This is a genomic window from Streptomyces bicolor (genome assembly GCF_000719285.1).
GTDB classification, from domain to species: Bacteria; Actinomycetota; Actinomycetes; order Streptomycetales; family Streptomycetaceae; genus Streptomyces; species Streptomyces bicolor.
The window spans coordinates 1-115,343 of sequence record NZ_JOFS01000030.1; the positions used below are offsets into that span (position 1 = coordinate 1).

The following is a 115,343-nucleotide window of genomic DNA, read 5'->3' on the forward strand; positions in this document are numbered from 1 at the left end:
CGCGCGAGCCGAGCGAAGCTCGGTTCGAGCGTGGGGGAGGAGCCACGTGGGCGGTTCGGCAACGCAGCGAGCGTGCGTGCCAGGCGTCGCCGGGCAGGCAGGAATTTGACGACTGGGCCTAGCGACCGGAGCATGAGAGAGGGGCGCTTCCTCCCCGCGGGTGGAAGCGCCCCCTGTGGTTCAGGTGCCGGTCATATCCGCTGGATCCGTACGCTGCGCAGGACGCTCGGCGACTGGGTGTCCCAGATGCCGATCACCTGGTGGCCGAACGCGAAGGCCTGCTGGATCTGCTGGTGGATCTGCGGGTTCGGGTTGTTGAGAACCCGGAACTGGTTGTTGATGCGCAGGAAGATCTGGTGCGGCTGCCCCTGGAGCGGATGGACGACGTCGACGAAGCCGTTCGCCACACCGGAGGCGAGCGCCTGGGCCTGCACCTGCTGGACGACCTGTTGAACCGCCGCCAGCGTGACCTGCTGGAGCTGCTGCTGCATCTGCTGCTCGGCCTGCTGCGCCTGCTGGTCCTGCTGGGTGCCGAAAGGCTGGCCCAGCTGCTGCAGCAGCTGCTGGAACGGCTGCTGCTGGCCGAGCTGCTGGAGCTGCTCCAGCGAGCCGCTCATGCCGTACGGCTGCTGCTGGCCGAGGCCCTGCTGGCCGTAGCCCTGCTGCTGCCCGAACGGCTGCTGCTGGTACGGCGACGTGCTGGGGTACTGCTGGCCTTGCTGTTGTCCCATGTGACTCATCTGCGGGGTGGTGCTCATGCGGGTGTCACCTTCCCTTGATGTGATGGGCTGTGTCAGCCGGTGATCACCAGGCCGACGATCTCGTCGTCCGAGAACCACACTCGGACATCGGGCCGTCCCCCCGCGAAGGCGGTATGGACCGCCTGGCGGATCTCCGGGGACGGATGATTGAGGTTCCGCCACTCGCCGGCTACGAACAGCCGGAGCCTGGGCGGAAGTTCACGCGGATACGGCAGCAACTCGTCCCAGTACCGCTCGGCCTTGCCCGAGCCGACCGCCTGCGGCATCAGATGGGTGACCGCCGCCTTGATGTCGGGCCGGTTGCCGATCCGCTGGGAGGCGGGGCGGCCCGGCGCGTCCTGCTGCGGGGAACCCGTCGCCCGCAGCACCGCACGCGCCTGCTCGGGGGACATCGGCTGCTGGCCGGCCGCCTTGAGCATGCCCTGCAGCGCGGCCAGCGCGCCGACCACCACCGGGGAGGCGGACGATGTCCCCGAGAACGTGTCCGTGTACCAGGCGATCTCCTCGGGCCCGCCCTGCAGATCGCCGGGCCGGTCCCAGAAGCCGCCGGTCGTCGTCACCTCGCGCCCCCAGCCCTGGGCGTCCACCCGGGCGCCGTAGTTGGAGAACGCGAGCCGTGAGCGGTCCGGGCCGTGGTCGCGGCCGTGCGTGCCGGGCGGCGGGGCGCCCGCGCCGACCAGGACGGCGCCGGAGGACGGGTTGGACGGGTTGAACGGGTTGCGCCACGACTCGGGGAATTCGTCCGGGCGGCGCTCGTAGACGGCGTCGTCGAGCGACTCGGCGCCGTTGCCCGCGGCCGCCACCACGAGGACGCCCCTGGCGGTGGCGTGGCGGACGGCGGCGAGGTCGTCCGGCCACCACTCGAGCGGGATGTAGCCGCGCTGGTCGTCGCGCTCGGCGTACTCGAACCGGGGTCCCGGGCGGTGCAATTCGATCAGCACGATGTCGCCGGGGCTCAGCCGGTCGGCCGCCGCGTGGATCGCGGCCGCCGTGCCGATGCCCTGGAAGGACGCGGCCGCGGTCACCGTCTCCGGCGCGATGCCGGTGATGCCGTACTCGCCCGGGTCGCCGCCGATCACCCCGATCACGGCGGTGCCGTGGTTGCGCCAGGCCAGGTCGGTCAGCGGGGTGCCGACGACGACGCCGGCCAGCTTGCCGGCCAGGTCCTCGTGGCCCAGCTGCCAGGAGCCCTCCACGTCGATCACGGTCACGCCCTGACCGGCGCCACCGGGCCGCTGCCAGGCCCAGTGGGCGTCGACGCCCTCGGGCGCCGACCGCAGATACCCTTGCCGGCCGCTGTAGTCGGGCGTGACGGGCGCGCCCTCCTTCAGGCGCCCGTCCTCGCCGATCTGCCCGATCGAGGCCGGCACCGCGCCCGGCTTCACATACGCCGTGTCGATCCCCGGCAGCGCGGCGATGCGCGCCCGCAGCTCCTCGGCGCGCCGCTCACCGCCGCGCACCCGGTAGAACAGCGCGAGGTCGGGCACGTCGTCGGTGCCGGCCGCCTGCTGGAGGCGCTCCTCGCTGCCGAACAGCGGCTCCAGCGCGAGTTGTTCGTCATTGAGGAACATGTTGAGGGCCGAGACGTCGGCGCCCGCCGCCGAACGCACACCCTCGGCCTGGGCACGCAGCCGGGCCTCGGGACGGGCGACGACGATCAGTTCCCGCTCGGCTCCTCGATAGGTGAATCCCGCTCCGTCAGGCCCCGGCCCGGACGTTCCCGGGCCCTGCGCCGGTTGTGCCTGGTCGGTCATCGTCTGCCGCTCCCTTCGGTCCTGCGGGTACCAAGTGCGGGTGGTGCGGCGCGCCTTCGCAGGACAACCAAGCACGCCCGGCCCGGTCCGTCCAGACTTATTTCGCCAAGTCGGTTTGGAACAAGTTGAATTGGGCACCGTGTGCAATCCGGCCTGAAAGACATGTCACGCCATAATCGGGCCAGATGCTGTCCAGTCGCTGTCGAGGGGCTGCCTCCCGCTGCAGAGGCGGTCGGCGTGTGATGGGGTGGAGGAGTCAGTTGACCGTTGGACCAGCCGTCGGCCGGTCCTGTCCGCGGAAGGACGCACCGTGGCCCCCGAACACCGCTCCTTCGCACCTCAGCTCACCCGCCGCAGACTCCTCGCGGCCGGTGCCGCCACCGCCGGCGCCGTACTCGCCGGGTCCGCCGGCACCTCCGCCGCGGCGGCCGAGAAGACCCGGCCCGCCGTGATCCACCTCCCGAACGGCTTCCGCCCGGAGGGCATCACCATCGGCGGCGGACCGTACGCCTACCTCGGCTCCCTCGGTGACGGCTCGATCTACCGCGCCGACCTGCGCACCGGCGAGGGCTCGATCATCTCGACCGGCCCGAGCACGCCGTCGGTCGGCCTCAAACTCGATCACCGGGGACGCCTGTTCGTCGCCGGACGCGGCCAGGGCGCCCGCGTCGTGGACGCCCGCACGGGCGAGATCCTCGCCTCGTACGTCCTCACCACGGCGACCCCGACCTTCGCCAACGACGTGTTCCTGACCCCGCGCACGGCCTGGTTCACCGACTCCTACCAGCCCGCGCTGTACGCCCTGCCGCTCGGCCGGCACGGCGAGCTGCCGGACGCGCAGGACGTCGTACGGATCACCCTGGGCGGCGACTGGAGCCAGGTCGCCGGCGAGGTCGTCAACGCCAACGGCATCACCGGCACCCCCGACGGCTCGGCCCTCCTCGTCGTGCAGTCCGGCGTCGGCGGCCTGCATCGCGTGCATCCGCGCACCGGCGTCACGCAGCGCGTCGACCTCGCCGACGCCGCCCCGCTCACCAACGGCGACGGCCTGTTGCTGGTCGGGCGGACGCTGTACGTCGTGCAGAACCGGCAGAACGCGATCGACGTGTTCAAGCTCGCCGCCGACGGCCGCAGCGGCGTCTTCCAGCGCCGCATCACCGACCCGCTCTTCGACGTGCCGACGACGGTGGCCGCGTACCGGGGCCGGCTCTACCTGCCCAACGCGCGCTTCACGACGTCGCCGACGCCGGAGACGACGTACGACGTGATCTCGGTGCCCGTCTGACACGGGTGCGGCTTGGGAGACAGGAGGGATCTGGGTGACAGCAGAGGGCGGTGCACATCAATGGTGCACCGCCCTCGTCCGACTCCCGGTTCCGAGCGCCTCAGTCCTCCGACGAGTCCTCGTCCTCGTCCTTGCCGCCGGGCTTCGGCGGCATCGGCGGACGCGTACGGTCCTCGGCCGACGGACCGCCGCCGTCCCGCCTGCGCAGATACCGCTCGAACTCGCGGGCGATCGCCTCGCCCGACGCCTCCGGCAGCTCCGCGGTGTCCCGGGCCTCCTCCAGCGTCTGCACGTACTCCGCGACCTCGCTGTCCTCGGCGGCCAGCTGGTCCACGCCGACCTGCCAGGCGCGCGCGTCCTCGGGCAGCTCGCCCAGCGGGATGCGTACCTCGATCAGGTCCTCCAGCCGGTTGAGCAGGGCCAGCGTCGCCTTCGGGTTGGGCGGCTGCGAGACGTAGTGCGGTACGGCGGCCCAGAGGCTGACCGCCGGCACGCCCGCGTGCGTGCACGCCTCCTGAAGGACGCCGACGATGCCCGTCGGCCCCTCGTACTTGGTCTCCTCGAGATCCATCCTGCGGGCCAGGTCCGTGTCGGACGTGGTCCCGCTGATCGGAACCGGACGCGTGTGCGGGGTGTCGCCGAGCAGGGCGCCCAGGATGACCACCAGCTCCACGCCCAGTTCGTGCGCGAAGCCGAGGAGCTCGTTGCAGAACGAGCGCCACCGCATGGACGGTTCGATACCTCGGACGAGTACGAGATCACGCGGCTTCTCGCCGCCCACCCGGACGACCGACAACCTTGTCGTCGGCCAAGTGATCTTCCTTACTCCGTCGTCCATCCACACCGTGGGGCGGTTCACCTGGAAGTCGTAGTAGTCCTCGGCGTCCAGCGCCGCGAACACCTCGCCCTTCCACTCCCTGTCCAGATGCGCGACCGCGGTGGAGGCGGCGTCGCCGGCATCGTTCCAGCCCTCGAACGCGGCCACCATGACCGGGTCGATCAGCTCGGGAACCCCCTCGAGCTCGATCACCCAGTGCCTCCTTCCGACGTGCCCTCGCTTGACGACCCAACCTTACGGCGTGCGGCGGGGGCGCCCGCAGCCCCCTGCACGGGGGAGTGAACGGATCACTGCCCCGTTCGCCACCTCGGAACACCCCGTCAGAGATCCGAGGTCCAGCGTGCGGTGGCTCACAGCGTCGACCGCAGCCACTGCTCCACGCTCGCGATGTGCACGGTCGCCCACGACCGCGCCGCCTCCGCGTCCCGGTCGCGCAGCGCCGCGAGGATCGCCCGGTGTTCGTGCAGGGTCCGGCTGACCGCGTCCTCCTGGGTCAGCCCCCGCCAGATGCGCGCCCGCGTCGTCGGCCCCGAGAGCCCGTCCAGCAGCGAGCACAGCACCGAGTTCCCGGAGCTCTGCACGATGCCCCGGTGGAACTCCAGGTCGCAGGCGACGAGTTCCTCCACCGAGGGATCGGTGCCGAGCTTGTCCAACTGGTTCGCCAGCGCGTCCAGCTGCTGCTCGCTGATCCGGGCGGCGGCCATCGCCGTGGCGGCCGGCTCAAGGATGCGGCGGACGGCGAGGAACTCCAGGACCGTGTCGTCGCGGTGGAAGTCGACGACGAAACTCAGCGCCTCCAGCAGCAGCTGCGGGTCGAGGCTCGTGACGTAGGTGCCGTCGCCCTGCCGTACGTCCAGGATCCGGATCAGCGACAGGGCCCGTACGGCCTCCCGCAGGGAGTTGCGGGACAGCCCCAGTTCGGCGGCCAGCTCGCTCTCCTTGGGAAGCCGGTCGCCGGGGCGCAGCGCGCCGGAGACGATCATGCCTTTGATCTTCTCGATCGCCTCGTCGGTGACTGCCATGGCGCGCCTCCCTGTCGTTCCGTTGTGGTGCGGGACATCGGGCGGAATGTCGCGAAGGATCCGATTCAAGACGTCCGATGTCTCAGCCACATTATGGGGCCTGCCCGGTTGCGCTGAAGTTCCCGATCTCCGCACCGCCCTATACTCCGGACCCATGGCCGACGCTGCGCTCTCACCGGATGCGGATCTGGTCGGCGCTCTGAAGGCGCTGGCCAACCCCGTGCGGTTGCAGCTGCTGGTGTGGCTGCGTGAGCCGGAACGGCACTTCTCGCAGTACGAGGCGATCGTGGATCCCGCCGAGGTGGGGGTGTGTGTGAGCCACATCCAGGCCAAGGCCGGGCTGGCGCAGTCGACGGTGTCGGCGTACATGGCGGAGCTGCAGCGGGCGGGGCTGGTGCGGGCGACGCGGGTGGGTAAGTGGACCCACTACAAGCGGGACGAGGAGCGCATCGCCGAGCTGGTGGCCCAACTCGGGCGGACTCTCTAGCGGTTGGGGTGTGTCGTGCGAGACCGCCCCCTGTTGCGCTTCATATCGAGAATCTGCGATATTTCGATGCATGAAGAACCTGGGGACCTTCGGCATCTACACCTTCGACTTCGAGCACCAGCCCGCCGCGTTGGTGCGCGACTCGGTACAGGAACTGGAGCAACTTGGATGGCGGGCCGTGTGGTTCCCCGAGGTGGGCGGGCGTGAGGCCCTCACCCAGGCCGGGTATCTGCTCTCCTGCACCGAACGGCTGCACGTGGTCAACGGCATCGCGCAGATCTGGTCCCGTGAGGCGGGCGCGACGCAGGCCGCGAGCGCCCTGCTGGCCGACGCCTACCCGGGACGGCATGTCCTGGGCCTGGGATTCGGCGGCGCGCGGAGGCCGGGCGTGAAACCCCTCGCCGCCATGGCCGGCTATCTCGACGAACTGGACACCCACGCCAAGGAGTCATCCAACCCGGCACCGCGAACCCCCGTCCGCCGTCTCCTCGCCGCCTACGGCCCCAAGATGCTCGCCCTGGCCAGGGACCGCTCCGCCGGTGCCCCACACCTGCCACGTCAACACGGCCCACACCGCCCAGGCCAGGGAGATCCTCGGCCCCGACGCGTTCCTCGGCGTGGAGCACGCGGTGCTCTTCGAGCCGGACCCGGGCAAGGCCCGCGCGACGGCGCGCGAGCATCTGCACCCGTACCTCAACACCCCTTACAACGTCGCCAAGTTCCGCCGTCTCGGCTACACGGACGACGAGATCGCGCACGGCGGCAGCGACCGTCTGGTGGACGACCTCGTGTTCTGGGGGGACGTGGACACCGTGGCGGACAAGCTCCGCGCCCACGTCCAGGCGGGCGCGGACCATGTCGCCGTACAGGTCATCGGCACCGAACCGGGCAGTTCCGCGATGCCGCACTGGCGGCGGCTGGGTGAGGCGCTGCTTCCTCAATAGGCCCTGAGCCGCGGCGTATTTCAAGGGGCATGCGAAAGGGGCGGCTCCGTCGGCGGGGAGCCGCCCCTTCCGGTGGTGGCCGGCCCCGGTGCGGATGGGGCCGCCCTCGTGCGGTCCGGCCCGGTCAGGGGAGTGGCCGAACCTTGCGCCGCGGGAGGCTCATCCGGCGAAAACCTCCCTCGGCGCTCTCGAGGTCACTTCTTGTCGAGCAGGTCCCGCACCTTCGCGCGGACGTCGTCCGTCGCCAGACCCCGGATCGTCAGCGTCGTACGGCGGCGCAGCACGTCGTCCGGCGTCTCGGCCCACTCGTTGTCGCGGGCGTAGACGACCTGGGCCCAGATCTCCGGGGCGTCCGGGTGGACGCGCTCGCCCAGCTCGGGGTTCTCGTTGGCGATGCGGGCGATGTCGAAGGCCAGGGAGCCGTAGTGGGTCGCCAGGTGCTTCGCCGTGTCGGCTGCCATGCGCGGACCCGGCGCCGGGCGGTCGGTCAGCAGGCGGTGGGCCACCGCGCGCGGGTTGGCGATGCCCGGCAGCGGCAGCTTCTTCGGCAGCGAGGCGATCGGCTCGAAGTCGTCGCCCAGCGGGGCGCCCGGCAGCGCCTCCAGCTTCTTCATGATCGTGCGGCCGATGTGGCGGAAGGTGGTCCACTTGCCGCCCGCGACGGACAGCATGCCGCCCTTGCCCTCGGTCACGACGGTCTCGCGCTTGGCCTTCGCCGTGTCACCGGGGCCACCCGGCAGCACACGCAGGCCCGCGAAGGCGTAGGTGATCAGATCCCGGTCGAGCTGCTGGTCCCGGATGGAGAACGCGGCCTCGTCCAGGATCTGGGCTATGTCCTTGTCGTTGACCGCGACATCCGCCGGGTCGCCCTCGAACTCCTCGTCCGTGGTGCCCAGCAGCAGCATGTCCTCCCACGGCAGGGCGAACGTGATGCGGTACTTGTCGATCGGGGTGGCGAGCGCCGCCTTCCAGGGCGAGGTCCGCTTGAGGACCAGATGCGCGCCCTTCGACAGGCGGATCGACGGGGCGGCGTCCGGGTCCTCCATCTTGCGCAGGTGGTCGACCCACGGGCCGGTCGCGTTCAGCACGAGACGGGCGTTCACCCCGAACTCGTCACCGGACAGGCGGTCCTTGAGGTCGGCGCCGGTCACCCGGCCCTTGGTGAAGCGCAGGCCGGTGACCTCGGCGTGGTTGAGCACGACCGCGCCCGCCTCGACGGCCGCGCGGACCGTCATCAGCGCCATGCGCGCGTCGTTCATCTGGTCGTCGCCGTACACGGCCACGGCCTTGAGGTTCTCGGTGCGCAGCTCGGGCACGTCCTGGGCCGCCTTGGCGGGGGACAGGAGGTGGCCGACGCCGTCACCGAACGCGGAGAGCGCGGAGTAGGCGAAGACGCCCGCCCCGAGCTTCGCGGCGCCGTGCGGCCCGCCCTTGTACACGGGGAGGTAGAACGTGAGCGGGTTCGCCAGGTGGGGGGCCACCTGGCGGGAGACCGCACGGCGCTCGAAGTGGTTCTCCGCCACCAGCTTCACCGCGCCGGTCTGCAGGTAGCGCAGACCGCCGTGGAGCAACTTGGAGGAGGCGGAGGAGGTGGCGCCGGCGAAGTCGCCGGCGTCGACCAGAGCCACCCTGAGGCCGGACTGCGCGGCGTGCCAGGCGGTGGAGATGCCCAGGATGCCGCCGCCGATCACGAGAAGGTCGTACGACGCCTTGGCGAGCTGCTCCCGGGTCTCGGCGCGGCTCGGGTTGGAGCCGGAGGCCGGGCGCGTCCCGAGGGCAGGCACGGACTGCAGGGTGGACTGACTGGTCATGTCGGGTTGTTACTCCTCATCAGAGCTCGCGTCGGAGCTGGCAGAGCCGTCGGGGACGTCTCTGTCGTGGACGTCTGTCAGCTCTCGTCGTCCTCGAGCCAGCCCATGGTCCGGTCGACGGCCTTGAGCCAGCTCTTGTACTCACGGTCGCGGGTCTCCGCGTCCATGCGGGGGGTCCACTCGGCGGCCCGGCGCCAGTTGGCGCGCAGGTCGTCGGTGCTGTTCCAGAAGCCGACGGCGAGACCGGCGGCGTAGGCGGCGCCGAGGCAGGTGGTCTCGGCGACCATCGGGCGCACCACGGGGGCGTCCAGGACGTCGGAGAGCGTCTGCATCAGCAGGTTGTTGGCGGTCATGCCGCCGTCGACCTTGAGGGTCACCAGCTCGACGCCGGAGTCCTTGACCATGGCGTCGGCGATCTCCCGCGTCTGCCAGGCGGTGGCCTCCAGGACGGCACGCGCGAGGTGCGCCTTGGTGACGTACCGGGTCAGACCGGCGATCACACCGCGGGCGTCGGAACGCCAGTGCGGGGCGAACAGGCCGGAGAAGGCCGGCACGAAGTAGGCGCCGCCGTTGTCCTCGACCGACAGCGCGAGCGTCTCGATCTCGGCCGCGGTGGAGATCAGGCCCATCTGGTCGCGCATCCACTGCACCAGGGAGCCGGTGACGGCGATCGAGCCCTCCAGGGCGTAGACCGTGTCCTGCTCGCCGATCTTGTAGCCGACGGTGGTCAGCAGACCCGCGTACGAGTTGATGATCTTGTCACCGGTGTTCATCACCATGAAGGTGCCGGTGCCGTACGTCGACTTGGTCTCGCCCTCGGCGAAGCAGGTCTGGCCGAACAGGGCCGCCTGCTGGTCACCGAGCGCGGAGGCGACCGGGATGCCGCCGAGCAGGTCGCCCAGCTTGCCGCCGGTGATCTCGCCGTAGACCTCGGCGGAGGAGCGGATCTCGGGCAGGATCTGCATCGGCACGCCGATGGACTCGCAGATCTTCTCGTCCCACTCCGTGTTGTGCAGGTTCATCAGCATGGTGCGGGAGGCGTTGGTGACGTCCGTGACGTGCTTGCCGCCGTTGACACCGCCGGTCAGGTTCCAGATGACCCAGGTGTCCATGGTGCCGAAGAGGATGTCGCCGGCCTCGGCGCGCTCCTTGAGGCCCTCGACGTTGTCCAGCAGCCAGCGGGCCTTGGGACCGGCGAAGTAGGAGGCGAGGGGAAGACCGGTCTCGCGGCGGAAGCGGTCCTGGCCGACGTTGCGGCCGAGCTCCCTGCAGAGCGCGTCGGTGCGGGTGTCCTGCCAGACGATGGCGTTGTGGACGGGCTCACCGGTGTTCTTGTCCCACAGCACGGTGGTCTCGCGCTGGTTGGTGATGCCGATGGCCTTGATGTCGTCGCGGGTGATGCCGGCCTTGGCGATGGCTCCGGCGACGACCTCCTGGACGTTGGTCCAGATCTCGGTGGCGTTGTGCTCGACCCAGCCCGGCTTCGGGAAGATCTGCTCGTGCTCCTTCTGGTCGACGGAGACGATACGGCCGTCGCGGTCGAAGACGATGCAGCGGGAAGAGGTGGTGCCCTGGTCGATGGCGGCGATGAAGGGGCCGGCGGTGTGCGCGTCGGTCACTGTCTACTCCTGGAAGTTCCGTGGTTATGGGGCTTTACGTACGGCGCGTGCTGAGAGTTTCGGTGCTTCTCACTCGAACGGGTGAAGCTCGGTACTCCTAAGCAAAAGCGACGTTGTAGATGCCTGCGGCGATCGCCGCGCCGATCAGCGGACCGACGACCGGGATCCAGGCGTAGCCCCAGTCGGAACCGCCCTTGTTGGGCAGGGGCAGAAGGGCGTGCACGATACGCGGACCGAGGTCACGGGCCGGGTTGATCGCGTAGCCGGTCGGGCCGCCGAGGGACAGACCGATCGAGACGACGACGAGCGCGACGATCAGTGCGCCGATCGGGCCGAGGCCGTCGCCGTTGTTGTTGAGGCCCTGCGTGAGGATGGCGAGCACCAGCACGACCGTGCCGATGATCTCCGTGAGCAGGTTCTGCACCACGTTCCGGATCTCGGGGCCGGTGGAGAAGATGCCCAGGACCGGGCCGGCGCCCGTCTCCTGAGCCTCGACTGCCTTGGCCTCGGTGGCCTGCGCACCCGGACCGCCGACGATCTCCTTGTCGGTGAGGTGGGCGTGGAACTGGCCGTAGTAGGCGACCCAGACCAGAGTCGCACCGATCATGGCGCCGAGGAGCTGTCCGGCGAGGTACGCCGGAACGTTGCTCCAGTCGTTGTCCTTGATCGCCAGGGCGACCGTCACGGCCGGGTTCAGGTGGGCGCCGGACAGCGGCGCCGACGTGTAGACCGCCGTGAGCACTGCGAAGCCCCACCCGAAGGTGATGGCGAGCCAGCCGGCGTTGCGGGCCTTCGAGGCCTTGAGCGTCACGGCCGCGCAGACGCCGCCGCCGAGCAGGATGAGTATGGCGGTACCGATGGTCTCGCCGATGAAGATGTCGGAGCTGGACACCCGCGACTCCTTTGTCCTTCGTCCAGGGGAAGCCGAACCCCGGGTCCCACCGGTGGTTCGCGTGCCCTCGGGGGTGAGAGCGATGCCGGCCCTTGGCGTTGTCACACTCTAGCGCGTATTGCCGGTAGGTGTTCGACAATGCCGACCGATGGACGGGAGTCTTGCCCCGGCGTCAGGCGCCCGTCAAGGGCTCTGTTATCGAATGCTCGATCGTTATGGGTTGTGTTGATTTATCGACTCTCGCGGGTTCGCCGCATACTGCCGCGTAGGGAACACGGTGCGTGTCTAGCAGGTGGTTTGTCCTGACGTATCAGGACATGGCGACGCCCGGAACGTCCTGCGACGTCCCGGCCGTCACTTTCTCCCCGTAGGGCCGCTTCAGAAGCGCCCGGCGCCCAGATCCCGCGACACCGCGCGGGCACAGTCCCGTACCGCGGCGATCAGCTCGGGGCGCAGCTCGCCGTCCCGGCACAGCCGCTCCACCGCGCCGGTGATGCCGACCGCGCCCACCGGCATACGGCGCCGGTCGTGGATGGGAGCGGCGACCGAGGAGACGCCTTCCCAGGTCTCCTCCACATCGGCGGCGTAGCCACGCGCGCGTGTCATGTCGAGGATGTGCTCGAAGCCGTCCAGCTCGCACACCGTGCGGTCCGTGAAGGCCTTGCGGTCGGCCTCGATCGCCTCGCTGTGCGCGACCGGGTCGTACGCCGACAGGACCTTGCCCAGGGCCGTCGAGTGCAGCGGCTGCATGGCCCCTATCTCCAGCACTTGCCGGCTGTCGTCGGGGCGGAAGACGTGGTGGACGATCAGCACGCCCTGCTGGTGCAGCACGCCCAGATAGACGCTCTCCCCGCTGGAGCGGGCCAGATCGTCCGTCCACACGAGGGCTCGCGCCCGCAGCTCGTGCACGTCCAGATAGGTGGTGCCCAGGCGCAGCAGCTCGGCGCCCAGCTGGTAGCGCCCGGAGGCGTCGTCCTGCTCGACGAAGCCCTCCTGCTGGAGGGTGCGCAGAATGCCGTGGGCGGTGCCCTTGGCGAGGCCCAGCGACGAGGCGATGTCCGACAGGCCGAGGCGTCGCTCGCCGCCCGCGAGGAGCCGCAGCATCGCGGCCGCCCGTTCGAGCGACTGGATGTTCCGTGCCATCGCCGTACTGCCTCCGTCCCCTTCGCCGTCGACCCGCGACGTCGCTGCCGCCGTTCGGCAATGTCGAACACTACCGGTCGATGCCGACCTCCCGCTAATGGTCGGCGCGCATCCGTCCGGTTGTGTTGCGTCACTCGTATACGGCAGTCGGCCCGCCGGTCATCCTCGTCCCGCCCCGTGGACGCCCTGACCATCCGGCGGCGGTCCCGGCTACGCTGGCGGCGTGCGCCCACTGTGGAAGGTTCCACTACCGGGCGCAAAGCCGACAGCCGTCGCACTCCAGGGAGCCCTTACATGGCCTCGTTGCCACCGACCCCTTCAGCCGACAGCCGGACCCGCGTGTCCGCCCTCCGCGAGGCGCTCGCCACCCGAGTGGTGGTCGCCGACGGAGCGATGGGCACCATGCTCCAGGCCCAGGACCCCACCCTCGAGGACTTCGAGAACCTCGAAGGGTGCAACGAGATCCTGAACCTGACCCGGCCGGACATCGTCCGTTCGGTCCATGAGGCGTACTTCGACGCGGGCGTGGACTGCGTCGAGACGAACACGTTCGGCGCGAACTACGCGGCGATGGCCGAGTACGACATCCCCGAGCGTGTCTTCGAGCTGTCCGAGGCGGGCGCCCGTATCGCCCGCGAGACCGCCGACGGCTACGTCACCCGCGACGGACGACAGCGCTGGGTTCTCGGCTCCATCGGCCCGGGCACCAAGCTGCCCACGCTCGGCCACATCGGCTACACCACGATCCGCGACGCCTTCCAGCAGAACGCCGAGGGCCTGATCGCGGGTGGCGCGGACGCGCTGATCGTGGAGACCACCCAGGACCTGCTCCAGACCAAGGCCGCCGTCATCGGCGCCCAGCGCGCCCGGCAGATCTCCGGCCTCGACCTGCCGATCATCGTCTCCGTCACCGTCGAGACGACCGGCACCATGCTGCTCGGCTCCGAGATCGGCGCGGCGCTCACCGCGCTCGAGCCGCTCGGTATCGACATGATCGGCATGAACTGCGCCACCGGTCCCGCGGAGATGAGCGAGCACCTGCGCTACCTCTCCCGGCACTCGCGCATCCCGCTGTCGTGCATGCCGAACGCGGGCCTGCCGGTCCTCGGCAAGGACGGCGCCACCTATCCGCTCAGTGCGTCGGAGCTGGCCGACGCCCACGAGACCTTCGTACGCGACTACGGCCTGTCCCTGGTCGGCGGCTGCTGCGGCACCACCCCCGAGCACCTGCGCCAACTGGTCGAGCGCGTCCGCGACCTCGCCCCGACCGAGCGCGACCCGCGTCCCGAGCCCGGCGCCGCCTCCCTCTACCAGACCGTCCCGTTCCGCCAGGACACCTCCTACCTGGCCATCGGTGAGCGCACCAACGCCAACGGCTCGAAGAAGTTCCGCGAGGCCATGCTGGAGGCCCGCTGGGACGACTGCGTGGAAATGGCCCGCGAGCAGATCCGTGAGGGCGCGCACATGCTCGACCTGTGCGTGGACTACGTCGGCCGTGACGGCGTCGCCGACATGGAGGAGCTGGCCGGCCGCTTCGCGACCGCCTCGACCCTGCCGATCGTCCTGGACTCCACCGAGGTCGACGTCATCCAGGCCGGCCTGGAGAAGCTCGGCGGGCGCGCGGTCATCAACTCCGTCAACTACGAGGACGGCGACGGCCCCGAGTCCCGCTTCGCGAAGGTCACCAAGCTCGCCCAGGAGCACGGCGCCGCCCTGATCGCGCTGACCATCGACGAGGAGGGCCAGGCCCGCACCCCGGAGAAGAAGGTCGAAATCGCCGAACGGCTGATCGAGGACCTCACCGGGAACTGGGGCATCCACGAGTCGGACATCCTCATCGACACCCTGACCTTCACCATCTGCACCGGCCAGGAGGAGTCCCGCGGGGACGGCATCGCCACCATCGAGGCGATCCGCGAACTCAAGCGCCGCCACCCGGATGTGCAGACCACACTCGGCCTGTCGAACATCTCCTTCGGCCTGAACCCGGCCGCGCGCATCCTGCTCAACTCCGTCTTCCTCGACGAGTGCGTCAAGGCCGGCCTCGACTCGGCGATCGTGCACGCCTCGAAGATCCTGCCGATCGCCCGCTTCAGCGAGGAAGAGGTGCAGACGGCCCTCGACCTGATCTACGACCGCCGCGCCGAGGGCTACGACCCGCTGCAGAAGCTGATGGCCCTGTTCGAGGGCGCCACCGCCAAGTCGCTGAAGGCGGGCAAGGCCGAGGAACTGGCCGCCCTGCCGCTTGAGGAGCGTCTCAAGCGCCGCATCATCGACGGCGAGCGCAACGGCCTGGAGGCCGACCTCGACGAGGCGCTGCAGACCACCCCCGCGCTGGACATCGTCAACAACACCCTCCTGGACGGCATGAAGGTGGTCGGTGAGCTGTTCGGCTCCGGCCAGATGCAGCTGCCGTTCGTGCTCCAGTCCGCCGAGGTGATGAAGGCCGCCGTCGCCTACCTCGAGCCGCACATGGAGAAGACGGACGCCGACGGCAAGGGCACCATCGTGCTGGCCACCGTGCGCGGCGACGTGCACGACATCGGCAAGAACCTCGTGGACATCATCCTGTCCAACAACGGCTACAACGTGGTCAACCTCGGCATCAAGCAGCCCGTCTCCGCGATTCTGGAGGCCGCCGAGGAGCACCGGGCCGACGTCATCGGCATGTCCGGCCTGCTGGTGAAGTCCACGGTGATCATGAAGGAGAACCTGGAGGAGCTCAACCAGCGCGGCCTGGCGGCGAATTACCCCGTCATCCTCGGCGGCGCCGCCCTCACGCGCGCGTACGTCGAGCAGGACCTGCACGAGCTGTACGAGGGCGAAGTCCGCTACGCCCGCGACGCGTTCGAGGGCCTGCGCCTGATGGACGCCCTGATCGGCGTCAAGCGGGGCGTGCCCGGCGTGCAGCTGCCCGAGCTCAAGCAGCGCCGGGTCAGGACCGCGGCCACCGCGGCCGTACTCGAGGAGCGGCCCGAGGAAGGCCATGTCCGCTCCGACGTCGCCACCGACAACCCGGTTCCCGAGCCCCCGTTCTGGGGCACCCGCGTCATCAAGGGCATCCAGCTCAAGGAGTACGCCTCCTGGCTCGACGAAGGCGCCCTCTTCAAGGGACAGTGGGGCCTGAAGGAGACCCGCACCGGCGACGGCCCGTCGTACGAGGAACTCGTCGAGAGCGAGGGCCGGCCGCGGCTGCGCGGACTGCTCGACCGGCTCCAGACGGAGAACCTCCTGGAAGCGGCCGTGGTCTACGGCTACTTCCCGTGTGTCTCCAAGGACGACGACCTGATCCTCCTGGACGAGCACGGCAACGAAAGCACCCGGTTCACCTTCCCGCGCCAGCGCCGCGGCCGCCGTCTGTGCCTCGCGGACTTCTTCCGGCCGCAGGAGTCGGGCGAGACGGACGTCGTGGGCCTCCAGGTCGTCACCGTCGGCTCGCGGATCGGGGAGGAGACGGCCCGGCTGTTCGAGTCGAACTCCTACCGCGACTACCTCGAACTGCACGGCCTGTCCGTGCAGCTGGCCGAGGCGCTCGCCGAGTACTGGCACGCGCGCGTGCGTTCCGAGCTCGGCTTCGCCGGTGAGGACCCGGCCGACATCGAGGACATGTTCGCGCTGAAGTACCGCGGCGCCCGCTTCTCCCTCGGCTACGGCGCCTGCCCGAACCTGGAGGACAGGTCCAAGATCGCCGACCTGCTCCAGCCGGAGCGCATCGGCGTCCACCTGTCCGAGGAGTTCCAGCTGCATCCCGAGCAGTCCACCGACGCGATCGTCATCCACCACCCGGAGGCGAAGTACTTCAACGCCCGCTGACGAGCCGCCCGGGGGTCGTGTCGGCGCACGTCGGAACGCCCCCCGACGGTAAACGGGATGTGCCCCGCGCCACGCCGGATAAACGAGGCGCTTCGGTCGAGGCGGACGTACACTGGTCGGTCCACCGCAGGCCGGTTCCCTCGCTGGGAACCGGCCTGATCGTCCCTTCAAGGAGGTATGTGGATGACCAGCACGGTCCCCGCGCCAACAACCCGTACGGCGGACGGCTCGGCCCTCCAGGCCGTCCTCCTCGACATGGACGGAACCCTGGTGGACACCGAGGGCTTCTGGTGGGACGTCGAGGTCGAGATCTTCGCCGGCCTCGGGCACACCCTCGACGAGACCTGGCGCCATGTCGTGGTCGGCGGCCCGATGAGCCGCAGCGCCGGGTTCCTGATCGAGGCCACCGGCGCCGACATCACCCTCGCCGAACTCACGGTGCTCCTCAACGAGGGCTTCGAGGACCGCATCGACCGTGCCCTGCCGCTGATGCCCGGAGCCGCCCGGCTGCTGGCCGAGCTGGCCGAGTACGAGATCCCCACGGCCCTGGTCTCCGCCTCGCACCGGCGCATCATCGACCGTGTGCTCACCTCGCTCGGCCCCCAGCACTTCGCGCTGACCGTCGCCGGCGACGAGGTGCCCCGCACCAAGCCGCACCCGGACCCGTACCTGTACGCCGCCGCCGGGCTCGGCGCCGACCCGGCCCGCTGCGCGGTCGTCGAGGACACGGCCACCGGAGTCGCCGCGGCCGAAGCCGCCGGCTGTCATGTGGTGGCCGTGCCGTCGGTGGCACCCATCACCCCGGCCGCCCGGCGCACCGTGGTGACGTCGCTGGAAGAGGTCGATCTGGCATTTCTGCGCGGCCTGATGGCGGCGTGACAACGGAAATGCGCACGCCGGTTCACGCAGCGTGCAACATCGATAGCGGGGAAATTCCGCAAGGAAATTCGAACCTGCCGGATGGCTGAATTCCGGCGTGACCGAAGACCGTTCAGTTTGTGACGTTCGCCACTTCATTCGGGGTCGGGAGGCATCCCGGGCCATCCCGCCCGCCCGCGACAAAGGACTGTGAACGCGCCCTTGTGTCCCGATTGATGGATCGGTGCACGAATCCTTCCACGGCCAGTCTGCCGGTGTGTCCGCACCCCGTTCCGCTCCGTGACGGACCCTTGACTCCGGTGGCTGCGAACCGCCGCACACGCGCGGACTAATCTCGTCGCGAGAACATCGCACTTACCCCGTGATCGGCCGCGCCACCCCTGCATGCCGGGTACACGGAGTCGACAGCTGGAGAAACCCGAGCATGAACCGCAAGACTTTGGTGCTGCCGGCCGTCATCGGCCTGCTCGCCCCGGTTGTCGCCGCCTGCGGCGCAGCCGACAGCGGCGACAGTGGCGATGCGATCGTCGTCGGCACCACGGACTCGTTCACTGCCTCGAAGGACGCTCCCGCGCCACTCGACCCCGCCTACGCCTACGACGTCGGCACCTGGAACATCCTGCGCCAGACCGTGCAGACCCTGATGATCCAGCCGCGCGGTGAGGGCGCCCCGGTCCCCGAGGCCGCCGAGAACTGCGGCTTCACCGACAGCGGCAACGAACGCTACGCCTGCACCCTGCGCGAGGGCCTGAAGTTCGCCAACGGTGACCCCGTCACCGCGGAGGACGTGAAGTACTCCATCGACCGCGCCCGCGCCCTCAAGGCCGACAGCGGCGTCTTCGCCCTGCTGTCCACCATCGACACCGTCGAGACCAAGGGCGACCGCGAAGTCATCTTCCACCTCAGGACCGCCGACGCCACCTTCCCGTTCAAGCTGTCCACCCCGGTCGCCGGCATCGTCGACCCGGACACCTACGCCAAGGACAAGCTGCGCGACGGCTTCGCGGTCGACGGCTCCGGCCCGTACACCCTCCAGGCCGAGGTCAACAACGACCAGCTGGTCTCCGCCGTGTTCACCAAGAACCCCGACTACAAGGGGAGTCTGACGGTGAACAACGACAAGGTCGAACTGCGCAACTTCGCGGACGCCGACGAGATGGGCACCGCCCTCTCCAAGGGCGACATCGACGTGATGACCCGCACCATGTCGCCCGAGCAGATCCAGAAGCTGTCCGCCGACTCCGACGACACCGTCGACCTCGTCGACATGTCCGGCCTGGAAATCCGCTACCTGGCCTTCAACACCGACGACCCGTCCGTCCGCAGCAAGGCCGTCCGCCGGGCCATGGCCCAGGTCATCGACCGCGGCGAACTCGTCTCCAAGGTCTACGGATCCCAGGCCGAACCGCTGTACTCGCTGGTCCCCGCCAGCATCACCGGCCATTCCAACGCGTTCTTCAACAAGTACGGCGACCCGAGCACCGCCAAGGCCAAGTCCCTGCTGGAGAAGGCCGGCATCACCACCCCGGTGAAGCTGACGCTGCACTACACCACCGACCACTACGGCCCGGCCACGAAGAAGGAGTTCGAGCTGCTGCAGAAGCAGCTCAACGACAGCGGCCTGTTCGACGTCACCATCGAGGGCACCCCCTGGGCGACGTTCCGCCCCGCCGAGCAGAAGGGCGAGTACGAGGTCTACGGCATGGGCTGGTTCCCGGACTTCCCCGACGCCGACAACTACCTCGCGCCGTTCCTCGACAAGGACAACTTCCTCGGCTCGCCGTACGCCAACAGCACGATCCGCAACACCCTCATCCCGGAGTCCCGGCGCGCCGCCGACCGGCTGTCCGCGGTCGGCAGCCTGGAGGACATCCAGAACATCGTCGCGGGCGACGTGCCCGTGATCCCGCTGTGGCAGGGCAAGCAGTACGTCGCCGCGGGTGACGACGTCACGGGTACGGCGTACGCGCTCAACTCGTCCTCCACGCTTCAGCTGTGGGAGCTCGGCCGTGGCGTGAGCGGCTGACGTCTCTCCATGCCCGGCGCCTGGACCAGGGCGCCGGCACCGGCCCGGGATCCAGGATGCGGCCCGGGCTTCTCACAACCGACGACAAGGCACTCGTACGTGAACATGCGCAACCAGTGGCCGGTCCTGCCCGTCGTGGCAGGGCTGGCCTCCGGCCTGTTGACCGGCTGCGGAACGGAGACGGGGGACACCGGGGGGACCGGCACCTCGGTGGTCATGGGGATGTCGGACGATGTCCTGGCCACCGACCCCGCCTCCGGCTACGACCCCGGCTCCTGGCTGTTGTTCAACAACGTCTTCCAGTCGCTGCTCAGTTTCCCCAAGGGCGCCACCGAACCGCAGCCCGAGGCCGCCGAGCAATGCGCCTTCTCCGACACCAGGGCCACGGTCTACAAGTGCACCCTCAAGGACGGCCTGAAGTTCAGCAACGATGACGAACTCACCTCGGCGGACGTCAAGTTCTCCTTCGACCGCATGCTGAAGATCCATGACCCCGACGGCCCCGCGGTCATGTTCCCCACCCTCCAGAAGGTGGAGACGCCGGACGACAAGACGGTCGTCTTCCGGCTCAACACCCCCGACGCCACCTTCCCGAGCAAGATAGCCTCCGGCGCCGGCTCCATCGTCAGCGAGGACCAGTACGACGCGCAGGGCCTGCGCAAGGACGGCGAGGCCGTCGGCTCCGGCCCGTACAAGCTGGACAAGTTCGACGACGAGGAGGCCGTCTTCTCCGTCAACGAGAACTACAAGGGCACCGCCGACGTCCAGAACGACGGCGTGACGCTGAAGTTCTTCCACGGCGACCAGGACGCCCTGAAGAAGGCACTGCTCGACAAGCAGGTCGACATCGCCTACCGCGGCCTCACCGCGGGCGACATCGCCGACGTGGAGAAGACGGGCGACGACTCCATCGCCGAGGTCGTCGAGGGCAGCAGCGCCGAGGTCCAGCACCTGGTCTTCAACATGGACGACCCGGTCACCGGAAAGCTCGGCGTCCGCAAGGCCATCGCCTACCTCATCGACCGCGACGCCCTCATCAAGGACGTCTACCAGGGCACGGCCACCCCGCTGTACTCGATCGTCCCGGCCGGTATCGGCGGCCACAACACGGCCTTCTTCGACACCTACGGCGCCCGCCCCTCCAAGGCCAAGGCCGCCGCAGCGCTGCAGGACGAGGGCATCAACGGCAAGGTCAAGCTGACCCTGTGGTCCACCCCGTCGCGCTACGGCCCCGCCACCGACGACGAGTTGAAGGCGATCGCCAAGCAGCTCAACGACAGCGGCCTGTTCGACGCCGAGGTGCAGTCCGTCGCGTTCGACCAGTACGAGAAGGACATCGCCGCCGGCAAGTACGGCGTGTACGTGAAGGGCTGGATCCCGGACTACCCGGACGCCGACAACTTCACGGCCCCCTTCTTCGGCAAGGGCAACGTGCTGAGCAACAACTACGACAACAACTCGATCACCGGCTCGCTCATCCCGCGCACCGCCGCCGAGAGCGACCGCTCCGCCACGGACGACGAGTTCGGGCAGCTCCAGGACATCGTCGCCAAGGAACTCCCCGTCCTCCCGGTCTGGCAGGCCAAGCAGTACGCCGTCACCCACGAGAACGTCTACGGCCTGGAGTACTGCCTCGACGCCTCCACCGTGTTCCGCTTCTGGGAACTCAGCAAGAGCTGACGGACGGCCGTACGCGTCGTACACACACAAAGGGCGCCCCTTCCCATGAAGGGGCGCCCTCCGCGTCGTCACGCAGACTGTTGCTCCTACTGCGCGCCCGGCCGCACCAGCCCGCTCTCGTACGCGTACACCGCGGCCTGCACCCGGTCACGCAGGCCCAGCTTGGTGAGCACATGGCCGACGTGCGTCTTCACGGTCGTCTCGCTGACGAACAGATCGGCGGCGATCTCCGCGTTGGACAGACCCCGCGCCACCAGCTTCAGCACCTCCACCTCGCGCTCGGTGAGCGTGTGCAGGGTGTCCGGGACGGGCTCGTCACCCGACGGCAGATGCGTGGCGTACTTGTCGAGCAGCCGGCGCGTGATGCTCGGCGCCAGCATCGCCTCACCCGCGGCCACCACACGGATCGCCTGCACCAGCTCATTGGCCGGGGCGTCCTTCAGCAGAAAGCCGCTGGCGCCCGCCTTCAGCGCCTCCACGACGTACTCGTCGAGATCGAAGGTGGTCAGCACCAGCACCTTCGCCGGGCCGTCCCGCCCGGGCCCGGTGATCTGCCGCGTCGCCTCGACCCCGTCCATGCGGGGCATACGGATGTCCATCAGGACCACGTCGGGCTGCAGGGCCCGCACCTGGTCGAGGGCCTGCAGACCGTCACCGGCCTCACCGACGACCGCGATGTCCTGCTCTGCCTCCAGGATCATCCGGAAGCCGGTACGCAGCAACGGCTGGTCGTCGACCAGTAGGACGCGGATGGCCACGTAAGTCTCCTTCGCTAGTCCGGCCCCATTCTGCCCTGCGGGACGCCACCGGACTCGGCCACCCTCACCGGCAAGGGGTACGGCGGGGGAGTGCCGCCGAATTCCGGGCAGTGGGCCTGGTGGTCGCACCACCCGCACAGCTTGGTCGGCCGCGGACGCCACTCGCCCGTCTCCGTCGCCAGCCGGATCGCCTCCCACAGCGCGAGCAGCTTGCGCTCGACCCGCTCCAGATCCGCGAGGACGGGGTCGTACGTCAGCACATCACCGCTGCCGAGATAGACGAGCTGCAGCCGACGCGGGACGACCCCCTTCAGCCGCCAGACCACCAGGGCGTAGAACTTCATCTGGAACAGCGCGCCCTCGGCGTACTCGGGCCGCGGCGCCTTGCCCGTCTTGTAGTCGACGATCCGCACCTCACCCGTGGGCGCCACGTCGACCCGGTCGATGATGCCGCGCAGCCGCAGCCCCGAGTCCAGCTCGGCCTCCACGAAAAGCTCACGCTCGGCGGGCTCGAGACGGGTCGGATCCTCAAGACCGAACCACCGCTCGACGAGCTGCTCCGCCTCCCCGAGCCACGTCGCCAGCCGCACGCCCTCGGGATCGTCCGCGAACAGCTCCACGACCTCCGGCCTGCTCTCCCGCAGCCGCTCCCACTGGCCGGGGACCAGGGACTTGGCACGCGGAGCCGTCCGCTCGGCCGCCGGAGCGTCGAAGAGCCGCTCCAGCACCGCGTGCACCAGCGTGCCCTTGGTCGCCGCCGCGCTCGGCTTCTCGGGCAGCCGGTCGATCACCCGGAACCGGTAGAGCAGCGGACACTGCATGAAGTCACTGGCACGGGAGGGCGACAGCGAAGCCGGCGGTATGGCCGCCCGGGCGCCGTCGGCCACCGCCACCGCGTCCGCCTCGACGGCACCCGCCTCGACCGTCGCCACCGTACTGTCCGCCCCCGCCGGGAACCCGTCCGCCGCCGGCCCCGTCACCGGCGCGACGTCACTGCCGCAGCCCGCCGCGGCACCCTCCGTGCTCGTCTCCATGACCACAGACCTTACGGCCCACCACTGACAGTGACCCAGCCGCCGCCGTCCCGCCCGCGACAGCGGGGAAAACAGAGGGGGTGCCGGGGAGAAACACGCCACCACGGCCGCATACCATCGACCCGAGACCCGTCCGCCCGCCAGGCGCGGACGACGCTTCGAACGAGGGGACACCGTGGACGAGAGCGGCAGCGGGCAGCCGCGGTCCGGCAACGAGGAATCGGCCGAGCGCCACGCACCACCTGCGACCCCGGCCACGGGCCCCACACGCCCCGGCACCCCCCGACCCGCCCCCGGCCCCGACCAGCCCCCCATGCCACCGGCCGACGAACCGACCATGGTGGTACGGCGCTTGGACCGCCCCGAGGACGACACCGCGGAAGCGAAGGGCGAGCAGCAGGGGCTGGATGCCGACGGCCGCCAGGCCGGGACGGCGGACACGCGGGACCCCAGCACCACGAGCGGCAACGAAACCGGGCAGCACGACACCCCCCGCCACGCCCCCGACGACCGCACGCCCGCAGACGCCGCGCCGGACCCGGACAGCCCCACGACGGAAATCTCGCCGGAGGCCCCGCAGAGCCCCGACAGCCAGCCCGGCAGCCACGCCTACGGCCCCGCCACCGGCGACCCGCACGCCCACACCGCCGAGGACCACCGCACCCTCGCCCACACCGCAACCAAGGGCCAACCGCCCCGGGCACCCGAACCGCGAGGCGGACTGCTCATGGGACGCCCCTTCGGGGTGCCCGTCTACGTCGCCCCCAGCTGGTTCCTCGTCGCCGCGCTCATCACCTGGGTCTTCGGCGGACAGCTCGACCGCGTGCTGCCCGAGCTCGGAGCCGCCCGCTATCTCGTCTCCCTGTTCTTCGCGGTCGCCTTCTACGCCTCCGTCCTCGTCCACGAGCTCGCCCACACCGTCGCCGCCCTCCGCTTCAAACTGCCCGTCCGCCGCATCCAGCTGCAGTTCTTCGGCGGCGTCTCCGAAATCGAGAAAGAGGCCGAGACACCGGGACGGGAATTCGTCCTCGCCTTCGTCGGCCCCCTGCTCTCCCTCGTCCTCGCCGGCGCCTTCTACGCCGCCATGCAGACCGTCGAACCCGGCACCGTCCCCGGCGTCCTGCTGGCCGGCCTGATGGTCTCCAACCTCATCGTGGCCGCCTTCAACCTGCTCCCCGGCCTGCCCCTCGACGGCGGCCGCATGCTCCGCGCCGTCGTCTGGAAGATCACCGGCAAGCCCATGGCCGGCACCATCGCCGCCGCCTGGATCGGCCGCGCCCTCGCCGTCTGCGTCCTCATCGGGCTCCCCCTGCTCACCCAGTCCGGCGCCCTCGGCTCCGACGCCGTCGACAACGTCGGCATGGACACCGTCATGGACGCCCTGCTCGCCGCCATCCTCGCCGCGATCATCTGGACCGGCGCCGGCAACAGCCTGCGCATGGCCCGCCTGCGCGAACACCTCCCCGAACTACGCGCCCGCACCCTCACCCGCCGCGCCGTACCCGTCGAGACCGACACCCCCCTCTCCGAGGCCCTGCGCCGCGCCAACGCCGCCGGCGCCCGCGCCCTCGTCGTCGTCGACCCCGACGGCAACCCCCTCTCCCTCGTCCGCGAGGCCGCCATCGTCGGCGTACCCGAACACCGCCGCCCCTGGGTCGCCGTCAGCGGCCTCGCCCATGAACTCACCGACGGCATGCGCGTCTCCGCCGAGCTTGCGGGAGAAGAACTCCTGGACGCCCTGCGCGCCGCCCCGGCAACCGAGTACCTGGTGGTCGAGGAGAGCGGCGAGATCTACGGCGTCCTGTCCGCGGCGGACGTGGAGCGCGCCTTCGTGAAGGCCATGGCACGGCCCAACTGAGACACCCGCACTCCCTCCGCGGTGGTCGGCACGCACGCGTGGTCGGCGACCCCCCGAAACGCCGGTAGGCTGGTCACATGTCCGAACCGACCGGTGCCGCCCGCAGGCGCGGGCCCTTCAAGGTCGGGGACCAGGTACAGCTGACCGACCCCAAGGGCCGCCACTACACGTTCACGCTCGAAGCCGGAAAGAACTTCCACACCCACAAGGGTTCCTTCCCGCACGACGAACTGATCGGCGCACCCGAGGGCAGCGTTGTCCGCACCACCGGTAACGTCGCCTACCTCGCGCTGCGCCCCCTGCTCCCCGACTACGTCCTGTCCATGCCCCGCGGGGCAGCCGTCGTCTACCCCAAGGACGCGGGGCAGATCCTCGCCTTCGCCGACATCTTCCCCGGCGCACGCGTCGTCGAGGCCGGCGTCGGCTCCGGCAGCCTCAGCAGCTTCCTGCTGCGCGCCATCGGCGACCAGGGCATGCTGCACTCCTACGAGCGCCGCGAGGACTTCGCCGACATCGCCAAGCAGAACGTGGAGCGCTACTTCGGCGGCCCCCACCCCGCCTGGCAGCTCACCGTCGGCGACCTCCAGGACAACCTGTCCGACACCGACGTCGACCGCGTCATCCTCGACATGCTCGCCCCCTGGGAATGCCTGGAAGCCGTCTCCAAGGCGCTCGTCCCCGGCGGCATCCTCTGCTGCTACGTCGCCACCACCACCCAGCTCGCCCGGACCGTCGAGTCCATCCGCGAGATCGGCTGCTTCAACGAGCCGACCGCCTGGGAGACGATGATCCGCAACTGGCACATCGAAGGCCTCGCCGTCCGCCCCGACCACCGCATGATCGGCCACACCGGCTTCCTGCTCACCGCGCGCCGCCTCGCCGACGGAGTCGAACCACCCATGCGCCGCCGCCGCCCCGCCAAGGGCGCCTACGGCGACGACTACGAAGGCCCCAACGCCGACGGAGGCTCCGGCCGCTGACGTGGCCCCGTGCCGCATTCAACGCACAAGCGCTGTGGCCGAGTTCCCGGAAACCACCGAGGAACTCGGCCACAGCGCTTCTCCGTTGACGCGAGCCGACCGAACGACAACTCCGACAGTCATACGACATCCCGCCGCACCCCCGAGCGCCCGCATCCGGCACCGGAACTCCACACCCCCACCGTTCCACCCCACTGTGACGTGTGGCACGATGCTGGGCACCCCACCGGCACAGCCCTCACAGGAGACGCTCCTAGTGCAGCAATCCGCCGTCCCGGAACTGGCACACACCCACACCCGCCCGATCCACTGGCTCGCCACCGCCACAGCGGTAGCCGCAGTCGTGGCCCTCTCCTCGGTCCTGCAGCCCAACTCGGCGACAGCGGCCCAGACAGCCGGCCCGGAAGCGAAGAAAACCCCCGCCGCCACCACGCCCCCCAACCCCGCGGGCGTCGACTTCCCGCTCCAATGCGGGCCCGTGAAAGCGGTCGTGGTCAAGAAGGCCACAGGCGACCTGGACGGCGACGGCAGCCCCGAAACCGTGGCCGTCGTCCACTGCGACTCCCCCATGGGCACCCCGCCCGACGGCGTCTACGTCCTCACCCGCAGCGCCGAGACGGCCACTCCCCGCCTCGTCGCCACCCTCGTCAACCCGAAAGACAGCATCACCGTCAGTGACATCGCCGTCCGTGACGGAGCGGTCGTCGGTGAACTGCTCGGCTACTCCACGGACGACGTACCCCGCTGCTGCCCGGACGTGAAGAACGGCGCGAAGTGGCAGTGGAAGAACGGCTCGTTCGTCCGCTCGACACCCGCCGGCGCCCACAGCGTCTGACCCACGCCACCGGCCGTTGTGAGAAATCAGACAGTCGTAACAGCCCGTATCCGCAAGGTCACTCGACGTCCGGACCGTACACCTCGACCTTGTCCGAAACCCGACGCACATGGATGCACTCGCCCGGACACTCCTTCGCCGAGTCCACCACATCCGTGACAAGCGGCAACGGCACAGGCGTTGTGGCCCCCTTGGCCTGCAAAAGCTCGTCCTGCACGCCCTTCACATACGCCAGACCGTCGATGTCCAGCTCGAACACCTCAGGCGCGTACTGGGCGCAGATCCCGTCACCAGTACAGAGATCCTGGTCGATCCAGACCTCCAGCGCCTCACCCTGGACCCCGGCCGCCTGCTCCACGCTCATCTCTCCTACCGCTTCCTGCGCCGAGCCGAACGGGAATCCGGCCAGCTCTGACGGGTGTTGAACGCTTCGACCCTACCCGGGCCTGGGTTCCAATCATGTGCGGTGGGTATTCCCCTGGCGTGAGGGAGAGCGCAAGGGTGAAGATCGGACACACCCCGACCGTCTTTGTGATCTAGGGGTTTCAATCGACACCCACCCAGGTAGGGTCTGGAAGCGTCCAGCTCCCCTTGGAGGAGGTGAGGACCGTGGCAGCCCACGACGACGACATGAACCGCGGCATCCGCCCGGGACGAGGGTCCGACGACCCGGCCGGGCAGATCGCCTACCTTGAGCAGGAGATCGCCGTCCTGCGACGCAAGCTCGCCGACTCTCCGCGACACACGAGGATTCTCGAAGAGCGGATCGTCGAGCTGCAGACCAACCTGGCCGGCGTGTCCGCACAGAACGAACGACTCGCGAACACGCTCCGTGAGGCCCGAGACCAGATCGTGGCCCTCAAGGAAGAAGTCGACCGGCTCGCACAGCCACCGGCCGGCTTCGGTGTCTTCCTGCAAGCCAACGAGGACGGCACCGCCGACATCTTCACCGGAGGCCGCAAACTCCGCGTGAACGTCAGCCCGAGCGTCGAACTCGACGACCTCCGGCGCGGCCAGGAACTGATGCTCAACGAAGCGCTCAACGTGGTCGAAGCCATGGAGTTCGAGCGCGTCGGGGACATCGTCACCCTCAAGGAGATCCTCGAGGACGGCGAGCGCGCCCTGGTGCTCGGGCACACCGACGAGGAACGGGTGGTACGGCTCGCCGAGCCGCTGCTGGACGTCACCATCCGCCCCGGCGACGCCCTCCTGCTCGAACCCCGCTCCGGCTACGTCTACGAGATCGTCCCCAAGAGCGAAGTCGAGGAACTCGTCCTCGAAGAAGTACCGGACATCGGCTACGAACAGATCGGCGGCCTGGGCAACCAGATCGAAATGATCCGCGACGCCGTCGAGCTCCCGTACCTCTACCCCGACCTGTTCAAGGAGCACGAACTGCGGCCGCCCAAGGGCGTCCTCCTGTACGGGCCCCCCGGATGCGGCAAGACACTCATCGCCAAGGCCGTCGCCAACTCACTGGCCAAAAAGGTCGCCGAAGTCACCGGCCAGGCCCAGGGCAAGAGCTTCTTCCTCAACATCAAGGGCCCCGAGCTCCTCAACAAATACGTCGGCGAAACCGAACGACAAATCCGCCTCGTCTTCCAGCGCGCACGCGAGAAGGCCAGCGAGGGCACACCCGTCATCGTCTTCTTCGACGAAATGGAATCCCTCTTCCGCACCCGCGGCTCAGGCGTCAGCTCGGACGTAGAGAACACCATCGTCCCTCAGCTCCTCGCCGAGATCGACGGCGTCGAAGGCCTCCAGAACGTGGTCGTCATCGGCGCCTCCAACCGCGAGGACATGATCGACCCCGCCATCCTGCGCCCCGGCCGACTCGACGTGAAGATCAAAATCGAGCGTCCCGACGCCGAGGCCGCCAAGGACATCTTCGGCAAGTACCTCACCGAACGCCTCCCCCTGCACTCCGAAGACCTCGGCGAGCACGGCGGCAGCAAGGCGACCACGGTCCAGAGCATGATCCAGACCGCCGTCGAGCAGATGTACGCCGAATCCGAGGAAAACCGCTTCCTGGAAGTCACCTACGCCAACGGCGACAAGGAAGTCCTCTACTTCAAGGACTTCAATTCCGGCGCCATGATCGAGAACATCGTGGGCCGCGCCAAGAAAATGGCGATCAAGGACTTCCTCGAGCACAACCAGAAGGGCCTCCGCGTCTCCCACCTCCTCCAGGCATGCGTGGACGAGTTCAAGGAGAACGAAGACCTGCCCAACACCACCAACCCGGACGACTGGGCCCGCATCTCCGGAAAGAAGGGCGAGCGGATCGTCTACATCCGCACCCTCATCACCGGAAAGCAGGGCGCGGACACCGGACGCTCCATCGACACGGTGGCCAACACCGGTCAGTACCTGTAAAAAACAGGGCGGCTGCGGGTGCCCTCACCGGGTACCCGCAGCCCACTGTTTTTCCGGCCACCACCGGACCACAAGGCGTGCAAGGCAATGACGCAAATGATCTCCCCACCAGCGCAAAGGCGTTCTAGGCTCTTCCATACCGCCGAGTCGCGCAGTGCGGGGACGGGCACCGCACACGCAACCGAGCGCCAGCGGTATCTGCGCGGCGCCCACGACCGAGGGTGCCGCCGGGCAAGGAGGGCCGCATGACCGTACGGCGAGTAATGGGCATCGAGACGGAGTACGGGATCTCCGTCCCCGGCCACCCCAACGCCAATGCCATGCTCACCTCATCCCAGATCGTCAACGCCTACGCGGCGGCGATGCACCGGGCCCGCCGGGCCCGCTGGGACTTCGAGGAGGAGAACCCGCTGCGCGACGCGCGAGGCTTCGACCTCGCACGCGAGGCCGCCGACTCCAGCCAGCTCACCGACGAGGACATCGGCCTCGCCAACGTCATCCTCACCAACGGCGCGCGACTCTACGTCGACCACGCACACCCCGAATACAGCGCGCCCGAGGTCACCAACCCCCGCGACGCCGTCCTCTGGGACAAGGCCGGCGAACGCATCATGGCCGAAGCCGCAGAACGCGCCGCCCAGCTCCCCGGCGCCCAGCCGATCCACCTCTACAAGAACAACACCGACAACAAAGGCGCCTCCTACGGCACGCACGAGAACTACCTGATGAAGCGGGAAACCCCCTTCTCGGACATCGTGCGCCACCTCACCCCCTTCTTCGTCTCCCGCCAGGTCTTCGCCGGAGCGGGGCGGGTGGGCATCGGCCAGGACGGTCATGAACACGGCTTCCAGCTGAGCCAGCGCGCGGACTACTTCGAGGTCGAGGTGGGCCTCGAGACGACCCTCAAGCGCCCGATCATCAACACCCGGGACGAGCCCCACGCCGACGCCGAGAAATACCGCCGACTGCACGTGATCATCGGCGACGCGAACCTGTCGGAGATCTCGACGTACCTGAAACTGGGGACGACGGCCCTGGTCCTGTCGATGATCGAGGACGGGTTCATCGCCGTGGACCTGGCCGTCGACCAGCCCGTTCGCACCCTGCACCAGGTATCGCACGACCCGGCCCTCAAGCGCCTGGTCACACTGCGCAGCGGGCGCACACTGACCGCCGTCCAGCTCCAGATGGAGTACTACGAGCTGTCGCGCAAATACGTGGAGGAGCGGTTCGGCGCGGACGCGGACGAACAGACCAAGGACGTCCTGTCCCGCTGGGAAGACACCCTGAACCGCCTGGAGCGGGATCCCATGAGCCTCGCCGGCGAACTCGACTGGGTCGCCAAGCGCGAGCTCATGGAGGGCTACCGGCGCCGCGACAACCTCGACTGGGACGCGGCCAGGCTCCACCTGGTCGACCTCCAATACGCCGACGTACGCCCCGACAAGGGCCTGTACAACCGTCTGGCGGCCAGGGGACGCATGAAGCGCCTCCTGGACGAGGAAGCCGTGGAACGGGCCAAGGCGAAGCCCCCGGAGGACACCCGCGCGTACTTCCGCGGCCGCTGCCTGGAGCAGTACGCCGACGACGTCGCCGCGGCCTCCTGGGACTCGGTCATCTTCGACCTGCCCGGCCGCGACTCCCTCCAGCGCGTTCCAACCCTCGAACCACTTCGCGGAACGCGAAATCACGTCAAGGAGCTCCTGGACCGCTGCCGCACCGCGGAAGACCTGGTCAGGGTCCTGTCAGGCGGCTGACGGGTACCCCGGCGGTCTCGGCCGGAGATCGGCCGGACAGGGTGGAAAACCCGGCCGCCGGGAATCATCGAGGTGGCCCCCGTACGTTAGAGAAACTGCGGGGCCGATGTCAGACCCGGCTTGTAGGGTCTGATCATCACCGATCGGCAGGAAAGCCGACCTGTCGACCATGTCGGGCGAACTGAGCGGGGTGAGGGATATGGCAACCAAGGACACCGGCGGCGGACAGCAGAAGGCCACGCGTTCCACTGAGGAGGTCGAGGAGCAGGCGGCTGAGGCGCAGGCTTCTGAGGACCTCAAGGAGCGGCACGAGAAGCTGAGCGATGACGTGGACTCGGTTCTCGACGAAATCGATGACGTACTCGAGGAAAACGCAGAGGATTTCGTGCGTTCATTCGTGCAAAAGGGTGGCGAGTAAAGGTACGTTGGTCACTTTGCCTTCGAAGTGAAGGTTGCGGGGGATTCGAGTGGCTGACGAGCCGAGCGCCAAGAAATGCACGGGTTGCAAGCGGGACCTGCCTATCGCCGCCTTTGCGCGCGACAGGAATCGGCGTGATGGCCTCCAGGTGCGTTGCCGGGAGTGCGTGGCGGAATACAGCGCCGCGCGCTACCGGCAGCGCCAGGAGGCTCTGGGGAAGTCGGTGCGGGAGAAGGTTGATGTGCCGGCCGGGCACAAGCTCTGCCGGACATGCTGAGAGGTGAAGCCGCACAGCGAGTGGCATCGCAACGCAACTGCTTCCGACGGCCTGTCGACGCGCTGCAGGGCATGCCGGGCGGTCCAAAGTCGGCGGGACCATCTGAAGCGGCAGTACGGCATCACCGAAGCCGACCGCGACGAGCTGGTCGCCTCTCAAGGGGGCGTCTGCTGCATATGTTTGGCCGCTGTACCTGAGCATGTGGATCACTGCCACGAGACGGGTAGGGTCCGTGGCGTACTGTGCTTCAGCTGCAACGCTGCACTGGGGCAGTTCAAGGATCGGCCCGACGTCATAAGGCGGGCTGCTGCATACGTGGAAGGAATCGCGTGGAAGCCAACACTCGTAGCACCGGGCGTCTACCAGCTGCCTTCCTGACGCCTGGGTCGTCCTCCTTCATGGACTTCCTCTCCGAGCACCAGCCGGAGCTGCTGCCCGGCAAGCGTCAACTCCCGCCCACGCAAGGCGTGATCGAGGCGCCGCACGGCACCACGATCGTGGCTGTGACCTTCCCCGGTGGCGTCGTGCTCGCCGGTGACCGTCGCGCCACCATGGGCAACGTCATCGCCCAGCGGGACATCGAGAAGGTGTTCCCGGCGGACGAGTACTCGGCCGTCGGTATCGCCGGCACCGCCGGTCTGGCCGTCGAGATGGTCAAGCTCTTCCAGTTGGAGCTGGAGCACTTCGAGAAGGTCGAGGGTGCGCAGCTGTCGCTGGAGGGCAAGGCGAACCGGCTGTCGACCATGATCCGGTCGAACCTGGGGATGGCGATGCAGGGGCTGGCTGTGGTGCCGCTCTTCGCCGGGTATGACGTCGACCGGGAGAAGGGGCGGATCTTCTCGTACGACGTGACGGGTGGTCGTTCCGAGGAGCAGGGTTACGCCGCCACCGGCTCGGGTTCGATCTTCGCGCGTGGCGCGATGAAGAAGCTCTTCCGTGATGACCTGAGTGAGGCCGAGGCCACGACGCTGGTGGTGCAGGCCCTGTACGACGCGGCTGACGACGACTCGGCGACCGGTGGTCCCGATGTCGCGCGCCGGATCTACCCGATCGTCACCGTGATCACCGAAGACGGCTTCCGTCGGCTCGGCGATGACGAGTCCTCCGAGATCGCGCGTTCCATTCTGGAGCGGCGTCTGGAGCAGCCCGACGGCCCGCGGGCCGCGCTGCTGTAGGCGGCGGCTCGGTCTTATCAAGGTGATCCTGTGACTTCGACAGAAAGGGACGGATAACCGGTGTCGACGCCGTTCTATGTCTCACCTCAGCAGGCGATGGCCGACCGGGCGGAGTACGCCCGGAAGGGCATCGCCCGTGGTCGCAGCCTGGTCGTGCTGCAGTATGCCGACGGCATTGTCTTCGTTGGCGAGAACCCGTCCCGTGCGCTGCACAAGTTCAGCGAGATCTATGACCGGATCGGCTTCGCGGCGGCCGGTAAGTACAACGAGTACGAGAACCTGCGGATCGGTGGTGTGCGGTATGCCGATCTTCGTGGTTACACCTATGACCGTGATGACGTGACTGCTCGTGGTCTGGCCAACGTGTACGCCCAGACGCTGGGCACGATCTTCTCTTCCGCTGCTGAGAAGCCGTATGAGGTGGAGCTGGTCGTCGCCGAGGTGGGGGAGACTCCTGAGGGTGACCAGATTTATCGGCTGCCGCATGACGGGTCGATCGTGGATGAGCACGGTTCGGTCGCTGTCGGTGGCAATGCCGAGTTGATCAGTAACTTCTTGGACCAGCGTCATCAGGACGGCATGAGCCTCGCGGAGGCTCTCAGTCTGGCGGTGCAGGCTCTGTCCCGTGAGTCGAACGGCACGCAGCGGGAGATTCCCGCGGAGCGCCTTGAGGTCGCGGTGCTGGACCGTACGCGTCCGCAGTCGCGCAAGTTCAAGCGGATTGTCGGGCGTCAGCTGGCTCGGCTGCTGGAGGCCGACGGTGCGGCCACGGAGGCCGAGAGTGCCGACGGTGCGGAGGGTTCCGAGGAGTCCGGCGCCTCCGAGGAGTAGTTCCTGGTTGCTTCACTCGCCCCTTCTGTGCCCTGGCCGACTGTTCGGCCGGGGCACAGCGCGTTTCAGGGGGCTGTCATGGCGCCCTGGGTGGCGCTGTGGAGCCCCGTACGACGAGTTCGACGGGAATGTCACCCGCCTCGGGTTCGCGGCCTTCCAGGACCGCCAGGAGGGCTTGCATGCCCCGTTCGCCGAAGAGCTCGGCGTCGAGTCGGACGGTGGTGAGTTCGGGGTCGATGGCGGTGGCGAGGGCGAGGTCGTCGAGGCCGGTGACGGAGATGTCGTCGGGGATGCGCAGGCCGAGGCGGCGTACGGCCTTGTAGGCGCCGGCGGCGAGTTTGTCGTCGTCGCAGACGATGGCCGTGGGGCGGGGGCCCTTGGCGGACAGGGCGGTCGCTGCGGCGGTGAGGGCGCCTTCGATGGAGATGGGGGCGCTGACGGTGAGCAGTGAGGTACCGGGGACTTCGCCGATGCGGGCGGCGAGCTCGCGTGCGCGTACGTCGAAGGTCCAGGAGGCGATGTCGGCGGCGAGGTGCAGGATGCGGCGGTGGCCGAGGTTGAGGAGGTGTGCGGCGACCTGACGGACGCCGTCGGTGATGTCGAGGTTGACGGTGGCGGCGCCGAGGCTGCCGGCCGGGTCGCTGTCGAGCATGACGAGGGGGAGTTGGTCGCCGCGGATGGCGGTGAGGGCGTCGGCGGCCATGGAGGAGGCGATGACGCCGTCGAGGGCGGCTTGGGCGGAGGCGAAGGGGTCGCGGGCGGGGCCGATGCCTTCGGGTGAGGGGTAGAGGACGACGCCGAAGCCGTGTTGGGCGGCGACGCGGGCGGCGCCGGTGTAGACGCCTGCGAAGAATTCGGTGGTGAGGGCGGGGACCACCAGGAGTACGGTTCGGGTGTGGCCGAGGCGGAGGTTGCGGGCGGCGAGGTTGGGCCGGTAGCCGAGTTCGCGGGCTGCCTGGCGTACGCGTTCGGCTGTGGCCTCGGAGACGCGGCCGCGCCATTTGTCGCCGAGGACGAGTGAGACCGCGGCCTGGGACACTCCCGCCGCTTGGGCGACGTCTCGGCTGGTGGGGCGGGCGCTGCCGTGTGCCACCGTGCACCTGCTCCTTCGTCTGGACTCCTGAACAGCGCACATGGTACGTATGATGAAGGACGTTATACGTAAAACTTCAGCGGAGGGCGGCGCGGCCGATGACCGGCGCATACGTGGAGATCCTCAGGGCGAGGCATGCGGCCCGGCTTCTCGTCGGCACGCTCGTGGGCCGGCTGCCGAATGCCGTCGCCGCGCTCGCGATCATGCTGTTCGTGCGCGCGGAGGGTGGTTCGTACAGCCTGGCCGGCGGGCTGGCGGCGGTGTACGGGGTCGCCAACGCCGTGGGGCAGCCGGTGCTGGGGCGGCTGGTGGATCTGTACGGCCAGCCGCGGGTGCAGCTGCCCGCCGCGGTCGCCTCTGGTCTGGCGATGGCCGCTTTCGCCTTCGTGGGCATCGGCCCGCTGCCGCTCGCCTATGCGGCCGTGGCGGCCTCGGGGTTGTTCGCACCGCCGTTGGAGGGCGGCCTGCGGGCGCTGTGGTCGTCGGTCCTGCACAAGGAGGGCCAGGTGCACGCGGCGTATGCGATGGACGCGGTGGCGCAGGAAGTGATGTTCACCCTCGGACCGTTGCTGCTGACGCTGTGCACATCGCTGTGGTCGGCGCAGGCGGCGCTGCTCGTCCTGAACGTGGTCGGGGTGCTGGGCGCGCTCTCGGTGGTCGTGTCGCCGCCTTCGCGCGCGTGGCGTTCGGCGCCGCGTGAGGCGCACTGGCTGGGGGCGCTGCGTTCGGCCGGTCTGGTGGCGTTGCTCGCCTCGTTCCTGTTCGTCGGGATGGCGATGGGGTCGATCGCGGTGGCGGCCGTGTCGTACGCGGACGACCACGGTGGTGACGCGGTGTACGGCTGGTTGATGGCGGGCCTGGGGCTGGGTGCGCTGGTGGGTGGCACGGTGTACGGGGCGCGGCAGTGGGGCGGGGATCCGGCGCGGCGACTGCGGGTGCTGGTGGCGCTTCTGGCGGTGTGTTATCTGCCGCTGATGCTGATGCCAGGGGTGTTCGCGATGACGCTGCTGGCCGTGCTCGCGGGTGTGTTCCTGGCGCCGTGCATCGCCTGTGCGTTCGTGCTGGTCGACCGGCACGCGCCGCGTGGGACGGTCACCGAGGCGTTCTCCTGGCTTGTGACGACGTTCACGGTGGGTGCGTCGGTCGGAACGGGTCTGGCGGGGCCGGTCGTCGAGGCGGGCGGGGCGCTGTGGGGGTTCGCCGTGCCGGGTGCCGCGGGGGCCGTGTCGTTGCTGGTCCTGCTGGGCACGGGGCGGGTCCTCGCAGCTCCCGCCAGGGGTGCGGTGGTTGCGGCTTCATCGGAAAATGATCCAAACCGTGCTGTCGAACCCCGTTTCAGCTCAGGGGATCGGGCGTAATGTTCAGTCATGGACCGCCGCATTTTCGGGCTGGAGAACGAGTACGGCGTCACGTGCACGTTCAGGGGACAGCGCCGCCTGTCGCCTGACGAGGTGGCGCGGTACCTCTTCCGCCGTGTCGTGTCATGGGGCCGTAGCAGCAATGTCTTTCTGCGAAACGGCGCCCGCCTCTATCTCGACGTGGGCTCACATCCGGAATACGCGACACCCGAATGTGACAACGTGACCGAACTGGTCACCCACGACAAAGCAGGCGAGCGCATTCTCGAAGGACTCCTGGTGGACGCCGAACGACGCCTGCACGAGGAGGGAATCGCGGGCGACGTCTACCTCTTCAAGAACAACACCGACTCGGCGGGCAACTCCTACGGGTGTCACGAGAACTATCTCGTGGCGCGGCACGGGGAGTTCTCCCGGCTCGCGGACATCCTCATTCCGTTCCTGGTCACGCGCCAGTTGTTGTGTGGTGCGGGCAAGGTTCTGCAGACCCCGCGCGGGGCGGTGTACTGCGTCAGTCAGCGTGCGGAGCACATCTGGGAGGGCGTCTCCTCGGCGACGACCCGTTCCCGGCCGATCATCAACACCCGCGACGAGCCGCACGCGGACGCCGAGCGCTACCGGCGTCTGCATGTCATCGTGGGTGACTCCAACATGTCCGAGACGACCATGCTGCTGAAGGTCGGCGCGACCGACCTGGTGCTGCGCATGATCGAGGCGGGCACGGTGATGCGGGATCTGACCCTGGAGAACCCGATCCGGGCGATCCGCGAGGTCAGCCACGACATCACGGGCCGCCGTAAGGTGCGCCTGGCCAGTGGCCGGGAGGCCTCGGCGCTGGAGGTGCAGCGCGAGTACTACGAGAAGGCCGTGGACTTCTGTGAGCGCCGCGGTATCCGTACCGGCACGGTCGAGCAGGTCCTGGAGTTGTGGGGCCGCACGCTGGAGGCGATCGAGTCCGAGGATCTCGACCGCATCGGCACCGAGATCGACTGGGTGATGAAGTACAAGCTCATCGAGCGGTACCGGGCCAAGCACAACATGACCATGTCGCATCCGCGGGTCGCGCAGATAGACCTCGCGTATCACGACATCCACCGTCGTCGCGGCCTGTACTACCTGCTGGAGAAGAAGGGTCAAGCCGCGCGTATCTGCAACGACTTGAAGATCTTCGAGGGCAAGTCCGTTCCGCCGCAGACGACGAGGGCGCGGCTGCGCGGCGACTTCATCCGCAGGGCTCAGGAGCAGCGCCGGGACTTCACGGTCGACTGGGTCCATCTGAAGCTCAACGACCAGGCTCAGCGCACGGTGTTGTGCAAGGACCCGTTCCGTTCAGTGGACGACCGGGTGGAGAAACTGATCGCCGGTATGTGAGTGACGCGTTGCGGATGATCGGGTCTGATCGTCCGGAACGCAACACGGGCGCCGTACGTTTCCCGTACGGCGCCCTTCTCACGCCGTAGAGTTGCGCGCACGCCATCCACAAGATCGACCGATTACGAGGCCCCCACCGTGCGCCGACGCTCACTTCTCATCGCCGTACCCGCAGGAATGGTCACGCTCGCCGCATGCGGCGACGACAAGGACGACTCGAGCAAGGCGAGCGACAGCGCGTCACCCTCGACCCCGGAGGCCGCGCCGTCGCCGAAGATCGTGGACGGTCCGGTTCCGGCGATCACGGCGGGCACGAAGTTCGGCCAGAAGCCGACGGTCGCCAAGGGCAGCGGCGATCCGTCGAAGGATCTCGCGGTGAAGACGGTCATCGCGGGCGGCGGCAAGCTGGTGGCCGAGAACGACTACATCCAGGCCCACTACCTCGGCCAGGTCTGGGACAGCGCGAAGGTCTTCGCCAACTCCTACGACGCCAAGACGACGGCGCTCGTCCCGCTCGCACAGGGCCAGATCTACGAGGGCTGGCGGTACGGCCTGGTCGGCAAGAAGGTCGGCAGCCGCGTGCAGATGGCCGTCCCCCCGACCTGGGGCTACGGCACGGAGGGCAATGCGCAGGCCGGGATCAAGGGCACCGACACCCTGGTGTTCGTGGTCGACATCCAGGACACGTTCAGCACCAAGAGCTCCGCCAAGGGCAGCGAGGTCGCGCAGGACAACGTCGACCTGCCCAAGGTCGGCACCAACACCGACGGCAAGGCGCCCTCCATCGAGATCCCCAAGACGGACCCGCCCAAGAAGCTGGTGGCGAACTATGTCATCGAGGGCGACGGTGACGAGCTCGCCGCCGAGAACTCGGTGCTCGTGCAGTACAAGGGCGTGCAGTGGGACACCGGCAAGGAGTTCGACTCGACGTACGCCAACAAGCAGCTGACGTCGTTCTCGCTGCAGCAGGTCGTCAAGGGCTGGTCGCAGGGGCTGACCGGCAAGAAGGTCGGCAGCCGGGTGCTGATCGTCATCCCGCCGGACCTGGGCTACGGCGACAATCCGCCGCAGGGCAGCGGCATCGCCAAGGGCGCCACTCTGGTCTTCACCGTGGACATCCTCGCGAAGATGTGACGCCGCCCGGGGTGATGAAAGACTGGGGCCGTTGCCTTTCCACAACAAGCATGGAGCGTTAGACGTGAGCATCGACAAGCCCGAGATCGACTTCCCGGGCGGCGAGCCGCCGGCGGACCTCGAGATCAAGGACATCTGGGAGGGCGACGGCGCGGTTGCGCAGGCGGGCCAGACCGTCACCGTCCACTACGTGGGTGTCGCCTTCAGCACGGGTGAGGAGTTCGACGCCAGCTGGAACCGCGGTACGCCGTTCCGCTTCCCGCTGGGTGCCGGCCGTGTCATCAAGGGCTGGGACCAGGGCGTGCAGGGCATGAAGGTCGGCGGCCGCCGCCAGCTGACCATTCCGGCGCACCTCGCCTACGGCAACCAGAGCCCGACCCCGGCGATCAAGCCCGGTGAGACGCTGATCTTCGTGGTCGACCTGCTCGGCGTCTGATCGTCGCGCCTGACCGTCGTATCCGATCGTCGCCTCTGATCGGCGGACGACCGGACCCGACTACCTGGGGCCCATGCCTGTCCGGGCATGGGCCCTCGGCTTTTGCGACGCCACTTCGGGGCGGTACGGTCATCGATCGTAAGCACCATAGGGAAGGCGAAGGGCGTCGATGGCCATTGCCAAGGCAGAGCGGCTCATGAATCTGGCGCTGTGTCTGCTCGGGACGCGGCGGCCGCTGAGCAAGCGCGAGCTGCGTGAGTCCATCGAGGCCTATCTCGAGGCGGGCTCCGACGACTCCTTCAACCGGATGTTCGAGCGCGACAAGGACGATCTGCGCGAGCTCGGCCTGGTCATCGAGACGGTGGAGAACCTCGACGGTGAGGTCGGCTATCTCGCCCGCCGGGACAGCAACCGGCTGCCGCCCATCACTCTCGACGCCGAGGAGGCCGCCGCCCTGGGGCTGGCCGCCAAGGTGTGGCAGCAGGCGCGCCTCGCGGGCGCGGCCAGCGGCGCCCTGCAGAAGCTGCGCGCGGCGGGGCTGCCCGAGGATGTCGACCCGTACGAGGCGCACGGCGCGCTGGAGCCCCGTATTCCGGTGCACGAGGCCGCGTTCGAGCCGCTGATGCTGGCCTGCCGGGATCGCCGTCCGGTCGTCTTCGACTACCGCAAGGCCACCGCCGCCCGCCCCGAAGCCCGGCACGTGGAGCCGTGGGCGCTGGAGTGCTGGCGCGGCCACTGGTATCTGGCGGGCTGGGACCGCGACCGGAGCGCCGAGCGGGTCTTCCGGCTGTCCCGGATCACCGGCAAGGTGCGCAGCCGCAGTGGCCGTTTCACCGCCGAGGTCCCCGATGTCGTCACCGTGCGGGAGACGGTCGCGAGCTGGGCGGGGGAGACCGCCGACCGCTCCGCGCTGATCCGGCTGCGCACGGACGCGGGGTACCCCCTGCGGGCGAAGGCCACCTCGGTGAGGGAACTCGGGGACGGCTGGGACGAGTTGGAGATTCCGTACGGCCACGGTCTGGATGCCTGGCTGGTGGAGTTCGGGCCGGATGTGGTGGTCCTGGAGCCGGCGGAGCTGCGGGCCGACGTGGTGGACCGGCTGCGTGCCGTGGCCAAGGGCTGAGGGGGAGCGGAGCGACACAGTGGCAGGTAAACCGGTCAGGCCCGCGAACGCCATCGACCAGACCCGGCGGATGCTCTCCCTGGTGACGTATCTGAGGGAGCGGCCTGGTGCGCGCCTGGAGGACGTCGCGCGCGCCTTCGGCATCTCCGAGGACGAACTGGTCTCCGACCTCGACGTGCTGCCCATGTGCGGCACCAGCTTCCGCGGTGGCGACCTGCTCGACATCGACACCGACGGTGAGCGCATCTGGTGGCACAACCCCGCCGCCCTGGGGGCGGAGACGGCGGAGCCGCTGCGGCTCGCCGCGGACGAGGCGACCGCGCTGCTGGTGGCCGCCCGGGCCGTGGCCACGCTGCCGGGGCTGCGCGAGAGCGACCGGCAGGCGCTGCTGCGGGCCACCGCCAAGGTGGAGGCCGCGGCCGGGGAGGCGGCCGGCGCCAGTTCCCGGCTGTCGGTGACGTTCGAGTCCGAGGGCGGCGTCTTCGCGGACGTCGATCGCGCGATCTCCGAGCGGCGGCGGCTGTGGATCCGCTACTACTCGCCGGCCCGCGACGAGGTCACCGAGCGCGAGATCGACCCGATCCGCCTGGTCAGCGTCGGCCACACCTACGTCGAGGCCTGGTGCCGCCGCTCCGAGGCGCGCCGCACCTTCCGGCTCGACCGGGTCGCCGAGATCAAGATCCTGGACGAGCCGTCGGCGCCGCCCGAGATCGAGCTGCGGGATCTGTCGGAGGGGCTGGTGCAGCCCGCCGCGGAGGACCCGGAGGTCGTGGTCGAGGTCGGGCCGGGCGGGCGCTGGGTCGCCGAGTACTACCCGCACGACAGTGCCGATGAGCTGGCGGACGGCGGGCTGCGTATCACTCTGCGCACCCCCGACCCGGCGTCCTTGCGGCGCCTGGCCCTTCGGCTCGGCCGGGACGGACGGATCGTGTCGCCGCCCGAGCTGGCGGACAGCGCCCGGCAGGCGGCCCGTGAGGCGCTGGCGGCGTACGACGGGATCGAGGCACAGGGCGCTCACGAGGCGAACCCGGTTGGCGACGGACAGTAGGACACGCAGTTCGACAGGCAGGAGCAGGGGCTTTGAGTGAGTCGGCGACGTCTGGAGTGCCGGGGATGACGGTGGCGTCCGCTTTCGCCGGGATGAGAAGCGTGGCTCCGGTGGTGTTCAAGGCGGGCTGCCCGGACTGCCGGGGCCGCTTCGAACTCGCCGCGAGCGCGCTGCGCCTCGCCATCGGCGCGACCAGCCGTACGACCTTCTACTCCTTCACCTGCCCCGAGTGCGGTGTCTCCGTGCGCAAGCCGGCCGGTGAGCGGATCGTCGAGCTGCTGACGGGCGGCGGGGTCAGCACCCTGCGGCTGCACTCCACGCTGTAGGACGGTCTAGGCTCGGCGTCATGTTCTGGCCGATGTTCGCGGTAGCTGTGGGTTTTCTGGGTCTCGCCGTGCTCGGCGTGCTGGCCGTGCGGGTCTTCCTGGAGGCACAGCGCCTCGGCAGGCAGGTCACGGAGTCGGCGCGGCGTATCAGCAGGGCGGCCGAGGACCTGGAGCGGGCGACGGTGAGCGCGGCCAGGGCTGTGGACTCGCTGTAGGCCCCTCAAGTATCGGGTGTGAGTCCTGCGGCGTATGCGTTTTGGGCCACTTCGCCCTGTCAACTTGGCGGTCGGGACAGGTACGCTGCTGGTCGCGGCCCGGAGAACGAGGCCCGGTTCCGCGGACAGGGAGTACGCACGGGGATTGCCTGACGTTTACCCCTGAGCGTTACGATCGCTGTCACCACGATCGTTCGGACACATGTCCGACCGGTCGGACAGCACCCACCCCAGCCGCCTCGGTGAGAAGGTAAAGACTTATGTTCGGAAGGCTCGGAGCCCCCGAGATCATTCTCATCCTCGTCGTCATCATCCTGCTGTTCGGCGCGAAGAAGCTTCCGGACATGGCGCGCTCGCTCGGCAAGTCCGCCCGCATCCTGAAGAGCGAGGCGAAGGCGATGAAGGACGACGGCAAGTCCTCCGCCCCGGCCGACCCGCCGAACAACACCGGCGACGACCAGCAGCCCCCGGCTCAGCGCATCATCCAGGCCTCGCCCGGTGACGTGACCAGCTCGCGCCCGGTCAACGAGCCGACGGACACCACCAAGCGCTGACGCAGGGCCGGTGACCTCCGGCCCGATGTACGAGATGGGAACGTGGGTTGCTGAAGTCTGCCCGCAAAGAGGAGAAGGATCCCGAGGGGCGGATGCCCCTCGCGGAGCACTTGCGCGAGCTGCGGAACCGGCTCGCGAAGGCCATCTTGGCCATTGTGGTAGGTGCAGTCGTAGGTGCGGTCTTCTACCAAGACATCATCGACATCCTCACTGAGCCCATCCAGAAGTCCGTGGGCTGCAACACGGCCTTCACGGAATTGGCCAAGAAGGGCGACGGGGCCTGCGGGAACATCACGATGTCCGGCCTGATGGGGCCGTTCACGCTGATGATCAAGGTGTCGCTGATGTCGGGTGTAGTCCTGGCCAGCCCCATCTGGCTCTACCAGCTGTGGGGCTTTGTCGCCCCGGGACTGCACCAGCACGAGAAGCGGTACTCGTTGGCGTTTGTCGCCGCGGGCTTCCCGCTGTTCCTGGCGGGCGGCTGGTTCTCGTACCACGTGCTGCCCGCCGCGGCCGAGGTACTGATCGACTTCACGCCGGACGGCGCGGTCAATCTGCTGCCCCTGGACGAGCTGTTGGACCTCGTGACCCGCATGGTGATCGTCTTTGGGCTGTCCTTCGAGATGCCGCTGCTGCTGGTCATGCTCAACCTGGGCGGTGTGGTCAGCGGACGCCGGATGCTCGGATGGTGGCGCGGCATGATCATGGGTGTCACCGTCTTCGCGGCGTTTGCCACGCCGACGGTCGACCCGGTGTCGATGCTCTCGCTGGCCACGCCGATCGTCCTTCTCTACTTCGTCGCCGTCGGTTTCTCCCTGCTGAACGACCTGCGGCGGGCCCGGGCCGAAGCGGCCGAGCCCAGCCCGGACGAGGCCTCCGACCTCGATCTCACGCCGGAGGACATCGGCGAGATCGAGACTGTCTCGGCCTCGCGCACGGTGCCGGAGCAGAGCGGTCCTGATCGTGAGCGGGTGAACGGCTACGACGACGTGACCTGAGCGGGACGGCACAGGAGGTGCCGTGGCAAAGGACAAAAGCAGTGGGCCCTACCGGTGCACCGGTAGGGCCCACTGTTTGTGAACTCAGTAAGGCCGCGTCAGCAGCTACCGGCCTTGTAGCCGAAGTTCAGCGGCTTGTTGTAGAAGACCTTGGAGCCCTTGGCGTCCGGCTTCACGGTGATGCAGGTCTCGAAGGCCGAAGTAGCACCCGTCTTCACCCAGAACTGGGCCGTGCCACTGCATGTGCTGTGGTAGTACACGGTCCATGTCACGCTTCCGTCGCCCCACGACCAGTTGATGCACTTGGCGGATCCGCGGTGTACTGCCCGCGTGGAGGCCGCGTCGGCGGCTGCGGCGGGCGTGGCCGCGCCGATGGCCAGAGCCGCTGCGGCGGTGGTGGCGACGATGGCGCCCTTGCGAATGAGATTCATGATCTCCCCCTGTTTCCTGTGTCTGGCGTATGCAGTGGTCAGGTGCATGTCCGGCCGGACGGATGTGAACATTAGTTCACATTTGATCAGGTGCAAAATCGCGACTCCGGGGCCGGGGTTCCGATCCGGATAATGATCGTCCTGTTGTCAGTGGCGCCCGGTACGCTCGAAAGCACGATGACAGAGGACCTCTCTCCGGCCGAGCGGTACGCGGCAGCGCGCAGGCGTGCTGTCGAGCAGGCCACCGCGCTCGCCTCCTTCCGCGAGATGTACGACTTCGGCCTCGACCCCTTCCAGATCGAGGCCTGCCAGGCACTCGAGGCGGGCAAGGGCGTGCTGGTGGCCGCTCCCACCGGCTCCGGCAAGACGATCGTGGGCGAATTCGCCGTCCACCTCGCCATGATGCAGGGCAAGAAGTGCTTCTACACGACACCCATCAAGGCGCTGTCGAACCAGAAGTACGCCGACCTGTGCCGCCGTTACGGCAATGGCATGGTCGGTCTGCTCACCGGCGACAACAGCGTCAACCCCGACGCCGCCGTGGTCGTGATGACCACCGAGGTGCTGCGGAACATGCTGTACGCCGGGTCGCAGACCCTCCTCGGCCTCGGCTATGTGGTCATGGACGAGGTGCACTACCTCTCCGACCGCTTCCGCGGCGCCGTATGGGAGGAAGTGATCATCCACCTCCCGGAGTCGGTCACGCTCGTCTCGCTGTCGGCGACCGTGTCGAACGCCGAGGAGTTCGGCGACTGGCTCGACACCGTCCGCGGCGACACCGAGGTGATCGTCTCCGAGCACCGGCCCGTGCCGCTGTTCCAGCACGTGCTCGCCGGACGGCGGATGTACGACCTGTTCGAGGAGGGCGAGGGCCACAAGAAGGCCGTCAACCCCGACCTCACGCGCCTGGCCCGGATGGAGGCCCAGCGCCCGTCCTACCAGGACCGCAGACGCGGGCGGGCCATGCGCGAGGCCGACCGGGAGCGGGAGCGCAGACAGCGCTCCCGGGTGTGGACACCGGGGCGTCCCGAGGTCATCGAACGGCTCGACGCCGAGGGTCTGCTGCCCGCCATCACCTTCATCTTCAGCCGGGCCGCCTGCGAGGCCGCCGTCCAGCAGTGCCTGTACGCGGGACTGCGGCTGAACGACGAGGAGTCCCGGGAACAGGTGCGTGCCCTCGTCGAGGAGCGCACCGCCTCCATCCCGACCGAGGACCTCCATGTCCTCGGCTACTACGAGTGGCTGGAAGGCCTGGAGCGTGGCATAGCCGCCCACCACGCGGGCATGCTGCCGACCTTCAAGGAGGTCGTCGAGGAGCTGTTCGTGCGCGGCCTGGTGAAGGCCGTGTTCGCCACGGAGACGCTCGCGCTGGGCATCAACATGCCCGCCCGGTCGGTGGTGTTGGAGAAGCTCGTCAAGTGGAACGGCGAGCAGCACGCCGACATCACGCCCGGTGAGTACACCCAGCTGACCGGTCGTGCGGGGCGGCGCGGCATCGACGTCGAGGGCCACGCGGTGGTGCTGTGGCAGCGCGGGATGAGCCCCGAGCACCTGGCCGGGCTCGCGGGGACGCGTACCTATCCGCTGCGGTCCAGCTTCAAGCCGTCGTACAACATGGCGGTCAACCTCGTCGAGCAGTTCGGCCGGCACCGCTCGCGCGAACTCCTTGAGACGTCCTTCGCGCAGTTCCAGGCCGACAAGTCCGTCGTCGGGATCTCGCGCCAGGTGCAGCGCAACGAGGAGGGGCTGGCCGGTTACAAGGAGTCCATGACCTGCCATCTCGGGGACTTCGAGGAGTACGCGCGACTGCGCCGCGAACTCAAGGACCGGGAGAACGAGTTGGCCCGGCAGGGGGCCGCGCAGCGGCGCGCCGAGGCCGCGGTCGCGCTGGAGAAGCTCAAGCCGGGCGACGTCATCCATGTGCCGACGGGCAAGTACGCCGGTCTCGCGCTGGTGCTGGATCCCGGGCTGCCGGCCGGGCGGTCCAACGGGCACCGCGGCTTCGAGCACCACGACGGGCCGCGCCCGCTGGTCCTGACCGCCGAACGGCAGGTCAAGCGGCTGGCGTCCATGGACTTCCCGGTGCCCGTCGAGGCGTTGGAGCGGATGCGGATCCCGAAGTCCTTCAACCCGCGCTCCCCGCAGTCCCGTCGGGACCTCGCCTCCGCGCTGCGCACCAAGGCCGGGCACATTCCGCCGGAGCGGCAGCGCAAGCGGCGCTCCCAGGCAGCGGACGACCGGGAGATCGAGCGGCTGCGCAAGGCACTGCGCGCGCACCCCTGCCATGGCTGCAACGACCGTGAGGACCACGCCCGTTGGGCCGAGCGCTACCACCGGCTGCTGCGGGACACCTCGCAGCTGGAGCGGCGTATCGAAGGCCGCACGAACACGATTGCCCGAACGTTCGACCGGATCGTGGCGCTGCTGACCGAACTGGACTACCTGCGCGGCGACGAGGTCACCGAGCACGGCAAGCGGCTTGCCCGGTTGTACGGTGAGCTGGATCTGCTGGCGAGTGAATGCCTCCGCGAGCGGGTCTGGGAGGGGCTGGGTCCTGCCGAACTGGCCGCCTGCGTCTCGGCGTTGGTGTACGAGGCGCGGGTCGGGGACGATGCGATGGCGCCGAAGCTGCCGTCGGGCAAGGCCAAGGCCGCGCTGGGTGAGATGGTCCGGATCTGGGGGCGGCTGGATTCCCTTGAGGAGGAGTTCCGGATCACCCAGAGCGAGGGGGTTGGGCAGCGTGAACCTGACCTCGGCTTTGCCTGGGCTGCCTATATGTGGGCCAGTGGCAAGGGGCTGGATGAGGTGCTTCGGGAGGCGGAGATGCCGGCCGGGGACTTTGTTCGGTGGTGCAAGCAGGTGATTGACGTGCTGGGGCAGATTTCGGCGGCTTCTCCTGTGGAGGGGTCGACTGTGGCGAAGAATGCGCGGAAGGCTGTGGACGGGCTGCTGCGGGGGGTTGTCGCCTACTCGTCGGTGGGGTGAGGCTTTCGGGGGCGGGGCGGGTGAGTTGGGGCTGGTCGCGCCCGCGCGGCGGAGCCGCATATCGATACAGCCCCGCGCCCCTGCGGGCATGCACTTGGCGCCGATCAAGACGTGAGGACGACCAACTGCTGGGTCGCGCGCGTCATCGAGACGTAGCGGTTCACCGCTCCTTCGATCCCCTCGCCGAACTTCTCCGGGTTCACCAGGACGACCAGGTCGAACTCCAGCCCCTTCGACAGCTCCGGAGTCAGTGACCGGACTCGGTCCGTCGGCTGGAACTCGGAGTCGCCGATGACGCAGGCGGTTCCCTCCGCGTGCGTGGCGAGCCAGTTGTCCAGGACCGAGTCGAGGTCCGCCACCGAACCGTGCACGACGGGGCCCCCGCCGCTGCGGATCGACGTCGGCACGTTCGCGTCCGGGAGCGCGGCGCGGATGACCGGCTCCGCCTCCGTCATGATCTCTTCCGGCGTTCGGTAGTTGACGGTCAGGGATGCCAGGTCGATCCGGTCGAAGCCGACCCGTTCGAGCCGTTCCCGCCAGGACTCCGTGAAGCCGTGCCTGGCCTGGGCGCGGTCTCCGACGATGGTGAAGCTTCGGGACGGGCAGCGCAGCAGGAGCATCTGCCACTCGGCGTCGGTGAGTTCCTGGGCCTCGTCCACGACGATGTGCGCGAAGGGGCCGGCGAGCAGATCGGGGTCGGTGGTGGTCAGTTCGGCGTCGTCGACCAGGCTGACCTGGGCGTCCTGGCCGCGCAGCATCGTCACCAGGCCCTCGCCGTCGTCACCGTCCGCGCCGGAGTGGGCCACAGCCTCGATCAGGTTGTCGACGACCTGCGTCATGCGCTCGCGCTGGGCGGCGAGGACGCCCTCGTGCCGGCGCTTTCGCCGGGCCGCCTCCGGGTCGCCCAGCCGCTGCCGTGCCGCGTCCAGGAGCGGCAGGTCGGACACCGTCCAGGCGTGCGGGTTCGTGCGCTGGAGCCTGTGAACCTCGTCGCGGCCGAGCCAGGGTGCGCACATCCGCAGGTACGCCGGTACCGACCACAGGTCGCCGACCAGGTCCGTCGCCTCGAGTAGCGGCCAAGCGCCGTTGAAGGCCGTCAGCAACTCCCTGTTCTGGCACAGCGACCTGCGAAGGAGGTCGGCCGGAACCTCGCCGTCGTCCCCGGCGGAGTCGCCCTCGTGCTTGTCCGCCAGGATCGTGAGCAGTTCCTCCCAGACCTGGTCGCGCGCCTCGTTGTGCGGGGTGCCGGGTTCAGCCGCCTCGAACGCCGTGGCCCAGTCGTCGGCGCTCAGCCAGATGTCGGACCAGTGGGTGGTGACCGTCATGCCCTTGGCGGGCGGCTCCTCGTAGAACCGGACGGCCTTCTCGATCGCCTTCACCAGCTCCGCAGACGACTTCAGCCGGGCCACCTCGGGGTCGCGCTCCACCCCCGCCTCGGCGCCCTCGGTGACGAGGTCCCGCAGGATGCAGGTCTGCACGCCCTCCTCGCCGAGGCTGGGCAGGACATCGGAGACGTACGCCAGGTAGGGCCGGTGCGGGCCGACGAACAGTACGCCGCCGCGACGGTGACCGAGGCGGGGGTCGGAGTGGAGGAGGTAGGCGGAGCGGTGCAGGGCGACGACCGTCTTGCCGGTGCCGGGGCCGCCGTCGACCACGAGTGCGCCGCGTGATCCCGCGCGGATGATGGCGTCCTGGTCGGCCTGGATGGTGCCGAGCACGTCGCGCATCCGGGGCGAACGGTTGCTGCCCAGGCTCGCGATGAAGGCGGACTGGTCGTCGAGTGCGGCGCGCCGTTCGAGTCCGTCCGGGGTGAACACCTCGTCCCAGTAGTCGCTGATCCGGCCGCCGGTCCAACGGTACCGGCGGCGGCTGGCCAGCCCCATCGGGTTGGCGTGGGTGGCGCCGAAGAACGGCTCGGCCGCGGGGGAGCGCCAGTCGACCAGCAGCCGGCGGCCGGTGCCGTCCGTGAGGCCGAGTCGTCCGATGTACACGGGCTGGGGGTCGTCCGTGCCGACCATGTGGCCGAGGCACAGGTCCAGGCCGAAGCGGCGCAGGGTCCGCAGGCGGGCGGTGAGCCGGTGGATCTCCGTGTCCCGGTCCATCGCCTGCCGACCCAGGCCGCCGGGCGCCCTGCGGGCCGCGTCGAGCTGGTCGGAGGCCTCGGCGATCGACTGTTCCAGGCACTCCGCGAGGGCCGCGAAGTACCGCTCGTCGCCGGTGATCAGGGCCGGGTCGGACTTGGCGGAGAGGCGGTCGGGCAGGGCGAACGCGCTGGTGGTCAAGGGGGTCACTGCGGTGGGCTCCGATCTGAGGTCGCTTGCGACCGTCGCGTGCGGCAAGGTGTGTGGGCCGCGGTGTTCCGGGTCCTTGCTCGGGTGGTCCGCGGGGTTCACGCGGAGGTGGGCCGCCTGTCCCGGCTGATCTTGTCGAGGAGGAGCTGCGCGGCGACCGTTGCCCCGTCGGTGTGGATCGTGGCCGCCACGGTGGTCGCCCGGGCCCGGGTCTCGGGGGTCAGGGCGGTCTTCAGCGCGGCCGACAGGGACTCGAAGGTCGGGTTCGGCCCGTCATGTGCCGCGCCGATGCCCAGATCGGCCACGCGACCGGCCCAGTACGGCTGGTCCGCCAGCTGAGGCACCACCACCTGAGGTGCCCCGGCCCGGGCGGCCGTCGTCGTGGTCCCCGCGCCGCCGTGATGCACGACGGCGGCCACCCGGCGGAACAGCGCCTGATGGTTGACCTCACCGACGGCGAAGCAGTCGTCCCGGTCGTCGATCAGGGCCAGGTCGGCCCAGCCGCGGGCCATGACCACGCGGCGGCCCTGCGCGCGAACCGCGTCGACGGCCACCTGGGCCACGTCCGCCGACGCGTGCATGGGCATGCTGCCGAAGCCCACGTACACCGGCGGTGCGCCGGCGTTCAGGAACGCCGCCAACTCGGCCGGCAGCGGGCGTTCGTCCGGCAGGGTCCAGGCGCCGGTCTGCACGACGTTCAAGTCCGCCTGCTCCTGCCACGGGTCCAGGACCGGATCCGTCGCCAGCCACGGCCGGTCTCCGATGACGTAGTCGCGCAGGCCGTCCACCGGGGGCAGGCCGATCGACGCCCGGCTGGAGTTGACCCCTTCACCGAACAGCGCGTTGATGCTCTGCGCGTCCAGGTCCCACAGCTCCCGGTTGTCGGTCACCTCCTGCGGGAGCGGCCGGCCCGGATAGGCCAGCGGTGGGCGGTGTGGCGACGGGAGGGTGAGCTGCTGGAAGGTCACGAACACGGAGGGGATGCCCAGCTTCTCCGCGACCGACAGCGCACCGGCCGCGGCCGACGGCACCCCGGTCGCCACCAGGGCATCGCATCCCTCGGCCGCGACGGTGACCGCCTCGACCATCCCGGCGACGATCTCGGCCGCCCGCTGGGACAGGGTCGACGCGGGCGGCGCCGCCTTCGTCAACATGCGCGCGGACGGGCCGACCGGCACCAGTGGCACGCCGACACCCGCCAGCCGCCGCGCGAAGTCCTCGTCCGGCGGGGCGCACACCCCCACCTCCGCGCCGAGCGCCCGCAACCGCACCGCGAGTGCCACCAGCGGTTCGACATCCCCTCGCGACCCATAGGTCGACAACACAACACGCACTACGCGACTCCCGTTTCCGCAGGTCCGTGCCCTTAGGCCGGAGATTCTGCGGCACGATGGGGGCCTTGCCGCAAGCCCCCCAGTGCGCTATAAGTTAAGAGTGGCAAGGAGTGGGAGACCTCCTTGCCTTTGGTTTTTTGCCTTCGGTTTTTCAGGAGCGGCCGCCCCCGAGGTACGCCCGCCAGCCCCCGTACGACGTGATGTCCTCGGCGTCCTTGAGGGCCCCAGGCTCGCACAGGAACCCGGGTACGTGGCTGCCGTCCGCCAACTCCACGCGCCCCAGGGCCATCGGGCGCGGCAGTTCCGCGAGGAGCCGGCCGAGCCCCTCCGCCGGGAGCCGCCACACCTCGGCCTCGATCGCGGCGCCCCCCTCGCCGACGTGGACCAGGCCCGGCTTGGGCGGGGTCGTGGACAGGGCGTGCAGCCGGTAGCGGGGCGCCGTGGTGACCGTACGGTCGAATCGGGCGCCCAGGGCCAGGAGTTGGGGGTTGAGGGGCTGGTCCGAGAGGTGGGCGCCGACCACGGCGAGACATACCTCCGGGCGGAGCGCCCCCGCGATCCTCGCGACCCTGTCGTCCGTGAACGCCGGGCCGATCAGCATCACGCCGAACGGCAGGCCGTTCACCTCGCCGGCCGGGACGGCGACCGCGGCCAGGTCGAAGAGGTTCGTGGAGTTGGTGAAGCGGCCCAGGCGGGCGTTGGCGCCCAGCGGGTCGGCGGTGACCTCGGCGAGGGTGGGGTGACCGGGCACGGTCGGGAGCAACAGGGCGTCCGCGTCGGCGAGTTCGGCCTCCGCGCGGGAACGCAGGGCGGCGAGCCGGTCCTGGTCGGCGAAGAGCTGGTGGGCCGGGATGTCACGGGCGCGGGTGATGATGCCGACGACGGTGGGGTCGAGAGAGCCGTCCCCCGCCGCCAGTGCTTTGTCGACAAAGCTCCCCACGGCCGTATAGCGCTCGGCGACGAAGGCGCCCTCGTAGAGCATCGCGGCGGCTTCGGTGAAGGGGGCGAGGTCGACGGTGCGGATCTCGGCGCCGGCGGCGGTGAGCTGCCGTACCGCCGCCTCGTAGGCCTCGGCCCAGCCGTCGTCCAGCTCGCCGAGCCGGCGCACGGGCGGGACCGCGATCCGCCAGGGCCCCGGTGCGCGCTGGGGGAGCGGGGGCAGGGCGCGGCCGGGCGGGGACGCCATGAACGACAGCGCCTGCTCGGCCTCCGGCAGCGTCCGCGCGAACACCGTCACGCAGTCGAGCGACGCGCAGGCCGGGACCACGCCCTCCGCCGGGACGAGACCCCGGGTCGGCTTGAGACCGACGATGCCGTTGAAGGCGGCCGGGACCCGGCCCGAGCCCGCCGTGTCGGTGCCGAGCGCGAAGTCGACGATGCCGAGCGCCACGGCGACGGCCGAGCCCGCGCTGGAGCCGCCGCTGACCCTCGAGGGGTCGTGTGCGTTGCGGACGGCGCCGTAGGGCGAGCGGGTGCCGACCAGGCCCGTCGCGAACTGGTCGAGGTTCGTCGTGCCGAGGACGAGTGCGCCGGCGGCACGGAGACGGGCGACCACGGGTGCGTCGGCGTCCGGCTGGTAGGCGTACGAAGGGCATCCCGCGGTGGTGAGCAGGCCCTGGACGTCGATGTTGCCCTTGGCGGCGAACAGGCGGCCCGCGAGGGGGAGTGGTTCCCCCGCGGCCACGCGTTCGTCGATGATCCGGGCCTCGGCCTCGACCGCGCTCTGCGCGCGCAGGTCGATCCAGACCTCGGGGCGGTCCACGGCCTCGATCCGGGCGTAGGCGGCGCGGACACGGGACACAGCGCTCGACATTCTTGTTCTCCTCGCGATCCGGGATTGTTGCCCGCGACTCAGGATCTGCTGCGCGCCGTTCAGGTCACGGCGGGCGCGAGCACGACCAGCGCCGTCCCCGCCTCCACCTGATCTCCGGGTCTGGCCAGGACCTCCACGACCACGCCGGCCATCGGCGCGTCCACCCTGGACTCCATCTTCATGGCCTCCAGGGCGAGCAGCGGCTGTCCGGCCGTCACCTCGTCACCCGGCCGGACGTTCAGCTGCCACACGGACGCCGCGAACTCGGCCTCGACCAGCCGCCCGCCGGGCGGGACGGTCACCTCGACGGCGGGCGCGGCCGACGGAGCCTCCTGCTCCGCCCGCGCGAACTCGCCGGCCGCCTCCCACGCGTCCCGCTCCGCCGCGAAGGCGGCCCGCTGCCGGGCCCTGAACTCCGCGATCGACTCGGCGTTCTCCTCGAGGAAGGCCCGGTACCCGGCGAGCGAGAAGGTGCCCTCCTCGATGCGCGGCACGAACCGCCCGGACGTGATGTCAGCCCGCAGCTCCAGCAGCTCCTCGGCATCCACGGGGTACCACCGGATCCGGTCGAAGAACCGCAGCAGCCAGGGCGACCCCGGCTCGAACGCCCCCCGCTGCTGCCACCCGGACCACACCTGGGTCGTACGCCCCACGAACTGGTAACCGCCGGGTCCCTCCATGCCGTAGACGCACAGATAGGCCCCGCCGATGCCGACCGAGTTCTCCGCCGTCCAGGTGCGCGCCGGGTTGTACTTGGTGGTCACCAGACGGTGCCGCGGATCCAGCGGGGTCGCCACCGGCGCGCCCAGATACACATCGCCCAGGCCCAGGACCAGGTATTCCGCGTCGAAGACCGTGCGGTACACGTCCTCGACCGACTCCAGGCCGTTGACGCGCCGGATGAACTCGATGTTCCACGGGCACCACGGGGCGTCGTCGCGCACGCCCGCCATGTAGCGGGCGATGGCCTCGCGGGTGGCCGGGTCGTCCCAGGAGAGGGGGAGGTGGACGGTGCGGGACGGGACGACGAGCTCGTCGGTGGGCGGCAGGGACGCGACCAACCCCCTTACCTCGGCGAGGAGTTCCTGCTGCGGCAGCCGGTTCGGGTCCGTCTGGATCTGGAGGGAACGGATGCCCGGGGTCAGGTCGGTGATCCCGTCCCGGGCCGCCTCGGCGACCGCCTCCATCAGCGCGTGAACCCGCATCCGCAGGGCCAGGTCCAGCTGCATCGGCCCGAACTCGACCAGCAGGTTGTCGTCACCACTGCGCCGGTACGTCACATCGCCGTCCCGCGCCAGCACACCGCCGTCGACGATCACGGGACGTTTCCGGCCCGTCACGTCCACCGGCGCGAACCGCACCGTGTCCCCCGGCCGCAACTGCCCCAGCTTCCAGCGCTCCCCGCTGATCACCGTCGCCGGGCACACGAACCCGCCCAGCGACGGGCCGTCCGGGCCGAGCAGCACCGGCATGTCGCCCGTGTAGTCGACGGCGCCGACGGAGTACGGCGTGTCGTGGATGTTGGACGGGTGCAGGCCCGCCTCACCGCCGTCGGAGCGCGCCCAGCGCGGCCGGGGACCGACGAGCCGTATGCCGGTCCGTGCCGAGTTGAAGTGGACCTTCCAGTCGGCGGCGTAGAACTCGCGGATGTCGTCCTCGGTGAAGAACTCCGGTGCGGCGTGCGGTCCTTCGACGGCCGCGATGTGCCATACGGCACCGAAGTCCGGCCGGTCCGTCAACGGCACGGGCGATCCCTGGACGACGGTCCCGCCGTGCAGCACGTCGCCGCCGCGCAGTGCCCGCCCGCCGTGCCCGCCGAACCGGCCGAGCGTGAAGGTGCCCGCGCTGCCCAGGAAGGCGGGGACGTCGAGGCCGCCCGCGACGAGGACGTAGGTCCGCAGACCGTGCTCGGCCGGGGTGCCGACCTCCAGTACGGCGCCCGCCGGAACCGTCACCGGCTCCCACTGCGCCACGGCGGTGCCGTCGACGGTCACCGGGGCCGGGGCGCCGGTCACGCACACGGTGGTGGGGTGGGTGAATCTCAACGCCGGGCCCTGGAGCGTGCATTCGAGGCCGGGAGCGCCCTCGTGGTTGCCCAGCGCCCGGTTGCCGAGCCGGAAGGACAGGTCGTCCATCGGGCCGGACGGCGGTACGCCCACCTGCCAGTAGCCGGTGCGGCCCGGCCAGTCCTGCACGGTCGTGAGGGTGCCGCCGGAGACGACCTCGATGCGGGGCGTCGGGTCGGTGACGGACGCGAGGGTCGCCGTCGAGTGGGTGGCCTCGCGGAAGTCCCGGCGCGCGAGAGCCGCCCGCACCAGGCCGAGGTTCGTCTCGATGCCGTCGACTCGGGTGCGGGCCAGCGCCTCGTCCAGCCGTTCCAGCGCGTGGGCGCGGTCGGGGCCGTACGCGATGATCTTCGCGAGGAGGGGGTCGTACGACGTCGTCACCTCGGTGCCCGTCTCGACCCAGCCGTCGACCCGCACCCCGCTCGGGAACTCGACCCGCGTCAACAGACCCGCGCCGGGCCGGTGTCCACGCGACGGGTCCTCGGCGTAGAGGCGGGCCTCGACGGCGTGGCCGCGCGGTACGCCCGGGTCGCGGACGACGTCGCGCTCGCCGCGTGCCAGGCGCAGCATCCAGGTGACCAGGTCGACGCCGTAGATCTCCTCGGTGACCGGGTGTTCGACCTGGAGGCGGGTGTTGACCTCGAGGAAGTACGCCTCCTCGCGGTCGGCGTCGTAGACGAACTCGACCGTTCCGGCGGAGCGGTAGCCGACGGACGCGCACAGGTCGCGTGCCCAGGCGGACAGCTGATCAAGTATCCGGGACGGGATCCCAGGTGCCGGGGCCTCCTCCACCACCTTCTGATTGCGCCGTTGGAGAGTGCAGTCCCGGTCGCCGAAGGTGACCACCCTGCCGTCGCCGTCGCCGAAGACCTGCACCTCGACATGGCGGGCGTGCTCGACGAGCCGCTCCAGGAAGACGCCGGCGGTGGCGAACGAGGCGGCGGCGACACGTTGCACCCGCTCCCAGGCCTCGGTCAGTTCATCGGCGGATCGACATGCCGACATGCCGATACCGCCCCCGCCCCCGGTCGCCTTGAGCATGACGGGATAGCCGATGACCTGGGCCTCTTCGAGTGCCGCGGCGAGCGATCCCAGCAGCCCGGTCCCCGGCGCCGACGGCACGCCCGCCGCCTGAGCCGCCGCTCGCGCCGTGTGCTTGGCGCCGAACAGCTCCAGTTGCTCGGGCGTCGGCCCGACGAAGACGATCCCGGCGTCCTCGCAGCGCCGCGCGAATCCCGCGTCCTCGGACAGGAAGCCGTAGCCGGGGTGGATCGCCCCGGCCCCGCTGTCCTTCGCCGCCTTCAGCACCAGGTCGGCGTCGAGATACGACTCCTTCGCGGGCGCCGGGCCGAGCCGTACGGCCTTGTCGGCGAGCCGGACATGGGGCGCCGAGCGGTCCGGGTCGGAGAACACCGCGACCGTACGCAGGCCCAGTTCGCGGGCCGTGCGGATGATACGGACGGCTATCTCGCCGCGGTTGGCGACGAGCAGCGTGTCGAAGCTCATCCGGCGACCCCGATCGTCAGCTCCACCGCCGTCGGCTCGAAGCCGTTGCAGGGGTTGTTGATCTGGGGGCAGTTGGAGACGAGCACCAGGACGTCGCGTTCGGCGCGCAGGGTCAGCTTCAGGCCCGGGGCCGAGATGCCGTCCACGATGCCGAGGGTGCCGTCCTTCTCGACCGGCACGTTCATGTACCAGTTGATGTTGGAGACCAGGTCGCGCTTGCCGAGGCCGTGCTTGGCGCCCTCGGCGAGGAAGTTGTCCACGCAGGCGTGCTGCGACCAGGTGTGGTGGCCGTAGCGGAGGGTGTTGGACTCCTTGGAACAGGCGCCGCCGACCGTGTCGTGACGGCCCACCTCGTCGTCGACGACTGTCATCAGCGGCGTGTACTCGTTCGACATCAGCACGCTGCCCGTGGTCAGGAAGATGGTGCCCTGCGCGTGGATGGTGTCGGGCGCGCTGTAGCGGACCGACGTGTCATGGGCGTCGTACACGAGGAAGTCGACGGCCTGGTTGCCGTGCAGGTCGGTGATGGTGAGCGTCTCGCCCTCGCGGGCGACGGACGACCAGGCGGCCCTGGCCGGCACCACAGTCTTCATGCGATCCCCCTCGCGGCAAGGAATTCGGCGGTGTTGAGGAACGCGCGGCGGCCCTCGGGCGTGGCGTTCCAGAGCGGGTCGTCGGGGGCGGTCGGTGCCGCGCGCCAGGCGAGCACCTCCAGCGGGGTGCTGACGTACTCCGGGCGCGGGTCGGCCGGATGCGGCACGTTGGCGATCAGCACGGTCACGTCCTGCTCGGCGCGCAGGGTCACGCTGCCGCCGGGGCCGGCCGAGCCGGTGAAGTCGAGGGTGCCGTCCTCGCGTACCTCGACACCCTGGAAGAAGGACAGCGAAGGGGCCAGGTCCCGGGGCTCCAGGCCGTTCTTCGCGGCCGCCAGCTTGAACAGTTCGCGGCCGGCGGGGGAGGCCGACTGAGGGGCGCCGTCGCCGTAGCGCTCCGTGTTGCGGACGAGGGTGGACGTGCCGCACAGGGCGTCGTGGTGTCCGGAGGTGTCGGCGACGACGCTCGCGAGCACGCGGCCCTGGTCGGACAGCAGCAGGCGGCCCTCGCCGAGGTAGGCGTTCCACTGCACCTTCACCGTGTCGGCGACGTTCAGCCGCTCCCAGGGGCGGTCGGCGACGTACAGCAGCAGGTGCGCGCAGGCGTCGCCACGCAGGTCGGTCAGCCGCAGCTCCGTGCCGCGCGCCAGCACCCTGTGCGTGTAGTTGCCGCCCGCCACCGTCTCGGCCCACACCAGATGCCCCGCCGCACAGGGCGGCGCCGGCCACTCCCGCGCCGGCACGACGGGCATCGCCTCGGCCCGGGTGCCCTCCTGGGCGCGGGCGTGGTCACGGGCTCCGTAAGTGGTCTCTGTCGCCATACGCGGGACCTCCGGCTCGGGATGTAAGCCTGCGGGCTCTTTTCTGTCGCCCGACAGAAATTAGGGACGGGGTGGGTCGGGGCGATTGCGCGGGTGTTGCCGGGTAGTTACCGAGGACTCGTGGGCGTGGGCGTGGGCGTGAGCGTGAGCGTGGTGGTCGGTGTGGGTGTGGGCGGGCCGCCGCGTTTCGCGGGCCTGGACTCTGACGGACTGACCCGTTTCGTGGGTCTGGGCTTGGGCGGGCCGCCCTGTTCCGTGGGTCTGGACTCCGGCGGGCCGCCCTGTTCCGTCGGCCTGGACTCGGCGGGGCGCGCCGCTCCCCGCAGCCTGAAATCCCGTGGCCATGCCGCTCCGCAGGCCTCGCGCACCACATCAAGGACCCCACCCCACCGGCGCCCGCTCCCGGCCGACGCCCGCCACGTTCCCGCAAGTCGCAGCCCCTCGCAAGGCGTCCGGAGCCGCCGCCGGGGCCGGCTGCCAACGGGGCGTCCGTCGCGCCCACCCGCGACGCCCCAGCGGCGCGACGGTGCCCGGCAGGGTGATCAGCGGCCTCCGTGCCCGCCGGGTAGGCCCTCCCGCGCCCACCTGTGCCGCCCCGCGGCGCACCCCCCGGGAGGCTGACCAGCAGCTTCCGCGCCCGCGTCGAAATCGTCGTACGTCCCGATGTGCGAGGATCGAACCCATGGGTACGTCAGGTGGGCCGGGAAGCCGCCGGGTCGGTCGGCCGCGGGTCGCTCAGCGGGCGGACAGCGGGCTGGAACCGCGTGCCGAACTCCTCGCTGCCGCCGCCGAGTTGTTCACCACCCGGGGTTACGCCGCGACCACCACCCGTGCCGTCGCCGAGCGCGCGGGCATGCGGCAGGCGTCGATGTACCACTACGTCTCCGGCAAGGAGGAACTCCTCGCCGACCTCCTGGAGTCCACGGTCACGCCCTCCCTCACGTACGCCCGTCAGCTCCTCGCCGACGACGCCACCCCGGCCGAGGACCGGCTGTGGGAACTGTGCCGCGCGGACGTGGAGCTGCTGTGCGGCGGCCCGCACAACCTCGGCGGGCTGTACCTGCTGCCCGAGGTGCGCGCCGAGCGCTTCGCCGGCTTCCATGCCGTGCGCGCCGAACTCAAGGATTCGTACCGCCAGTTGCTCGCCGCCACGGCTGCGGGCGGCGCGCTGTCCAAGGGTGAGCTGGACCTGCGTACGGATCTGGTCTTCGGTCTGATCGAGGGCGTCATCCTCGTCCACCGCTCCGACCCGGAGCGCCCGGTGTCGGTGTTCGCCGAGGCCACGGCGGACGCGGCGCTGCGCATCGCGGGGATCTGAACCTCCGGCCGAACCAGGTCCGAATCCTCGCCGGACCCCGCCACAAGCTCACCCTTCACCCGTCACGGTGAGTATTTTTCGTACACCCTTACGCCGTGACAGGCCGTGTACGAATGTAAGCCGAGCGTATAAATGGAGCCGAGCGTACTCCTCTCGCGCACCCCATTTCAGGTGCTTGCTGAATATGACACGGCGATGATCCGGTCGGACTAAGCTCGCCCGCAGCGCACCGAGTTGAGGCGTATTCGTGCGCTTGTTCCCAAACGTGCAGAAAATTCCGACATACCCATGACGTACCCCGCTGCAAGCTCCCCCTACACCCACCCGATTCGTTTCAGAGGGCCCACATGGTGAGCGTTCAATCCCCGCCCCGTCGCCGTGAACTCCCGTACGTGCGCGTCCTGTTGCTGCCCGCCATAGTCATGGCCGCGGCAACCGGAGCCGCCGTCGCCGTGGTGGCGGAACCGGCCCGGACGGCCGTCGGCGTGTGCGGTGCCGTGGCCCTGTTGCTGGTGCTGGCATCCGCGGCCGAGGTGCTGCGCAGCGGCCGTGCCCTGCGGGACGAGCGGGCCGAGCACGCCCGTCACACCGCGTATCTGGAACGGCGTGTCGCCGCCCACGACGAGGAGATGGTCCGCCTCGCCACGGAGATCACGCCCGCCGCGATCTATCGGCTGCGCTGTGGCAATTCACCCTATGAGGTGATTCGCGACCTCGCCGAGATCGACCCGTCCTACGCCCAACTCCCCTCGGCGCAGATCGCGTTGGTGAAGTCGATGCTCGACATCGTCGACTACGAGGAATCGCTGCGCGACTCCGCCCAGCGCTCCTTCGTCAACATCGCCCGCCGCGTCCAGGCGATCGTCCACCAACAGGCCGTGGAACTGCGGGAGATGGAGGAGGACCACGGCCGCAACCCCGAGGTCTTCGACGACCTGCTGCGCATCGACCACGGCACCATGCTGATCGGCCGCCTCGCCGACTCCATCTCCGTGCTCGGCGGTGGCCGCCCGGGCCGTCAGTGGCCCAACCCCGTCCAGCTGTACAGCGTGCTGCGTGGCGCCATGTCCCGCATCCTGGAGTACCGCCGCATCAAGCTGGACTCCATCGCCCAGGTCAACATCCGCGGCATCTCCGTGGAGCCGGTCATCCACGCCGCGGCCGAACTCCTCGACAACGCCACGCGCTACTCGCCGCCGCAGACCGAGGTGCACGTCACCGCAACCGAGGTGCAGACGGGCATCGCGATCGAGATCGAGGACGCGGGCGTCAGCCTCAGCGAGGAGGCCCGGGCCCGGGTGGAGGGCATGCTGGAGCGCGCCAAGATGGGCGGAGACCTCCAGGAACTCGGCGAGTCCCCGCGACTCGGCCTCGCCGTCGTGGGCCGCCTGTGCACGGCGTTCAACATGCAGGTCTCCCTGCGCACCTCCGCGTACGGCGGCGTCCGTGCCGTCCTCGTGATCCCGCGCGAGATGCTGACCACCGACGCCGCGCCCGGATACGCGCACGGCATCGGTGCCGTGTCGGCGCCCAAGCTCGGACCCGGTGCGCTCGAAGGTCCCAAGCGCACCCCCAAGAAGCGGCGCCCCACCAGCCCGAAGATCCCCGCCACGGTCTCCATGGAGGACGACGTCCCCGTGGTCACCGAGTGGACCGCGGGCGGCCTGCCGCAGCGCCGCAGCCGGGTCAAGACCCCGCTCAGCAAGCGGCTCGCCGAGCAGGCGGCCATCGAACGGGCCGAACGGGAGGGCAGGCCGACCATCTGGTCGACGCCGAAGCCCGAACCCGAGCCCGTGCCCGAGCCGGAGAAGGACGAACCCGCTCCCGGTGCCTGGGTCGAGGCGTTCTGGAACGGACTCAAGGACAAGCCCGACCCCTACACACTCCAGCCGCGAACCCAACCGGCCCGCCGCGAGGCCGACGACGAGGGGGACCACAAGTGATCCAGCAGCGCGCCAACTTCGACTGGATGCTCAAGGAGCTCCACGACGGCGTACCGGGCATCGAGATGATCGTGGTGCTCTCCGCCGACGGCCTGCGCATCGCCCGCTACGGCGGCGACCCGGACACCGCCGACCGCGTCGCCGCGGCCTGCGCCGGCCTGCAGAGCCTGGCGAGCGCGGTCGCCACGGAGATCCCGAACAGCGACGGCAAGATGAAGATGGTCCTCATCGAGATCAACGGCGGCTACTTCTATCTCATGGCCGCCGGCGCCAACGCCTATCTCGCCGTGCTCTCCGACACGTTCGCCGAACCGGGCCTGATGAGCAACCGCATGTCCGACCTCGTCGGCCGCATCGGCGCCCATCTCACCAGTCCGTCGAGGCGCAACGGGCAGACCGTATGACTCCTCCGCAACGCCAGCGGCGATACCCCAAAGGACAACCGCCCCCACGCCTTCCCCAGCCGAGGCAGAAGAAGAACCCGGAAAGGCTCTTCGTGGTGGCCGGGAAGGACGGGGCCGAGCGGGCCGAGCTCGACCTCGTCACCTTAATCGTGGCGAGCGCCGACCCACCGCCCTCCGCCGCGCCCGAGCAGGCGGCGCTGCTCCGGCTCTGCACGACCCCCCTGTCCGTGGCCGAGCTCTCGGCCTATCTCAGTCTGCCGTTCAGTGCGATGACGGTCCTGCTCACCGACATGCTGACGGCCGACCTGGTGACGGCGCGCGCCCCGATCGTGCGCCAGGCCGTCGCCGACCGGTCCCTTCTCGAAGCGGTGATGCATGGACTTCAAAGGCTCTGACACCATCCCCGGTCCACGGACCGAGGACCAGCTGCCGCACACGGCCGAGGCCGCGGTCAAGATCGTGATCGTGGGTGGCTTCGGAGTCGGCAAGACGACCATGGTCGGTTCCGTCAGCGAGATCAGGCCGCTGACCACCGAGGAGACCATGACGCAGGCCGGTATCGGTGTCGACGACAACTTCGGCTCGGACTCCAAGACCGCCACCACCGTCGCCATGGACTTCGGCCGGATCAGCATCACCGACCAGCTCGTGCTGTACCTCTTCGGCACGCCCGGCCAGGAGCGCTTCTGGTTCCTGTGGAACGGGCTGTTCGAGGGCGCGCTGGGCGCGGTCGTGCTGATCGACACCCGTCGGCTCGAAGTCAGCTTCGACGTGATAGGGCGACTGGAGGAGCGCGGCGTGCCGTTCGTCGTCGCCGTCAACTCCTTCCCCGACGCGCCCCGTTACGCCATCGCCGATCTGCGCGCGGCGCTCGACCTCGACGAGGAGATCCCGATCATCGAGTGCGACGCACGCCGCCGGGCGTCCAGTCGTGACGTCCTGATGACCCTGATGCACTTCCTGCACTCGCTCGCCATGTCGGGCGCGCTGAGGTAGGGCCGCGCTCAGGCAGGGCTCGCCCAGGCAGGCCCGTCCGCCGGAGCGGCCCACCCCCTCGCGTCCGGCGACATCTCATCCGCCCGTATCCACAACCGCCCGCACGGCGGGCACCTTGACTCCCCAGACGACTCCCCAGACACCGGATCCACTTCGGAGCGACCACTGTGACGCCTGAATCCCCTTCCACGACCGGTACGCACGACGCCTTTCCCGCCCCGCCGCCCGGCTGCCCGGCCCATGGACTCGGACCCGGAGGACTGCACCGGCTCCACGAGGCGGAGGACCTGGGCGAGCTGTACGAGCAGCTGCGCGAGCAACACGGGCAGGTGGCGCCCGTACTACTCCACGACGACGTGCCGATGTGGGTGGTCCTCGGTCACACCGAGAACCTGCACATGGTGCGTACGCCCTCGCAGTTCTGCCGGGACAGCCGTATCTGGACCCCGCTGCTGGAGGGCATGGTCAAGCCCGACCACCCGCTGATGCCGCTCATCACCTGGCAGCCGATCTGCTCCCACGCCGAGGGCGACGAACACCTGCGGTTGCGCGGAGCGGTCACCGGCGCCATGTCCACCATCGACCACCGCGGTCTGCGCCGGCACATCAACCGTTCCACGCAGCGGCTCGTCAACCGGTTCTGCGAGGAGGGCCGCGCCGACCTGGTCGCCCAGTACGCCGAGCATCTGCCCATGGCCGTGATGTGCGAGATCCTCGGCATGCCCGAGGAGTACAACGACCGGATCGTCGAGGCCGCCCGCGACATGCTCAAGGGCACCGAGACCGCGATCGCCAGCAACGCGTACATCATGGAGGCCCTCATGCGGCTCACCGGCAAGCGCCGGGCCCAGCCGCAGGAGGACTTCACCACCCACCTGATCAACCACCCGGCGCGGCTGACCGACGAGGAGGTCGGCCAGCACCTGCGTGTCGTGCTCATCGCGGCCTACGAGGCCACCGCCAACCTCCTCGCCAACGTGCTGCGCGTCGTCCTCACCGACCCGCGTTTCCGCGCCCAGCTCAGCGGCGGTCAGATGACCGTGCCGGAGGCGGTCGAGCAGTCCCTGTGGGACGAGCCGCCGTTCAGCGCGGTCCTGGGCTATTTCGCCAAGCAGGACACGGAGTTGGGCGGTCAGCACATCCGCAAGGGCGACGGGTTGCTCTTCGCTCCCGCCCCCGGCAACGTCGACCCCCGGGTACGTCCCGACCTGTCCGCCAACATGATGGGCAACCGGTCCCACCTCGCCTTCGGCGGCGGCCCGCACGAGTGCCCGGGTGCGGACATCGGCCGTGCGATCGCCGAGGTCGGCGTCGACGCGCTCCTGATGCGGCTGCCCGACGTGGAACTCGACTGCCCCGAGGAAGAGCTGGAGTGGCGGCAGTCGATGATGTCGGCCCACCTGGTGGAACTGCCGGTCCGCTTCGCGCCGAAACCGCCGCAGGACGTGATGCAGAAGCCGGGCCACGCCCCGGTCCCGCCCCAGCGCGCCACCTGGCAGGTCGGCACGCCCCAGGCCCAGCCGACACCCACCCCGGCCCCCCAGCCGTCCGCCGAACAGCCACCCGCGCCGACGCCGGCTCCGGCTTCGGCGACGACGCCGGAACCGGTGCGGCCGAAGGGGGCCTGGCGACGGTTCCTGCGGTGGTGGCGGGGCAACTGAGCGGCGAACCCGGGTCGGCGTCCACCAGCGCAACCGCACACGGCACTCGGCCGGCGGCGCGGCGCGCGTTCGGACACCGGCCCGGGCCCGGCCCGGACACCGGCACGGATTCAGGCCCGACACCGCACGGGTCCGTCCGCAGCGTGCGGCGATGTTCGGCTACCCCGCCGCCCACCCGGCGTACGAGGCCCAGGCCTCAAGGGTCCGCGGGCTCCGGAACCGATGTGCCGCCCCCGTCACCGGATCGGTGAACTCCAGCGCCCGCGCCAGCAGTTGGAGCGGGCGTCGGAAGTCGTCGGCCGGCGCGGGGGCGGTCACCTCGGGGTACAGCGGGTCGCCGAGGAGGGGTACGCCCAGGGCGTTCATGTGGACCCGTAGCTGGTGGGTCTGTCCGGTGGCGGGCGTCAGCCGGTACCGGGCAAGCCCCTCCCGGTGTTCGACGACCTCGACGTGCGTGACGGCGTTCGGCTCGCCGTCGACCTCCAGGGCGGTGAGCACCCCGCGCTCCTTCACGATGCGGCTGCGCACGGTCCGGGGCAGGGCCAGCTCGGGATCGTACGGCGCCACGGCCTCGTACTCCTTGCGCACCCGCTTGTCGCGGAACAGCCCCTGATACGCGCCCCGCTCCTCGGGCCGCACCGTGAACAGCACCAGCCCGGCGGTGAGCCGGTCGAGCCGGTGTGCGGCGCTCAGTGTCGGGAGGCCCAGCTCCCGGCGCAGCCGCGCCAGCGCGGTCTCGGTGACATGGCCGCCGCGCGGTGTCGTGGCCAGGAAGTGCGGCTTGTCGGCGACGACGATGTGCTCGTCGCGGTACACGACGTCGACCGCGAACGGCACCCGCACCTCCTCGGGCAGCTCCCGGTGGAACCAGACGAACATCCCCGGCACATACGCCGCGTCCGCCGCCACCGGCTTCCCGTCTTCCCCGACGATCAGCCCCGAGTCGAACATCCCGGTGACGACCCCGGGCCCGGCCCCCGAGAGCCGCTCCACCAGATGCTCCCGCACGGTGGCCCATGCCCCCTCGAACGGCAGCCGCACCCGCACCGCGTCGACCCCGTCGCGCTGCGGCAGGGGAGAGGGCGGGGGCGGGGTACGGCGTCTCATCACGATCAAGCGTACGGCGCCCGGAAGGACGGTGGGCCACGCCTTGGCGCGTGGGCAAGATCCGGCGCATGCCCTTTCTGACCAGCCCTGTCCTGCCCGCCGGAACCCTCGCCCGCAATCCGCAGCCCGGCCTCCCTACCGGTGACGGCCTCCTTCTGCGTCCCTGGCGGGCTGAGGACGCGCCCGCCGTGCACGCGGCCTTCCAGGACCCGGTGATGCACCAGTGGCACGTCCGCGCCGCCGACTCGGTGGAGGAGGTCGGCGGCTGGATCGAGGAGTGGCTGAAGGCCTGGGCGGAGGAGCGGGCGCCCAGTGGGCCGTCGTCGACGCCGACACCGACCGTCTGCTGGGGCGCGTCGGCCTGCGCGAGATCCACCTCGACGACGGCACGGCCGAGGTCGCCTGCTGGACCACCGCCGAGGCGCGAGGCCGGGGCCGTCGCGGCCCGCGCCACGACCACGCCGGCCCGCTGGGCGCTCGACGACACGTGGAGGGCACCAAGCACAGCTCCGCCCTGCACATGGACGGCTGGCACGACATGCATCTGCACGCGCGCGTGCAGGGCGACCGAGCGGCGGGGGGACGTGCCTAGGCGGCGGCTTCGGGTGCTGTCGGCTCCGGGTCGGTGCTCACGGGTGCCGTGCGCCGCCGGTACGTCCGGAAGCCGACACCCGCGACCACCGTCACGCCGAGGAACAGCACGGTGAAGTACTGGAAGTACCAGTGCCCGCCCGCCGGGTCGTACACCGCCGCCCGTGGCCAGGCGAGGTTGACGCTCATGACGAGGCCGTACAGCAGGGCCAGGGCGTTGACCGGGACGCCCCAGCGGCCGAGGGAGAACAGGCGGGCGCCCGTCTCGTCGGTGCCGGTGGTGGTGAACCGCCCGCGCAGGCGGGCGATCAGGAGGGGGCCGGTGACCATCGCGTACGCCAGGTAGAGCAGCACGATGCAGGTCGTGCCGATGGCCAGGAACGCCTCCGGTGAGGCGAAGTTGAGCAGCAGCAGGGCCGCCGCGAGGGCGCCGACCACCAGGGCGGGCGCGCCCGGCATGCCGGTGCGCGGGTTGACCTTCGCCAGGCGTCCGGAGAACGGGAGTTGGCCGTCGCGGGCCATCGAGAACAGCATCCGGCAGGCGGCCGTCTGGATGGCGAGGGTCGCCACCGTGATCGCCACCACGACGTCGGCCAGCAGCACCCGGCCCACGCCGTCGCCCAGGCTGCTCGTCAGGACGTAGCTCAGCCCGTCGACGGCCAGCCGGCCGTCCGTGAGGCTGGGTGCGGCGAGCAGCCCGCCGAGCACCAGCAGTCCGCCCAGCAGACCGGCCGCGCCCAGCGCGGTGAGGATCGTGCGGGGCGCGGTGCGGCGCGGGTGGTGGGTCTCCTCGCTCATCTCTCCCGCGCTGTCGAAACCGATCATCACGTACGCCGCCGTGAACGAGCCGACCAGCAGCGCGCCCAACAGGCCCGACTCGGCGGCGCCTTCGGTGTGGAAGGTGATGCCGGGGGAGCGCTCGGAGTGGGTCAGCAGCAGCGCGATGATCAGCACCGCGCCGATGATCTCGGCGGTCACCCCGACCCGGTTCACCAGCGACAGCACACGGTTGTCCATGAGGTTCACGAGCGTGGTCAGGACCAGCAGGAGGACGCCGAGCAGCGCCGCGTTGGCCGCGCCGTCCGCCGAGGTCGGCGCGGGGTCGGTGCCGATGAGCTGGAAGCCGGACCAGATGGCGGGCAGCACCATCTGCAGCGCCAGCGCGGCCGCCGCGACCACCACGACCTGCCCGATCACCATGATCCAGCCGGCGAACCAGCCGAAGGTGACGTTCGACAGGCGTGACGACCACTGGTAGACAGCGCCCGAGATCGGGTAGCGCGCGGCCAGTTCCGCGAAGCACGCGGCCACCAGCAGCTGTCCGACGAGGACCGCGGGCCAGGCCCAGAAGAAGACGGGGCCGCCGAACGCGTACCCGAAGGCGAAGAACTGGAAGACGGTCGTCAGGACGGAGATGAAGGAGAAGCCGGCCGCGAAGGACGCGTACCGGCCGAGGCTGCGGTGCAGTTCCTGGCGGTACCCGAACCCGGCGAGTACGCGCTCGTCAGGATCCAGCGGCGGGTCGGGGCGAGGGGCGGCGGGGGCGGTGCTCGTCATGGCGGCAACCTGCTTTCGCACAGCGGCGCGAGAATTCCTGTCGGGCGACAGAAATTAGGGAGGAGCTGTTTCGTTCGCATGACGTGCTCATGTCTGAGGTGATCCCAGGTCCTCACGGTGGACGCCGCCGGCCCCTGGCGGCAGCCCTCGATCGCGATACATCGTGTCTATTGACGCATTCCCGCGACTCGCGATATGTTCGGCTGCGGATATTCGGAAGCGAGGTGGTCGTCATGGCGAGGAAGCGCCGCAAGCTCACCAACCCCTTGGCGCTCGCCGTGATGACGACCCTCTGGCAGAAGCCGATGCATCCGTATGAGATCGCCCAGACCCTGCGCAGCCAGGGCAAGGACGCCAGCACGAAGACCAACTACGGCTCGCTGTACACGGTCGTGCAGAACCTCGAGAAGCACGGCTTCGTCGAGGTCGCCGGTGTGGAACGCCAGGGCAACCGCCCCGAGCGCACGGTCTACGGGCTCACCGAGGCCGGGCGCGAGGAGATGGCCGAGTGGCTGTCCGATCTGATCGCCGTCCCGGCCAAGGAGTACCCGATCTTCGAGACGGCCCTCTCCCTGATGTCGGCGCTGCCTCCCGCGGATGTGGCGCGGCTGCTGGAGATGCGGCTGAGCTCGCTGGAAGTGCAGGTGGCGAGCGGCCGGGGCGCCCTCGAAAAGCTCTACGAGAGGGTGCCGAGGCTGTTCCTCATCGAGGTCGAGTACCAACTGCACATGGTCGAGGCGCAGGCGAAATGGGTCGGCGGGTTCCTCGAGGAGATCAAGAAGGGTTCGCTGCCGGGCGTCGAGTCGTGGCGGCGATTCCATGAAACGGGGGAGTTTCCGGCCGAGTTCACATCATGAGAAGGACCCCGGCAGGGCTGTTGCAGCAGCTCCGCCGGGGTCGCGAACCCCGAAACGGATCCGCCGTGGGGCAGAACCGGGTCATCGAGGTGCGGCACACCCAGGATAGCCCGGCACTGCTCACGCGGATCGATCACGAGTCCGCTCACCAGGAGAGCAGTCGTCATGAGTACCAGCAGCGGGGCAACCCGCGCGCCCGCAGTCGAGGCGCGTCAACTGATCAAGACCTACGGCGATGTCACCGCCCTGGGCGGCATGGACCTCACCGTCGAGCCGGGCACCGTCTTCGGCCTCCTCGGGCCCAACGGCGCCGGCAAGTCCACCACCGTCAAGATCCTCACCACCCTGGCCCGGCCCGACTCGGGCTCGGCCACCGTCGCGGGCCACGACGTGCTGCGCCACCCGGACCGGGTGCGCCGCGCGATCGGCGTGGTCGCCCAGAACTCCGGCGCCGATCCGGTCGCCACGGGCCGTGAGAACCTCCGACTCCAGGGCCGGCTCCATGGTTTGAGCCGCGCCGGCCTCGGTCGCCGGGTCGCCGAGCTGCTCGACCGGTTCCACCTCGCCGACGCCGCCGACCGCACCGTCAAGGGCTACTCCGGTGGGATGCGCCGCCGTCTCGACGTCGCCCTCGGCCTGGTGCACCGGCCCGAGGTGCTCTTCCTCGACGAGCCCACCACCGGCCTCGACCCCGAGACCCGCGCCGCGATGTGGGACGAGATCGGCCGGCTGGCCGGCGAGGACGGCCTGACCGTCCTGCTCACCACGCACTACCTGGAGGAGGCGGACCGGCTCGCCGAGCGTATCGCGATCGTCGACCGGGGCCGGGTCGTCGTGGCGGGCACCCCGGACTCCCTCAAGGGTGAACTCCGCGGTGACGCCGTCCATGTGGAGCTGCGCCAGGCGATCGGCGAGGCCGGCCGCACGCTGCTCAACGGCGCCCTCGGCGGGCTGCCGGGCGTGCACGAGGTGCTGGTCGACGGGCGCCGCGTCAGCGTCCGCGCCGACGAAGGGGCCGCCGCGATGCCCGCGCTCCTCGCCGCGCTCGACCGCGCCGGGGTCGGTGTCGCCACGGCGACCGTCGCGCGCCCGTCCCTCGACGACGTCTACCTCCGCTACGCCGGCCGCCGTTACGCGGACGCCGAGGCCGACAGCGCCGGGGACCTCGTCCTCGCCGGGACCGGAGGTGCGCGATGAGCACCGCCGTCGCCCAGACCTGGTACATGACGCAACGTCAACTCATGGTGTTCGTACGGCAGCCCGCGTACGCCGTCATCACCCTGATCCAGCCGGTGATCTGGCTGTTCCTCTTCGGCAGCCTCTTCAAGAAGGTCGTCGAACTCGGCGGCTTCGGCACCACCTCGTACCTGGACTACCTGGTGCCGGGCGTCGTCGTGATGAGTGCCCTCAGCTCCAACATGTGGGCGGGGATGGGCACCCTCGACGAGATCCAGCGGGGCACCCTCGACCGGTTCCTGACCACCCCGGTCAGCCGGGCCGCCCTGATGAACGGCAACGTCGTCAACAACGGCCTGGTCACCGCCTTCCAGTCGGTCGTCATCGTGCTGCTCGGCCTGCTGGGCGGTGCCGACTACCCGGGCGGCGTCGTCGGCATCGCCGTCCTGGTCGTCGCCTCGGTCCTGCTCGGGACGGTCTTCGGGGCGTTGTCCAACGCGCTGGGGATGCTGGTGCGGGAGCGGGAGTCGATCATCGGCATCAACACCTTCCTGCTGCTGCCGCTGACCTTCCTGTCCTCCGCTTTCATGGCGCCGTCGCAGATGCCCGGCTGGATGCGGCACGTCGCCGACTTCAACCCGCTCGACTGGGCGATGGTCGCGGGCCGTTCGGCCATGTCCGGCCGGCCCGACTGGGGTGATGTCCTCATCCGGGGCGGCGGGTTGCTGACCCTGGCTGTCGCCGCGGTGTGGCTGTCCATACGGACCTTCCGGTCGTACCAGCGGTCGGTGTGAGCCCCGGACACGGTGAAGGGGCGGCACCTCTGAAGGTGCCGCCCCTCCAAAACCCAAGCACAGGCCTAGGCGGCCGGCTTCGCCCCCTCCTGCTCCGCCTCGATCCGCGCGTTCCAGTCCCGCTTGGAGGCCTGCCAGCCGTCCTCGTTGTGGCCGAGCCGCCAGTAGCCGGAGATCGACAGATCCTCGCGGGGCACGCCGCGCTCGACCCGCAGCAGGTGGCGCAGCTCCTTCACGAAGTGCGCCTCGCCGTGCACGAACGCGTGCACCCGGCCCGCCGGGAAGTCCAGCGAGCGGACGGCCTCGACCAGCGCCTCGCCGATGGGACGGGAGCCTCGGTGCAGCCAGACGACCTCCACATCGGAGTCGATCTTCTGCTCCTCCTCGGGGCCGGCGACCTCCACGAAGGCGTACGCCGTGGCGCCGTCGGGCAGCGACTCCAGGGAGCGGGCGATCGCGGGCAGCGCGCTCTCGTCGCCGACGAGCAGATGCCAGTCGGCGTCGGGGTCGGGGGCGTAGGCGCCGCCCGGGCCCATGAACCGCACGATCTCGCCCGGCTGGGCGCGCATCGCCCAGGGACCGGCCAGGCCCTCGTCGCCGTGCAGCACGAAGTCCAGCGTCAGCTCACGGTGCTCGGGGTCCCAGGCCCGCACGGTGTACGTCCGCGTCACCGGCCACTGCTCGCGCGGCAGCTCCTCGCGGATGCGCTCCAGGTCGAACGGCTCGGGATAGCTCACGCCGACGGGGGAGAACAGCATCTTGACGTAATGGTCCGTGCAGGTGTCCGCCGCGAAGTCGGCGAGCCCCTCACCCCCGAGCACCACACGCTGCATGTGCGGGGTCAGCCGTTCGGTACGGATGACCTGCGCGGAGTGGGGCTTCCGCGGCTTGCGGGCAGGGCGTAGCGCCATCACTGGCCTCCCTCGTTCCAAGCTTAGGTTTACCTAAGTTAGCACCTCCGCCCGGGGAATGCCGCTATGAACGTTCATGAATGAGGTGCATGTCGTGCACGCAGGACCGAATTCCCCGCCTCCCAAGACCCATTCACCCGCTCGGGCCCTTCACGCCCCCAGCGTCACGAGCAGCCGCTGCAGCGACCCGCCCAGCCCCCACCGCACCGCCAGCTCGTCCAGCCCCGCCGGATCGCGGGGTGCACGCGGCAGCGCGGTGTCCACCTCGGGCAGCGGCACGTCGGCCGCGACCCGGACCACCGTCGGCGCGACGGCGAGGTAGGGCCGCGACTCGTCCAGCCGCTTGCGCTGCGCCGGCGTCAGCTTCGCCCTCGGGTCGTCGACCGCCGCCATGATCCCGGCCAGGTCGCCGAACTCGGCCAGCAGCTTCGCGGCCGTCTTCTCGCCGATCCCGGGCACGCCCGGCAGGCCGTCGCTGGGGTCGCCGCGCAGCAGCGCCAGATCCGCGTACCCCCGGCCGTCCACGCCGTACTTCTCGCGCAGCCACTCCTCGTCGGTCAGTTGGAGCGTGCCCACGCCCTTGAGCGGGTACAGCACCCGCACCCCGCGCGCGTCGTCCACCAGCTGGTACAGGTCGCGGTCGCCGGTGACGATGTCGACCGGGCCCTTCGCCCGGCCGGTGAACGTGCCGATCACGTCGTCCGCCTCGTACCCCTCGACGCCCACGCGCGCGATGCCGAGCGCGTCGAGGACGGCCTCGATGACCGGCACCTGCGGCGACAGGGTGTCCGGCACCTCCTCCTCGTCCGGCCCCACCTCGTGCTCCTCGGCGACGCGGTGTGCCTTGTAGGAGGGGATCAGCTCGACCCGCCACTGCGGCCGCCAGTCGGCGTCCATGCAGGCCACCAGCTGGTCGGGGCGGTGGTCCTTGACCAGGCGGTCGATGAAGTCGAGGAGCCCGCGCACGGCGTTCACCGGCGTGCCGTCCGGCGCCTTCACGGAGTCCGGGACGCCGAAGTAGGCGCGGAAGTAGAGCGAGGCGGTGTCGAGGAGCATCAGTCGTCCGGTCACGCCACGCATCATGCCGTACGGCACTGACAGCGGCTCTTCGGTGCGGCACCGCGGCCCTGCCGCGCTCTCCACCTGCGCAACAAGTTGCGCTGTATGCCATTTCTGTGGCCTGGACCACTTGTGCGTTTGTGCCCGGAGAACCCGGGCAGGCGCGGCCTCGGAGTGACGTCGCTTGCACGTTCAACTGCCGCGCCCGTCGCCCCTCCATCCGCCGTCGAGACAAGAGGTACCCGTGTCATCCAGGCTTGAGGCCGAACATCTCTACAAGGTGTTCGGCAGACGACCGGACGAGGCCGTCGAGCGGCTCCGCCAGGGAGCCGACCGCGAGGAGCTGCGCGCCGACGGCACCACCGCCGCCGTGATCGACGCCTCCTTCACCGTGGAGCCCGGCCAGATCTTCGTCGTCATGGGCCTGTCCGGGTCCGGCAAGTCCACGCTGCTGCGCATGCTCAACGGGCTCCTGGAGCCGACCGCGGGCCACGTCCGCTTCGACGGCCAGGACCTGACGGCGCTCAGCGACCGCGAGCTGCGCGAGGTCCGCGCACAGAAGATCAGCATGGTGTTCCAGCACTTCGCGCTCTTCCCGCACCGCAGCGTCCTGGAGAACGCCGCCTACGGTCTCGCCGTCCAGGGCGTGCCCCGGGCCGAGCGCGAGAAGCGCGCCGCCGAGGCCCTGCAGCTGTGCGGCCTGGGCGGCTGGGAGAAGTCCTGGCCCGACGAGCTGTCCGGCGGTATGCAGCAGCGCGTGGGCCTCGCCCGCGCCCTCGCCACCGACGCCGACCTGCTCCTGATGGACGAGTCCTTCAGCGCGCTCGACCCGCTGATCCGCCGTGACATGCAGGACCAGCTGCTCGAACTGCAGCGCACCCTGAAGAAGACGATCGTCTTCATCACCCACGACCTCAACGAGGCCATGCGCCTGGGCGACCGCATCGCGGTCATGCGCGACGGCCGTATCGTCCAGACCGGCTCGGCGGAGGACATCCTCCTGCGTCCGGCGAACGACTACGTCGCCTCCTTCATCCAGGACGTCGACCGCTCCCGTGTGCTGACCGCGGCCGCCCTCATGGACACCTCCGTCACCGCCGACGCCCCCCTCTGCGCCTGCGAGACCGCGACCAGCGAGACGACGTTCGCGGAGCTGTGCGCGATCAGTGCCCGGCTGTCGCACCGCGTCTCGGTCGTGGACGGGGCGAACAAGGTCATCGGAGTCGTGCCGCGGCAGCGGCTGGTCGCCTTCCTCGGCGACGAGACGGCCGATCCATCGCCCTGCGACAACCCGGAGGGGAAGGTGATCGCGCATGCCTAGGCTCCCTCTCGGTGACTGGGTCGATTCCGGTGTGGACTGGCTCGTCGCCCACATGGGCTGGCTCTTCGACGCGATCAAGGCGGTCGTCGAGGGCATGTACGACGGCGTGAACGCCGTCCTGACCGCGCCCGAGCCCCTGCTCCTCGCGGGCATCCTCGCCGTGCTCGCCTGGTGGCTGCGCGGCCTGGTCGCGGGCGTCCTCGGCTTCGCCGGGTTCGCGTTGGTCGACTCGCTCGACCTGTGGGACCGGGCCATGTCGACGCTGGCCCTGGTGCTGGTGGCGACGGTCATCGCGCTGGTGATCTCGATCCCGCTGGGCATCTGGGCGGCCCGCTCCAGGACGGTCAGCGCGGCGCTGCGGCCCGTGCTGGACCTGCTCCAGACGATGCCGTCGATGGTCCTGCTGATCCCGGCCATCCTCTTCTTCGGCCTGGGCACCGCCGCCGGTGTCATCGCCACCCTGATCTTCGCGCTCGCCCCCGGCGTCCGCATGACCGAGCTGGGCATCCGGCAGGTCGACGCCGAGCTGGTCGAGGCCGCCGAGGCGTTCGGCACCACACCCCGCGACACCCTGCTGCGGGTCCAGCTGCCGCTCGCCCTGCCGACGATCATGGCGGGCGTCAACCAGGTGATCATGCTGAGCCTGTCGATGGTCGTCATCGCCGGCATGGTCGGCACCGGCGGCCTCGGCGGCGCGGTCAACGAGGCGATCGGCCAGCTCGACATCGGCTTCGGCTTCGAGGCGGGCGTCGGCATCGTCGTCCTCGCCATCTACCTGGACCGCATCACCGGCGCGCTCGGCGCGCAGATCTCCCCGCTCGGCCGCCGCACCGCCGCCAAGGCCCGTGCCGCGGGCAACACCAAGATCTGGAGCTACCGCCCCCGCCCCGTCGTCGCGGTCGCCGGGGTGGCGATCCTGGCCCTCGTGGCGGGCGGCCTGGGCACCTTCGGTCCCTCCGCCGGCACTGCCGAGGCCTCCGCCACGGATGTCGGCAAGGGCAAGGAGATCAAGATCGGGTACATCCCTTGGGACGAGGGCATCGCGTCCACGTACCTGTGGAAGGAACTGCTGGAGCGACGCGGCTTCAAGGTCACCACCACCCAGTACGCCGCGGGTCCCCTCTACACCGGCGTCGCCACCGGCCAGCTCGACTTCCAGACGGACGCCTGGCTGCCCACCACCCATGCCGAGTACTGGCAGAAGTTCGGGAAGCAGCTCGACGACCTCGGCTCCTGGTACGGTCCCACCTCCCTGGAGCTCACCGTGCCGTCGTACATGAAGGACGTGAACTCCCTGGAGGACCTCAAGAACAAGTCCTCCGAGTTCAAGGGCAAGATCATCGGCATCGAGCCGAGCGCCGGAATGATGGGCCTGCTCAAGGACAAGGTCCTCAAGGAGTACGGCCTTCAGGGCACGTACGACGTCGTGGACGGCTCGACGCCCGCGATGCTGGCCGAGCTCAAGCGGGCGTACGCCAAGAAGGAGCCGGTCGTCGTCACGCTCTGGTCGCCGCACTGGGCGTACAGCGACTACGACCTCAAGAAGCTCAAGGATCCCAAGGGCGCCTGGGGCAAGGGCGACGGCGTGCACACCCTCGCCCGCAAGGGCTTCGCCGAGGACAACCCCGAGGTCGGCGAGTGGCTGAAGGACTTCTCGATGACCGAGGAGCAGCTCACCGGGCTGGAGTCGCAGATCACGAAGGCCGGCAAGGGCAAGGAGCAGGACGCCGTCCGCACCTGGCTGAAGCAGAACCCGGGGCTGCTGGACAAGTGGGCTCCGGTCGCCGGATCGGAGCCGAAGAGCCAGGCGGCCGGGTGACCTGACGGGCCCGGACCGCCGCCCGAGGGGTGGGTCTCGCCGTACGTTTTCCCCTCACGTACGGCGGGCCCACCCCTCTCGGTTTGGCCGCATAGTCACACGGCATGCCACGAAAAGGATCCGGACAACCACGCAGCGCTACCCCACCACCCGAACTCGGCCAGGCCAACTCCCCACCGCCGCCACCGCCTTGACGACTCGGCAGGCAGTCCCCGGCGGGCCCGCTGACCTGCTTCTCCAGCCTGGGAGGACGAGGGAACACGGACGGTCCCCGGAGCATTGAACAAAAGCGGCGGATCTCTTGCGCTGAGCGGGAGTCAGGGGTGGCATGGGGGTGACCGGTGTGTCGGGGGAGCCGATCCGCTGGCGCGAACCGATGGGTCGTACTCCCCCCGATGTGTCGTCGATGTGACGGGCGCATGAAACGGTTTGCCGAACATGCGTAGGGTGCAAGGAACCCAACAGAAGGTGTGCGCCGGACGGCGGGCGCCCGGCCAGTGGAGCGACGAGCGAAGGAGGGAGCCGGAGCGATGGGCGACCACAAAGAGCAGCCTCTTCGGGTGGGCGCGGCCGTACGGCGGCGACGCCGCGCGCTGGACCTCACCCTCGCCGTCGTGGCCGAGCGCAGCGGCCTGTCCGTGCCCTTCCTGAGCCAGGTCGAGAACGACCGGGCACGCCCCAGCAGAAGCTCCCTCGAAAAGGTCGCCGACGCCTTGCGTACGACCGCCGTCGAGCTCCTCGCCGCCGCCGACCCGGCGTGCAGCGTGGACGTGGTCCGGGCCGACCTCACCGAACTGGCGCCGGAACCACGGACCCGGTCCCTGGTGCGCGGTCACCACCAGATGCACGCCTCGGAGTTCACCGGCGACCATGACGCGGGCCGTGAATTCCAGTACCGCAACGACCAGTTGATGTACGTCGCGGACGGCGCCGTGGAGATAGAGGCGGAGGGCCGCGCCTACCGGCTCGGCCGCGGCGACACCCTGTACCTCACCGGCGGGGTGCGTCATCGCTGGCGGGCGACCGTGCCGGACACGCGCGTGGTCGTCGTCGCGGTGGCGGAGCACATCGAGGCGGTCCGGGACCGGCCGGGGCGCTGATGCGCGTCGTCTCCCTGGTGCCGTCCCTGACGGAGGCCGTGGCGGTTTCGGCCCCCGGCGTCCTCGTCGGCGCCACGGACTGGTGCGGTCACCCGGCCGACCTGGACGTCACCCGCGTCGGCGGCACCAAGAACCCCAAGGTCGACGGCATCGTCGCCCTCGCCCCCGACCTGGTGATCGCCAACGAGGAGGAGAACCGCGAGCCCGACCTCGCCGCCCTCCGCGCGGCCGGCGTCGAGGTCCTGGTGACCGAGGTACGGGACGTCCCGCAGGCCTTGCGCGAGCTGGCCCGTGTGCTGGACGCCTGCGGGGCGACGGCGCGCCCGCGGTGGCTGGAGGATGCGGAGGAGACCTGGTCGTCGCTTCCGCCCCCGCAGCGCCGTACGACGGCGGTGGTCCCGATCTGGCGGCGCCCCTGGATGGTGCTGGGCCGCGACACCTTCGCGGGCGACGTCCTGGCCCGCCTCGGCGTGGACCACCTGTACGCGACGCACGAGGACCGCTACCCGCGCATCCCCCTGGACGAGTTGCGCGCCGCGTCCCCCGACGTCGTCGTCCTCCCGGACGAGCCGTACCGCTTCACGGCCGACGACGGCCCCGAGGCCTTCCCCGGCCTGCCCTGCGCGCTGGTCAGCGGACGGCACCTGACCTGGTACGGCCCGTCGCTGGCCGAGGCGCCGGGAGTGCTGTCCGAGGCGCTGCGAGCAGCACACCGCTGAGCAGACCGCGCGCGGTGCACGCGGCGGCGACGGCCCAGGCGCCGACGAGCACGACGTACAGCCCGACGGCGAGTCCCTCGTAGACCACGACCCCGGTGTGCCGGGCCAGTGCCGCGGCGCCGGTGACACAGGTGCCGACCGGGAAGGTGAACGCCCACCAGGTCATCGCGAACCCCATGCCGTGCCGCCGGGCGCGCAGGACGTGGGCGGTGGCGAGCCCGAACCACAGCAGCGCGAAGCCCATGACGGGCACGCCGTAGAGGACGGCGAGCACGCCGAAGCCCCCGCTGTACGGGGCCGGGACCACGCCCGGGGCGACGTCCGCGAAGCTGCCGACGGCGGTGGTGGACTGCCCGAGCGGGCCCAGTACCAGGAAGAGGGTCGGGGTGAGGGCGAGTGGCAGCGGCCCGCCGGCGACGATCCGGGCGAAGACCAGCGGCAGCATCAGCAGGGTGGCGAGCAGACTGAGCCCGAACATCGCGAAGCAGGCGAGCAGCAACGTCTCCCGGGCCTGCCCGGGCGGCAGATACGGCACCAGGAGCGGCCCCAGCGCGGCCGACACCATGGGCGCCACGAGCGGCAGCAGCCATACGGGCGTGGCCTGTGACGGCTCGATGCGATGGCGTACGGCCATGAGGTACGGGACGGCGACGGCGGCCGCCAGCCCGACGACCGTACCGGCGCCGAACAGCACGGTGTCGAGCGCGACCGCCGCCCCGGTCCCGATCCAGTCCCGGCCGACGGTGACGGCACCGCCGCCGACCGCGAGCAGGGCCATGGCCAGGCAGCCGTAGAAGGGCGCCGTGGCCGGGTCGAGGAGGTGGGCGCGGGCCTGGTCGCGGTGGTGGATCCAGTGCAGGGCGCGGGCGGCGAGCAGGACGACGAGCAGGACGAGGGAGAGCGCCCAGACGGCTGCGCAGATCGTGCGCAGGCCAGGGAGCTGAAACGGCAGCGCGGCTCCGGCGGTGGCGACGGCGGCGGTGCCCATGACGGAGGCGTACCAGTTGGGTCCGAGGTGACGGACGGCGGTGACCATGGGCTCAGGGTCGGTGCGGCTGTCGCCCTCCACCAGGGAGTTCGCCTCTATGGCGACATAAACTGGACTTATGACACAGGCGGCGGAGGGGCAACTGCGCGCGGGATCCTTGGCGCACCGCGTTCCGGATCTCGGCGCGCTGGAGCTGTTGCTGGCGGTGGCGCGGCTCGGCAGTCTCGGTGGGGCGGCGCGTGAGCTGGGGATCACTCAGCCGGCGGCGAGCAGCCGGATCCGGTCGATGGAGCGCCAGCTGGGCGTGGCGTTGGTGGACCGTTCACCGCGGGGCTCGCGGCTGACGGACGCCGGGGCGCTTGTCACGGACTGGGCGCGGCGGATCGTGGAGGCGGCGGAGGCGTTCGACGCGGGGGCGCAGGCCTTGCGGGACCGGCGTGACTCGCGGTTGCGGGTGGCGGCGAGCATGACGATCGCGGAGTACCTGCTGCCGGGCTGGCTGCTCGCGCTGCGCGCCCAGCGGCCGGACACGGCGGTGTCGCTGCTCGCCGGGAACTCGGCGGCCGTGGCGGAGCGGTTGCTGGCGGACGAGGCGGATCTCGGGTTCGTGGAGGGGCTGTCGGTCCCGACCGGCCTGGACTCCGTGGTCATCGCCCACGACAACCTGATCGTGGTGACGGCGCCGGGTCACGTGTGGTCGCGTCGGCGGCGGCCGCTGGAGGCGAACGAGCTGGCGGCGACGCCGCTGATCCTGCGGGAGAAGGGGTCGGGTACGCGTCAGGTGCTGGACGCGGCGCTGGGGGGTCTGGCTCGCCCTCTGATCGAGCTGTCCTCGACGACCGCGGTGAAGGCGGCGGCGGTGAGCGGGGCGGGGCCGGCGGTGCTGAGTGAGCTGGCCGTCGGGGAGGAGCTGTCGATGCGCCGCCTGGTGAGCGTCCCGCTGGCCGATGTCTCCCTGGCGCGGGACCTCCGTGCGGTCTGGCCGACGGGGCACCGCCCGGTGGGCCCGGCGCGGGACCTGCTGTCGCTGACGCGGGGGTAGACAGTTTTCGCCCCCGCCGCCCCTACCCGTCCCATCCCTGGGGGCTGCCGCCCCCAGACCCCCGCTTCGGCCCTGAAGGGGCCTCGTCCTCAAACGCCGGACGGGCTGAGTAAGTCAGCCCCTCCGGCGTTTGAGGAGCGGGGGGCCAGGGGGCAGAGCCCCCTGGCGGGGTCGAAGGGGCGGAGCCCCTGGAGGACGGGACGGGTAGGGGCGGCGGGGGCGAGAAACACCCGGCGTCAGCCGGCGGCGGCCCGCACCAACCCCCGCATCACCCGCAGATCCTCCCCCATCTCCGGATGCCACTGCACCCCCAACACCCACCCGCCGCCCGACGGCAACTCCACCGCCTCCACCGTCCCGTCCACCGCGTACGCCGACGCGACAAGACCCTCCCCCAGTCGGTCCACGGCCTGATGGTGATACGTCGGCACCGAGGTCTCCTCCGGCACGACACCGGCGTACAGACTCCCCGGCACCGGCTTGACGGTGTGGCTGCCGAAGACGCCCACGACCTCCGCATGACCGTCGATGTGCTGGACGAGCGTCCCACCGAGGGCGACGTTCAGCAGCTGCATGCCCCGGCAGATGCCCAGCAGGGGCAGCCCCGCCGCCAGCGCCGCGTCGATCAGCGCCAGCTCCCACGCGTCCCGCTCCCGCGCCGGCGGCCCGGTGCGCGGCTCACGCTGCGCGCCGTAGCGGACCGGCTCGACGTCCGGGCCGCCCGCGATCACCAGCCCGTCCAGCCGGGCCACGGCATCGGCGGCGAGCGCCGGGTCGTCCGGCGGGAGCATCGCGGCCAGGCCGCCCGCCCGCTGCACCAGCCGCGGATACCCGACCGGCAGCAGCGCCGCGTCCAGTTCCCACACGCCCCAGCGCGCACCGGCTTCCAGATAGGTGCTGACCCCGATCAGCGGCCTGGCCACAGCGACTCCCTCTCCCGCGACGTTCCTCGACGTTTCAGTCCCGCGCCAACTCTGCCTCGGCCGCGGCCAGCGCCGCGAACTCCTCCTCCGGCGCCTTCGCCACCAGACGCTTACGGCTGTACAGGCCGAAGTACCCGATCGCGACCACGTACACCGCGAGCGCGATCAACGCGGCCGTCACGTCCACCAGGAACGTCGCCACCAGTGCCGCGCAGGCCAGCACCAGCGCGACCGAGGAGGTCAGCACACCGCCCGGCGTCCGGTACGGCCTGGGCAGTTCCGGCTCCCGGCGGCGCAGCACGATGTGCGACAGGGACATCAGCGCGTAGGAGATGGTGGCGCCGAAGACCGCGATGTTCAGCATCCGCGCGCCGTCGCCCGACACCGCCGCCAGCAGGAAGCCGATCGTGCCGGGCACCAGCAGGCCCAGGTACGGCGCCTTGCGGCTGCTGGTGAGGGACAGGAAGCGGGGCAGGTAGCCCGCGCGGGACAGGGCGAACAGCTGGCGCGAGCCCGCGTAGATGAGCGAGAAGAACGACGCCACCAGGCCCGCCAGGCCCGCGTAGTTCACGATCCGGCTCAGGGCCGTGGCCTCGCCGTCCGGCTGAAGGGCTTCCACCAGCGGATTGCCCGCCTCCTGGATCGCCGCCGAGCCGCGTGCGCCGGCCGCCGCGAAGAAGGTCACCACGGCCAGCACCACCAGGATCGCCATCGACCAGCGGATCGCCTTCGGCAGCGTACGGGCCGGCTCCTTGGTCTCCTCGGCGGCCAGCGGCACGCCCTCGACGCCCAGGAAGAACCACATGCCGAAGGGGAACGCCGCCCAGATGCCGAGCAGACCGAACGGCAGCCAGGAGCTCGAACCCGCCGCCGAGGAGTCGACCGGGATGTCGTCCAGCGCCGCGAAGGAGAAGTCGGGCAGCGCCGCCAGCGCGAACACGACCAGGGCCACCACCGCGATGCCGGTGACCACGAAGCTGAAGCGCAGTGCCTCGCCCACCCCCCACAGATGGATGCCGAGGAAGATCGCGAAGCAGACCAGGTACACCGGCCAGCCGGATTCCAGGCCGAACAGGCCCAGCGACTCGACGTAGTCGCCGATGAAGATGACGATGGCGGCGGGCGCGAGGACGTACTCGATGAGGATCGCCGTACCGGTCAGGAAGCCGCCCCACGGGCCGAGCGCCCGGCGGGCGAAGCCGTAGCCGCCGCCCGCCGTCGGCAGGATCGAGGACAGCTCGGCGAGGGCGAAGACCATGCAGGCGTACATCGCGCCCATGAGCACCATGGCGATCGCGAGGCCGCCGAAGCCGCCCTCGGCCAGGCCGAAGTTCCAGCCGGAGTAGTCGCCGGACACGACGTAGGCGACACCGAGACCGGTCAGCAGCACCCAGCCGGCGCTGCCGCGGCGGAGCGTTCTGCGCTCCAGATAGTCGTCCGCCTCCGCGGCGGCGCGTGTGCTGGTGGATTCCTGGGACATCGCAGACTCCCCACGGGGCGACGGACACCGGGCATTTCCGGGCACGGTGGGGTCGACCGAGCTCCGGCTCAATGGAATGGATCCATACCTTTGCGCTGTCAACCACGGGAAAGCAATACCCGTGCGTTAATCGCCGGTAAATCCCCGCCCGCCGATGGGTCGCGCCGGTCAGCCCAGGAAGCCCCGCAACAGCGCCGCCGTCCCCCCGCAGTGCTCGCGCATGATCTCCCGCGCGCACTCGGCGTTGCCCTCGATCACGGCCTCCACCAGGGCGGTGTGCTGGCGCTGGGAGTGCTCCAGGTTGCGGACGAGGAGCGGGATGCAGTCGAGGAGGTCGTTGACGGTCGCGCGGACGGCCGCGTACTGGGCGGTGAGCGTGGGGGAGCCGGACAGCTCGGCCAGCGTCAGGTGCAGCAGGGTGTCCAGGCGGCGGTACTCGGCGAGCGGGGCGTCGTGCGTGCGGGCCAGGGCCTCCCGGAGGCGGTTCGCCTGTTCCTCGTCCAGCCCGTGCGCCGCGCACAGTCCGGCCGCGCCCACCTCCAGCACCTCGCGGAAGCGCAGCGCGTCCTCGACGTCGACGTCCTTCAGGCGGCGGCGCAGTTCCTCCTCGCCGGGGGTTTCCGAGCGTGGCAGCACGAATGTTCCGCCGTAGCGCCCGCGCCGCGACTCGACGAGGCCCTGGTCCTGGAGCACCTTCAGCACCTCGCGCAGCGTCACCCGGCTGATCCCGAGCCGGTCGGCCAGCTCCCGCTCCGCCGGCAGCCGTTCGCCGCCCGGAACCAGGCCGAGCCGGACGACCTGGAGGATCTGCTCCAGTGCCTCCTCGAAGCCGTTGCCGGCCCGCACCGGCCGCAGCACCGACGTCAGCCGGTCGTCGGCCCCGGGCGCCCCGTGCTCCGTGTCCGCCTGCGACATGTGGCCGGACCCCCTTCCCAATCAATGGTCCTGCGCAATACCTTATGGCTCCCGGCTGACCGAAGTGGCCCAAGGAGGCTCTCCCGTGGCAGACCGCACACCCCCGCTGAGCGTCGAGGAGCTGCACGCCCTCGTCGCGAGCGGTGAGATCGACACTGTCGTCCTGGCCTTCCCCGATATGCAAGGGCGGCTCCAGGGCAAGCGGTTCGCCGCCCGCTTCTTCCTCGACGAGGTCCTCCACCACGGCACCGAGGGCTGCAACTACCTCCTCGCCGTCGACACCGAGATGAACACCGTCGGCGGCTACGCCATGTCCTCCTGGGACCGCGGCTACGGCGACTTCGCCATGCACCCGGACCTGGCCACGCTCCGCCGCGTGCCCTGGAACGCCGGTACGGCCATGCTGATCGCGGACCTCGCCTGGAACGACGGCTCACCCGTGGTGGCCGCGCCCCGCCAGATCCTGCGCCGCCAGCTGGAGCGCCTCGCCGAGCACGGCTACACGGCGAACGTCGGCACCGAGCTGGAGTTCATCGTCTTCAAGGACACCTACGAGCAGGCCTGGGACGCGAACTACCGAGGCCTCACGCCGGCCAACCAGTACAACATCGACTACTCGGTGCTCGGGACCGGCCGGATCGAGCCACTGCTCCGCCGTATCCGCAACGAGATGGCCGGCGCCGGCCTCACCGTCGAGTCCGCCAAGGGCGAGTGCAACCCCGGCCAGCACGAGATCGCCTTCAAGTACGACGACGCCCTGGTCACCTGCGACCAGCACGCCGTCTACAAGACCGGCACCAAGGAGATCGCCGCTCAGGAGGGCGTCTCGATCACCTTCATGGCCAAGTACAACGAGCGCGAGGGCAACTCCTGCCACATCCACCTCTCGCTCGCGGACGCCGCCGGGAACAACGCGATGGCGGGGGACGGCGAAGGCGGCATGTCAGAGGTCATGCGGCACTTCCTCGCCGGACAGCTCGCCGCCCTGCGGGACTTCTCCCTCCTCTACGCCCCCAACATCAACTCCTACAAGCGGTTCCAGCCGGGCTCTTTCGCCCCGACCGCCGTCGCCTGGGGCCACGACAACCGCACCTGCGCCCTGCGCGTCGTCGGCCACGGCCGCTCCCTGCGCTTCGAAAACCGGCTCCCCGGCGGCGACGTCAACCCGCACCTCGCCGTCGCCGGACTGGTGGCCGCGGGTCTGTACGGCATCGAGCAGAAGCTGGAGCTGCCCGAGCCCTGCCCCGGCAACGCCTACGCCGCCGACTTCGAGCACGTCCCCACGACCCTGCGCGAGGCCGCCGAACTCTGGGAGAACAGCCCGATCGCCAAGGCCGCCTTCGGCGACGAGGTCGTCGCCCACTACCGCAACATGGCGCGCGTCGAACTGGACGCCTTCGACGCCGCGGTCACCGACTGGGAGCTGCGCCGCTCCTTCGAACGCATGTGAGGCCCTCCTTGTCCGACCAGCTCCAGGTACTCAATCCGGCCACTGAAGAGGTCGTCGCCACCGTCCCGGCCACCACCGCGGCCGACGTCGACGCCGCTGTCGTACGGGCCACGAAGGCGCAGTCCGCATGGGCCGCCCTCGCACCCGGCGAACGCGCCCGGCTGCTGCGCCGGTTCGCCGTCGCCGTCGACGAACACCTCGAAGAACTCGCCCAGTTGGAGGTCCGCGAGGCCGGACACACCGTCGGCAACGCCCGCTGGGAGGCGGGCAACGTCCGCGATCTGCTCGACTACGCGGCCGGGGGAGTGGAGCGGCTGACCGGCCGTCAGATCCCTGTCCGCGGCGGCTTGGACGTGACAATCCTCGAACCGCTCGGCGTCGTGGGCGTGATCGCCCCCTGGAACTTCCCGATGCCGATCGCCGCATGGGGCACGGCGCCGGCGCTCGCGGCAGGCAACGCGGTCATCCTCAAGCCCGCCGAAACGACTCCCCTGACCGCCCTCCGCCTGGCCGAACTCGCCCTGGAGGCAGGGCTTCCGGAGGGGCTGTTCCAAGTCCTGCCCGGCCACGGCCCCGTCGCCGGCAACGCGCTCGTCGAGCACCCGGGCGTCGCGAAAATCGTCTTCACCGGGTCGACGGCCGTGGGCAAACAGGTGTTGGCAAAAGGATCCGCGCTCCTCAAGCGCGTCACCCTCGAACTCGGCGGCAAGAGCCCCAACATCGTCTTCGCCGACGCCGACCTCGAGGCCGCCGCGGCTGCCGCGCCGATGTCCTTCCTGGACAACTCCGGCCAGGACTGCTGCGCCCGCACCCGCATCCTCGTCCAGCGCTCCGCCTACGACCGCTTCCTGGAGCTGCTGAGCCCCGCGATCGAGGCGGTGACGGTCGGCGACCCGGCGGACGAGCAGACGCAGATGGGCCCGCTGATCTCCAAGGCGCAGCTGGAACGCGTGCGTTCGTACGTCGACCCGGGCGCCGACGGCATCCGCGGCAAGGCCCCCGAGGGCCCCGGCTTCTGGTTCCCGCCGACCGTCCTGACCGGCGTCGATCCGCACGCGCGCGTGGCCGTCGAGGAGGTCTTCGGCCCCGTCGCCGTCGTCCTCCCCTTCGAGGACGAGGCGGAGGCGATCCAGTTGGCCAACGCCACCGACTACGGCCTCTCCGGCTCCATCTGGACCCGTGACGTCGGCCGTGCCCTGCGCGTCTCCCAGGCGGTCCGGGCCGGCAACCTGTCCGTCAACTCCCACTCCAGCGTCCGCTACTGGACCCCCTTCGGCGGCTTCAAGCAGTCCGGCATCGGCCGTGAGCTGGGCCCGGACGCCCTGACCGCCTTCACCGAAACAAAGAACGTCTTCATCAGCACGGAGGGCCCCGCACAGTGAGCGCATCGACCGAGGAAAACATCTGCCGCCGACTGGTCGGCCGTACCGCCGTCATCACCGGCGCCGGCAGCGGCATCGGCCTCGCCACCGCCCGCCGCCTGGCCTCCGAGGGCGCCCGTGTCGTCTGCGGCGACGTCGACGAGCAGCGCGGCAAGGCGGCCGCCGAGGAGGTCGGCGGGATCTTCGTGAAGGTCGACGTCACCGACCCCGAGCAGGTCGAGGCGCTCTTCAAGGCCGCGTACGACACCTACGGCAGCGTCGACATCGCCTTCAACAACGCCGGTATCTCTCCGCCCGACGACGACTCCATCCTGGAGACCGGCCTGGAGGCCTGGAAGCGGGTCCAGGAGGTCAACCTCACCTCCGTCTACCTGTGCTGCAAGGCTGCCATCCCCTACATGCGGCAGCAGGGCAAGGGCTCCATCATCAACACGGCGTCGTTCGTGGCGCGGATGGGCGCCGCCACCTCCCAGATCTCGTACACGGCCTCCAAGGGCGGCGTCCTGGCCATGTCCCGCGAACTGGGCGTGCAGTTCGCCCGCGACGGCATCCGGGTCAACGCCCTGTGCCCGGGACCGGTCAACACCCCGCTCCTGCAGGAACTGTTCGCCAAGGACCCGGAGCGCGCCGCGCGCCGCCTGGTGCACATCCCGGTCGGCCGTTTCGCCGAGGCCGAGGAGATCGCCGCCGCCGTCGCCTTCCTGGCCAGCGACGACTCCTCCTTCGTGAACGCCACCGACTTCCTGGTAGACGGCGGAATCTCGGGGGCGTACGTCACGCCGCTGTAAGGCGCCCGACGGGGACGGAGCGGCCCGGGCCGGACTAGAGGAAAGTCCGGCCCTCGCCCCGATATGTCGGCACGGTCGCCGTCACCGAGTCGCCCTCGACGAGGTGCAGCGCGTCGAACCGTTCGCACAGCTCACCGGCCTTGGCGTGCCGGAACCACACCTTGTCGCCGATCAGCAGATCGTCGGCCGGGGAGCCGAGCAGCGGCGTCTGCACCTCGCCGGGACCCTCCTGGGGGTCGTAGCGCAGCCCCTCCGGCAGATACGGCACCGGCAGCCGGTCGTGCCCGGCGGCGCCCGAGGCCGGGTACCCGCCTCCCAGGACGGTCACCACCCCGACCCCCGGCCGGCGCACGACGGGCTGCGCGAACAGCGCGGCCGGACGCCCGCTGAAGGACGTGTAGTTGTCGAACAGCCGCGGCACGTACAGCCCCGACCCTGCCCCGATCTCGGTGACGCAGTCCTCGGCGGCGGTGTGCTGCACGCTGCCGGTGCCGCCGCCGTTGACGAACTCCAGCCCCGGCACGACGGCCCGTACCGCCCGTACGACCTCGGCCCGCCGCTCGGCGAGTTCCCGGCGCGCGGTCGCCTGCAGCAGCCGTATGGCACGCGACCGCAGCGGCCGCCCCGCCACCGCGTCCCCGACGCCGGCGATGTGCCCCTCGTACGCCATGATCCCGACCACCTCGAAGCCAGGCCGCCGGGCGGCGGCACGGGCCATGTCGGCGACCTGGGCGGGGGAGTGCAGCGGGGAACGCCGGGCGCCGACCCGCACGCGCCCGCCGAACATCCTCAGCGAGGTGTCCAACTCCAGGCAGACCCGCACCACTTCGCGGCCCCCGTCCCGGGCGTCGTCGATGAACCGGAGCTGTGCCGGATCGTCGATCATCACGGTGACGGCGGAGGCGAGCTTGGGATCACCGGTCAGCTCCGCGAAACCGGCGCGGTCGGCGGACGGGTAGGCGAGCAGGACGTCGTCGAAGCCGGAGCGCGCCAGCCACAGGGACTCGGCCAGCGTGAAGGACATGATCCCCGCGAACCCGTCCTTCGCGAGCACCCGCTCCAGCAGGGCCCGGCAGCGTACGGACTTGCTCGCGACGCGGATCGGTTTCCCGCCCGCGCGGCGGACCAGGTCCTCCGCGTTGGCGTCGAAGGCGTCCAGGTCCACGATCGCGAGAGGGGCGTCGAGATGGGCGGTGGCCCGGTCGTAACGGGCCCGGTCGGCGGCGCGCGCAGTCATGAACGCAGCCTGCCAGACGGGATTACCGCAGGGTAGGGGGACGTTCCGGGCAGATTTACGCAGGGTCGTGGACTGGTTCCCGTTCGCCCTGCATCAACCCGTAGAGTGACGCGCACGCATGTGTGGAACGCCCACGGCCGCGCCGGGATGACGCTCCGCCCGTGCGGGTATGCGTGCCTGGTCGGACGAGTCCGCGCCGGGCAGGGCAGCACACGGAACGACGGCCCGCGCAGGAGATCGGGCCCGGACATGAGGAAACGGGGGGTGCATGAGCACGGAAGCGCGTCGCGCCCCCGTCCCTCCACGTCCTACGGCGCCCCCACCGCCGGCCGTCCCGCCCCGCCCGACGACACCGCCGCGCCCCACGGAGCCGCCGACGCCCGGCAACGCGCAAGGTGACCAGCCGACCGCTCCGGGCCCGCAGCCCACATGGGCGCCCGACGAGACTTCACGAACCGAGGGGCCTGTGCGTGGCGGTGCGAGCGGGGGGCCGGGCTCTTTGACGGACGGGACGGTGCCCGGTGGGTCCGGGGCGGCGCCGTACGGGATGCCGGGCGAGGCCGCACGCCGTGGCCCGGGTGCCCTGCCGGACGAGGCGATGCTCGGTGGGGACGTGCGGCCGGGCTCGGCCGGTCCCGTGCCGTCGCGTGGTGCGGCCGCTGCGATGCCGGGAGCTCCGGTGAGCCCCGCCCGGCCCCCGTCCGGCACCGCCAGCGCATCCGATTCATCGATTACGTCCGGTATGTCAGGTACGTCGCCCTACACTCCCGATCTGCGGGTCTCCGCCTCCGGAGACGCCGACCCCATGGACCCGCCCCCACCCCGGGCCTCGGCACGTTTCCCGGACGCGCCGCCCACCGCCGGGCGCCCGGAGAGCGGCGGATCGTTGCGCCAGGAGGCCGCCGGGCAGGCGGCGCCCGGCGGCATACCGCCCCGCCCGGGCGAGCGGGCCTCGACACCGCGCCGTACGGGCGCCCCCGCCGAGACCGCGGCGGAGACCACCTTCAGGCTCCGGCCGATCCCCGCGGCCCCCACGCCCGAGTCCGACAACCGGCCGCCCTCCACGCCGGGTTCCACCGGCGTGCCTCCTCAGGCGGGCAACTCGGCCGGTGCCCCTTCCCGACCGGGCGGCAGCGGGCCCGCGCCGGGCTCGGCCGGTGTGCCTTCTCAGGCGGGCGCCTCCGGTGCACAGGGCTCGAGCGGCGCACCTTTCCGGCCCGCGAGCGGGCCCGCGCAGGGCTCCGCCGCCATGCCTCCCGCCTCGGCCACTCGTCCCGGCCCGGCACCCGCCGACCCCACTCGCCGTCCCGGTTCCACCCCGCCACCCCCGCGGCCCGGCGTATCGGCCCCGCTGCCTCCCGAGCGGGAACCTTCGGCCGGGCACCCGTCGGCGGGCAACGGGTATGCGGCCTCCGCGCCCACCCACGGCACGGGGCACCCCGCGAACGGCCATTCCCCCGGGTACTCCACGCCCGCCCACGCCACCGGACACCCCGCGAACGGCCAAGACCCCGCCTCCTTCGCCCCGGACCCCGCCCTCTCCTGGAGCGCCCCCATGACGCCGGGCGCGTCCCCGGGCGCCGGGCGGCCCTTCGTGTCGTTCGCGGAGCCCGAGGGGTACGACGAGCGGGCGCGACCGAGACCCCTCGGAGTGCGGATCCGGCCCCGGGTCGCCATGGCCGCCGCGTGCGTCGTGCTCGGGCTCGGTCTCATCGGCGGGTCCGTGACCGGAAGCTGGCTGGTCGGGGAGCCCGGCGACGGCGGTGCGCAGGACACCTACGCCACGGCCGGGAGCCTGTGGCACAGCGTCCCCGTCGACCAGCTGTTCCCGCGTACGGTGATCGGCAAGGGCGCGGGACCCGGCGGCGCCGACCGGACCTGGACGCGGATCGCCGTAGCCCCGGACAGCGGCTGCGCCAACGCCTTCGACCCGCTGCTGCGCAAGGCCCTCGCGCCGGTCGGCTGTGAGCGCCTCCTGCGAGCCACGTACATCGACGCCACCCAGAGCCACGTCACCACCGTCGGCCTGCTCTTCACCGACGCCGACGCGGCGGCCATGCGCGCGCTCGACACCCGGTTCGCCAAACAGGGCCTGGACCGCCGCACCGACCTCATGCCCCGCCCCTACGCGCCCAAGGGCACCCTGGCCGCCGGATTCGGCGACGAACAGCGCGCCTCCTGGACCGTGTCCGTCCTCACCGACGCCCCCGTCGTCGTCTACGCCGTCTCCGGCTGGGCCGACGACCGCACCGTCGACGAGCCCGAGTCCGCCGAGGAGGCCATGCGGTCCGGCAGTACCACGGCCGTCGCCCAGGCCGGCCTCGGCCACGAGGCACAGGGCCTCGCCGACCGTGTCGAACGCGCCCTGCGCAAGAACGTCGGCCCGGCCACGGAGCAGTCGTCATGAACCCCGGCACGACCAACGTGGTGACCACGCCCCGGAGGACCTTCATGAGCCGCCGTACCGCCCCGCTCGCCGTCCTCCTCGCCGCCGGCCTCGCCCTCCTGCCCCCCACCGCCGCGCACGCCGACTCGATACGCGCCCGCCAGTGGGCCCTGGACGCCATGCACACCCAGGAGGCCTGGCAGACGACCAAGGGCGCCGGCGTCACCGTCGCCGTCCTCGACACCGGCGTCGAGCCCGACCACCCCGACCTGGCCGGCAACGTCCTCGAAGGCAAGGACATGGTCGGCTTCGGCGCCGAGCCCGGCGATCGCGCCTGGGCCCGGCACGGCACCGCGATGGCCGGCATCATCGCCGGTCACGGGCACGGCGCCGGCAACGGCGACGGTGTCATGGGCATCGCCCCCGAGGCCAAGATCCTCCCTGTCCGCGTCATCCTGGAGGACGGCGACTCCGCCCGCGCCAAGGCCCGCAGCACCCGCGGCAACGCCCTCGCCGAAGGCATCCGCTGGGCCGCCGACCACGGCGCCGACGTCATCAACCTCTCCCTCGGCGACGACTCCAAGTCCGCCCACCCCGAGGCGGGGGAGGACGAGGCCGTCCAGTACGCCCTGAAGAAGGGCGCCGTCGTCGTCGCCTCAGCCGGCAACGGCGGCGAGAAGGGCGACCACATCTCCTACCCGGCCGCCTACCCGGGCGTCATCGCCGCGACCGCCGTCGACCGCTACGGCACGCGCGCCTCCTTCTCCACCCGCCGCTGGTACGCCACGGTCAGCGCCCCCGGCGTCGACGTCGTCATCGCCGACCCCGACCACAAGTACTACGAGGGCTGGGGCACGAGCGCCGCGGCCGCCTTCGTCTCCGGAGCGGTGGCCCTGATCAAGGCCGCCCACCCCGGCCTGACCCCGGCCCAGATCAAGAAGCTCCTGGAGGACACCGCCCGCGACGCCCCCAGCGACGGCCGCGACGACTCCCGCGGCTACGGCTTCATCGATCCGGCCGCCGCCATCAAGAAGGCCGCGACCATCAAGCCGAAGAACCTCCAGGCGGCGGCGTACGGCGAGCAGTACTTCGGCTCGGGCCCCGAAGCCGGCAAGTCCGACGACGACGCGACGAGTTGGACCGCCGCGCTCGCGGGCGGCGCCGGCGTCCTGCTGCTGATCGCAGCGGTCGTGGTACTGCGCGGCCGCCGCGGACGCCACGACTTCTGAGGCTTCTCAGCCTTCTGAGGCGCGCCGGAGCCTAACCCCACCAGAAGCACCAGTGCCCGGAGGGAACTTGGCGCTCCGCGACATCCGTGGGGCCAGCTGAACCGCGACGTCGTGCACGGCACGCAGATGGGCAGCCAGCCGCGGCGGGGCATCGAGGGCGCGAAGAAGGTCCGCCACCGGCGCCGGGAGCGGCCGCAGGGGCGGATCGACGGGGGGCCGACAGGGCTCGGGACAGGAGGTCCGACGACGGCACCGCGTCAGGCTACTGACGTTCGAACCGAAGGGCGACCGGAAACGGATGCCGGTCCAGGGTGCCTGATCGGCTACGACGCCGCCGTGGCGGACACCGACGGGGCAGCGGACGCCCCGGCGGCCCCCTCCCCGGCGAACACCGACACCGCCGCCACCGCCGTCGCCTCGACCAGCGAAATCCCCTTCGCCTGCGTCACGTTGCCGTGGGACAGCGCGGCCACCAGACAGCCATGGCCGTCGACCGTCACCCGCCCCACGCTGTTGATGACCCACAGCCCGGTGGCCGTACGCGGCAGCCACCCGTTCTTCAGCGCCCACGCGTCGCTGTCGCCCGCTGCCGACACCCCCCACCGCTGGCCCACGGCGATCTGCCCCATCAGCCCGCTCAGATACGTCCGCGAGGCCTCGCTCAGCTCGGACTCCTCGCCCACGAACACCTGCCGCAACAACTGGAGTTGATCGGCCGCCGTGGTCTGCGTCAGGCCCCACAGCATCCCGTCGCCGCCCTCGGTCTCCGTCAGCCCGAAGCGCTCGTTCGCCGCGTCGAGCCCCTCCGCCCGCCCGATCGTCCGCCACAGCTCCGACGCGGCGGCGTTGTCGCTGTTCTCGATCATCGCGCTCGCGTACGACTGCTCCGCCGCAGTCAGCTCCCGCCCCTCGTCCTGCGCCCGCAGCAGGAGCGCCGCCAGGATGTCGACCTTGACGATGCTCGCCGTGTCGAAGGCGCCGTCGCCGTACCCGGCGCTCTCACCGGACTCCGTGTCCAGCACCGCCACCGACACCTCGGCCCCGTCCGGGATGTCCACCGACTCCATGGCCGTCGCCAGCAGCTCGTCGTGATCCACCGTCGGCCGCGCCACAGGTTCCACCGATGCCTCCCCGCTCACTGGGACCGCAGCCGAAGGCGAGGGCGAGGCCGACGGCGACGCGGCCGACGATACGGCCCTCCCCCCGGAGTGCGCCTGCGCCTTCATGTACACGGTTCCGGCGGCCGTACCGCCGAGGACGGTGACGGCGGCGAGGGCGCCGTACCAAAGGGAGCGGCGCTTTCCCGGACGAGCGCGGCGGCTTCGGCGGGCTCCGGAGGACTCCATGTCCGCGATCGTGGAGGCGGCGTCTGTGCGTGCCGTTAGACGGACGTTAGATCTGTGTCAGAGAAACGCAGATTGCGCAGAGGTGTGTCACGGCACGGTTTCCGGGGCCGCACAAGCGCAGCAGCATCCCCCCGATAGGGTCGGTGACCGTGGCGAACAAGAACATTCCCGACTCTCCCTTCTCCGACGACGACGGCACCGCCGATCCCCGGCTGAGCGCAGCGCTCGCCGCCTGGGCCGAGGACCGCACCGCCGAGGGGCCCGTCCTGGCGGCGCTCAAGGACGCCCGGCTGCTCGTCCCCGTCGTGGCCGTGCTCGGCGAGGTCGAGGAGGACGAGAACGGCTTGCGCCGCGAGAAGACCAGCGACATGGCCGTACCGACCCTGAAGGCCGGCGATCGCACTGCCCTGCCCGCCTTCACGTCCACCGACTCCCTCGCCCGCTGGGACCCGGCGGCCCGCCCCGTCGCCGTACCCCTGCACCAGGCCCTGCAGGCCGCCGTGCACGAGAAGGCGGACACGATCGTGCTGGACATGGCCGGTCCGGTGCCCTACGAGCTGACGGGGCGGGCCCTGCTCGCGCTCGCCGAGGGGCGTACCACCACGGATCCGCTGGCCGACCCGGCCGTGCGGGAGGCGGTGCGCGCCGCCGTCGCCGCCGAGCCCGCCGTGCTCAGCGCCCACCTCGGGCCCGGACAGGCCGACGGCACCCTCGCCCTCGTACTCGACGAGTCCGCCGTACCCGCCCAGGCCGCCCGCGCGGTCGCCGAGCGGCTCGCCGCCGACGAAACACTGAGGGCCCGCCTGCTGCGCGGCCTCGACCTGGCACTGCTGCCGGCCGGGACGACACCTCCGGGCGAGCCCCTGTACGTACGCGGATGAACTAGCCGTAGACCGGGCCCGTGTACTTCTCGCCCGGCCCCTGACCCGGCTCGTCCGGGACGATCGACGCCTCGCGGAACGCCAGCTGCAGCGACTTCAGGCCGTCGCGCAGCGGGGCCGCGTGGAAGGAGCTGATCTCGGTCGTGCTCGCGTCCAGCAGCCCGGCGAGGGCGTGCACCAGCTTGCGGGCCTCGTCCAGGTCCTTGTACTTGTCGCCCTCGTCGGTCAGACCGAGCTTCACGGCGGCGGCGCTCATCAGGTTGACGGCGACCGTCACGATCACCTCGACGGCGGGGACCTCGGCGATGTCCCGGGTCATGGCGTCGAAGTCGGTCGGGCCGGAGGTCTCGGGGGTGTTCGAGGGGGAGGTGTCACTCATGCCTCACACGATAGGCCCCGGTGCACACCGGTTCGCGCCACCCCCGGGATGCTGCTAACCTTGTGTAACGACCGGCTGGACACGTATGTGCTCAGCCCACAAGTGGAGGCTCCGATCTCCCACCTGACCGTCCTCTGGGACGGCGGGTCACCCGGTCAGGTGGCCACCATCGTTCCGTACGGACGATGGAGTCGCCCGAAATCGCGCCCCGCGATCATCGCGGCGGTGCTCCGGTAGTGTTTTGGAGCCCCGCCTGTGATCGTCCGGGGCATTTTTTGTGCTTCGGCGCGGTTAGGTCTTACGAAAGAAGACATACGCGGCTGTCCGCCAGACCGCCGTGTGGTGCTAACCGAGGAGGATCCATCAGCGCCGAGCCCCGCATCAACGACCGGATTCGCGTTCCCGAGGTGCGACTTGTCGGTCCCAGTGGCGAGCAGGTGGGCATCGTCCCGCTGGCCAAGGCACTGGAGCTTGCCCAGGAGTACGACCTCGATCTCGTCGAGGTAGCGGCGAACGCCCGTCCGCCCGTGTGCAAGCTCATGGACTACGGGAAGTTCAAGTACGAGTCGGCCATGAAGGCCCGTGAGGCGCGCAAGAACCAGGCGCACACGGTCATCAAGGAGATGAAGCTCCGGCCGAAGATCGACCCGCACGACTATGACACCAAGAAGGGTCACGTCGTCCGGTTCCTCAAGCAGGGCGACAAGGTCAAGATCACGATCATGTTCCGTGGTCGCGAGCAGTCCCGGCCCGAGCTGGGCTACCGACTGCTGCAGAAGCTCGCGGAGGACGTTCAGGACCTCGGGTTCGTCGAGTCGAACCCGAAGCAGGACGGCCGAAACATGATCATGGTTCTCGGTCCGCACAAGAAGAAGACCGAGGCGATGGCCGAGGCCCGCCAGGCGCAGGAAGCCCGCAAGGCCGAAGCGAAGGCCAACCCCGGCAAGTCGCAGAACGCCGCGGACGCCGAGATCGCCGAGGCCCCTGCCGAGGCTTCCGCCGAGGCGTGATCCCGGGGGATCCAGGTCCCCAGGACGTAACCGATACAAGAGCGACGCTCCACCGTGCCCGGTTTCACGACCGGGCATCGGAGCGCCATCTACGAGGAGAGAACGGCGCTATGCCGAAGAACAAGTCGCACAGCGGTGCCAGCAAGCGCTTCAAGGTCACCGGCTCCGGCAAGGTGCTCCGTGAGCGCGCCGGCAAGCGCCACCTGCTCGAGCACAAGTCGTCCCGTCTGACGCGTCGCCTCACCGGCAACGCCGAGATGGCCCCGGGCGACGCCAAGAAGATCAAGAAGCTTCTCGGCAAGTGACGTACCCGGCGCTTCGACTGAGCGCCGTACGTCTGGACCGGGACCCAATCGATACCGGGCCGTGTGAGTCCAACCGCGGCCCCGCTACAAGGAGTTAAAAAGTGGCACGCGTCAAGCGGGCAGTGAACGCCCACAAGAAGCGCCGGGCGATCCTCGAGCAGGCCTCCGGCTACCGCGGTCAGCGTTCGCGCCTGTACCGCAAGGCCAAGGAGCAGGTCACCCACTCGCTGGTCTACAACTACAACGACCGCAAGAAGCGCAAGGGCGACTTCCGTCAGCTGTGGATCCAGCGCATCAACGCCGCTGCCCGCGCCAACGGCATCACCTACAACCGCTTCATCCAGGGCCTGAAGGCCGCCAACGTCGAGGTCGACCGCAAGATCCTCGCCGAGCTGGCCGTCAACGACGCGGGCGCGTTCGCCGCGCTGGTCGAGGTCGCCCAGAAGGCGCTCCCGAGCGACGTCAACGCGCCGAAGGCCGCGTGACGCCACGCTCGGCCTGAGCCGACGTGACTGGACGGACCCGTGGGTTTCTGCCTGCGGGTCCGTTGTGTTGAGTAGTGCGGCGGGTTCGGCACCGCCGAACGCCGCCGTCGTGGTTGATCGCCGTCGCGGCGGACAGAGACACCGAAAGTGAGCCCCATGCCTGCCGGCGCCCCCGAGCTGATCTCCCCCCGTTCCCCCCGCGTCTCCGCCGCCCGGCGGCTCGCCAAGCGGAACTTCCGGAGCAAGGAGCGGCTCTTTCTCGCGGAAGGGCCGCAGGCCGTGCGGGAGGCGGCGGCCTACGGGTCCACGCTCGTGGAACTGTTCACGACCGTCGAGGCCGCGGAGCGGTACGCCGACATCATCGGGGAGGCCCGGGCCGCCGGTGCCCGCGTACATCTCGCCGACGAGCAGGTGATCGCCGACATCTCGACCACCGTGACGCCACAGGGGCTCGTCGGCGTCTGCCGGTTCATCGACACCCCCTTCGACGAGATCCTCGCTGCCCGGCCCAGGCTCGTCGCCGTACTCGCGCACGTCCGCGACCCGGGGAACGCCGGGACCGTGCTGCGGTGCGCCGATGCCGCCGGGGCGGAGGCCGTCGTACTCACCGACGCGTCGGTGGATCTCTACAATCCCAAGGCCGTACGGGCCTCGGTGGGCTCCCTGTTCCACCTTCCCGTCGCCGTGGGCGTGCCCGTCGAGCGGGCCATGGCCGGGCTGCGGGATGCCGGGGTGCGGATCCTCGCCGCCGACGGTGCGGGCGACCGGGACCTCGACGACGAGCTCGACAAGGGGACCATGGGCGGGCCGACCGCCTGGGTCTTCGGGAACGAGGCGTGGGGGCTTCCGGAGGAGACCCGTGCGCTGGCCGACGCCGTCGTGCGCGTACCGATCCATGGGAAGGCCGAGAGCCTGAACCTCGCCACCGCCGCCGCCGTATGTCTCTATGCGTCGGCCCGTGCACAGCGCGGCACCGCAGGGTGCCGCACCGTCACCGAGAGCTAGTAGGGTGACCAGCTCGGGGGCCCCAAAGCCGTCGTGAGAGGTGGGGTACGGGGATGAGTGTCGGCACGAGCAGCGCACCGGGGGCACGGGGGGTGCGGCGGCCGTCCACGTCCCGGCCCGGTGATGCCGGTGATCTCCCGGGGCTCGGAATCGATCCTGACGACCTGCCCGACGGCCTCGTAGTCGCCGACGAGCACGGGCACGTCATCTGCTTCAACGCCGCCGCCGAGCGCATCACCGCCGTCCCCGCCGCCGACGCCCTCGGGAAGCGGCTGGAGAAGGCCCTGCCGTTAGAGGACCTCGACGGGCGGCGCTGGTGGCAGGTGACCGACCCGTACGGCGGGCTGGCCATCAGGCGCAGGCAGCCCGAGCGCAATCTCCTCCTGCCCGGTGGGCGTGAGGTGCTCGTCTCGGTGCGGTACGTGCGGAGCGAACCGGCCGGGCCGGTGCACCGTGTCGTCGTCTCCCTGCGCGACACCGAGGCCCGCCGCCGCACCGAGCGCAGTCACGCCGAGCTGATCGCCACCGTCGCGCACGAGCTGCGTTCGCCGCTGACCTCGGTCAAGGGTTTCACCGCCACGCTCCTCGCCAAGTGGGAACGGTTCACCGACGACCAGAAGCGGCTCATGCTGGAGACCGTCGACGCCGACGCCGACCGGGTCACCCGGCTCATCGCCGAGCTGCTCGACATCTCGCGGATCGACAGCGGGCGGCTGGAGGTACGGCGCCAGCCCGTGGACATCGGCGCGGCCGTGGGCCGGCACATCCAGGCGTACGTCGCCGCCGGCCAGCCCGCCGACCGGTTCCTGCTCCGCATCGAGCAGCCGCTGCCCGCCCTGTGGGCCGATCCCGACAAGGTCGACCAGGTGCTCAGTAACCTCATCGAAAATGCCGTGCGGCACGGCGACGGAACGGTCACCATTGACATCACGGCCACGGCGTCCCCGCGCGAAGACGAGTACACCGGCACGTCGGTCACCGTGAGCGACGAGGGGCCCGGCATCCCGGAGGAGTCCATGAACCGCGTCTTCACCCGCTTCTGGCGGGGCAGCAAGCGCGGCGGCACGGGCCTCGGGCTCTACATCGTCAAGGGCATCGTCGAGGCACACGGCGGCGCCATCGAGGTCGGCCGCGCCCCCGGCGGCGGCGCACAGTTCCGATTTACGTTGCCCGTGGCGGCACCGGCCTTCATGGCCTGAGGCACCACGGGCGCATCCGCGTACCTCAACCCCGTTAGACTCGGCCTTTGGCACCTTTGTGTCCAGAACCAGGGACGAATCGTCTCCCGGTCGAAGACGGGGCACTTCAGCCAGCCAATCGGAAGCACGGGAAGAGATGTCGGCACCGAATAAGTCGTACGACCCTGTAGAGGTCGAGGCCTTGAAACCGGAAGAGATCGAGCGCATGCGGGACGAGGCGCTCGCCGCCTTCGCCGCCGCGGACTCCCTCGACGCGCTCCAGGAGGCCAAGGTCGCCCACACCGGCGGCACCTCCCCGCTGGCTCTCGCCAACCGCGAGATCGGCGCCCTGCCCCCGCACGCCAAGGCCGAGGCCGGCAAGCGCGTCGGCCAGGCCCGCGGCGCCGTGAACAAGGCCCTCGCCGCCCGCCAGGCCGAGCTGGAGGCCGAGCGCGACCAGCGGGTGCTGGTCGAGGAGGCCGTGGACGTCACGCTGCCCTACGACCGCGTACCGTCCGGCGCCCGCCACCCGCTCACCACCCTGTCCGAGCGCATTGAGGACATCTTCGTGGCCATGGGCTACGAGGTCGCCGAGGGCCCGCAGGTCGAGGCGGAGTGGTTCAACTTCGACGCGCTGAACATCGGCCCGGACCACCCGGCGCGCGGCGAGGCCGACACCTTCTTCATCGAGGGCCCGGACGGCGGCAGCGAGTCCGGTGTCGTGCTGCGTACCCACACCTCGCCCGTGCAGATCCGCTCCCTGCTCGACCGCGAGCTGCCGGTCTACGTGATCTGCCCCGGCCGCGTGTACCGCACCGACGAGCTGGACGCCACGCACACCCCGGTCTTCCACCAGGTCGAGCTGCTCGCCGTGGACGAGGGCCTCACCATGGCCGACCTCAAGGGCACCCTGGACCACATGGTCCAGTCCCTGTTCGGCGAGGGCATGAAGACCCGGCTGCGGCCCAACTTCTTCCCGTTCACCGAGCCGTCCGCCGAGATGGACATGGTGTGCTACGTCTGCCGCGGCGAGTCCGTCGGCAACCCCGACCGCCCCTGCCGCACCTGCTCCTCCGAAGGCTGGATCGAGCTCGGCGGCTGCGGCATGGTCAACCCGCGGGTGCTCACCGCCTGCGGCGTCGACCCGGAGAAGTACAGCGGCTTCGCCTTCGGGTTCGGCATCGAGCGGATGCTGATGTTCCGCCACAACGTCGAAGACATGCGAGACATGGTCGAGGGTGACGTCCGGTTCACCCGGCCGTTCGGGATGGAGATCTGATGCGGGTCCCGCTTTCTTGGCTGCGGGAGTACGTCGACCTGCCGGAGACGGAGACCGGGCGCGACGTCCAGGCCAAGCTCATTTCCGCCGGTCTGGAGGTCGAGACCGTCGAGCAGCTCGGCGCCGACCTCAAGGGCCCCCTCGTCGTCGGCCAGGTGCTGACCATCGAGGAGCTGACGGAGTTCAAGAAGCCGATCCGCTTCTGCACCGTCGACGTCGGCCAGGCCAACGGCACCGGCGAGCCCCAGGAACTCATCTGCGGCGCCCGCAACTTCCAGGTCGGCGACAAGGTCGTGGTCGTACTCCCCGGCGCCGTGCTGCCCGGCGGCTTCGCGATCGCCGCGCGCAAGACCTACGGCCGTGTCTCGCACGGCATGATCTGCTCCACCAGCGAGCTGGGCATGGGCGACGACGGCACGCACGGCATCATCGTGCTGCCCCCGGAGACCGAGGTCGGCAAGGACGCCATCGAGCTGCTCGAGCTGGTCGACGAGGTCCTGGACATCGCCGTCACCGCCAACCGCGGCGACTGCCTGTCCATCCGCGGCGTCGCCCGCGAGACCGCCATCGCCTACGGCCGCCCGCTGCGCGACCCCGCACTGCTGGACGTCCCCGGCCCCAACGCCTTCGGCTACCCGGTGCAGGTCTCCGACCCGATCGGCTGCGACCGCTTCACCGCCCGCACGGTGACCGGCCTGAGCCCCGAGGCGCGCTCCCCGATCTGGCTGCAGCGCCGCCTGCAGAAGGTCGGCATGCGTCCGATCTCGCTCGCCGTCGACATCACCAACTACGTGATGATGGAGCTTGGCCAGCCGCTGCACGCCTACGACCGCAACCTGGTCCAGGGCACCATCGGTGTGCGCCGGGCCGAGGAGGGCGAGAAGCTCGTCACCCTCGACGGCGTCGAGCGCAAGCTGCACGCCGAGGACCTGGTGATCACCGACGAGCGCGGTCCGATCGGCCTCGCGGGCGTCATGGGCGGCGCCAACACGGAGATCGCCGACCTCCCCCAGTCTCGAATGGACTCGACCGGGGGGACCCCCATCGACGTGGAGAACGCGACCACCGACGTCGTGATCGAGGCCGCGCACTTCGACCAGGTCGCGATCGCGCGTACGGCCCGCCGCCACAAGCTGTCCTCCGAGGCGTCCCGCCGTTTCGAGCGCGGCGTCGACCCGGCGGCGGCCGCTGCGGCCGCTCAGCGCACGGTGGACCTGCTGGTGCTGCTCGCGGGCGGCACCGCCGAGGCCGGTGTCACCGAGGTCGTCACGCCGTCCGGCCCGCACACCATCACCAGCCCGGCCGACCACCCGGACAAGGTCGCGGGCGTCGAGTACGGCCGCGAGACCGTCGTACGGCGGCTGCAGGAGATCGGCTGCGACGTGTACGGGCAGGACGAGCTGATCGTCACCGTGCCGTCCTGGCGGCCCGACCTGCTCGAGCCGAACGACCTGGCCGAAGAGGTCATCCGCCTGGAGGGCTACGAGAACCTGCCCTCCACGCTGCCCAAGCCGCCGTCCGGCCGTGGCCTGACCCACCGTCAGCGGCTGCACCGCCGGGTCGGCCGCGCGCTGGCCGGTGCGGGCTATGTCGAGGCGCCGAACTACCCGTTCGTCGGCGAGCAGGTCTTCGACCAGCTCGGCCTGGAGGCCGACGACCCGGCCCGCCGCGTCGTCAAGCTGGTCAACCCGCTCAACGACGAGGAGCCCGCGCTGCGCACGTCGCTGCTGCCCGGGCTGCTGGGTGCCTTGCGGCGCAATGACGGCCGGGGTTCGCACGATCTGGCCCTGTTCGAGACGGGGCTGGTCTTCCAGCCGCGTGAGGAGCAGCGCGTTGCCGGGCATCTGCCGGTCGACCGCCGCCCGACCGACGAGGAGATCGCGTCGCTGAACGCCGTGCTGCCCGAGCAGCCGCGGCACGTCGCTGTCGTCCTCGCCGGTGCGCGTGAGCAGGCGGGCTGGTGGGGCGATGGCCGTCCGGCCGGGTGGGCCGACGCGGTCGAGGCGGCACGTGTGGTCGCGCGGGAGGCCGGGGCCGAGCTGATCGTGCGGGCCGGACAGTACGGGCCGTGGCACCCGGGTCGGTGCGCCGAGCTGGCGATCACCGTCGACGGTGCGGAGCGGGTCATCGGGCATGCCGGTGAGCTGCACCCGCGGGTGCTCAAGGCGCTGGGTCTGCCTGGGCGTACCTGTGCGATGGAGCTCGACCTCGACGCCCTGGAGCAGGTCGGGGACGGGGTCGCGCAGGCGCCGAGCATCTCCACGTTCCCGGTCGCCACGCAGGATGTCGCCCTCGTGGTGGACAAGCCGGTGCCGGCCGCGGAGGTGGAGGCCGCGCTTCGTGAGGGTGCGGGTGAACTCCTCGAGGGAATCCGGCTGTTCGACGTGTACGTCAATGACGAGCAGCTGGGTGATGGCAAGAAGTCGCTCGCGTATGCGTTGCGCTTCCGTGCGGGGGATCGGACGCTGACCGTCGATGAGGCTTCGGCTGCCCGGGACGCCGCGGTTGCCCTGGCGGGCGAGCGTACGGGGGCGGTTTTGAGGGGTTAGTTCGCCCAAGGGTGGCGCGTTGCAGTCACCTCACTCAATAGGGTGACTTCTCTGGGTGATCTGGTACTTCCGGGGCATCTCTCGACAGAATCGGACCGGCCTTTCGAGGTCGGTCCGATTTTGCGTTGTCAGGGCCTATTGGGGGGCCATCGGCATGTTCCGCATCAAGGCTCGGGTTCCCCGGAAGGTGCTGGCGATGGGGCTGCCCACCGTCTGGGGCGCGATGGCGATCACGTACAAGCTGGCCTGTCCGCTCGCGCAGGAGGACAGCTTCGGTGCTCGGGTCGTCACCAGCGCCGTCTTCTTCGCCGTGGGGACCGGGCTGATCCTGCACGTCCGGCACGCCCTGTTGCGTGAGCTTCGGCAGGTCCGCAAGGTCGCCGGGGCCGCGCAGAACGCGCTGCTGCGGCCGCTCCCCGCGCGCATCGACGGGCTGAACGTCGCCGCCGCCCAGCTCTCCGCGGATCGCAGTGCCTGTGTAGGCGGTGACCTGTACGAGGTCATCGCCACCGAGCACGGCGTGCGGGCGGTGATGGGCGACGTACGGGGCCACGGCATCGCGGCCATAGGCACGGTGGCCGCCCTCCTCGGCAGCTTCCGCGAGGCCGTCCACGACGAACCCGACCTGAGCCGGGTGCTGCGCAGGCTGGACCGTGCCCTGGCCCGCCACCTGCGCGAGCGGGCTCGGGACGAGCACCCCGCCTCGGGCCTGGAGCCCGACACCCCGGTCGCCGAGGAGTTCGTCACCGTCCTGCTGCTCGAGATCGGACAGGACGGCGAGATCACCGCCCTCAACTGCGGTCATCCCTGGCCTTACCTGCTGAGCGGCACCAGCGTTGAATCCCTCGCCCGAGCCGATCCCCTTCCACCCCTGGGGCCCTTCCCGCTCCCCGCCGACCTGCCCGCGTTGAGCTGCGGCACGCTGCAGCCCGGCGACTCCCTGGTCCTGTACACGGACGGTGTCGAGGACGCCAGGGATGCAAGAGGCCGGTTCTTTTCCCTGCAGGCGGCGCTCATCGACGTCGTACGCCATGCCCCGACCACTCCACAGACAATGCTGCGCACCTTCTTCACGGCCCTACTCCGCCACACAGGAGGAAGGCCGGCAGACGACATAGCACTACTGGTCCTACGGAACGACCGAACGAGGCTGCAGTGCAGCCAACCTTCAGGGGCGCGGGGCTGTGACATAGGCGGCTCCGCCGCCGGGGCGCGACCAGCCACAACGAACCCGCAGCCGACCAACCACCTTTGACGCAACGGCGATTGGTCGCCGTCCGCCCCGCCACGGAGTGTCGGGCAGGCAGCTGGGCGGACGGCGCGGATGCGGGCCGCCGCAGTGTACGAGGGGGAGCCGGCGGCCCGGCCGGCCTCTTGCGAGGCATTTCAGTCAACCGGATGGAAACTCTCCGCAACAGCGCGCGCACGCTACGGATTCGGGCACTCGCTTCACACCCCGTGTGAAGCGGTTCGCACTACTCTGTCGGCACCGAGCCACCCGGGGGGCATATATGCAGCCCAACACTCTGCTCGACGCGATCCTGGACGAGGCCGGGATCTCGCACGCGGGGCTGGCAGCGCACGTGAACCAGGCGGGGCGGGCGCGCGGGCTCGCGCTGAGATACGAACACACCGCCGTCGCACGATGGTTGAAGGGCCAGCGGCCGCGCGGTCAGGTGCCCGACCTGATCTGCGAGGTGCTCGCCGCCCGGCTGCACCGTACCGTCACACTCGACGACATCGGACTGGGCGTACCCGGCGAACCGTCCACCGCCCACGCCACCTCGCTGTCCGGCTTCGTGGAGCGGGCCACCGCCCTGTGGCGCTCCGACGAGCAGCAGCGCCCCCACATCCTGGGAGCGCCCGCGGTCACGGGCACGCCCGCCGTCATGCCCGTGTGGGAGTGGGAGAACCCGCCCGAGGACGTCGACGTCTCGCGCGGGGGACGGCACCGGGTCACGCCCGCCGACATCGAGATGCTGCGGGCCGCCCGCACCCACTACGAGCAGATGTACCGGAAGGCGGGCGGCATAGCGACCCGCACCCGGATCGTCGGATTCCTCAACGCCGAGGCCGCCCCGCTGCTGCGCGGCAGCTACACCGACGCCACGGGACGTCAACTGCACCGCGCCACGGGGGGATTGGTGGCCGTCGCGGGCATCTGCGCGTACGACTCGGACGCGCACGGGCTCGCCCAGCGCTACTTCCACCAGGCGCTGCGGCTGGCGAAGGCGAGCGGGGACCGGGGGCTCGGCGCGTATGTGATCGCGCTGCTGGTCAACCAGGCGCTGTTCATGCGGGAGTTCCGGCAGGCCGTCGCCTTCGCGGAGGCCGCGCTGCGGGCCGCCGGCAAGCACATCACCCCGGCGCTCGCCTCCGACCTGTACGCGATGCAGGCGAAGGCGTACGCCCACCTCGGCGACGGCACGAGTGCCCTGTCCTGCATCCGGCGTGCCGAGCAGGCCGCCGAACGTATCCACCGCGGATACGAACCCGACGAAACGGGCTATGTCCAGCCCGGGCTCGTCAACGTCCAGGTGGCGGAGGCGCTGCTGAGCCTCGGGGAGCTGGCGGCCGCCGGGGAGCACGCCGCGGCCGCCGTCGACAATCCCGCCCACGACCGGGGCCGGGTGCACCGGCTGGCCATGCTCAGCACGATCGAGCTGCGCCAGGGCAATGCCGACAAGGCGGTGGCCACGGCGGTGCAGATGGCCGAGCAGGCGCGGGGAATGGAGTCCCAGCGCCTGCGCGACAGACTCCGGGCGGTACGCGAACACCTCGTGCGCAGCGGCAGTGCGGGCACCGCCGAAGCCGCCGAACTCATCGACGGGGCACTGCGCGTACCGCTGTAGGCAAGTACTGGAGCCCCGACATCTCATAGTCCCTGCTGCGATATTGCCACTTACTCGACGGAAGGTGGCAGAACCGTGCAGTGGACGAAACAGGACGAACAAACTGTGTATGAAAACCGCTGGTTCACCGTCAACCTGGCAGACGTGGAGCTGCCCGACGGCCGGCACCTGGACCACTTCCTCATACGGATGCGGCCGGTCGCCGTGGCCACAGTGGTCAACGAGGCCAATGAGGTCCTCCTTCTGTGGCGCCACCGTTTCATCACCGACAGCTGGGGGTGGGAACTCGCGGCGGGCGTCGTCGAGGACGGCGAGGACATCGTCCGCGCGGCCGCCAGGGAGCTCGAGGAGGAGACCGGCTGGCGGCCGGGACCCCTGCACCACCTCATGAGCGTGGAGCCCTCCAACGGGCTCACCGACGCCCGGCACCACATCTACTGGGCCGACGAGGGCGAGTACGTCGGACATCCCGTGGACGACTTCGAGTCGGACCGCCGGGAATGGGTCCCTCTCAAGCTCGTCCCCGACATGGTCGCCCGTGGGGAGGTCCCGGCCGCCAACATGGCGGCCGCGTTACTGATGCTGCACCATCTCAGGCTCGGCTAATGTCCGATCGCCTGCCAGATCGCCACGACGAGAGCACCCACGGCGGTGAGGGCGGCGACCGCGGGCAGCGGCCAGCGCGTGTGTTCCAGTGTGTGGATCCGGGTGTTCAGCTCGTCGAGTTCCTTGGCGGTCTCCTCGCTGCGGTGCGTGAGCAGAGCCAGCCCGCCCTCCACACGGGCGTAGGCGACGTCGAGGCGACGTCGTAACTCTGCGAGTTCTCCGGACACGACCGGATGCTCGGGATCGGCGGTCACAGTCCGCTCCTTTCCGTAGTCGTCTGTCATCCCTTGCATGCGCAGGGAAAGTGAACTCGCCTGGTGGACGCATGGGGAGAGTGTGCGAGGGGCATATGCGGGCCCGGCGCGCACACGGTGTGTGAATGACGCGGGCCCGGCACCTTCGCGGTGCCGGGCCCGTGTGCTTGGCCGGAATCTGACCGTCTGTAATCAGCCGTAGGTGTAGAAGCCCGAGCCGGTCTTACGGCCGAGCCGGCCCGCGTCGACCATGCGCTGCAGCAGCGGGGGAGCGGCGTACAGCGGCTCCTTGTACTCCTCGTACATGCTCTCCGCCACGGAGGCGACCGTGTCCAGGCCGATCAGGTCGGACAGCTTCAGCGGGCCCATCGGGTGGGCGCAGCCGAGCTCCATGCCGTTGTCGATGTCCTCGCGGCTGGCGATGCCCGACTCGAACATCCGGATCGCCGACAGGAGGTAGGGGATCAGCAGTGCGTTGACCACGAAGCCGGAACGGTCCTGGGCCCGGATGGCGTGCTTGCCCAGCAGCTTCTCGGCGAAGGCCTGGGCGCGGGCGATCGTGCCCTCGGAGGTGGTGAGGGCGGGGATCAGCTCGACGAGCTTCTGCACCGGGGCCGGGTTGAAGAAGTGGACGCCGATGACCTGGTCGGGGCGTGAGGTGGCGACCGCCAGCTTCACCAGCGGGATCGAGGAGGTGTTGGAGGCCAGGATGGCGTCCGGTCGGGTCACGACCTGGTCGAGCACCTGGAAGATCTCGGTCTTCACCTGCTCGTTCTCGACGACCGCCTCGATCACCAGATCGCGGTCGGCGAACTCGCCCAGGTCGGTGGTGAAGGACAGCCGCGCCTGCGTGGCGTCCAGCTCCTCGTCGCTGATCTTGCCGCGCTCGGCGGCCTTGGCCAGGGAGGTGAACAGCCGGGTACGGCCGATCTCCAGGGCCTCGCCGGTGGTCTCGGCGACCTTCACGTCCAGGCTGGCGCGGGCGCACACCTCGGCGATGCCCGCTCCCATCTGGCCGCAGCCCACCACGCCGACGCGTGCAATATCTCCGGAGATGCCGGTCACATCGTCCCCTTCGCTGATCCACGACTGCGGCAGGTCCGCCGTTGTTCGACGCCTGCTCCAAACCTGCACGTTACCTTCGGCGAAGTTTGATCGATCGTTCGGGTGCCTCATGAAAAGCTGGCGCGGGCGCGATCCCATAAGTGCGGATCTGCGGTGGGTGGGCCCTTGACCACGGCACACGGAGGTACGAAGAGATGCTGCACCGGAAGTCACGGCTGTCACGGCGGGCGTTCACGGTGACCGCCCTGTCGGCACTCGTGGCGTCAGGCGGCGCGATGGCGGCGAGTGCCGCCACGGCGGGCGGGTCGGAGCCGGGCCGGCGACGGGCGATCCGGGAGATGCGCGGTGTATGGGTGGCGACCGTGGCGAACCGGGACTGGCCCTCCGCGCAGGGGCTGACCCCGGACGAGCAGTGCGACGAGCTGGTCGCTCACCTGGACCGGGCGGCGGACCGCGGTCTGAACACGGTGATCCTCCAGGTGCGGCCCACGGCCGACGCCCTGTGGCCGTCGCCGTACGAGCCGTGGTCGCAGGTCCTCACCGGTACGCAGGGCCAGGACCCCGGCTGGGACCCGCTCGGCACCGCCGTACGGGAGGCCCACGCCCGTGGTCTGCAGCTGCACGCCTGGTTCAACCCGTACCGCATCGCCAACCACACGGACCCCGGCAGGCTGGCCGAATCCCACCCCGCCCGCCGCTATCCGCAGTGGGTGGTGACGTACGGCGGCAAGCTCTACTACAACCCGGGGCTGCCCGAGGTCCGTACCTTCGTGCAGCGGGCGATGCTCGACGCGGTGGAGAAGTACCAGGTCGACGGGGTCCACTTCGACGACTACTTCTACCCCTATCCGGTGGCGGGCCAGACCTTCGACGACACCGACGCCTACAACCGCTACGGCGGCGGCTTCGCGAGCCGGGCCGCGTGGCGGCGGGACAACATCGACAAGCTGGTCATCGAGATGGCGGCCGGCATCCGGCGGATCCGGCCCACCACGCAGTTCGGCATCAGCCCGTTCGGCGTGTGGCGCAACGCCGCCACCGACCCGCTCGGCTCCGACTCACGGGCAGGGGTGCAGACATACGACGACCTGTACGCGGACACCCGCAAGTGGGTCCGCGAGGGCTGGATCGACTACATCTGCCCGCAGCTGTACTGGAACATCGGCTTCGCCGCCGCCGACTACGCCAAGCTCGTGCCCTGGTGGGCTGAGGTCGCGCGGGGCAGCAGGACGCAGCTGTACATCGGTGAGGCGCTGTACAAGGCCGGTGATCCGGCGCAGCCCGCGGCCTGGCAGGACCCGGCCGAGCTGTCCCGGCACCTCACCCTGGCAAAGGAGCACCCGGAGCCGAACGGGCATGTCTTCTTCGCCGCGAAGGACGTGGCGACGGACCGGATCGGGGCGATGGCGCGGGTGGTGGCCGACCACTACGGGCAGCCGGCCAGGGCACCGCGCTGATCGACTGCCGGGCCTATCGCCCGGTCCGGTGGATGTCCTTGTGACGGATCTCGGTGTCGGGGCCGGGGGAGCAGATCCCCTCGTGACCGTCCTCGAAGCGGACGCGGAACGGAGGGTTGCCCTCCTGGCCCAGGACTTCGACGATCTCGCCGACCTTGTCGTGTTGCCCGACCACCCTGCCGTGCTGGACAAGCTGGTCGCCCACGGTTGCACGCATCTGTCGGTCCTCCTCACCAGGAGCGGGAGCAGCGGTCCGTGGCCTTGAGTCTACGGCGTGGAGCGGTGGTTGGAAGTGGGTCGTACGGCCCGCTCAGCCACGCGCCCGCTGGGTCACGGCGATGCACACGAGTACCGCCGCGGCCGTGAGGGGGGCGGCCACTGTCAGGTGCTCGCCCAGCAGCAGCACCGACCACACCAGTGTGAGCAGGGGCTGGGCCAACTGCAACTGGCTGGCCTTGGGGATGCCGATGGCCGCCATGCCCCGGTACCAGACGACCAGGCCGAGGAACTGCGAGCCCGCCGCGACCCACAGCAGTCCGGTCACGCCGTGCCAGTTCAGGTGCACGGGCTCGTACGACAGCGCCACGGCGGCGGCCGGGACGGTGAGCGGCAGACACAGCACCAGCGCCCAGCCGACCACCTGCCAGCCAGGCATCACCCGGGCCAGCCGACCGCCCTCGGTGTAGCCGGCCGCGCACACCAGCAGCGCCGCGAACAGATACAGGTCGGCCGTGGTCAGCGCGCCGCCGCTCTGCTGCACGGTGAACGCGACCACGGCACCCGCGCCCACCAGCGCCGCCGTCCAGAAGGTGCGGGACGGGCGGGTGCCGACGCGCAGGGCGGAGAACAGGGCGGTGGTCAGCGGAAGCAGGCCGACCACGACGGCGGCGTGCGCGGTGGTGGACGTCTGGAGCGCGAGCGTGGTGAGGAGGGGGAAGCCGAGGACCACCCCGGCGGCGACCACCGCGAGGCCGGCCCAGTGTCGGCGGGCGGGAAGCGGCACCCGCAACGCGAGCAGACAGCCCGCCGCGATCAGCGCGGCCAGCACGCTGCGCACGGCGACCAGGGACCAGGGGCCGAAACCCTCCAGACCCCAGGCGGTGGCGGGGAAGGTGAGGGAGAAGGCCGCGACACCGAGGGCGGCCTGGAGGGTGCCGCGCAGGGGTGCCGTGGTCGCTCCACCCGGGGCTGTTGTCGCTGTCGGCGCGGTCGGGGTGGTGACTGCTATCGAGGTCCCGTCGGTAGCGCTATTCTCTGCTCTCATGCATGAGCGTAGCAGCGTCGGTGAACTGGCGAGTCGGCTGCGACGGGAGCTGGACCGCTACTCTCCGGGTGGAAAGCTCCCGTCGAGCCGGGTTCTCGTCGAGCGGTTCAAGGTGAGCCCGGTGACCGTCTCCCGTGCCCTGGCGCAGCTGGCCGCCGAGGGGCTGGTGGTCACCCGGCCGGGCGCCGGAGCCTTTCGCGCCGAACCTCGTACGCAGGTCGCCCCGGTCGGCGACACCTCCTGGCAGGAGGTGACGCTCAGCGCGGACGCCGCCGCGGATCTCGTACCGCGCTCGGTGGACGCCTCCGGGGTGCTGGCCACGCTGTCCGCCCCGCCGCCCGGCGTGATCGAGTTCAACGGCGGCTATCTGCACCAGTCGTTGCAGCCGGAGCGGGCGATGGCCGCCGCGCTGTCGCGGGCCGGCCGCCGGCCCGGGGCGTGGGGGAGGCCGCCCGTGGAAGGGTTGCCGGAGCTGCGGGAGTGGTTCGCGCGCAGCATCGGCGGGCCGGGCGGCCCGGTCACGGCGGCCGAGGTGCTGATCACCGCCGGCGGTCAGTCGGCCCTGACGACCGCGCTGCGGGCGCTCGCACCGCCGGGCGCTCCGGTGCTGGTCGAGTCACCGACGTACCCCGGCATGCTGGCGATCGCCCGCGCGGCCGGCCTGCGCCCGATCCCGGTCCCGGTCGACCCGGACGGGGTACGGCCGTCGCTGCTCGCCGACGCCTTCCGGGCGACCGGCGCCCGGGTGTTCGTCTGCCAGCCGCTGTTCCAGAACCCGACCGGTGCGCTGCTCGCCCCCGAGCGGCGTGGCGAGGTCCTGCGCATCGCGCGGGAGGCCGGCGCCTTCGTCGCCGAGGACGACTTCGTACGACGGCTGGTGCACGAGGACGCGGGGCCGCTGCCGCGTCCGCTGGCCGCCGACGATCCCGACGGCGTCGTCGTCCATGTCTGCTCACTGACCAAGGCGACCTCGCCGAGCTTCCGGCTGAGCGCGCTCGCCGCCCGGGGCCCGGTGCTGGAGCGGCTGCGCGCCATCCAGGTCGTCGACACCTTTTTCGTGCCCCGGCCCCTGCAGGAGGCCGCGCTCGAACTCGTGGGCTCGCCCGCCTGGCCGCGTCATCTGCGGGCGATCTCCGCCGAGTTGAAGACCCGCCGCGACGCCATGACGGCGGCCCTGCGCCTCGACCTCCCCGAACTCGCCCTCCCGCACATCCCGTCCGGCGGCTACCACCTGTGGCTCCGCCTCCCCGACGGCATCGAAGAGACGGCCCTGACCTCCGCCGCCCTGCGCGCGGGCGTCGCGATCACGCCGGGCCGCCCGTACTTCAGCGCGGAACCCCCGGCCGGTCACGTGCGGTTGAGCTTCGCGGCGGTGGCGGGGGTGGGGGAGATCGCGGAGGGGGTACGGCGACTCCGTACGGCGTGTGACGAGGTGCTCTAGGTCCTGTCGTCAAATTCCCGTCGTCCGCCCGAAGGGCGGGCCCGGCGGCGTCTGGTGCGTGCGATCGCAAGGCGCCGGAGCCGCCCTCGATGGCTCTGGGGGAGTGCGTGCCAGGCGTCGCCGGGCAGGCGGGAATTTGACGACAGGGCCTAGGTGCGGGGGAGCGGTGTGAGGCCGCACGCGAACTCCGCCTCCTCCAAGAGTTCCAGAGGCAGGCGTATGCCCGTGAGGCGGTGGCGAGGGCGAACGCCGTCTCGGTGTGGTCGTGCAGGCGAAGAGCGGCTCGAAGTGCAGGCGTGCCCGCAGCGTCGCACCCGCCACTGACAACGCCCCGCCCGCCAGGGGAAAACCGCTCGACGCCCTCGCCCCCGGCCTGCGAATCTCGCCCCATGACCGACACTCCGCCCCTCGCCGAGGGCTACGAGATCTCGACCGACCCCGACCGCATCGACGCCGAGCGTGTGCACCGGTGGCTGTCCACCGACGCGTACTGGGCGATCGGGCGGGCGCGGGAGAAGCAGGACCGGGCGATCGAGGGCTCGCTGAACTTCGGGGTGTACGTGACGGTCTCGGGGGAGCAGGTGGCGTATGCCCGGGTCATCACTGATCGGGCGACCTTCGCGTGGCTGTGCGATGTGTACGTCGATCCCTCGGTGCGCGGCAAGGGGATCGGGACGGCACTCGTCGGGGGTGTGCGCGAGCACCTGCGGCCGTACGGGCTGAAGCGGATGCTGCTCGCGACGCACGACGCGCACGGCGTCTACGAGAAGCTCGGGTTCGCGCCGCTGGAGAGGCCGGACCAGTGGATGACGCTCCACTTCTGACAACTCCGGTCGCTGTACTTGAACTTCCAACAGCTCGATTTCCGGCGACTTGTCCGCCTGATCCTGACCCCGCAGTAAGGTTCCACCAACCCTCGGTGACGCCTCCACAACGCCTCTTGACCTGCGCACCTTCGCGACACACCATCGCCGCATGCCACTTCGGGTCACGTTCGTCGCCGCAGCGCGCAGCTCACCGCTGCTCGCCGAGCGCTTCGAGGACGACCGGCCGCTGGACCAGGCCGGCTGGGACGAGGTGCAGGGCGTCGCGCGCGACCTGCTGCCCCTGGCGGCCGCCGAGCTGCGCTACTGCTCACCGACCCCGCGCAGCCGTGCCACCGGTGACGCCCTCGGCTATGCCCCGCTGGTGCAACTCGCCCTGCGCGACTGTGACATGGGTCGCTGGCGGGGGCTGACCCTCGGCGAGGCGATGGCCCGGGAGCCGGAGGCGGTGGACGCTTGGCTGGCCGACCCGCGCGCCACGCCGCACGGCGGTGAGTCGCTGATCGCGTTCATCTCACGTGTGGGCGGCTGGCTCGACACCCGGCCCGTGGAGGACGGCGGCCGGATCGTCGCCGTGGCCGAACCCTCAGTCATCCGCGCCGCCCTGGTGTACGCGCTGAAGGCGCCGCCGGCTACCTACTGGAACCTCGACGTGCGCCCCCTGTCGACGACCACCGTGACCGGCCGGGCGGGCCGCTGGAACCTCCGCTTCGACGGGGCGCAGGCTCAGCCCTCGCGCGCGTAGTCGGTACTGAGGACGAGTTCCTTGGCCGGGCCGCGCACCCGCCACACCGTCCGCCAGTGGTCCTCGTCCCGGACGGTGAACTCGCCCCGGTAGAGGTCGGCGGAGCAGGGGTGGTCGGCGATGTGCCGCCCGCAGGTCAGGTCCAGGTCGTGGAAGTGTCGTCCGTCGGCGAACCGCACCTCCACGGTGCCCGGCGTCACGCCCGGCAGGAAGCGCAGCGTCCGCTCGGCGGGGCGCCCGACGCCCCGCCAGCGGAAAGTGCCGGACTCCTCGTGCAGCAGCCCGCCGTTCTCCAGTCGGCCGAAAACCGTCGTACCGGAGAACTCCCCTTCCTCCCCGCTCGCGAGGTCCCGCACGGTTCGCTCGACCCGCCAGCTCCCGGCCAGATAGGTCAGCACATCCGGAACCGGCCAGAACTCGCCCATCCGTCGCTCACCTCCCACCGCTTCCGACACTTTCGATACCGCCCGACCTGTTGACGCTCTCAAATCCCCCTCCCTATCTTGCCGTTCGAAGTGCTGATCAATGTCTGATATTTCGAACATCGAGCCGCGGAGTGTCCATGTCACGCACGCGCTGGAGATACGGCGTCGCCACCACCGCCTTCCTGGTGGCGGCCGGCCTCATCCCCGCCCCCGCCCACGCCGAGGACGTCACCGACTACGCCATCACCGTCGACCCCACCACCCAGGGCGCGAAGATCGACGACACGATGTACGGCGTCTTCTTCGAGGACATCAACCGGGCCGCGGACGGCGGTCTGTACGCCGAGCTCGTGCAGAACCGGTCCTTCGAGTACTCCACGGACGACAACCGGTCGTACACGCCCCTCACCTCCTGGACCGTTGACGGCACCGGGCAGGTCGTGAACGACGCCGGCCGGCTGGGCGAGCACAACCGCAACTACCTTTCCCTGGGCGCCGGTTCGGCCGTCACGAACGCCGGTTACAACACCGGGATCCGGGTGGAGCAGGGCAAGCGGTACGACTTCTCGGTGTGGGCCCGGGCCGAGAACGGCAGCACGTTGAGCGTCACGCTCAAGGACGCCGCCGGCGCGCTGGCGACCGCCCGCCAGGTCGCCGTCAAGGGCGGCTGGGCCAAGTACAGGGCCACGTTCACCGCCACCCGCACCAGCAACCGCGGCCGCCTCGCCGTCGCCGCCACGAACGCGGCGGCCCTTGACATGGTGTCGCTGTTCCCGCGCGACACCTACAAGAACCAGCCGAACGGCCTGCGCAAGGACCTCGCCGAGAAGATCGCCGCCCTGAAGCCGGGCTTCGTGCGCTTCCCCGGCGGCTGCCTGGTCAACACGGGTTCGATGGAGGACTACAGCGAGGCCTCGGGCTGGCAGCGCAAGCGCTCCTACCAGTGGAAGGACACCATCGGCCCGGTCGAGGAGCGCGCCACCAACGCCAACTTCTGGGGCTACAACCAGAGCTACGGCCTCGGCTACTACGAGTACTTCCGCTTCTCCGAGGACATCGGCGCCATGCCGCTGCCCGTCGTACCGGCCCTGGTGACCGGCTGCGGCCAGAACAAGGCCGTCGACGACGAGGCGCTGCTCAAGCGGCACATCCAGGACACCCTCGACCTCATCGAGTTCGCAGGCGGCCCGGCGACCTCCAAGTGGGGCAAGGTGCGCGCCGAGATGGGCCACCCCAAGCCCTTCCACCTCACCCACATCGGAGTCGGCAACGAGGAGAACCTCCCCAACGAGTTCTTCGCCCGCTTCCAGCGGTTCCGCGCCGCCATCGAGGCCAAGTACCCGGACATCACGGTCATCTCCAACTCCGGTCCGGACGACAGCGGCACGACCTTCGACACCGCCTGGAAGCTGAACCGCGAGGCGAACGTCGACATGGTCGACGAGCACTACTACAACAACCCGAACTGGTTCCTGCAGAACAACGACCGCTACGACTCCTACGACCGCGGCGGCCCGAAGGTCTTCCTCGGCGAGTACGCCTCCCAGGGCAACGCCTGGAAGAACGGTCTCGCCGAAGCCGCGTTCATGACCGGCCTGGAACGCAACGCGGACGTCGTCAAGCTCGCCTCGTACGCCCCGCTGCTCGCCAACGAGGACTACGTCCAGTGGCGCCCGGACCTGATCTGGTTCAACAACCGCGCCTCCTGGAACTCGACCAACTACGAGGTCCAGAAGCTGTTCATGAACAACGTCGGCGACCGGGTCGTCCCGTCGAAGGCCACGACCACGCCGAACGTCAGCGGCCCGATCACCGGTGCCGTCGGACTGTCGACCTGGGCGACCAGCGCCGCGTACGACGACGTGAAGGTCACCGCGGCGGACGGCTCGACCCTGCTGAGCGACGACTTCTCCGGTGACGGGACGAAGTGGACGCACAACGGCACCGGCAGCTGGAGCGTCCAGGACGGCCAGTACGTCCAGACGGACGCCGCCGCCGAGAACACCATGGTGTCGGCCGGTGACCCGTCCTGGCACGACTACGACCTGCATGTGAAGGCCACCAAGAAGTCCGGCAAGGAGGGCTTCCTCGTCGCCTTCGGCGTCAAGGACACCGGCAACTACTACTGGTGGAACCTCGGTGGCTGGAACAACACCCAGTCCGCCGTCGAGCAGGCCGTGGACGGCGGCAAGGGCACGCTGATGACCAAGGCCGGGTCCATCGAGACGGGGCGCGCCTACGACATCGACATCAAGGTGCGCGGCCGCCAGGTCACCCTCTACCTGGACGGCCAGGAGTGGGGCAGCTTCACCGACGACAAGCCGGCCGAGCCGTTCCGCCAGGTCGTTACCAAGGACGCCCGGACCGGTGACCTGATCGTCAAGGTCGTCAACGCCCAGTCCGCCCAGGCCCGTACGGCCATCGACCTGGGCACCGCCCGCGTCGCCGCCACGGCCCGGGTGACCACTCTCGCCGCCGACCAGGACGCGGTGAACACCGAGACGGACACGCCGGTCGCCCCGGCTACGTCCACCTTCTCGGGGGTCGCCGAGAAGTTCACGTACACCTTCCCGCCGAACTCGGTCACCTTCCTGCGGATCAAGCAGAGGTAGTCCGCGCAAGGTCCGCGGAGCCGGTTCCGTCGGTGGGTCGTTGCCCGGGTGGCAGCGGCCCACCGCCGAGCCTGGTGGACCCGGACGGGTGAGTCCGGCGGGCCGGGGGGCTTCGGGGCGTCGAGACTGAGGGCCGGGTACCGCACGCGAGATCGGAGGCCTCCCATGAGTGGTTGCGGCCGCCTGTGAGCACCGAATGAGTAACGGGTCCGTGGGTGTCGCGGTCATCGGGGACTGTCCGGTCTTCCGTCACGGGGCTTCGCAGCTGATCGGCGGCGCCCCCGATCTCCATCTGGTGGTGGCCGCGTCGTCGGTCCCGGGGGCCGACGGTGGGCTGCGCGGGGCGGACGTGGTGTTGGTGGACCTCCAGCAATCGGGACGGCGACTGGCCGCAGCCGCGGCGGAGCTGCGGGAACGCGGGCATGCCGTCGTCATCGTGTCGTCCTCTCCGCAGATCGACGCGGTTGAGGTGATCAGGGCCGGTGCCGGCGGCTATGTGAGCCGGCAGGCCGAGGGCGACGAACTGCTCACGGCGATTCGGCTCGTGGGAGCGGGGCACTGCTATGTGTCCGCGCCCGCCAGCCGTCTGCTGGCGGATTCTCCGCGCTTCACGAACCGGGAGCAGGAGGTCCTGCGCCTTCTCGCCAACGGTGCGACGGATGATGAGATCGCCTCCAGGCTCCGTATCAGCAAGCACACCGTCCATTCCCATCTCGACCGGATCGGTGAGAAGACGGGGACGCGACGCAGGTTCGACCTCGCTCGGCTCGCGATCGAGCACGGTCTCACCGACCAGGTGTGGTGAGCGTCGAGAACGGTGCGGGAGGGGGCGCTGTGGGTAGTCCTACCCCGGCGCCGGTGGGTAACCGTTCCCCTTGATCACATCGCGGCGAAGTCGGATGTTGGGTGCGAAGGACAGCCGACATGCCGAGGAGAAGTCATGCGCAATCGCGTCGCAATTCTCACCGTCGCGGCGGTACTCCCGCTGACGGTCGTGGGCTCACTCGCGGCGGCGAACCAGGCGGGAGCCGACCCCAACAGCCCGAAGGTCACGGTCACGGGGTCCGTCGACGACTGTGAGGACGGAACCTCCCCCGTCAGAGTGACCATCAAGACCGCCCAGGAGACCCGCACCGACAAGAGCACGGACGTGGTGGACACCGGCGAGTACACGATCACCCTCAAGAATGTCCCCAAGAAGAGCCAGAAGCCGACGGCCACCGTGACCTGCGAAGAAGGGGCCACGTACAAGCAGACCTTCTCGCTGAAGCGGCCGGCGGGCACGGCGACGACTCTGCCGGTCGACCTCGAGCCGCCGTCCTAGCCGGTGATCTCGGGCCTGGGCGCGACCCGGGACAGATCTTGATGCCGGTCCGACTGCCGCCGCTCCACGCTCGGATCCACGCTCGGACAGGACTGGGCAGTCGGACCTCGTGTCCTCTCAGCCGGCGTGCAGGATCCGAAAGCGATCGGGTTCGG

Annotated in this window: 99 protein-coding genes and 4 pseudogenes (1 of these 103 running past the window's edge); 66 read left to right on the plus strand and 37 right to left on the minus strand. The window is 70.4% G+C overall.

The features are described 5' to 3' along the window. Positions 1-191 precede the first annotated feature (191 nt). Positions 192-758, minus strand: coding sequence for a hypothetical protein (locus IF78_RS0131655; RefSeq protein WP_031487822.1), 567 nt, complete (start codon positions 756-758; stop codon positions 192-194). A gap of 35 nt (positions 759-793) precedes the next feature. Continuing rightward, positions 794-2,515 carry a S8 family peptidase gene (locus IF78_RS0131660; RefSeq protein ID WP_031487823.1) on the minus strand — a complete coding sequence of 574 codons (1,722 nt, stop codon included), beginning with the start codon at positions 2,513-2,515 and terminating at the stop codon, positions 794-796. A 310-nt stretch (positions 2,516-2,825) separates the two neighbouring features. Between IF78_RS0131660 and IF78_RS0131665 the strand changes: the two genes are divergently transcribed. Continuing rightward, positions 2,826-3,800: an SMP-30/gluconolactonase/LRE family protein gene (locus IF78_RS0131665; protein ID WP_031487824.1), complete on the plus strand. Its 975-nt coding sequence runs from the start codon at positions 2,826-2,828 to the stop codon at positions 3,798-3,800. Positions 3,801-3,900: 100 nt separating this feature from the next. Here the strand turns inward: IF78_RS0131665 and IF78_RS0131670 are convergent, their stop codons facing one another. Beyond that, on the minus strand, positions 3,901-4,830 hold the full coding sequence (locus tag IF78_RS0131670) for a PAC2 family protein (protein ID WP_031487825.1): 930 nt from the start codon (positions 4,828-4,830) through the stop codon (positions 3,901-3,903). Between the two features lie 158 nt (positions 4,831-4,988). Continuing rightward, on the minus strand, positions 4,989-5,660 hold the full coding sequence (locus tag IF78_RS0131675) for a FadR/GntR family transcriptional regulator (RefSeq protein ID WP_031487826.1): 672 nt from the start codon (positions 5,658-5,660) through the stop codon (positions 4,989-4,991). 154 nt (positions 5,661-5,814) lie between these two features. On the opposite strand from IF78_RS0131675, the gene IF78_RS0131680 reads away from it, so the two are divergent. The 3 genes and pseudogenes from IF78_RS0131680 to IF78_RS49870 all read left to right on the plus strand — a co-directional run bounded on the left by IF78_RS0131680 (position 5,815) and on the right by IF78_RS49870 (position 7,091). Then, a complete protein-coding gene (locus tag IF78_RS0131680; RefSeq protein ID WP_031487827.1) occupies positions 5,815-6,147 on the plus strand; it encodes an ArsR/SmtB family transcription factor in 333 nt (110 codons plus the stop codon). Positions 6,148-6,217: 70 nt separating this feature from the next. Next, positions 6,218-6,463: pseudogene (locus tag IF78_RS50970) on the plus strand (LLM class flavin-dependent oxidoreductase); the annotation flags it as partial. Positions 6,464-6,686: 223 nt separating this feature from the next. Beyond that, positions 6,687-7,091, plus strand: a complete 405-nt coding sequence (locus tag IF78_RS49870) for an LLM class oxidoreductase (RefSeq protein ID WP_234440000.1) — start codon at positions 6,687-6,689, stop codon at positions 7,089-7,091. A gap of 194 nt (positions 7,092-7,285) precedes the next feature. On the opposite strand, the gene IF78_RS0131690 is transcribed toward IF78_RS49870, so the two are convergent. From IF78_RS0131690 to IF78_RS0131705, 4 genes are all read right to left on the minus strand, one after another. Next, entirely contained in the window at positions 7,286-8,902 is a 1,617-nt protein-coding gene (locus IF78_RS0131690; protein ID WP_031487828.1) for a glycerol-3-phosphate dehydrogenase/oxidase, read from the minus strand. A 77-nt stretch (positions 8,903-8,979) separates the two neighbouring features. Continuing rightward, the gene (glpK, locus tag IF78_RS0131695) at positions 8,980-10,521 is read right to left on the minus strand and encodes a glycerol kinase GlpK (RefSeq protein ID WP_031487829.1); all 1,542 of its coding nucleotides are present in this window, start codon (positions 10,519-10,521) and stop codon (positions 8,980-8,982) included. A gap of 97 nt (positions 10,522-10,618) precedes the next feature. Further along, a complete protein-coding gene (locus IF78_RS0131700) occupies positions 10,619-11,413 on the minus strand; it encodes an MIP/aquaporin family protein (RefSeq protein ID WP_031487830.1) in 795 nt (264 codons plus the stop codon). A 378-nt stretch (positions 11,414-11,791) separates the two neighbouring features. Next, positions 11,792-12,556: an IclR family transcriptional regulator gene (locus IF78_RS0131705; RefSeq protein WP_031487831.1), complete on the minus strand. Its 765-nt coding sequence runs from the start codon at positions 12,554-12,556 to the stop codon at positions 11,792-11,794. Between the two features lie 294 nt (positions 12,557-12,850). On the opposite strand from IF78_RS0131705, the gene metH reads away from it, so the two are divergent. The 4 genes from metH (at position 12,851) to IF78_RS0131725 (ending at position 20,954) form a co-directional block, all read left to right on the plus strand. Beyond that, positions 12,851-16,369 carry a methionine synthase gene (metH, locus tag IF78_RS0131710; protein WP_031487832.1) on the plus strand — a complete coding sequence of 1,173 codons (3,519 nt, stop codon included), beginning with the start codon at positions 12,851-12,853 and terminating at the stop codon, positions 16,367-16,369. A 183-nt stretch (positions 16,370-16,552) separates the two neighbouring features. Further along, the gene (locus IF78_RS0131715; RefSeq protein WP_031487833.1) at positions 16,553-17,248 is read left to right on the plus strand and encodes an HAD family hydrolase; all 696 of its coding nucleotides are present in this window, start codon (positions 16,553-16,555) and stop codon (positions 17,246-17,248) included. Between the two features lie 424 nt (positions 17,249-17,672). After that, positions 17,673-19,274, plus strand: a complete 1,602-nt coding sequence (locus IF78_RS0131720) for an ABC transporter substrate-binding protein (RefSeq protein WP_031487834.1) — start codon at positions 17,673-17,675, stop codon at positions 19,272-19,274. A gap of 99 nt (positions 19,275-19,373) precedes the next feature. Continuing rightward, positions 19,374-20,954, plus strand: a complete 1,581-nt coding sequence (locus IF78_RS0131725) for an ABC transporter substrate-binding protein (protein ID WP_031487835.1) — start codon at positions 19,374-19,376, stop codon at positions 20,952-20,954. 86 nt (positions 20,955-21,040) lie between these two features. Here IF78_RS0131725 and IF78_RS0131730 read toward each other — a convergent pair whose 3' ends face one another. Together IF78_RS0131730 and IF78_RS0131735 are read right to left on the minus strand one after the other, a co-directional pair. Next, a complete protein-coding gene (locus tag IF78_RS0131730) occupies positions 21,041-21,712 on the minus strand; it encodes a response regulator (RefSeq protein WP_030946450.1) in 672 nt (223 codons plus the stop codon). 14 nt (positions 21,713-21,726) lie between these two features. After that, entirely contained in the window at positions 21,727-22,746 is a 1,020-nt protein-coding gene (locus tag IF78_RS0131735) for a RecB family exonuclease (RefSeq protein ID WP_031487836.1), read from the minus strand. Positions 22,747-22,921: 175 nt separating this feature from the next. On the opposite strand from IF78_RS0131735, the gene IF78_RS0131740 reads away from it, so the two are divergent. The 3 genes from IF78_RS0131740 (at position 22,922) to IF78_RS0131750 (ending at position 26,419) form a co-directional block, all read left to right on the plus strand. Further along, positions 22,922-24,604 carry a site-2 protease family protein gene (locus IF78_RS0131740; RefSeq protein ID WP_031498567.1) on the plus strand — a complete coding sequence of 561 codons (1,683 nt, stop codon included), beginning with the start codon at positions 22,922-22,924 and terminating at the stop codon, positions 24,602-24,604. Between the two features lie 77 nt (positions 24,605-24,681). Then, positions 24,682-25,584, plus strand: a complete 903-nt coding sequence (locus tag IF78_RS0131745) for a tRNA (adenine-N1)-methyltransferase (protein WP_031486659.1) — start codon at positions 24,682-24,684, stop codon at positions 25,582-25,584. Between the two features lie 256 nt (positions 25,585-25,840). Further along, positions 25,841-26,419 carry a hypothetical protein gene (locus IF78_RS0131750; RefSeq protein ID WP_031486660.1) on the plus strand — a complete coding sequence of 193 codons (579 nt, stop codon included), beginning with the start codon at positions 25,841-25,843 and terminating at the stop codon, positions 26,417-26,419. A gap of 58 nt (positions 26,420-26,477) precedes the next feature. Here the strand turns inward: IF78_RS0131750 and IF78_RS0131755 are convergent, their stop codons facing one another. Next, on the minus strand, positions 26,478-26,783 hold the full coding sequence (locus IF78_RS0131755) for a ferredoxin (protein WP_031486661.1): 306 nt from the start codon (positions 26,781-26,783) through the stop codon (positions 26,478-26,480). A 245-nt stretch (positions 26,784-27,028) separates the two neighbouring features. On the opposite strand from IF78_RS0131755, the gene arc reads away from it, so the two are divergent. The 6 genes and pseudogenes from arc to prcA all read left to right on the plus strand — a co-directional run bounded on the left by arc (position 27,029) and on the right by prcA (position 33,253). Then, positions 27,029-28,795 carry a proteasome ATPase gene (gene arc, locus IF78_RS0131760; protein WP_031486662.1) on the plus strand — a complete coding sequence of 589 codons (1,767 nt, stop codon included), beginning with the start codon at positions 27,029-27,031 and terminating at the stop codon, positions 28,793-28,795. A gap of 245 nt (positions 28,796-29,040) precedes the next feature. Further along, positions 29,041-30,552 (plus strand): depupylase/deamidase Dop, encoded by a 1,512-nt coding sequence (dop, locus tag IF78_RS0131765; protein WP_199921450.1) that lies wholly within the window; start codon positions 29,041-29,043, stop codon positions 30,550-30,552. 199 nt (positions 30,553-30,751) lie between these two features. Next, positions 30,752-30,970 carry a ubiquitin-like protein Pup gene (locus IF78_RS0131770; protein WP_031486664.1) on the plus strand — a complete coding sequence of 73 codons (219 nt, stop codon included), beginning with the start codon at positions 30,752-30,754 and terminating at the stop codon, positions 30,968-30,970. Between the two features lie 49 nt (positions 30,971-31,019). Continuing rightward, positions 31,020-31,625 (plus strand): annotated as a pseudogene (locus IF78_RS46685) (endonuclease VII domain-containing protein). After that, complete coding sequence (gene prcB / locus IF78_RS0131780) at positions 31,577-32,422, plus strand: proteasome subunit beta (protein ID WP_037641739.1); 846 nt, start codon at positions 31,577-31,579, stop codon at positions 32,420-32,422. The pseudogene IF78_RS46685 and the gene prcB overlap by 49 nt, the downstream one beginning before the upstream one ends. A 60-nt stretch (positions 32,423-32,482) precedes the next feature. Continuing rightward, positions 32,483-33,253 (plus strand): proteasome subunit alpha, encoded by a 771-nt coding sequence (gene prcA, locus IF78_RS0131785; protein ID WP_031486666.1) that lies wholly within the window; start codon positions 32,483-32,485, stop codon positions 33,251-33,253. 76 nt (positions 33,254-33,329) lie between these two features. Here prcA and IF78_RS0131790 read toward each other — a convergent pair whose 3' ends face one another. After that, positions 33,330-34,388, minus strand: a complete 1,059-nt coding sequence (locus tag IF78_RS0131790) for a LacI family DNA-binding transcriptional regulator (RefSeq protein ID WP_107050054.1) — start codon at positions 34,386-34,388, stop codon at positions 33,330-33,332. A gap of 56 nt (positions 34,389-34,444) precedes the next feature. Between IF78_RS0131790 and IF78_RS0131795 the strand changes: the two genes are divergently transcribed. From IF78_RS0131795 to tatC, 10 genes are all read left to right on the plus strand, one after another. Then, a complete protein-coding gene (locus tag IF78_RS0131795) occupies positions 34,445-35,704 on the plus strand; it encodes an MFS transporter (protein ID WP_031486668.1) in 1,260 nt (419 codons plus the stop codon). A gap of 9 nt (positions 35,705-35,713) precedes the next feature. Continuing rightward, on the plus strand, positions 35,714-37,075 hold the full coding sequence (pafA, locus tag IF78_RS0131800; RefSeq protein WP_031486669.1) for a Pup--protein ligase: 1,362 nt from the start codon (positions 35,714-35,716) through the stop codon (positions 37,073-37,075). A 138-nt stretch (positions 37,076-37,213) separates the two neighbouring features. Beyond that, entirely contained in the window at positions 37,214-38,209 is a 996-nt protein-coding gene (locus tag IF78_RS0131805) for an FKBP-type peptidyl-prolyl cis-trans isomerase (protein WP_031486670.1), read from the plus strand. A gap of 64 nt (positions 38,210-38,273) precedes the next feature. Further along, a complete protein-coding gene (locus IF78_RS0131810; protein WP_031486671.1) occupies positions 38,274-38,645 on the plus strand; it encodes an FKBP-type peptidyl-prolyl cis-trans isomerase in 372 nt (123 codons plus the stop codon). 169 nt (positions 38,646-38,814) lie between these two features. Then, a complete protein-coding gene (locus IF78_RS0131815) occupies positions 38,815-39,768 on the plus strand; it encodes a helix-turn-helix transcriptional regulator (RefSeq protein WP_031486672.1) in 954 nt (317 codons plus the stop codon). 19 nt (positions 39,769-39,787) lie between these two features. Further along, on the plus strand, positions 39,788-40,816 hold the full coding sequence (locus IF78_RS0131820) for a helix-turn-helix transcriptional regulator (RefSeq protein ID WP_031486673.1): 1,029 nt from the start codon (positions 39,788-39,790) through the stop codon (positions 40,814-40,816). Positions 40,817-40,848: 32 nt separating this feature from the next. Beyond that, on the plus strand, positions 40,849-41,142 hold the full coding sequence (locus IF78_RS0131825) for a hypothetical protein (protein WP_031486674.1): 294 nt from the start codon (positions 40,849-40,851) through the stop codon (positions 41,140-41,142). A 20-nt stretch (positions 41,143-41,162) separates the two neighbouring features. Beyond that, the gene (locus IF78_RS0131830) at positions 41,163-41,357 is read left to right on the plus strand and encodes a hypothetical protein (protein WP_031486675.1); all 195 of its coding nucleotides are present in this window, start codon (positions 41,163-41,165) and stop codon (positions 41,355-41,357) included. A gap of 260 nt (positions 41,358-41,617) precedes the next feature. Further along, on the plus strand, positions 41,618-41,911 hold the full coding sequence (tatA, locus tag IF78_RS0131835) for a Sec-independent protein translocase subunit TatA (RefSeq protein WP_031486676.1): 294 nt from the start codon (positions 41,618-41,620) through the stop codon (positions 41,909-41,911). 47 nt (positions 41,912-41,958) lie between these two features. Further along, the gene (tatC, locus tag IF78_RS0131840) at positions 41,959-42,909 is read left to right on the plus strand and encodes a twin-arginine translocase subunit TatC (protein WP_031486677.1); all 951 of its coding nucleotides are present in this window, start codon (positions 41,959-41,961) and stop codon (positions 42,907-42,909) included. Between the two features lie 98 nt (positions 42,910-43,007). Here the strand turns inward: tatC and IF78_RS0131845 are convergent, their stop codons facing one another. Beyond that, positions 43,008-43,340, minus strand: coding sequence for a hypothetical protein (locus IF78_RS0131845; protein ID WP_031486678.1), 333 nt, complete (start codon positions 43,338-43,340; stop codon positions 43,008-43,010). Positions 43,341-43,472: 132 nt separating this feature from the next. Between IF78_RS0131845 and IF78_RS0131850 the strand changes: the two genes are divergently transcribed. Continuing rightward, entirely contained in the window at positions 43,473-46,325 is a 2,853-nt protein-coding gene (locus IF78_RS0131850) for a DEAD/DEAH box helicase (RefSeq protein WP_031486679.1), read from the plus strand. A gap of 104 nt (positions 46,326-46,429) precedes the next feature. On the opposite strand, the gene helR is transcribed toward IF78_RS0131850, so the two are convergent. From helR to IF78_RS0131880, 6 genes are all read right to left on the minus strand, one after another. Continuing rightward, positions 46,430-48,616 carry an RNA polymerase recycling motor ATPase HelR gene (helR, locus tag IF78_RS0131855; protein ID WP_031486680.1) on the minus strand — a complete coding sequence of 729 codons (2,187 nt, stop codon included), beginning with the start codon at positions 48,614-48,616 and terminating at the stop codon, positions 46,430-46,432. A gap of 98 nt (positions 48,617-48,714) precedes the next feature. Further along, positions 48,715-49,950, minus strand: coding sequence for a glycosyltransferase (locus IF78_RS0131860; protein ID WP_031486681.1), 1,236 nt, complete (start codon positions 49,948-49,950; stop codon positions 48,715-48,717). A 151-nt stretch (positions 49,951-50,101) separates the two neighbouring features. Then, a complete protein-coding gene (gene atzF / locus IF78_RS0131865; protein WP_267882989.1) occupies positions 50,102-51,781 on the minus strand; it encodes an allophanate hydrolase in 1,680 nt (559 codons plus the stop codon). Positions 51,782-51,822: 41 nt separating this feature from the next. Further along, entirely contained in the window at positions 51,823-55,335 is a 3,513-nt protein-coding gene (locus IF78_RS0131870; protein WP_031486683.1) for a 5-oxoprolinase/urea amidolyase family protein, read from the minus strand. After that, on the minus strand, positions 55,332-55,928 hold the full coding sequence (locus tag IF78_RS0131875; protein ID WP_031486684.1) for an urea amidolyase associated protein UAAP2: 597 nt from the start codon (positions 55,926-55,928) through the stop codon (positions 55,332-55,334). The genes IF78_RS0131870 and IF78_RS0131875 overlap by 4 nt, the downstream gene beginning before the upstream one ends. Further along, entirely contained in the window at positions 55,925-56,749 is an 825-nt protein-coding gene (locus IF78_RS0131880) for an urea amidolyase associated protein UAAP1 (protein WP_031486685.1), read from the minus strand. The genes IF78_RS0131875 and IF78_RS0131880 overlap by 4 nt, the downstream gene beginning before the upstream one ends. A 682-nt stretch (positions 56,750-57,431) precedes the next feature. On the opposite strand from IF78_RS0131880, the gene IF78_RS0131885 reads away from it, so the two are divergent. The 6 genes from IF78_RS0131885 (at position 57,432) to IF78_RS0131910 (ending at position 63,071) form a co-directional block, all read left to right on the plus strand. Continuing rightward, on the plus strand, positions 57,432-58,067 hold the full coding sequence (locus tag IF78_RS0131885) for a TetR/AcrR family transcriptional regulator (protein ID WP_031486686.1): 636 nt from the start codon (positions 57,432-57,434) through the stop codon (positions 58,065-58,067). Positions 58,068-58,414: 347 nt separating this feature from the next. Then, positions 58,415-60,010 carry a sensor histidine kinase gene (locus tag IF78_RS0131890; protein ID WP_051828324.1) on the plus strand — a complete coding sequence of 532 codons (1,596 nt, stop codon included), beginning with the start codon at positions 58,415-58,417 and terminating at the stop codon, positions 60,008-60,010. Beyond that, positions 60,007-60,414 carry a roadblock/LC7 domain-containing protein gene (locus IF78_RS0131895; RefSeq protein ID WP_031486688.1) on the plus strand — a complete coding sequence of 136 codons (408 nt, stop codon included), beginning with the start codon at positions 60,007-60,009 and terminating at the stop codon, positions 60,412-60,414. The genes IF78_RS0131890 and IF78_RS0131895 overlap by 4 nt, the downstream gene beginning before the upstream one ends. Then, positions 60,411-60,809 (plus strand): DUF742 domain-containing protein, encoded by a 399-nt coding sequence (locus IF78_RS0131900; RefSeq protein ID WP_031486689.1) that lies wholly within the window; start codon positions 60,411-60,413, stop codon positions 60,807-60,809. Before IF78_RS0131895 ends, IF78_RS0131900 begins: the two co-directional genes overlap by 4 nt. Further along, a complete protein-coding gene (locus tag IF78_RS0131905; protein WP_031486690.1) occupies positions 60,790-61,410 on the plus strand; it encodes a GTP-binding protein in 621 nt (206 codons plus the stop codon). Before IF78_RS0131900 ends, IF78_RS0131905 begins: the two co-directional genes overlap by 20 nt. A 167-nt stretch (positions 61,411-61,577) precedes the next feature. Next, on the plus strand, positions 61,578-63,071 hold the full coding sequence (locus tag IF78_RS0131910) for a cytochrome P450 (protein ID WP_031486691.1): 1,494 nt from the start codon (positions 61,578-61,580) through the stop codon (positions 63,069-63,071). A gap of 159 nt (positions 63,072-63,230) precedes the next feature. On the opposite strand, the gene IF78_RS0131915 is transcribed toward IF78_RS0131910, so the two are convergent. Further along, positions 63,231-64,178 (minus strand): RluA family pseudouridine synthase, encoded by a 948-nt coding sequence (locus IF78_RS0131915; RefSeq protein WP_031486692.1) that lies wholly within the window; start codon positions 64,176-64,178, stop codon positions 63,231-63,233. Positions 64,179-64,246: 68 nt separating this feature from the next. Here IF78_RS0131915 and IF78_RS44060 point away from each other — a divergent pair. After that, positions 64,247-64,770, plus strand: a pseudogene (locus tag IF78_RS44060) (GNAT family N-acetyltransferase). Here the strand turns inward: IF78_RS44060 and IF78_RS0131925 are convergent. After that, on the minus strand, positions 64,767-66,326 hold the full coding sequence (locus IF78_RS0131925) for an amino acid permease (RefSeq protein ID WP_031486693.1): 1,560 nt from the start codon (positions 66,324-66,326) through the stop codon (positions 64,767-64,769). The pseudogene IF78_RS44060 and the gene IF78_RS0131925 sit on opposite strands and share 4 nt — an antisense overlap. A 233-nt stretch (positions 66,327-66,559) precedes the next feature. On the opposite strand from IF78_RS0131925, the gene IF78_RS0131930 reads away from it, so the two are divergent. From IF78_RS0131930 to IF78_RS0131940, 3 genes are all read left to right on the plus strand, one after another. Further along, entirely contained in the window at positions 66,560-67,183 is a 624-nt protein-coding gene (locus tag IF78_RS0131930) for a PadR family transcriptional regulator (protein ID WP_031486694.1), read from the plus strand. A gap of 165 nt (positions 67,184-67,348) precedes the next feature. Next, positions 67,349-68,380, plus strand: coding sequence for a daunorubicin resistance protein DrrA family ABC transporter ATP-binding protein (locus tag IF78_RS0131935; protein WP_031486695.1), 1,032 nt, complete (start codon positions 67,349-67,351; stop codon positions 68,378-68,380). Beyond that, on the plus strand, positions 68,377-69,153 hold the full coding sequence (locus IF78_RS0131940; RefSeq protein WP_031486696.1) for an ABC transporter permease: 777 nt from the start codon (positions 68,377-68,379) through the stop codon (positions 69,151-69,153). The genes IF78_RS0131935 and IF78_RS0131940 overlap by 4 nt, the downstream gene beginning before the upstream one ends. Before the next feature lie 65 nt (positions 69,154-69,218). Here the strand turns inward: IF78_RS0131940 and IF78_RS0131945 are convergent, their stop codons facing one another. Next, the gene (locus tag IF78_RS0131945; RefSeq protein WP_031486697.1) at positions 69,219-70,064 is read right to left on the minus strand and encodes a siderophore-interacting protein; all 846 of its coding nucleotides are present in this window, start codon (positions 70,062-70,064) and stop codon (positions 69,219-69,221) included. Positions 70,065-70,214: 150 nt separating this feature from the next. Beyond that, positions 70,215-71,144: a 5'-3' exonuclease gene (locus tag IF78_RS0131950; RefSeq protein WP_234439938.1), complete on the minus strand. Its 930-nt coding sequence runs from the start codon at positions 71,142-71,144 to the stop codon at positions 70,215-70,217. A gap of 223 nt (positions 71,145-71,367) precedes the next feature. On the opposite strand from IF78_RS0131950, the gene IF78_RS0131955 reads away from it, so the two are divergent. The 4 genes from IF78_RS0131955 to IF78_RS0131970 all read left to right on the plus strand — a co-directional run bounded on the left by IF78_RS0131955 (position 71,368) and on the right by IF78_RS0131970 (position 76,082). Then, positions 71,368-72,444, plus strand: coding sequence for a quaternary amine ABC transporter ATP-binding protein (locus IF78_RS0131955; protein ID WP_031486699.1), 1,077 nt, complete (start codon positions 71,368-71,370; stop codon positions 72,442-72,444). Next, positions 72,437-74,263, plus strand: a complete 1,827-nt coding sequence (locus tag IF78_RS0131960; protein WP_031486700.1) for an ABC transporter permease/substrate binding protein — start codon at positions 72,437-72,439, stop codon at positions 74,261-74,263. The genes IF78_RS0131955 and IF78_RS0131960 overlap by 8 nt, the downstream gene beginning before the upstream one ends. 530 nt (positions 74,264-74,793) lie before the next feature. Continuing rightward, a complete protein-coding gene (locus IF78_RS0131965) occupies positions 74,794-75,363 on the plus strand; it encodes a helix-turn-helix domain-containing protein (protein WP_031486701.1) in 570 nt (189 codons plus the stop codon). Further along, positions 75,363-76,082 (plus strand): helical backbone metal receptor, encoded by a 720-nt coding sequence (locus IF78_RS0131970; RefSeq protein WP_031486702.1) that lies wholly within the window; start codon positions 75,363-75,365, stop codon positions 76,080-76,082. Before IF78_RS0131965 ends, IF78_RS0131970 begins: the two co-directional genes overlap by 1 nt. On the opposite strand, the gene IF78_RS0131975 is transcribed toward IF78_RS0131970, so the two are convergent. Then, positions 75,994-77,118: a TDT family transporter gene (locus tag IF78_RS0131975; protein WP_031486703.1), complete on the minus strand. Its 1,125-nt coding sequence runs from the start codon at positions 77,116-77,118 to the stop codon at positions 75,994-75,996. The two genes, IF78_RS0131970 and IF78_RS0131975, sit on opposite strands and share 89 nt — an antisense overlap. A 70-nt stretch (positions 77,119-77,188) precedes the next feature. Here IF78_RS0131975 and IF78_RS0131980 point away from each other — a divergent pair, with 70 nt between their 5' ends. Next, a complete protein-coding gene (locus IF78_RS0131980; protein WP_031486704.1) occupies positions 77,189-78,112 on the plus strand; it encodes a LysR family transcriptional regulator in 924 nt (307 codons plus the stop codon). 236 nt (positions 78,113-78,348) lie between these two features. On the opposite strand, the gene IF78_RS0131985 is transcribed toward IF78_RS0131980, so the two are convergent. The 3 genes from IF78_RS0131985 to IF78_RS0131995 all read right to left on the minus strand — a co-directional run bounded on the left by IF78_RS0131985 (position 78,349) and on the right by IF78_RS0131995 (position 81,430). Further along, positions 78,349-79,023: a gamma-glutamyl-gamma-aminobutyrate hydrolase family protein gene (locus tag IF78_RS0131985; protein ID WP_031486705.1), complete on the minus strand. Its 675-nt coding sequence runs from the start codon at positions 79,021-79,023 to the stop codon at positions 78,349-78,351. Between the two features lie 46 nt (positions 79,024-79,069). Next, positions 79,070-80,515, minus strand: a complete 1,446-nt coding sequence (gene eat, locus IF78_RS0131990) for an ethanolamine permease (RefSeq protein ID WP_031486706.1) — start codon at positions 80,513-80,515, stop codon at positions 79,070-79,072. A 168-nt stretch (positions 80,516-80,683) separates the two neighbouring features. After that, positions 80,684-81,430 carry a FadR/GntR family transcriptional regulator gene (locus tag IF78_RS0131995; protein ID WP_031486707.1) on the minus strand — a complete coding sequence of 249 codons (747 nt, stop codon included), beginning with the start codon at positions 81,428-81,430 and terminating at the stop codon, positions 80,684-80,686. Positions 81,431-81,515: 85 nt separating this feature from the next. Between IF78_RS0131995 and IF78_RS0132000 the strand changes: the two genes are divergently transcribed. The 3 genes from IF78_RS0132000 to IF78_RS0132010 are packed head-to-tail and all read left to right on the plus strand — an operon-like array spanning position 81,516 to position 85,050. Further along, positions 81,516-82,880 (plus strand): glutamine synthetase family protein, encoded by a 1,365-nt coding sequence (locus IF78_RS0132000; RefSeq protein ID WP_031486708.1) that lies wholly within the window; start codon positions 81,516-81,518, stop codon positions 82,878-82,880. Positions 82,881-82,888: 8 nt separating this feature from the next. Beyond that, the gene (locus IF78_RS0132005; RefSeq protein ID WP_031486709.1) at positions 82,889-84,262 is read left to right on the plus strand and encodes an aldehyde dehydrogenase family protein; all 1,374 of its coding nucleotides are present in this window, start codon (positions 82,889-82,891) and stop codon (positions 84,260-84,262) included. Beyond that, positions 84,259-85,050, plus strand: coding sequence for a 3-oxoacyl-ACP reductase (locus tag IF78_RS0132010; protein WP_031486710.1), 792 nt, complete (start codon positions 84,259-84,261; stop codon positions 85,048-85,050). Before IF78_RS0132005 ends, IF78_RS0132010 begins: the two co-directional genes overlap by 4 nt. A gap of 34 nt (positions 85,051-85,084) precedes the next feature. Here the strand turns inward: IF78_RS0132010 and IF78_RS0132015 are convergent, their stop codons facing one another. Beyond that, the gene (locus tag IF78_RS0132015; protein ID WP_031486711.1) at positions 85,085-86,287 is read right to left on the minus strand and encodes an amino acid deaminase/aldolase; all 1,203 of its coding nucleotides are present in this window, start codon (positions 86,285-86,287) and stop codon (positions 85,085-85,087) included. A 759-nt stretch (positions 86,288-87,046) separates the two neighbouring features. Further along, a complete protein-coding gene (locus IF78_RS48605) occupies positions 87,047-87,364 on the minus strand; it encodes a hypothetical protein (protein ID WP_031486712.1) in 318 nt (105 codons plus the stop codon). A gap of 478 nt (positions 87,365-87,842) precedes the next feature. Here IF78_RS48605 and IF78_RS0132025 point away from each other — a divergent pair, with 478 nt between their 5' ends. Both IF78_RS0132025 and mycP read left to right on the plus strand, forming a co-directional pair. Continuing rightward, positions 87,843-88,694, plus strand: a complete 852-nt coding sequence (locus tag IF78_RS0132025) for a hypothetical protein (RefSeq protein WP_234439936.1) — start codon at positions 87,843-87,845, stop codon at positions 88,692-88,694. Continuing rightward, a complete protein-coding gene (gene mycP, locus IF78_RS0132030) occupies positions 88,691-89,902 on the plus strand; it encodes a type VII secretion-associated serine protease mycosin (RefSeq protein ID WP_051828326.1) in 1,212 nt (403 codons plus the stop codon). The genes IF78_RS0132025 and mycP overlap by 4 nt, the downstream gene beginning before the upstream one ends. 323 nt (positions 89,903-90,225) lie before the next feature. On the opposite strand, the gene IF78_RS0132035 is transcribed toward mycP, so the two are convergent. After that, complete coding sequence (locus IF78_RS0132035) at positions 90,226-91,248, minus strand: serine hydrolase (protein WP_031486715.1); 1,023 nt, start codon at positions 91,246-91,248, stop codon at positions 90,226-90,228. Positions 91,249-91,397: 149 nt separating this feature from the next. Between IF78_RS0132035 and IF78_RS0132040 the strand changes: the two genes are divergently transcribed. Continuing rightward, complete coding sequence (locus tag IF78_RS0132040; protein ID WP_031486716.1) at positions 91,398-92,129, plus strand: SseB family protein; 732 nt, start codon at positions 91,398-91,400, stop codon at positions 92,127-92,129. A gap of 1 nt (position 92,130) precedes the next feature. Here the strand turns inward: IF78_RS0132040 and IF78_RS0132045 are convergent, their stop codons facing one another. Continuing rightward, positions 92,131-92,508, minus strand: a complete 378-nt coding sequence (locus tag IF78_RS0132045; RefSeq protein WP_031486717.1) for a DUF1844 domain-containing protein — start codon at positions 92,506-92,508, stop codon at positions 92,131-92,133. A gap of 337 nt (positions 92,509-92,845) precedes the next feature. Here IF78_RS0132045 and infC point away from each other — a divergent pair. From infC to IF78_RS0132095, 10 genes and pseudogenes are all read left to right on the plus strand, one after another. Then, a pseudogene (gene infC, locus IF78_RS0132050) lies at positions 92,846-93,518 on the plus strand (translation initiation factor IF-3). A 110-nt stretch (positions 93,519-93,628) separates the two neighbouring features. Beyond that, the gene (gene rpmI / locus IF78_RS0132055) at positions 93,629-93,823 is read left to right on the plus strand and encodes a 50S ribosomal protein L35 (RefSeq protein WP_007829094.1); all 195 of its coding nucleotides are present in this window, start codon (positions 93,629-93,631) and stop codon (positions 93,821-93,823) included. A gap of 101 nt (positions 93,824-93,924) precedes the next feature. Then, complete coding sequence (gene rplT, locus IF78_RS0132060; protein WP_004002577.1) at positions 93,925-94,308, plus strand: 50S ribosomal protein L20; 384 nt, start codon at positions 93,925-93,927, stop codon at positions 94,306-94,308. Positions 94,309-94,464: 156 nt separating this feature from the next. Beyond that, on the plus strand, positions 94,465-95,313 hold the full coding sequence (locus IF78_RS0132065) for a TrmH family RNA methyltransferase (RefSeq protein WP_031486719.1): 849 nt from the start codon (positions 94,465-94,467) through the stop codon (positions 95,311-95,313). Positions 95,314-95,366: 53 nt separating this feature from the next. Beyond that, positions 95,367-96,512, plus strand: a complete 1,146-nt coding sequence (locus IF78_RS0132070; protein WP_031486720.1) for a sensor histidine kinase — start codon at positions 95,367-95,369, stop codon at positions 96,510-96,512. A 136-nt stretch (positions 96,513-96,648) separates the two neighbouring features. Next, positions 96,649-97,770: a phenylalanine--tRNA ligase subunit alpha gene (pheS, locus tag IF78_RS0132075; protein ID WP_031486721.1), complete on the plus strand. Its 1,122-nt coding sequence runs from the start codon at positions 96,649-96,651 to the stop codon at positions 97,768-97,770. Further along, positions 97,770-100,319 carry a phenylalanine--tRNA ligase subunit beta gene (gene pheT, locus IF78_RS0132080; RefSeq protein ID WP_031486722.1) on the plus strand — a complete coding sequence of 850 codons (2,550 nt, stop codon included), beginning with the start codon at positions 97,770-97,772 and terminating at the stop codon, positions 100,317-100,319. The genes pheS and pheT overlap by 1 nt, the downstream gene beginning before the upstream one ends. Positions 100,320-100,473: 154 nt before the next feature. Continuing rightward, positions 100,474-101,574 (plus strand): PP2C family protein-serine/threonine phosphatase, encoded by a 1,101-nt coding sequence (locus tag IF78_RS0132085; RefSeq protein ID WP_031486723.1) that lies wholly within the window; start codon positions 100,474-100,476, stop codon positions 101,572-101,574. 256 nt (positions 101,575-101,830) lie between these two features. Then, positions 101,831-103,171 carry an NsdA family TPR-like regulatory protein gene (locus IF78_RS0132090; RefSeq protein WP_031486724.1) on the plus strand — a complete coding sequence of 447 codons (1,341 nt, stop codon included), beginning with the start codon at positions 101,831-101,833 and terminating at the stop codon, positions 103,169-103,171. 75 nt (positions 103,172-103,246) lie between these two features. Beyond that, the gene (locus IF78_RS0132095) at positions 103,247-103,777 is read left to right on the plus strand and encodes an NUDIX hydrolase (RefSeq protein ID WP_031486725.1); all 531 of its coding nucleotides are present in this window, start codon (positions 103,247-103,249) and stop codon (positions 103,775-103,777) included. Here the strand turns inward: IF78_RS0132095 and IF78_RS0132100 are convergent. Both IF78_RS0132100 and IF78_RS0132105 read right to left on the minus strand, forming a co-directional pair. Then, on the minus strand, positions 103,774-104,031 hold the full coding sequence (locus IF78_RS0132100; RefSeq protein WP_031486726.1) for a hypothetical protein: 258 nt from the start codon (positions 104,029-104,031) through the stop codon (positions 103,774-103,776). The two genes, IF78_RS0132095 and IF78_RS0132100, sit on opposite strands and share 4 nt — an antisense overlap. A gap of 192 nt (positions 104,032-104,223) precedes the next feature. Beyond that, a complete protein-coding gene (locus tag IF78_RS0132105) occupies positions 104,224-105,096 on the minus strand; it encodes a 3-hydroxybutyryl-CoA dehydrogenase (protein ID WP_031486727.1) in 873 nt (290 codons plus the stop codon). Between the two features lie 194 nt (positions 105,097-105,290). Here IF78_RS0132105 and IF78_RS0132110 point away from each other — a divergent pair, with 194 nt between their 5' ends. Next, a complete protein-coding gene (locus IF78_RS0132110; RefSeq protein ID WP_031486728.1) occupies positions 105,291-106,553 on the plus strand; it encodes a glycoside hydrolase family 10-like protein in 1,263 nt (420 codons plus the stop codon). Positions 106,554-106,566: 13 nt separating this feature from the next. On the opposite strand, the gene IF78_RS0132115 is transcribed toward IF78_RS0132110, so the two are convergent. Together IF78_RS0132115 and IF78_RS0132120 are read right to left on the minus strand one after the other, a co-directional pair. Further along, the gene (locus IF78_RS0132115; RefSeq protein WP_031486729.1) at positions 106,567-106,770 is read right to left on the minus strand and encodes a DUF1918 domain-containing protein; all 204 of its coding nucleotides are present in this window, start codon (positions 106,768-106,770) and stop codon (positions 106,567-106,569) included. Between the two features lie 93 nt (positions 106,771-106,863). Beyond that, entirely contained in the window at positions 106,864-107,817 is a 954-nt protein-coding gene (locus IF78_RS0132120) for a DMT family transporter (RefSeq protein WP_031486730.1), read from the minus strand. Here IF78_RS0132120 and IF78_RS0132125 point away from each other — a divergent pair. The 3 genes from IF78_RS0132125 to IF78_RS0132135 all read left to right on the plus strand — a co-directional run bounded on the left by IF78_RS0132125 (position 107,816) and on the right by IF78_RS0132135 (position 110,827). Then, a complete protein-coding gene (locus IF78_RS0132125) occupies positions 107,816-109,258 on the plus strand; it encodes an aminotransferase-like domain-containing protein (protein WP_031486731.1) in 1,443 nt (480 codons plus the stop codon). The two genes, IF78_RS0132120 and IF78_RS0132125, sit on opposite strands and share 2 nt — an antisense overlap. Before the next feature lie 389 nt (positions 109,259-109,647). Next, a complete protein-coding gene (locus IF78_RS0132130; RefSeq protein ID WP_031486732.1) occupies positions 109,648-110,082 on the plus strand; it encodes a GNAT family N-acetyltransferase in 435 nt (144 codons plus the stop codon). 151 nt (positions 110,083-110,233) lie between these two features. Then, positions 110,234-110,827 (plus strand): histidine phosphatase family protein, encoded by a 594-nt coding sequence (locus IF78_RS0132135; protein ID WP_031486733.1) that lies wholly within the window; start codon positions 110,234-110,236, stop codon positions 110,825-110,827. Here the strand turns inward: IF78_RS0132135 and IF78_RS0132140 are convergent. Next, positions 110,809-111,252: a DUF6314 family protein gene (locus tag IF78_RS0132140; RefSeq protein WP_031486734.1), complete on the minus strand. Its 444-nt coding sequence runs from the start codon at positions 111,250-111,252 to the stop codon at positions 110,809-110,811. The genes IF78_RS0132135 and IF78_RS0132140 overlap by 19 nt on opposite strands. Positions 111,253-111,389: 137 nt before the next feature. Between IF78_RS0132140 and IF78_RS0132145 the strand changes: the two genes are divergently transcribed. The 3 genes from IF78_RS0132145 to IF78_RS0132155 all read left to right on the plus strand — a co-directional run bounded on the left by IF78_RS0132145 (position 111,390) and on the right by IF78_RS0132155 (position 115,188). Beyond that, positions 111,390-113,864 (plus strand): alpha-L-arabinofuranosidase C-terminal domain-containing protein, encoded by a 2,475-nt coding sequence (locus IF78_RS0132145; RefSeq protein WP_031486735.1) that lies wholly within the window; start codon positions 111,390-111,392, stop codon positions 113,862-113,864. A gap of 196 nt (positions 113,865-114,060) precedes the next feature. Beyond that, entirely contained in the window at positions 114,061-114,669 is a 609-nt protein-coding gene (locus IF78_RS0132150) for a response regulator transcription factor (protein ID WP_031486736.1), read from the plus strand. A 135-nt stretch (positions 114,670-114,804) separates the two neighbouring features. Beyond that, positions 114,805-115,188 (plus strand): hypothetical protein, encoded by a 384-nt coding sequence (locus IF78_RS0132155; protein WP_031486737.1) that lies wholly within the window; start codon positions 114,805-114,807, stop codon positions 115,186-115,188. A 117-nt stretch (positions 115,189-115,305) separates the two neighbouring features. Here IF78_RS0132155 and IF78_RS0132160 read toward each other — a convergent pair whose 3' ends face one another. Beyond that, positions 115,306-115,343, minus strand: the 3' end of a protein-coding gene (locus IF78_RS0132160) for an ABC transporter substrate-binding protein (protein WP_031486738.1). Its footprint extends 1,075 nt past the window's final position; 38 of the gene's 1,113 nt are visible here — the last part of the coding sequence; its start codon lies beyond the right edge, outside the window; its stop codon occupies positions 115,306-115,308.

Bases quoted from the DNA above. Each gene is read 5' to 3' on its own strand.
- pheS (WP_031486721.1), top strand. From the start codon at position 96,649: ATGTCGGCACCGAATAAGTCGTACGACCCTGTAGAGGTCGAGGCCTTG.
- IF78_RS0131950 (WP_234439938.1), bottom strand. From the start codon at position 71,144: ATGCGTGGCGTGACCGGACGACTGATGCTCCTCGACACCGCCTCGCTC.
- IF78_RS0131815 (WP_031486672.1), top strand. From the start codon at position 38,815: ATGGCCATTGCCAAGGCAGAGCGGCTCATGAATCTGGCGCTGTGTCTG.
- IF78_RS0131975 (WP_031486703.1), bottom strand. From the start codon at position 77,118: ATGGTCACCGCCGTCCGTCACCTCGGACCCAACTGGTACGCCTCCGTC.
- IF78_RS0132085 (WP_031486723.1), top strand. From the start codon at position 100,474: ATGTTCCGCATCAAGGCTCGGGTTCCCCGGAAGGTGCTGGCGATGGGG.
- IF78_RS0131660 (WP_031487823.1), bottom strand. From the start codon at position 2,515: ATGACCGACCAGGCACAACCGGCGCAGGGCCCGGGAACGTCCGGGCCG.
- IF78_RS0131705 (WP_031487831.1), bottom strand. From the start codon at position 12,556: ATGGCACGGAACATCCAGTCGCTCGAACGGGCGGCCGCGATGCTGCGG.
- IF78_RS0131870 (WP_031486683.1), bottom strand. From the start codon at position 55,335: ATGAGCTTCGACACGCTGCTCGTCGCCAACCGCGGCGAGATAGCCGTC.
- IF78_RS0131850 (WP_031486679.1), top strand. From the start codon at position 43,473: ATGATCGTCCTGTTGTCAGTGGCGCCCGGTACGCTCGAAAGCACGATG.
- IF78_RS0131970 (WP_031486702.1), top strand. From the start codon at position 75,363: ATGCGCGTCGTCTCCCTGGTGCCGTCCCTGACGGAGGCCGTGGCGGTT.
- IF78_RS0131925 (WP_031486693.1), bottom strand. From the start codon at position 66,326: ATGACGAGCACCGCCCCCGCCGCCCCTCGCCCCGACCCGCCGCTGGAT.
- IF78_RS0131940 (WP_031486696.1), top strand. From the start codon at position 68,377: ATGAGCACCGCCGTCGCCCAGACCTGGTACATGACGCAACGTCAACTC.
- IF78_RS0131675 (WP_031487826.1), bottom strand. From the start codon at position 5,660: ATGGCAGTCACCGACGAGGCGATCGAGAAGATCAAAGGCATGATCGTC.
- IF78_RS0132120 (WP_031486730.1), bottom strand. From the start codon at position 107,817: ATGAGAGCAGAGAATAGCGCTACCGACGGGACCTCGATAGCAGTCACC.
- IF78_RS0132125 (WP_031486731.1), top strand. From the start codon at position 107,816: ATGCATGAGCGTAGCAGCGTCGGTGAACTGGCGAGTCGGCTGCGACGG.
- IF78_RS0132150 (WP_031486736.1), top strand. From the start codon at position 114,061: ATGAGTAACGGGTCCGTGGGTGTCGCGGTCATCGGGGACTGTCCGGTC.
- IF78_RS0131680 (WP_031487827.1), top strand. From the start codon at position 5,815: ATGGCCGACGCTGCGCTCTCACCGGATGCGGATCTGGTCGGCGCTCTG.
- IF78_RS0131905 (WP_031486690.1), top strand. From the start codon at position 60,790: ATGGACTTCAAAGGCTCTGACACCATCCCCGGTCCACGGACCGAGGAC.
- IF78_RS0131885 (WP_031486686.1), top strand. From the start codon at position 57,432: ATGGGTACGTCAGGTGGGCCGGGAAGCCGCCGGGTCGGTCGGCCGCGG.
- IF78_RS0131930 (WP_031486694.1), top strand. From the start codon at position 66,560: ATGGCGAGGAAGCGCCGCAAGCTCACCAACCCCTTGGCGCTCGCCGTG.
- IF78_RS0131795 (WP_031486668.1), top strand. From the start codon at position 34,445: ATGACCGGCGCATACGTGGAGATCCTCAGGGCGAGGCATGCGGCCCGG.
- eat (WP_031486706.1), bottom strand. From the start codon at position 80,515: ATGTCCCAGGAATCCACCAGCACACGCGCCGCCGCGGAGGCGGACGAC.
- IF78_RS0131735 (WP_031487836.1), bottom strand. From the start codon at position 22,746: ATGGAGACGAGCACGGAGGGTGCCGCGGCGGGCTGCGGCAGTGACGTC.
- IF78_RS0132130 (WP_031486732.1), top strand. From the start codon at position 109,648: ATGACCGACACTCCGCCCCTCGCCGAGGGCTACGAGATCTCGACCGAC.
- IF78_RS0132145 (WP_031486735.1), top strand. From the start codon at position 111,390: ATGTCACGCACGCGCTGGAGATACGGCGTCGCCACCACCGCCTTCCTG.
- IF78_RS0131830 (WP_031486675.1), top strand. From the start codon at position 41,163: ATGTTCTGGCCGATGTTCGCGGTAGCTGTGGGTTTTCTGGGTCTCGCC.
- tatA (WP_031486676.1), top strand. From the start codon at position 41,618: ATGTTCGGAAGGCTCGGAGCCCCCGAGATCATTCTCATCCTCGTCGTC.
- IF78_RS0131845 (WP_031486678.1), bottom strand. From the start codon at position 43,340: ATGAATCTCATTCGCAAGGGCGCCATCGTCGCCACCACCGCCGCAGCG.
- IF78_RS0131720 (WP_031487834.1), top strand. From the start codon at position 17,673: ATGAACCGCAAGACTTTGGTGCTGCCGGCCGTCATCGGCCTGCTCGCC.
- IF78_RS0131890 (WP_051828324.1), top strand. From the start codon at position 58,415: ATGGTGAGCGTTCAATCCCCGCCCCGTCGCCGTGAACTCCCGTACGTG.
- IF78_RS0132035 (WP_031486715.1), bottom strand. From the start codon at position 91,248: ATGGAGTCCTCCGGAGCCCGCCGAAGCCGCCGCGCTCGTCCGGGAAAG.
- IF78_RS0131935 (WP_031486695.1), top strand. From the start codon at position 67,349: ATGAGTACCAGCAGCGGGGCAACCCGCGCGCCCGCAGTCGAGGCGCGT.
- IF78_RS0131945 (WP_031486697.1), bottom strand. From the start codon at position 70,064: ATGGCGCTACGCCCTGCCCGCAAGCCGCGGAAGCCCCACTCCGCGCAG.
- rpmI (WP_007829094.1), top strand. From the start codon at position 93,629: ATGCCGAAGAACAAGTCGCACAGCGGTGCCAGCAAGCGCTTCAAGGTC.
- IF78_RS0131655 (WP_031487822.1), bottom strand. From the start codon at position 758: ATGAGCACCACCCCGCAGATGAGTCACATGGGACAACAGCAAGGCCAG.
- dop (WP_199921450.1), top strand. From the start codon at position 29,041: ATGACCGTACGGCGAGTAATGGGCATCGAGACGGAGTACGGGATCTCC.
- IF78_RS0132155 (WP_031486737.1), top strand. From the start codon at position 114,805: ATGCGCAATCGCGTCGCAATTCTCACCGTCGCGGCGGTACTCCCGCTG.
- IF78_RS0131995 (WP_031486707.1), bottom strand. From the start codon at position 81,430: ATGTCGCAGGCGGACACGGAGCACGGGGCGCCCGGGGCCGACGACCGG.
- IF78_RS0132140 (WP_031486734.1), bottom strand. From the start codon at position 111,252: ATGGGCGAGTTCTGGCCGGTTCCGGATGTGCTGACCTATCTGGCCGGG.
- IF78_RS0131965 (WP_031486701.1), top strand. From the start codon at position 74,794: ATGGGCGACCACAAAGAGCAGCCTCTTCGGGTGGGCGCGGCCGTACGG.
- IF78_RS0132065 (WP_031486719.1), top strand. From the start codon at position 94,465: ATGCCTGCCGGCGCCCCCGAGCTGATCTCCCCCCGTTCCCCCCGCGTC.
- IF78_RS0131880 (WP_031486685.1), bottom strand. From the start codon at position 56,749: ATGGCGACAGAGACCACTTACGGAGCCCGTGACCACGCCCGCGCCCAG.
- IF78_RS0132110 (WP_031486728.1), top strand. From the start codon at position 105,291: ATGCTGCACCGGAAGTCACGGCTGTCACGGCGGGCGTTCACGGTGACC.
- IF78_RS0131875 (WP_031486684.1), bottom strand. From the start codon at position 55,928: ATGAAGACTGTGGTGCCGGCCAGGGCCGCCTGGTCGTCCGTCGCCCGC.
- IF78_RS0131915 (WP_031486692.1), bottom strand. From the start codon at position 64,178: ATGAGACGCCGTACCCCGCCCCCGCCCTCTCCCCTGCCGCAGCGCGAC.
- IF78_RS0131770 (WP_031486664.1), top strand. From the start codon at position 30,752: ATGGCAACCAAGGACACCGGCGGCGGACAGCAGAAGGCCACGCGTTCC.
- IF78_RS0131715 (WP_031487833.1), top strand. From the start codon at position 16,553: ATGACCAGCACGGTCCCCGCGCCAACAACCCGTACGGCGGACGGCTCG.
- IF78_RS0132115 (WP_031486729.1), bottom strand. From the start codon at position 106,770: ATGCGTGCAACCGTGGGCGACCAGCTTGTCCAGCACGGCAGGGTGGTC.
- IF78_RS0131745 (WP_031486659.1), top strand. From the start codon at position 24,682: ATGTCCGAACCGACCGGTGCCGCCCGCAGGCGCGGGCCCTTCAAGGTC.
- IF78_RS0131690 (WP_031487828.1), bottom strand. From the start codon at position 8,902: ATGACCAGTCAGTCCACCCTGCAGTCCGTGCCTGCCCTCGGGACGCGC.
- IF78_RS0132015 (WP_031486711.1), bottom strand. From the start codon at position 86,287: ATGACTGCGCGCGCCGCCGACCGGGCCCGTTACGACCGGGCCACCGCC.
- IF78_RS0132090 (WP_031486724.1), top strand. From the start codon at position 101,831: ATGCAGCCCAACACTCTGCTCGACGCGATCCTGGACGAGGCCGGGATC.
- IF78_RS0132025 (WP_234439936.1), top strand. From the start codon at position 87,843: ATGACGCCGGGCGCGTCCCCGGGCGCCGGGCGGCCCTTCGTGTCGTTC.
- mycP (WP_051828326.1), top strand. From the start codon at position 88,691: ATGAACCCCGGCACGACCAACGTGGTGACCACGCCCCGGAGGACCTTC.
- IF78_RS0131790 (WP_107050054.1), bottom strand. From the start codon at position 34,388: ATGTGCGCTGTTCAGGAGTCCAGACGAAGGAGCAGGTGCACGGTGGCA.
- pheT (WP_031486722.1), top strand. From the start codon at position 97,770: ATGCGGGTCCCGCTTTCTTGGCTGCGGGAGTACGTCGACCTGCCGGAG.
- IF78_RS0132070 (WP_031486720.1), top strand. From the start codon at position 95,367: ATGAGTGTCGGCACGAGCAGCGCACCGGGGGCACGGGGGGTGCGGCGG.
- metH (WP_031487832.1), top strand. From the start codon at position 12,851: ATGGCCTCGTTGCCACCGACCCCTTCAGCCGACAGCCGGACCCGCGTG.
- IF78_RS0131755 (WP_031486661.1), bottom strand. From the start codon at position 26,783: ATGAGCGTGGAGCAGGCGGCCGGGGTCCAGGGTGAGGCGCTGGAGGTC.
- pafA (WP_031486669.1), top strand. From the start codon at position 35,714: ATGGACCGCCGCATTTTCGGGCTGGAGAACGAGTACGGCGTCACGTGC.
- IF78_RS0131900 (WP_031486689.1), top strand. From the start codon at position 60,411: ATGACTCCTCCGCAACGCCAGCGGCGATACCCCAAAGGACAACCGCCC.
- IF78_RS0132135 (WP_031486733.1), top strand. From the start codon at position 110,234: ATGCCACTTCGGGTCACGTTCGTCGCCGCAGCGCGCAGCTCACCGCTG.
- IF78_RS0131980 (WP_031486704.1), top strand. From the start codon at position 77,189: ATGACACAGGCGGCGGAGGGGCAACTGCGCGCGGGATCCTTGGCGCAC.
- IF78_RS0132045 (WP_031486717.1), bottom strand. From the start codon at position 92,508: ATGAGTGACACCTCCCCCTCGAACACCCCCGAGACCTCCGGCCCGACC.
- IF78_RS0131960 (WP_031486700.1), top strand. From the start codon at position 72,437: ATGCCTAGGCTCCCTCTCGGTGACTGGGTCGATTCCGGTGTGGACTGG.